Source organism: Brachybacterium phenoliresistens (genome assembly GCF_039530785.1).
Classification (GTDB): domain Bacteria; phylum Actinomycetota; class Actinomycetes; order Actinomycetales; family Dermabacteraceae; genus Brachybacterium; species Brachybacterium phenoliresistens.
This window is the reverse complement of record NZ_BAAAOW010000007.1, coordinates 1-111,271: the sequence shown is the minus strand read 5'-3', so window position 1 is coordinate 111,271 and position 111,271 is coordinate 1. Positions and strand designations below refer to the sequence as shown.

The following is a 111,271-nucleotide window of genomic DNA, read 5'->3' as shown; positions in this document are numbered from 1 at the left end:
TGCGCAGCGCGGGCGTGGACGCCTACAACCACAACGTCAACACCGCCGCGTCCCATCACGAGCAGATCGTGCGCACCCACACCTACGCCGACCGCCTCGCCACCCTGGAGAAGGTCGCGCAGGCCGGCGTCTCCCCGTGCAGCGGCCTGATCATCGGCATGGGGGAGAGCGACGCGCAGATCGTCGAGGCCCTGTTCGCCCTGCGCGACCTCGAGGTCGAGTCCCTGCCCATCAACTTCCTCATCCCCTTCGACGGCACGCCGATGCAGGGCCGATGGGACCTCACGCCCCTGCAGTGCCTGCGGGTCGTGGCGCTGGCCCGCCTGATCCACCCGCGCACGGAGATCCGCCTGGCCGGCGGTCGCGAGCTGCACCTGCGCGGTCTCCAGGGCCTCGCCCTGCACCTGGCCAACTCGATCTTCCTGGGCGACTACCTCACCTCGGAGGGCCAGGCCGCCAGCGCGGATCTCGACATGATCCGCGACGCCGGCTTCACGATCGAGCGGCCGACGGGCGAGCAGCCGGGCGCCTGCGGAGAGGCCGGCAGCGCCTCCCCGTCGGCCGCAGCCCCGAGCCCGCGCCGCCGCGGCGCCGGGACCGACGTCGAGGCCAACGCGTAGTCGCGCGGGCCATCTCGATTCCGCCGGGTGCGCGCTGTACCGCCCGGCAAGCGCGCACTCGGCGGATCTCACCTCACGGCCCGACCTCGGGCGCTCGGTCACCGCTGCGCCGTCCCCCAGATCACGGTGTTGACCGGCCAGACGGGGGAGTGGCGCAGCAGGCCGCGGCGGGCGCGGACGGTCGTGAACCCGGCCGCCTCGATCCGGGCGAGGGTGTCGCGGTGGGGGTCGCAGCCGCCGGCGAGAGCGCCCCAGGGCCGCCGCAGCGCGGACTGCACCCGGCCGCGCAGGCTGCCGGCGGGCGCGGCCACGTGCTCGACGAAGCGGAAGCGGCCGCCGGGGCGCAGCACCCGCACCACCTCGGCGAGGGCGGCCTCGGCGTCGGGGACCGTGCACAGCACCAGCGAGCAGATCACCTCGTCGACGCAGGCATCGGGCAGGGGCAGCGCCTCGGCGGAGACGGGAAGCACCACGACCTCGATCCCGGCCCGGGAGCAGCGCTCGCGCAGGGGATCGTGCATCGTCCGGTTGGGCTCGACGGCGTACAGCCGCGTGCCCTGCGCCAGCCAGTCGAGGTTGGAGCCGCCGCCGGCGCCCAGCTCCACCACGTTCCCGGCCTCGAGGCCGGTGAAGGCCTGATCCTTGTGCGGGCCGGTGCAGTGGTTCATGGCGCGGATCCCGTGGTCCAGCAGCCGGGCGCCGAGCGGCGTCATCCGCCCGTGGTCGATCACGACCTCGTCGTGGGGCAGGACGCTCAGCGGGGCGGTCATCGCCCCACCGTAGCCCCGCCCCCGGGGCCCGTCACGCCTGTGCGGCGGTCCGGGCCCCGGGGTCCGTCACGCCTGCGCGGCGTGCGCGGGCTGCGCGGCGTCCTGCTCCGCTGCGGTGCCGGGCAGGTGCAGGATCTCGCTGGGGTCGTAGCCGGGCCGCCAGGCCCGCACCCAGACGGGGCGCTCGCCCCGGTAGGCCGCCGCGAGCTGCCAGGCGCCGGCGCTGGCGATGCCCATCAGCCGGGACTGCCGCGGGGCGGGATCGGCCGCGGGCGGGGCGGTCGTCCAGCCGATGCGCGCGTGCGGGGTGTCGCAGACGAGGGTGCCGTCCGCGTCGATCCGCGGGGTGCTGACCTGCTGGATCCGGCCGCCGGGCCGCCAGGCCTCCAGCAGCTCCGCCTCCTCGCCGGCGCCGAGGTCGCCGTGCTCGGCCAGGTGCGCGTCCAGCAGGTCGCGCAGTCGCTGCAGGTCCTCGGCGTGCCGGGGATCCGCGGCGAGGTCGTGCATCTCGTGCGGATCGGCGTCGGTGTCGAAGAGCAGCTCGGCGGGCTTGCGCGGGGCGACCAGGGTGCGCTGGGCGGGGGTGAGCCGGTCGGGCGCGTCGCCGGCCCCGCGCTGGGTGGCCTCGGCGAAGGCGAGCTCGCGCAGCTCGGCCCAGGTGGGCAGCGCATCGGGGTACCGGCAGTGCTGCATCGGCGGCCGATCCGGGTGCAGGTTGCGGACGTAGCGGTAGCGGCCCGCGCGCACCGTGCGCACGGTGTCCTCCTGCTCGTCCATGCGGTCGCGGGCCCCGGGCACGCACGCCGGCGCGGGGCGGTGCGCGCCGGTGCGGTCCAGCAGGGGAGCGGCCTGCATCCACGCGGGCACGTCGAGCCCGCACATCTCCAGCATGGTGGGGGCGAGGGCGTAGGTGCCCACCGGCTCGGTGACCGGGCCGGGGGCCAGGCGGCCCGGCCATCGGATGATCATCGGCACCCGCAGGCCCGCCTCGCCGGCCCACCGCTTGTGGCCGGGGAAGCCGGCGCCGTGGTCGCTCCAGAACACCACGATGGTGCTCTCGGCCAGGCCGTCCTCCTCGAGCTGGTCGAGGATCGCGCCGACCTGGTGGTCCATCTCGGTGATGAGGTCGAGGTAGGTCGCCCAGGCGCGGCGGAACGTGGGGGTGTCGGGGTGGTACGGCGGCAGCTGCACGGCGGCGGGGTCGCAGCGGTCGGCCTCGGCCACGTGCGGCGTGGCCTCTCGCAGGGCCTCCGGGTCGAGGTGGACCTGGGACTCGTGGGTGATCATCCCGTGGAAGGCGGCGAAGAACGGCGCGCCCTCGGGGCGGCCGCGCCAGTGCGCGGCGGGGGAGTCGTCGTCGAAGGCGGTGCCCGGCGCCTCGGTCTGGAAGTCGCGGAACCAGTTGTTGGTCGTGTAGTACCCGGCCTCGCGCAGGATCTCCGGCAGCAGCCGCACCTCGTCGGGCAGCACGGCGTTGGAGCGCATGTGCATGGTGCCGATGGAGGTCGGGTGGCAGCCGGTCATGATCGCCGAGCGGGAGGGCGCGCACACCGGCGCGGCCGCGTAGGCGCGGTCGTAGCGGGCGCCCTGCGCCGCGAGGGCGTCCAGGCGCGGGGTGCGGGCCTGCTCGGCCCCCGGCCAGATGCCGGCGTAGGTGCCCAGGTGCGGGTTGATGTCGTGGGTGCTGATCCACAGGATGTTGGGTCGGGTCACGGGGGAGGACCTCACTCGGCGAGGGCGGGCTGGGCGGCGGGGGCGGTCTCGGTGCGCGCCAGCAGGGCGCGGCGGTCCCGGCGGAAGGTGACCTGCAGGCCGGTCAGGACGAGGCCGTTGACCAGCACCACGGCCACGATGGTCCACAGCACCGCGCCCTGGGTGCCGATCGCCCCGGCGACGAAGCCGGTGATCAGCGCGAGGACCGAGTAGCTGATGGACTCCACGATGGAGATCATGAACCCGAAGGCGGTGCCGCGCTGCTCGGGCGGGACGATGGCCATGACGATCGGCCGGTTCAGGATCGGGTTCCAGCCCTGGAACGCGCCCATCAGCGCGAAGAACAGGCTGTACATCCACACGCCGTCGTAGGTGACCTGGGTGGCGAGGAAGGCGAGGCCGCCGAAGGCGAACTGGGACAGCTGCAGCAGGGTGACGCGGCCGTGGTCGGCGCTGAAGCGGTTCGCGATGTCCCCCAGGTAGCCGATGACGATGTTGCCGACCAGGTAACCGATGCCGAAGGGCGCGAAGGCCGCCGTCGCCACCTGGATGGACAGCCCGTGCGCCTCGACCAGGAGCACCACGGCGAAGGCGCCGAGGACGGGGTGCGGGGACAGCAGGCGGCTGATGATGAGCACGACGTAGCTGGGCAGGCGGAACAGGGATGCCACGGTCCGCCAGCTCACACCGTCGTCGGTGGCGGTGGCGGTGGCGGTGGCGGTGGCGGTGGCGGTGGCGGTGGTGGTGCCGGCGCGGTGCTGGTCGGCGCGGCCGTCCATGTAGCCGATGCCCGGGTCGCGGAGGAACAGCAGGATCGCCAGGCCGGCGAGGATGTTGATGACGCCGATGGCGACATAGCCGTAGCGCCAGCCCTGGGGGACATCGGCCAGCTGGCCGAAGAGGGGGCCGAGCAGGGAGCTGCTGATCACCAGCGCCCCGTACACCCAGCCGATCACGCGGCCGCGCTTGGCATCGGGGAAGGAGTCGCCGACGATCGCGGGCAGGAACACGTGCGCGGCCGTGAAGCCGGCGGCGGCGATCGTGTTGAGGATCAGCAGCTGCACGAAGTCCTGGGAGAAGGCGGCGACGATCGCCCAGACGCCCCAGAGCCCGCTGGCGATCGCGAGCACGGTGCGGCGGGCCAGGTAGCGGGTCAGGAACACCCACAGCGGCCCGGAGACGACGCTGACCAGCCGCCCGGCGGCGATCAGGACGCCGAGGGCGCTGGTGGCCAGTCCCAGGGAGGCCGCGATCACCGGGAACAGGGCGCTGAGCAGCCCGCTCTCGGCGGAGTCGGTGATCATCGCGGCGGAGATCAGGGTGACGTTCCGCTTGCGGTGCGGTGCGCCCTGGGGATCGGGGCCGATGGCGGCCGGTGCCATCGGGGAATGCTGAGCGGTCATGAGGTCCTCACGTCGTCGTGGGCGGGATCGGTCGCCGCAATCTACCGAGTACTCGGTAGATAAGCAAGGGATGGCACACTGTCGGGATGGACGAGCCGACCCCCCGCCCCCGCCGCGAGCGCCTCTCCCGGGAGGTCCGGCAGGCCCGCATCCTCGACGCCGCGATCGAGGTCTTCGGCAGGTCGGGCTTCCGCGAGGGCTCCCTGCAGGAGGTGGCGACGGCCGCGGGCATGACGGTGCCGGGCCTGCTGCACTACTACCCGAGCAAGGTCGAGCTCCTCTTCGCCGTGCTCAGCCACTGGCAGGCGCTCCAGACCGCGCTGCTGGAGACCGTCGGCGTCCAGACCACCTTCGAGCGGGGCCGGATGATCCTGCAGCGCAACCTCGAGCACCGCGGCATGATGCGCCTGCGCGTCACCCTCACCGCGGAGACCGCCTCGGAGGACCACCCCGCCCACGAGCGGATGGTCCAGCGCTACCGCGAGACCGCCGCGTCGTTCGAGCACCACCTCGCCGAGGAGATCGCGCGCGGGGACCTGCCCGCGCTCGCCGACGTCCCCGGCACGGCCCGGGCGCTGATCGCCCTGCTCGACTCCCTGCAGATGCAGCACTTCCTCACCCCGGAGGTCGACATCGTGCAGGTGTACGAGACCGGGGCCCGGCGGCTGCTGGGCATGGAGGACCAGCCCACGCGCTCAGCTGGGGGGACGCGGGCCTGAGGGCGCGGCGTCCGATGCGGCGCCGTGCTCGAGGTCGCGGGCGAACGCCTCGAGCACGCTCCGCTCCTCGCGCGTCCCCTCCTCCTGCGCGGGCAGCTGCGCGAGGCGCTGCCGCACGAGCTCGTCGAGGCGGGCGAGACCGGCGGCGCCCAGCACCTCGGCGTACCGGGCCGGGGCGTCGCGGAAGGGCTCGAGGCCGCAGCGCAGCGCCGTGTCCAGCAGCGTCGCGGCGAGCTCGCGGGGATCGGGGCGGGCGGCGCGGCAGGCGCGCAGGTGGATGTCCTCGAGGCGGTGCAGGGTGCGGACGGTCCCGCCGTCGGGGTCCTCGACGGCGGCGCTGCTCTCCTCGAGCAGCCGCAGGCCCTCGCGGGCCAGGCGCGCCGCCGCATCGCCGTGGCCCTCCTCGATCAGCGCCTCGACCAGGTCGAGGGCCTCGTCGATGCGCGCGAAGTGGTCGCCGGCCTCCCGGTGCGGGACGAAGTCCGCGATGAAGAACGCATGCTGCAGGTGGGCGTGCAGCGGCGCGGTGTCGAGGTCGCAGCCGGGACGGCCGCCGGCGGCCAGCTGCAGGCGGGCCCGCAGCTGCGGGTCGCGCTCGCCGGCCAGCAGCAGCTGGTCGACCAGCCAGTCCGGGTCCTGGCGCCGCAGGAACCGGCGCAGCTGGGCGGTGTCCGGCGCCGACGCCGCGCCGTCGATGCGCGGGGCGGGCAGGTCCCCGCGGTGCGCCCGGTCGCGGCAGGTGATCGCGGTGGCGACCAGATGGGCGCAGAAGCTGCCGTCCTGCGCCGGGGGACAGGTGCAGTCCCCGAGCAGCATGCCGTGCTCGCCGATCTCGAGCTCCACCTCGATCAGGCCGGCGCCGGCCGCGACGGCCCGCGCCGAGCACCCGTCGAGGTGCTCGACCCGCATCGCCCCGTCCGCCGCGAGCTCCCGGCCCCGGTGCAGGACCAGGTCGCCGGAGACGGCGCGGAGGTCGGCGTCCGTGATGCCCGCCCACGTCATGCCCCCAGTGTCCTCCTGTTCCCCGCTACCATCCACCCCATGACGAGGATCGCCGCCGACACCCTCTACGAGGTCTCCTACCGCTCCACCTGGGGCGCGGCCGATGGCCCCCTCGGCCACCTCGTGATCCGGCGCCTGGACGACCACGCGATCGTCGCCGAGCATCCCGCCGCGACGGAGGACGAGGCCCGCGCCCTCCTCGACCGCGCCGAGGCGGAGGTGCGCGGCCCGGCCCCGGAGTTCGAGGCGGCCTGGGGCATCGGCCCCGCCTCGGCCGCGGATCCCGGCCCCGACGTGCGGCCCCGTCCCGCGCCCGATGCCGCCGAGCCCGAGCCCGCCGCGCCCGATCCCGCCGGCACCGACTCGCCGGATCGCGCGCCGGCGCCGGGTGATCGCGTGCCGGCGCCGGGGGAGCGCGTCACCGCGCCGGACCCGCGGATCACCGTCCTGCCGGATCCCGCGGACGTGTTCGCGCGGGAGCAGCCGTGGCTGGCGCGCCTCCTGCACCCGCTGGTGTCCGTCGACCTGCGCCTGGCCGACCCGGCCTGGAGCGGGAGCGCGCCGCTGCTGAGCCCGGTCGAGCCCGTCGACGGACTGCTGGGCGAGGAGACCGCCGCGCATCATGATGCCCATGCCGGGACGAACTGGATCTCCTTGCGCCAGCAGGCCGACGGCCGATGGCGGTACCTCGGCGCCCGCGAGCTCTTCGCGCTCGAGGGGCTCGAGGCCCGGGGCGAGGCGGCGATGCCGGGCCTGCGGGACCACTATGCCGAGGCGGAGGCCGAGATCGCGGGCGCCCGAGCCCGCTGGGATCGGCTGGGCGCCCTGGTCTGGGGCGACGAGGAGGATCCCTCGCAGCAGCGGGCGGGCTGGGGGACGGACTTCGCCCTCGTCGATCAGCTGGGCGGCGAGCCCGGGTACGGCAACTGGGCCGGCTTCCCGCCGCCGCCCGCGTACGTCCTGGACGAGAGCGATCCCGTGACGCCGGTGCTGCGTCTGCGTGACGGCCGTCCGTTCGTCTTCCTCGCCGCCACCGCCGGCACCCCGTGGCGCAGCGCGGGCGCCGATGCGATCCTCCTGTTCGTCGAGCCCGGGACGCGCACCGCGGTGCTCACCTTCGACTGGAGCTGAGCCCTCGACCCGGTGCTCCTCGTCGGCGCCCCGGGGCGGCGACTCGCCGTCCTCCCGCAGGGAGCGCGGCGTCATGGTTCTCGGGGACGATGCGGACGTCGGCCCGCCTCCTCACCTGCCCGCGTCCTCCTCCGCATCCAGGTGCCAGGTCCCGCGGTTGCGGCGGAAGGCGCCGGGCGCCTGGCCGTGGGCGCGGCGGAACGCGGTGATGAAGGCGCGGATCTCCGGGTAGCCGCAGGCCCGGGCGATCTGCCCGATGGGCTCCTGCGTCTCCAGCAGCAGGCGCGCGGCCCGCTCCAGGCGCAGGGCGCGCAGGCGGGCCATGATCGGGACGCCGGTGTGGCCGGCGAACATCCGCGCCGCGTGCCGCTCGGACAGGTGCACGACGGCGGCCACGTCCCGCACCCGCAGCGGCCGCTCGAGATTGTCGGCGAGGTAGCGGTCCATCGCGGCGACCGCCGGGGTGGTGCGGTCCGCCGGCACCGCGCCGATGGCGAGATCGGCGTCGCTCGCGAAGGCGCGCGCCGTCTCCAGCACGAGCATCGTCCCCAGCGCCTGCAGCCGTGCCCGATATCCGGAGCGCGGGGTCGCGGCCTCCTCGGCGAGGGCGACGACGACTTCGGGCAGGGTGCCGAGGCTGCGGGAGACCAGCGGCCCGTCGGCCCGGGTGAGGCCGCTCCACCAGCCGCGCTCGCCGATGCCGCTGCCTCCGGCGCCCGGGTCCATCGGCCGCTGCAGCGCCACGCCCCAGAAGGCGATGCCCAGCGGCGCCTCGCGGCTCGAGATGATCTCGTGGACGTCGCCGGGCCGGGCGATGAACACGTCCCCGGCCGTGACCGGATGCGCCGTCCCGTCCACGGTGAACGTGCCCTCGCCGGCGTAGGCCAGGCACACCTCGTGGAAGGAATGGGTGTGCAGCCAGTTGCGCCAGGGCTTGGGCGCGTAGAAGCCCCAGCTGAGGAAGTCCACGCCCACGCCGTCGACCTCGCCGGTCTCCAGGAGTCCGGCGAGGTCGACGATCGCGCCCGCGCGGGCGACCTGCGCGAGGCTCACCGGGTGTGGGCCCGCCCGGTCGGGTCGGTGCCGGCGAGGATCAGGCCCTGGCCCAGCGAATGCGTGTGCTGGTCGCCGATGAGCGTGTCCTCCGGGTCGCGGAACTGGACCAGCCAGGTGGTGCGCGCCTCGTCGGAGACGTTCACCCCGGAGCTGTGCACCGTGAGGTAGGTGAAGAACAGGACGTCGCCGGCCTCCGCCTCCTGCGGGACCAGCTGGTCCTGCGGGAAGTCGGGCAGGTGGTAGCTGCCCTCGGGGTCGTGCTCGCGCGGACCCTCCCGGTGGCTGCCGGGGGCGATGCGCACGCAGCCCTTCGCATCGGGCGCATCGTCGAAGTGGAAGATCGCGGCGGCGACCTTGTGGTTCTCGTGCGGGAAGAACGGGTGGTCCTGGTGGGGCGGGAACGGCGACCCGTTCTCCGGGGGCTTCACGAACATCTTGGTGTGGTGCAGCTGCACGTTCGGGGTGCGCAGGACGGCCGCCGCGACGTCCGTGAACCGCGGGTCCGTGAGCAGGCGGGTGAAGGCGGCGTCGTAGAACTGGGCGTCGTGGAGGTGCTGGAGGCTGGTCATCTGCCCCATGGCGGCCTCGGCGGCGCTGCCCCAGGTCGGGTCGTCCTCGCGCTTCAGGCCCGCCAGCAGCTCGTGGCTGCGGCGGCGGTACTCGGCGGCCTCCTCCTTCGTGAGCAGGCCCTTGACCAGGACGAAGCCCTGCTCGTCGTAGGTGTCGGCCAGAGCGTCCAGGTCGGGGGATCGGGCTTCGAGAGTGGTCATCGTCGACTCTTCCGTGATCGGTGGGCGAACGGTTCTCCGTCCGACCACGAATCTAGGGAACACCCTGCGCGCCCGATAGGCGAGGATCGGACGCCGATGTTCGCCGGACGGACACGCCTTTTCGTCCCCGTGGTCCCACGGGTTCCGGCCGTCGTCGCGGGCACCGGAGGGCCATGCACGGGCTCCGGCCGTGATGTCGGGGTGCCTGGAATACTTCTCCGAGCGCTGCGGGGACATCGAGGACAGGGGGACCGACGTGCTGTACGAGGTGGACGGCGAGCGATTCGAGGTGGAGGAACGGTCGCCCGGGAACTACGCGTACCGGTGGGTCTCGCACCGGGATCCCCAGTACGGCTTCTCCGTCGCTGTGTCCGGGGGCGGCGCGATGACGCCGAGCGGGCACCGCGAGCACATCCGGGAGTTCATCTCACTCGTCGACCCCGTCACCGGCTATATCGAGGACTGAGCGCTCGCAGTCGGCGGAGCCTCGGGTACGGCGGCGATCTCCGGCGCCCCTGGCGTCAGGAGAGGGAAGCGCGTCGCGTCCGCGTCACCGCCGCGCATCGCGCCGCCCCGCCGCGATCGCCGCAGCGAGCGTGACCAGGGACAGGGCGATGAGCACCGCCGCCGGGTGCCACCAGGCCTGGCCGGTGGCGGTGCCGAGGACTCCGGTCAGCAGCGGCACGAAGCCGCTCACCGTCGCCGCGACCGCATAGGCGAAGGACAGCGCCGAGGTGCGGAAGCTGCCGGGGAACAGGTCGCTCATGAGGCCGCCGAGCGCGGCCCAGGACATGGTCGGCAGGATCCCGCCGATCACCATCATCGCCACCAGCACGGAGAAGGTCGCCGAGCCCAGCAGCGCATACATCGGCAGGGCGATCAGCGCCGTCCCGGCCGCGCCGACCCCGACCACGAGCGCGGAGCCGGTGCGCGCGGCGAGCGCCCCGAACAGCGGCACCGTCACCAGCTGCAGCAGCGCGCCGATGGTCGCGGCCGTCAGCAGCTGCATGTACGGGAAGCCCAGCACCTCCGCGCCGTAGTTCATCGTGTACGTGTTCATCAGCGCGTAGGAGCCGATGCCCAGCTGCGCGGCGGCGATCGCCACCAGCAGGGCCATCGGCCGGGTGCGCAGCATGTCCCGCACCGGCGTGCGGTCCCGCCTCCCCTCGCGGGCCATCCGCAGGAACTCCGGGGTCTCCTCGATGCTGCGGCGCAGGTACAGCGAGACCAGCAGCAGCGGGATCGCGAGGAAGAACGGCAGGCGCCAGCCCCAGGAGGCCATGGCCGCCTCCGGCAGGGTCAGCGACAGGACGATGAACACCGCCGCGGAGAGGATGGAGCCGATCGGTGATCCCAGCTGGGGGATCGCGGCGTAGAAGGCGCGCCGCACGGGGCGGGCGTGCTCGGTCGCCAGCAGCACCGATCCGCCCCATTCGCCGCCGAGGCTCACGCCCTGCACCAGGCGCAGCAGCACCAGGCCGATCGCGCCCAGCCAGCCGGCCTGCGCATAGGTGGGCAGCAGGCCGATGAGTCCGGTCGCGACGCCCATCAGCGAGACCGTCCACAGCAGCGTCGCCCGGCGTCCCCGGCGATCGCCCATGTGCCCGAACACGAGCGCCCCCACGGGCCGGATCACGAAGGACACCGCGATGGTCGAGAAGGAGGCGAGGGCGGCGCCGGCCGGGCCCAGCGGCTCGAAGAACAGCGGCCCCACGAAGAACGCCGAGAAGTACGCGTAGAGGTAGAAGTCGAACTGCTCCAGCGAGGTCCCGATCATCGACGCCCAGGCGATCCGCCACGGGGCGCGGCGCGCGGTGGGCGCCGGGGGAGCGAGGGTGGTCATGCGTGCTGCGCCTCCTGCCGCGCGAGGCGCCCGGGAGGGTTCCGGGATGCTCGTCCGCACGGTGCTGGCCAGCCTATTCAGCGCCCGATGCCGGTGGGGTGCGAGGCGATGGGCCTCACACCCCGCGGCGGCGACGCCGGGTGCGCGGCGACGAGCTCGCGGCGCCGGGCTCGGCGCCCGCCGCCGGGCCCGGCGGCGCTCCTCAGTGCACGTACGGCCAGCCGGAGGAGTCGTAGGCCAGCAGGTTGATGCCCAGGCGCGGCGTGCCGGCGTCGTCGTAGTAGTGGTAGAAGAGCACGTCGGAGTCGGCATCGGCCAGCACGGCCTGGTGGCCCGGCCCGTGGATCGAGCCCTGCCCGGCGAGGATCTCGGTGCCGCCGCCCGCGGTCATGGAGGTCCCGGCGCGGTCGCGGTAGGGGCCGGTGACCGAGGTCGAGCGGCCCACCATGACGCGGTAGGTGCTGTCCGCCCCGCGGCAGCAGTAGTCGAAGGACACGAACAGGTAGTAGTAGCCGTTCTTGGCGCGGTGGATGGTCGGCGCCTCGATGGGCCCGCCGCCCCGGCTGGCCAGCGTGTGCATCTCGCTGCCCGAGCGCAGCCCGGTCGAGGAGCTCAGGCGGATCATCCGGATCCCGTCCCAGAAGGAGCCGAACGCCAGCCACCAGGTGCCGGAGGCGTCCACGACCAGCGCCGGGTCGATCGCGTTGAAATCATCGGTGGTGAAGGACTCCACGACCAGGCCGCGGTGCGTCCACGTGCCGCTCGCCCCGGTGGGGCTGGTCGCCACGAAGATCGCCGAGCGGTTCGACCCGAAGCTCGAGGCGGAGTACACAGGTAGAACTGCCCGTTCGCGAAGTGGATCTCGGGCGCCCACAGGTGCCGGCTGCCGCCGGTGTAGGGATCGGCCCAGGGCGTGGCGCCGGGGAACGCGGCGCCGGCCGCGGTCCAGCGCGTGCGGTCGGTGGAGGTGCGCAGCGAGATCCCGTCGCCGGTGCTGGGGAGCAGGTAGGTGCCGCCGGCCGTGCGGATGATCTCCGGATCGTGCACGTCGGTGACGTCCCCGGTGACGATCCCGGGGCCGGGGTAGGCGGCGCTGGCGGACTGCGCGGTGAGCGCGGCGTGGCCGCCCAGCACCGCGGCGGCCATCCCGGCCATGAGGGTGCGTCGCCCGGGGCGGAGGCCGCCGGCCGCCTCGACCGCGGCCGAGGCGGCCGATGCGCGAGACGAAGCGCGGGCAGGTCCGGTGCCGGGCACCGGTGCCCGACCGGGGGTGGCGTGGGGGCGTGATTCCATGGGTCCTCCTCGTCGAGGTGAGCGCGGTCACTCCGCGCGGACGCCAGCTTTGCATCGATGTAAACGGCGCGCAAGAGGTGCGGAGGGCAGAATTTCTATCGATGTATACGCGGGTGCAGGGCGGCGGAGGCTCTCCGGGTGCGCCGGTCGCGGCCCGATCTCCGCTCAGCGGCGGTCGGCGTCGATGTCGCGCCGGTGCGCGCGGACGAGGTCCTCGATCAGTGCGTCCGGCAGCGGGTTCTCCAGGGTGAACCGGATCGCGTGCTGGGTGGTCGAGTAGCCCGCCAGGCGATCGCCCAGCTCCTCGATCGCCCAGCTGGAGGGGTAGAAGCTCATGTGCTTCTTCGAGGCCGTGAAGTACACCAGGGCGCGGCCGCGGTAGCTCAGCGTGGGCATCCCGTAGCTGATCGACTCCTCCACCTCGGGCGCGAGGCGGGTCACGAGCGCGCGGATCCGCTCCAGCTCCGCGCGGACCTCCGGTGCGAGCGGTGCGAGGTAGGCGTCGATGCTCGTCGGCTTCTCGCTCATGCCCCGAGCGTAGTCCCGCGGGGCTCGATCGCGGCGTGTCGGCGGCCTCCGGCCGCTCGTCGGCCCCGAGGTGACCGGAGTTAAGGTCACCGACCCTGTGACCGCCGTCATAGCATCGCGGGCATCCCTCCACTTCTGGTCGCAGTGACCCTAAGGTCGACGCAACTCGTAAAGGTCCCGACGACTTTAAGTGGAGGTGTCCCGGACATGGCCGATGAGGTCTCGCTCGCCGTCTCGACGGTGATCTTCGCGCTGCGCCCCCACCCCCGCACGCGCCGGCCCGTCCTGTGGATCCCGCTGGTGCGGCGCATCCGCGCCCCTCACCAGGGGACATGGGCTCTGCCGGGCGGCCCGCTGGCACCGGACGAGGGCCTCGCCGCATCGGCCGCACGGAACCTGCGCGAGACCACGAAGCTCGCCCCGAGCTACCTCGAGCAGCTCTACGCCTTCGGCAGCCTGGACCGCGCGCCGACCGCCGCCGAGCGCACCGTCTCGGTCGTGTACTGGGCGCTGGTGCGGGCCGACGAGGCCGAGGCCGGCGTGGAGACCCTCAACGTGCGCTGGGTCGTCGCCGACGAGCTGCCCGAGCTGGCCTTCGACCACGCGCTGATCGTCGAGTACGCCCTGTGGCGCCTGCGCAACAAGGTCGAGTACTCCCGCATCGCCGCCGCCTTCCTCGGGGAGACCTTCACCCTCGCCGAGCTGCGCGCCGTCCACGAGGCCGTGCTCCAGAGGACCCTCGACCCCGCCAACTTCCGGCGCCAGATGGAGGCGTCGGGCCGGCTCGTCCCCACCGGCGAGTTCCGCACCGGCGGCCGCCACCGCCCCGCCCAGCTGTACCGCCACGACGAGTCCATCGAGCTCGCCGACAACGGCCCGCTCACCGGCCTCTGACCCCCGCCCCGATCCGCCCCACCCACCCCGAGGAGACACGATGACCACCACCGCATCGGTCGACCTGACCATCCGCGACATCTCCCGCGGCGCCGCCGCCGGCAGCACCTGCTCCACCCAGCTGCTGGACGCCCCCTGGGACGTCGACGCGCGCGACCCCGGCTACGGCCCCGGCGCCTCGATGGCCGATCCGATCCCGGCCGCCTCCCCGCGCCAGGGCGAGATCCCCGCCCAGTACCGCGAGGCGAGCCGCGAGGAGCTCGATGCGCGCATCCGCGCCGCGAAGGCGCAGCTGGGGGAGAAGGTCGTGGTCCTCGGCCACTTCTACCAGCGCGACGAGGTCGTCCAGTACGCCGACTACGTGGGCGACTCCTTCCAGCTCGCCAACGCCGCGAAGGCGCACACCGAGGCGGAGGCGATCATCTTCTGCGGCGTGCACTTCATGGCCGAGACCGCGGATCTGCTCTCCACCCCCGAGCAGGCCGTCATCCTCCCGAACCTCGCCGCCGGCTGCTCGATGGCCGACATGGCCGACATCGACCAGGTCGAGGAGTGCTGGGAGCAGCTCACCGAGATCTACGGGACCGAGCCCGACGCCGAGGGGCGGGTCCCGATCATCCCCGTGACCTACATGAACTCCTCGGCCGCGCTGAAGGGCTTCTGCGGCCGCCACGGCGGGATCGTGTGCACCTCCTCGAACGCCGCGACGGTGCTGGAGTGGGCCTTCGCGCGCGGCCAGCGGGTGCTGTTCTTCCCGGACCAGCACCTGGGCCGCAACACCGCCAAGGCCATGGGCATCGGCCTCGAGCAGATGCCGATGTGGAACCCGCGCAAGGCCCTCGGCGGAAACGACGAGCAGACCCTCCAGGACGCGAAGGTCGTGCTGTGGCACGGCTTCTGCTCGGTGCACAAGCGCTTCACCACCGCGCAGATCGACAAGGCCCGCGCCGAGCACCCGGGCGTGCGCGTGATCGTCCACCCCGAATGCCCGATGCCCGTGGTCGACGCGGCCGACGAGGCCGGCTCCACCGACTACATCCGCAAGGCCATCGAGGGCGCCGCCGAACCGACGACCTTCGCGATCGGCACCGAGATCAACCTCGTCCAGCGCCTGAACGCCCAGCACCCCCAGCACGAGATCTTCTGCCTGGACCCGGTGGTGTGCCCCTGCTCGACGATGTACCGCATCCACCCCGGATACCTCGCCTGGGCGCTCGAGTCGCTGCTGGAGGGCGAGGTCATCAACCGCATCACCGTCTCCGACGACGTCGCCGAGCCCGCGCGCCTGGCGCTGGAGCGGATGCTCGCCGCCAAGCCCGGCTCCGCGGCTCCCGCCCGGGAGACCACCGGGGCGGAGGCCTGACATGACCGCGCGCCGCAGCGCGCCCGGCGCGGCCGCGCCCGAGGAGGCCGTGGACGTGCTGGTCATCGGCTCGGGCATCGCGGGGCTCAGCGCCGCGCTGCGGGCCGATGCCTCCGCCCCCGTGCTCGTGGTGACCAAGGGCGAGCTCACCGACGGCGCCACCCGCCACGCCCAGGGAGGCATCGCCGGAGCCGTCGGCCCGGGGGACACCCCCGCCGCCCACGCGGCGGACACCCTCGCCGCCGGGGCGGGCCTCGCCGAGCCCGAGGCCGTCCGCGTGCTGTGCGAGGAGGGCCCGGAGCGCATCGCGGAGCTCATCGCCCTCGGGGTCGCCTTCGATCGCACCGACGGGCCCGGCAGCCCGCACGCCCTGGGGCTCGAGGGCGCCCATGGGCGCCCCCGCATCCTCCACGCGGGCGGCGACGCGACCGGCCTCGCCATCGAGACCGCGCTGGTCGCGTCCGTCCGCGCCCGCGGCATTCCGGTGCGCGAGCATGCCGCGCTGGTGGACCTGGTGGTCGAGGACGGCGCCGTGCGCGGCGCCCGCTTCCTCGCGGCCGATGGCCGGGAGCTCACCGTCCGGGCCGGGGCGGTGGTCCTGGCCACGGGCGGCGCCGGGCAGCTCTACGCCCACACCACGAACCCCGCGGTCGCCACCGGGGACGGGATGGCCGCCGCCCGGCGCGCCGGCGCCCGGCTGGCCGATCTCGAGTTCTGCCAGTTCCATCCGACGGCGCTCGCCGCCGGGAGCGGCGCGGGATCGTTCCTCGTCTCCGAGGCGGTGCGCGGCGAGGGAGCGCTGCTGCGCGACGTCCACGGCGACCGGTTCATGCCCCGGATCGACCCGCGGGCCGAGCTCGCCCCGCGCGACGTCGTCGCCCGCGCGATCGTGCAGGTCATGCAGGCGCAGGGCGGGCGGCCCGTGCTGCTGGACGCCACCGCCATCGGCCCCGCCGGCATCGACGCGGACGAGCGGGCGCGGCTGCTGGCGCGCCGCTTCCCGACCATCGACGCCGCGGTGCGCGCGGCCGGCTTCGAGTGGGCGCGCGAGGGCGTGCCCGTCACCCCGGCGGCGCACTACATGATGGGCGGGATCCTCACCGATCTCGACGGCCGCACCACCGTGCCGGGCCTGTTCGCGGCGGGGGAGTGCGCCCGCACCGGCGTGCACGGCGCGAACCGCCTCGCCTCGAACTCCCTGCTCGAGGGCACCGTCTTCGGCGCCCGCGCGGCCGATGCCGCCCTCGCCGAGGCGCGGACCGCCGCCGCCGTCACCGCGCGTTCCCTCGCCGCGGCCGAGCGTCCGCAGCTCGCCGAGGCAACCGTCCCCGACCATCGCAGCACCGCTCGGCCCGGCACCGCGGAGGCCGGCACCGCCCCCGGAGCATCGGCCGGCCGGGACTGGACCCGCGCCCAGCTGCAGGAGCTCATGTGGCGGCAGGTCGGCCTGCTGCGCACCGGCGCGGAGCTGGAGGAGGCCGCCCGCATCCTCGCGACCTGGGCCCCGCCCGCGCCGACCACGATCGACGCGCTCGAGGACCGCAACCTCCTGCACCTGGCCCGCTGCGTCGTCGAGGCGGCGCTCGCCCGACCCGGCTCCGTCGGCGCGCACCACCGCCGGGATGCGGCCGATGATCCGGCCCCGGCGCACCCGCAGGGCGCCCCCGGGCGCGACGCCGCGCCGGCCGCCGCGGGGGAGCCCGACCCGAGCTTCCCGCGCCGGGACGAGCTCGTCGATCTCCCGCCCCTCCCGTTCCCTCGACCCCTGCAGCCCACGCGCTGATCCCGCCCTGGAGGCCCCATGCTCACCCCTGCCCACATCGACCGTGTCGTCGCCGCGGCCCTCGCCGAGGACGCCCCCTGGGGCGACGCGACCGGCGAGGCGTTCCTGCCCGCGACCGCCCGGGCCCGGGCCGAGCTGCGCGCCCGCGAGGCCGGAGTGCTCGCCGGCGCCGAGGTGTTCGCCGCCGCGTTCCGCCTCACCGACCCGGCCGTGCAGGTGACCCTGCACGCCGCCGACGGCGACGCCTTCGCCGCCGGGGACGTCCTGGCCGCCGTCGAGGGGCCGGCCCGCGCCGTCGTCCAGGCCGAGCGGATCGCCCTGAACTTCACCCAGCGCATGTCCGGCATCGCCACCCTCACCCGGGCGTTCGTCGACGCCGTCGCCGGCACGGGCGCGCGGATCACCGACACCCGCAAGACCACGCCGGGCCTGCGCGCCGTCGAGCGGCACGCGGTGCGCGCCGGCGGCGGCATCAACCACCGTTTCTCCCTCTCGGACGCGGTGATGGCCAAGGACAACCACCTCGCCGTGCTGCGCGAGCAGGGCCTGGACCTCACCGGCGCGATCCGTGCGGCCCGCGAGCGCCTGGGCCACACCACGCGGATGGAGGTCGAGGTCGACCGCCTCGACCAGATCGAGCCGGTGATCGCCGGCGGCGTCGACGTGATCATGCTCGACAACTTCTCCCTCGAGGACCTGGTCCGCGGCGTCGAGATCGTCGCCGGCCGCGCCGTCGTCGAGGCCAGCGGGAACGTCACCCTGGAGACCGTCGGCGCGATCGCCCGCACGGGCGTGGACGTGATCTCCTCCGGGGCGCTCACCCATTCGGTGCGCAGCCTCGACCTGGGGCTGGACGTGCAGGTCCGCGCCGGGGACCCTGCCGACCGGGCGGCGTCCTGAGCATGCTGTACCTCGACAACGCCGCCACCACGCCGGTGCGCCGGGAAGCCCTCGAGGCGGCCTGGCCGTACCTCACCGGCACCTTCGGCAACCCGTCCAGCCACCACACGGCCGGGGAGGCTGCGGCCGCCGGGCTCGAGGACGCCCGCCGCCGGGCCGCCGCGGTGCTCGGCGTGCGGCGCAGCGACGTCGTCTTCACCAGCGGCGGCACCGAGGGCGCGAACCTCGCCATCAAGGGGCTCGCCCTCGCCGCCCCGCGCGGCCGCCACCTGGTGACCTCGCCGATCGAGCACGAGGCCGTGCTCGAGAGCGTCGATCACCTGGCGCGGATGCACGGGTTCGAGGTCTCCTTCGCCGGGGTCGGCGCCGACGGGGTCGTCACGCCCGACGCCCTGCGCGCCGTGCTGCGCCCGGACACGACCCTGGTCTCCCTCGCCTACGCCAACAACGAGATCGGCGCGGTCGCGGACATCCCCGCGCTCGCCGACGCCGCGCACGAGGTCGGCGCCCTGCTGCACACCGACGCGGTGCAGGCCGCCGGGTTCCTGGACCTGCGGGGCCTGGGGGCCGATGCGATCACGCTGTCCGGCCACAAGCTCGGCGCCCCCAAGGGCACGGGCCTGGCGATGATCCGCGGGCGCCTTCCGCTGGAGCCGGTGATCCACGGCGGCGGCCAGGAGTCCGGGCGCCGGTCCGGGACCGAGAACGTCGCCTTCGCCGTCGCGCTCGCCGTCGCTCTCGAGCTGGCCGAGGCGGAGCGGGAGGAGAAGGCCGCGCGCCTGGCCGCGCTGCGGGACCGGCTGATCGGTCGGGTCCTGGCGGCCTACGACGGCGCCCTGCTCACCGGGCCCCGCGCGCCGCGGCATCCCGCCCATGCCTCGTTCTGCTTCCCCGGCGTCAGCGGCGAATCGATCCTGCTGGACCTCGAGGAGCGCGGCGTCATCGCCTCGAGCGGATCGGCCTGCGCGGCCGGCAGCGACGAGCCCTCGCACGTGCTCACGGCGCTCGGCATCGACCGGGAGATCGCGCAGACCGCCGTGCGCCTCACGCTCGCCCCGACCACCACCCCCGAGGACGTGGACCGCGCGGCCGCCGCCGTCGAGGACGTGCTCGGCGGGCGCTGAGCGGCGCGGCTCGCTGAGCCTCGCGCCCGCCGGGATCGAGATCCCGCCGACCGGTCAGACGGTCGCGGCCTGCCAGGCGCGCACCGCCTCGGTCACCTCGTGGCCGAGCATGCTGGTGCGGTCGCGATCGCGGTACCGGGACGCCGAGCCCCGGGCGACGGGGGCGGAGGCGTCGATCGCCCGGGCCAGATCATCCAGCGCATCGGGCCCGCGGCGCAGATATGCGCGGCGCTCGGACAGGTTCAGGACGATGAGCACGCTGTAGCCGAAGGACCGGTGCTCGCAGTGGGCCTCGAGGAGCAGCTCCTCGTCCTCCTGCAGCAGGTACCAGGATCCTTCGCGATGATCGATCACCTTCATCCCGTCATGCTTCCATCGGGAGGCAGCCGCTCCCAGGCCGCCGGGGCGCCGTGACCGTTCCGTTGCCGACGCCGGTCATGCCCTCCGAGGGATCAGATCCAGCCGCGGCGGCGGAAGGCGGCGTACAGGGCGACGGCGACGGCCAGCATCATCACCAGGGCGAAGGGATAGCCGTACGCCCAGTGCAGCTCGGGCATGCGGTCGAAGTTCATCCCGTACACGGTGCCGACGATCTGCGGGGCGAAGAGGATCGCCGCCCAGGCGGAGATCTTCTTGACCTCCTCGCCCTGGGCCACGCTGAGCTCGCTGAGCTTCTGCATCTCCTCGTTCTGCGCCTGAGCGACGAGCGTGGCGTTCACGGTGAGGATGTCGCGCAGCATCTCGCGGAACCCGCTCACGTGCTCGACGACCTGCACCAGGTGGTCCTCGACATCGCGCAGGTAGCGCTGGAGCTCCTCGTCGGTGCCGTACTTCTGGAAGCCGGCGCCCAGGCTGCTCAGCACTGCCAGCAGGGGCTTGGTGGCGCGCTCGAACTCGATCACCTCGCGGGAGAGCTCGTAGATGCGTCGCGAGACCCCGGGGTCGCGCAGGAACACCTGGGTCTCGATCTCGTCGATGTCGTTGGACAGCCCCGCGACGACCGGTGCATAGCCGTCGACCACCCGGTCCAGGACCGCGTAGAGGATCGCCTCCGGCCCCAGGCGCAGCAGCTCGGGGTTGGACTCCAGGCGGCGGCGCACGGCGGAGAGGTCCGGGGACTCGCTGTGCCGGACGGTGAGCACGAAGTCGGGGCCGACGAAGAGGTGCACCTCCCCGAACTCGACCTCCTCGACGTCGTCGAGGTAGCGGGCGGCGCGCAGCACCACGAACAGGGTGTCGTCGTACCGCTCGATCTTGGGGCGCTGATGGGCGAGGATCGCGTCCTCGACGGCCAGCTCGTGCAGGTCGAACTCCGCGGCCAGGCTCGCCAGGTCGTCCTGCCTCGGGCGGTAGAGGCCGATCCAGCCCACCGCGTCCTCCTGGGAGCGCAGCGCCCGGTACGAGTCGGCGAGGCAGGCGGGGGATGCGATGCGCGCCCCGTCGACGTACACGGCGCTGTCGACGATGCTCGACTCGGCGCGGGATCCCGCGGGCGTCTCCCGGCGCGGGTCCTCCGCATCCGCGGGCGCATCGGTCGTTCCCGCGGAGGTGATGAGGTCCGGCTCGAGGCGGCGCCGGCGTCGGCGAATCCGGGAGAAGGGCAGCTCAGGCAAGGTCCACGTCCCGTCCATAGATCGCTCGGGCCCTGGTCCGGGGCGGACGGGGCCCGCGACAGGATAGGCGCGGCGACTGGGAGCGGCATGCCGCGCAGGCGGCGCAGGGCTCAGGACGCGCCGAGGGCGACGCGGCGGGGGGATTCCCCGGAGGCCTCGCGCTGCGGGGGAGTTCCCTCTCAGAGCGCCCAGGCGAGGAAGTCCTCGGCGACCAGGACGGGCTTGCCCCATTTCGCGGCGTTGCGGGACTTGGCGGACTGGCTGCCGCGCTCGGCGACGACCAGGACATCGGTCCGGGTCTTGGTCACGTTCGCGACCGGGAGCAGACCGCGCCGGGCGGCGATCTGCTCCATCTCCTCCCGCTCGAGCACGCCGTGGTCGGGGTGGACGACGGTGCCGGTGAAGCACACCCGCACCCCCGGCTGCAGCAGCGTCGCGAGGTCGGGCGGGCCCTCGAGCTGCAGGTCCGCGGGCAGCACCGTCACCCCGTAGTGGGACTCGACCTCGCGCAGACGGTCCACCGCGACCTGGTCGGCGTCGATCACCCGCTCCCATGCCGCGGCCAGGGACTGCGCGAGCAGGTGGGCGGCGTCGTCCTCGGCCGAGACGTTGCCGCCGACGACGAAGCCCGTCGGGCCGTCCGTCCCGGCGGCGCCGGTGGTGCGGGCCAGCAGGTAGCCGTGCCCGCGCGGAAGCTGCGGGAACACCTGGCCGACGGGGGACAGCAGCGGCAGGCTCGTCGCATCGGTCGCATCGGTCGCATCGGTCGCATCGGTCGCATCGGCCGCATCGGTCGCATCGGTCGCCTCGCGGCGCAGCCGCAGCGCCGCGTCGCGCACGGCCCGCGCCCGGTCCAGGGCCGTGCCGGTGCGCAGGGCGGTGCGCTCGGCGAGGGTGAGCTCGGCGGCGGGCAGCTCGACGCCCATCGGCATCGGCTCGAGGCGGCCGTTGCGCTTGAGCTCGAAATCGATGTGCCCCAGCAGCTCGTCGATCCCGACGCCCACGCCGACGCGGCCCGCCAGCAGCGGGGACAGCGCCGGCCAGGCCTCGGCGAGTACGGGCGCCAGCTGCACGTCGCGGGTGGTGATGCCGTGCTCCGTGCGCGCCCGGTACAGGTCCATGGTCGGGTTGACGACGGTGGAGGCCTCGTCGCCGTCATCGGTGACCACGGCGATCTCCACGGGCCGCGGCCGGAAGCGGTCGCCGCGCTCGCCGACCATGAGCGCGGCGAGGTACACCTCGCCCAGGGCGTCCTCCGGCGGGGCCGATGCGGTGAGGAACCGCCGCACCCGCGGGTCCGTCTTGAGGTCCCGGGGCAGCACGTCGCGGCGCAGCACCAGGCCCTCCAGGCTCGTGCACCGGCTCAGCGCCACGTACAGCTGGCCGTTGGCGAAGGTGCCGCCGGTGAGGTCGACGACCACCCGGTCCAGGGTCTGCCCCTGGGACTTGTGGATGGTGATGGCCCAGGCCAGCTTCATCGGCAGCTGGGTGAAGCTGCCGACGACGTCGTGGAGCAGCTGCCCGCCCTCGACCCGCGGCCGGGTCACGTCCCAGGTGTGCGGGCGGACCTCGACCTCCTCGCCCTCGCGCAGGCGGACATCCACCGCCGGACCGTCCGCATCGCGGCGGATCCGGGTGATGCGGCCGATGCTCCCGTTGACCCACCGGTCCGAGGGGTCGTTGCTGAGCATCATGACCTGGGCGCCCTCGGCGAGCTCCAGGAGGGCGTCGGTGGGCTGCTCGAAGCCGTCCAGGTCGCCGCGGATCTCGGCGGCGAACGGGTGGACGGGCCCGGGCAGCTGCGCGAGCATGCGCGCGTTGCGGCTCTTCACGATGGAGTTGGTGGTCGCGAGGGTCAGCCAGAACTCGTGCTCGGCCGGCTCGAAGTCCCGGTCGGTGCGGGTGTTCAGCCGGGCGCGGGCGTCCTCCAGCAGCGCCCCCTCGCGCACCTGGTTCAGCAGGTCCACCAGGTGCGCGTCGCCGATCTGCCGGAACACGGTGGTCAGCTCGACGACGGGGAAGGCGTCGCGGTCGAAGTGCCGGGCGGAGAAGAAGTACGGGCTGCCGAAGCGCTCCTGGATGAACCCGGCCTCGGAGTCCCGCACCACCGGCGGCAGCTGGTACAGGTCCCCGACCAGCACCAGCTGCACCCCGCCGAAGGGTGCGCCGGGCTTCGGCCCGAACCGTTCGAGCGCCGCGACGAGGGCGTCGAACAGGTCCGCACGAACCATCGACGCCTCGTCGACGATCAGCACCTCGAGCTCGGCGAGGGTCCGGGCGAAGCGCCCCGGGAAGTACCGGGGCCCGCGGACGGTCTCCTCGCTGACCCCCGGCGGGAACGAGAACAGCCGATGGATCGTGTACCCGTCCACGGTGAGGGCCGCGATCCCGGTGGGGGCCACGGTCACTGCCCGCCGGACCGTGCGCTCCAGGAACAGGCGGATCAGCGTCGACTTGCCCGTGCCCGCGCGGCCGGTGAGGAACATGCTCCGCCCCGAGAGCAGCAGGTCCAGCGCCGTGCGGAACTCGTCGGTCATCGTCAGCGGGGAGCCCATGGGAGCCATTGTCCCCGAGGCCCCCGCCGCGCGGAGGTCGTGCTTTCGGCCGATCCGCCGGGCCGGCCCCGGTTCCTACGATGTCCTCATGCCCGCCCCCGTGATCGCGACCTCCGCGCACCCGTCCCCGGCCGGCGCCTCCGCCGACAGCCCCACCCCGGCCGGGCCGTCCCTGGAGCCGCCGCCTCCCGCCCCGTGGTGGCTGCGCGCCCTGCGCGCCGTCGGCGTCTCCGCGATCTGCCTGATCATCGGCCTGCTCGTGCTGGTCTTCGTCTACGGGACGACGATCGACGAGCAGGGCGACCTCTCGGACCGGCTGGTCGCCCTGTTCATCGTCGACCTGCTGGTGGGGCTCGCGGCGGCGCTCGCCGTCGGGCCAATGCGCCGCGCCGGGGCCGCGAACCTGATCCTGGTGGCGGCCCTCGCCGTCAGCGGCATGTCGGTCGCGGCGGCCGCCGTGGCCCTGGCCCGCCTCGGCGAGCGGCGCGCACGGCTGCTGGACGCGGCGGCGATCATCCTCGCCGTCGGCGGTTCGGTCGTCTCCTCCCTGCTGTTCCGCTGGGCGGAGGGATCGTCCAGCGGGACACTGCCCTGGGAGATGCTGCTGACCTGCGCGTTCGCGGCGGCGGCGCTGCTGTGGGGTCGGGCCCGGGGCACCCGCGCGGCGCTCATCGCCTCGCTGCGCGCGCAGGCCTCCACCGCCCGCCGCGAGCGGGACGCCCTCGAACGGGAGCATCGCGCGCTGATCGCGCAGGCGCAGGCCGAGCAGCGGGCCGCGATCGCCCGCGACATGCACGACAGCCTGTCCCACCATCTCTCCCTCATCGCCATGCACGCCGGCGCGCTCGAATACCGCCGGGACCTGCCGGAGGCGCAGCGGCAGGAGGCCGCGAGCATCATCCGCCGCGGCGCCCAGGCCGCGAACACCGAGCTGCGGGAGGTCCTCGGGGCGCTGCGCGCCGACGGCATGCCGCTGCCCACCGCCGCGGACCTCGTCACCATGCTCGAGGACGCCCGCGCCGCCGGGCAGGAGGTGACTCTCCTGTGGAGCGATGCCCCGGCCGAGGATCCGGCCGCCGGCGAGGAGCCCTTCACCCCGCAGATGCTGGACGGCATGAGCCGGGCGGGCGTGGTCACCCTGGTGCGGATCGCCCGCGAGCTGCTGACCAATGCGCGCAAGCACGCCCCGGGCACCCGGCTGGACCTGCGCCTGCACCGTGCGGGCGAGCAGCTCGTGCTGCGCGCCTCCAACCCCGTGCCCCGGGAGGCGCCCGCCGCCGGCGCCCGGCTGGGGCTGGTCGGGGTGCGCGAGAGGATCGTGCTGCTGGGCGGGAGCCTGCACATCGAGGACGGGACCGCAGGACGCTTCGCGGTCGAGGCACGACTTCCCTGGAGGGACTGACCATGACCGACCCCGGCACGGGCACCGTGCGGCTGCTCCTCGTGGACGACGAGAACCTCATGCGCGCCGGGCTGCGCCTGATGATCGACGGCGCCGAGGGCATCGAGGTGGTGGGGGAGGAGGCCGATGGCGCCGGCGCCCTCCGCGCCGTCGACGCCCTGGATCCCGACGTCGTGCTCATGGACATCCGCATGCCCGGCATGGACGGCATCGAGGCGACGCGGCGCCTGCACGCCCAGGGGGCCCGCGCGGCGATCGTCGTGCTCACCGCCTTCGACACCGATGGCTTCCTGCTCGATGCCCTGCGGGCCGGCGCCGTGTCCTTCCTGCTCAAGGACACCCCTCCGCAGGACGTGGTGCAGGCGGTGCACGAGGCGGCGCAGGGCCGGGCGCGCTTCTCCCCGCTGGTGCTGCGGCGCCTGGTCGACCTCGCCGCCGGCGGCGCGGGCGGGGCCGACGGGTCCCGTCCTCGCGAGCCCCGCGCCGGATCGCTGCCGGACGGGGCGCCGCGCGGCGCATCGGACAGCCCTGGCGGCGCGCTCCCCACCGCGCCCGCCGGGCGGCTTCCCGCCGGCGTCACCGCCCGCGAATGGGAGGTCGCACAGCTGGTGGCGCAGGGGCTGACCAACGGCGAGATCGGCGAGGCGCTGTTCCTGTCGCTGCCCACGGTGAAGACGCACGTGGGGCGGCTGTTCGACAAGCTCCACGTCACCAACCGCGTCCAGCTCGCGATCCGGGTGCTCGAGCTGCAGGCCTGAGCCGTCGGGCCGTCCTGCAGACGATATTCCTGTGCCCGCCCCGCCTACCTCCCAGTAGGCTCCTGACATGCATGTTCTACGTCTGGCCGGGCCTCCCGGCGTCGGCAAGTCGACGCTGGCGCTCGCCATCGCCGCGCGCCTGGCGGCGGACGGGGAGCCCGTCTCCTCCGTCGACATCGACCAGCTCGGCATGCTCTACCCCGCGCCGGACGGCGACGCGGACCGCTGGGTGCTCAAGGAGCATGCCCTCGACCTCGTGGCGAGCATCCACCGTCGCGCCGGCTCCCGGACCCTCCTCGTCTCCGGGGTCGCCAGCCCGGACGCCCCGCCGCCGCGCACCGCGGGCGAGTCCGTCGCCTCCCTCTGGCTGGACCTCGCCCCGCAGCAGCGCCATGCACGGCTCGGCGCCCGCGGCTGGAGCGCGGAGCAGCGCGAGGAGGCCGTCCGCATCGGCACCGAGGAATCGGCCCGCCTGGCCGATGGCTGGCGCCGCGTGGCGCTGGACGGGCTCGGCGTCGAGGACGCGGTCGAGGCCGTCCTCGCCGCGGCGGCCGGCGAGGACAGCGGTCCGGAAGGGCCGGCGGCGCCGCTCGAGCACGCCGATGCGCAGACCGCGCCGGTCCTGTGGATCACGGGGCCGCGCTGCGCGGGCGCCTCGAGCGTGGGCTGGGAGCTGGCGCAGGCCGCCTGGGGCACCGGCACGCGCACCGGGTTCCTCGACCTCGCCGAGCTGTCCCTGGCCCGCAACCTCCCCGGCGGTGCGGCGGCCGCGCGGGTCGCCGGCGCCGACTGCGTGGCAGCGCTGCACGAGTGCTTCGTCGGCGCCGGCGGCGTGGCGAGCATCGTCGTCGCCCCCATCGGCGCCGGGCCGGACCTGGCCTTCGCGGCCTTCGGGGACGTGCCGGTGATCTCCGTGCGGCTGGATGCGACGCCCGCCGAGCTGCGCGAGCGCGCCCGCTCCCGCGCCCGTGGGGCGGGACCGCATCTGGCGGCCGATGATCTGCGCGGCGCCACCGACATGGAGGTCGCCGCCGTCGCCCGCCGCGCGGCGCGCGAGCGGGAGCTGCCCCTGCACAGCGGGGAGGTCCTCGTCCCCACCTCGGGCGCCGACCCGGTCGGCGTCGCCGCCCGCATCCGCACCGCCACCGGCTGGTCCCTCTGACGCGCCCGGTCCCGTCCTCGCCGGCTCCTCTGCCCGGCGGCGGCCCGGAAGGGGTCAGTGCACGCTGAAGCCGCCGTCCACGGCGATGGACTGGCCGGTCACGTAGGCGCTCGCGGCGCTCGCCAGCCACACGACCGGGCCCGCGAAGTCCTCGGGGCGGCCGTTGCGGCCCACCAGGGTGCGGGCCGCGAGGGCCTGCACCGTGGCCGGGTCCGAGCTGAGGCGGGCGTTCAGCGGCGTCGGCACGAAGCCGGGGATCAGCACGTTCGCGGTGACGCCGCGGGCGGACCAGGCCTCGGCCTGCGAGCGGGCCAGCGCCTCCAGCGCCGCCTTGGACACCCCGTACGCCCCGCTCGCGGCGAAGGGCCGATGCGCCTGCTGCGAGCTGATGTGGATCAGCCGGCCGCAGCCGCGCTCGGCCATGGCAGGGGCCAGCGCCTGGCCCAGCAGGAACGGGGCATCGAGGTTCACGGCCATCGTCGCGTCCCAGGTGTCCTCGTCGAGCTCGGGCATCGGCGGGCGCAGGTTGATCCCCGCGCTGCACACCAGCACGTCCACGCCGCGGCGGCCGTCGGGCGCGACGTGCGCGAGGGCGCGCTCGGCGAGATCCCGGGCTCCCTCCCGGGTGCCGAGGTCCGCCGGCAGCGCCGCGGCCGAACCGCCCGCCGCGGCGATCTCGTCGACGACCTCCCGGATCGGCCCCTCGCGCCGGGCGGCGATCAGCACGTGCGCGCCGGCGGCCGCGAGGGCGGTGCTGATCGCGCGGCCGATGCCGCTGCTGCCGCCGGTGACCAGGGCGGTGCGGCCGGACAGGGAGAAGAGCTCGGGCAGGGCGGCGGAGGTGCTCATCGCAGGACCGTACACTGCCTGCACCTGGACCTGACGGAGGGAGCCGCACCATGGCCCTGGGAGTGGTGGTGTTCCTCGCCGTGCCGACGCTGCTGGTGCTGCTCGGCGCCGCGGAGATCGTGCTGGCGGTCCTCGACCTGCGATCGCCGATGCGGGTGGTGCCCGGGCGGCGCCTCTCGGCCCGCCTGCTGCTGGTCGCCGGGATCGGCACGGTGATCTGCGCGGTGATCTCCCTGGCGCCGCTGTACTCCGAGCTGCAGTACGGGGCGGTGCTGTGGCCGGTCATCGCGCTCGCCCTGGCGCTCATCTGGAACGTGGTCGCCGTCGGCGGGGCGATCCTCGCCCGCGTGGTCCGCCCGAGGACCCCCGGCGCCTGAACGGCCCGCCGCGCCGTCCCCGGTGGACCCACCACCCGGCCGGCGCTCCTAGACTGCAGGCCATGCCCCTCACGACCCGCACCTGGACCCTGCCCGGCCTGCACCTGAGCGACCTCACGCTCCCCGTGCCCCTGGACCCCGAGCGTCCCGACGGCCCGCAGCTCGAGGTGTTCGCGCGCGTGGTCGCCGCCGAGGACGGCCGGGACCGCCCCTACCTCGTCTACCTGCAGGGCGGGCCCGGCTCCGAGGCGCCGCGGCCCACCCTCGAATCGGCCGCCCCGGCGTGGCTGCCGCGGGCTCTCGAGGACTTCCGCGTGGTGATGCTGGACCAGCGCGGCACCGGCCGCTCCACGCCGATCGGCCTGGACTGCCCGCTGCCGCAGGGCGCCGCCGGCGGCGCCGCGACCCTGCGGGAGGCATCGGCCGAGGACCAGGCCGCCTACCTCGCCTGCTTCCGGGCCGATGCGATCGTCCGCGACGCCGAGGCGCTGCGCGAGGCCCTTGAGGTCGCGTCGTGGAGCCTGCTGGGACAGTCCTTCGGCGGCTTCACGGCCCTGCGCTACCTCTCCGAGCACGCCGGCAGCGTGGACCTGGCGCTGTTCACGGGCGGCCTTCCCGCCGTCGGAGAGCAGCTGGACGCGGTGTACACGACCACCTGGGAAGGGATGGCCCGCCGCAGCGAGGCCTTCTACTCCCGCTTCGCCGGCGACCGCGACCGGATGCGGCACCTGGCCGATCTCGCCGCGGCGGGGCAGCTGCACCTGCCCGACGGCCAGGCCGTCTCCGTCGACCGCCTGCGCACGCTCGGGCATCTGCTGGGCGCCTCCGGCGGGCCGGAGCGCCTGCACTACCTGCTCGAGCTGGACCCCGCGAGCCCCGCCTTACGCCATGACCTCGCCGCCGCGCTGCCCTTCAGCGGCCGCAACCCGCTGTACGCGGTGCTGCACGAATCCTGCTGGGCCGACGGCCACGCCACCCGCTGGGCCGCGGACCGCACCATGCCGCAGTCCGTGCGGGAGGACCCGACCCTGCTGGCGGGCGAGCACGTGCACCGCTCCCTGTTCGCCGAGGATCCCGAGCTCGCGCCGTGGGCCGAGGCCGCCGACCTCCTCGCCGAGCACGCCTGGCCCGCCCTGTACGACCCGGACGCCCTGCGCGCCGCCCAGGTGCCCGCCGCCGCGGCCGTGTACTTCGAGGACGCCTACGTCCCGCGGGAGCACTCCCTGGCCACGGCCGCCCTGCTGCCGCAGATGCGCCCCTGGGTGACCAGCGAGTACGAGCACAACGGTCTGCGCGCCAGCGCCGGCGGGGTGCTGGACCACCTGCTGGACCTCGCTCGCGGCCGCCGCACCGCCTGACCGGCGCGGCGCCCCCGGCCGCGCCTGCGGCCTGCCGCGGGGGCGGGGCCGGCCGATACAGTGGCGCGCATGAGCAATGCCGCCCAGAACGTCGCCCCCGCTCCCGCCCCCTCCGCCGATGCCGCGCCCGGCTTCGCCGCCCCGGCGACGCCGATGGCCGTGCATGCGTGGTCGCTGCATCGGACGCTCGGCCGCTTCGTCGCCGAGCACGCCAACCCGCCGGGCTCCACCGCCATGACCCCGACGCCCGCGGCACCCGGCGCCGTGGACATGCTGGACCTGCCCCGAGAGCTCGCCGCGCACGGCATCGGCACCGTGCAGCTGTGCCACTTCCACCTGCCCCGCCGCGACCGCTCCTACCTCGAGGAGCTGCGCGCCGCGCTCGCCGAGGCCGAGGTGGCGCTGGACGCCCTGCTCGTGGACAACGGCGACCTCGTCCACCCCACCGACGCTGATGCCCACGAGGCGTGGATCGCCGGCTGGCTGGAGGACGCCGCCGTGCTCGGCGCGACCCGCGGCCGGGTGTGCGCCGGCGAGTCCGATCCGACCCCCGAGCTCATCGCCGCCAGCGGCGCCCGCCTGTCCCGCCTGGCCACCGGCTCCCCGGTGCGCGTGGTCACCGAGAACTGGAAGCAGCTGCTGCCCACCGCGGACGACGTCCACGCGCTGCTGGACGCGACGGGCGGCTCCGTCGGCCTGCTCATCGACCTGGACAACTGGACGATGCCGGGCCGCGACCAGCAGTTGGCGAGCATCGCTGGCCGCGCCGAGACCTCGCACGCCAAGTGCCCCACCACCGAGGACGGCGCCCTGGACCCCGCGCGGTACCGCCGCACGCTGGAGGCCGTCCTCGGGGCGGGCTACGACGGACCGCTGTGCCTGGTGTACGCGGGCGCCGACGACGACGAATGGGCCGGTCTGGCCGCCTGCCAGCAGGTCGTCGACGCCGTGCGGACCGATGGCTGAGGGGGCTCGCCGGGCCGAGGGCGGCCGCGTCGGCGGACCCGGCGGCGCCGGTCCACGCCGGGATGCCGCCGCTGCGCTGGTGATCCGCCGGACCAGGCCGGAGGAGCACGAGGCCCTCTCCGCCCTGGCGCTGCGCTCGAAGGGGCACTGGGGGTACCCGCCGGAATTCCTCGAGGCCTGCCGCGAGGAGCTGCGCTACGACGCCGAGACCTGCGGCTCGGAGCTGATGTGGGCGGCCGAGCGCGACGGGACGGTGCTCGGCATCGTCCGCCTCGCGCCGGTCGCGGGCGCGCCGGACCTGCCCGGCCCGCCCGAGGCGCTCGAGCTCGAGGCCCTCTTCGTCGACCCTCCCGCGATCGGCACCGGCTGCGGCCGGCTGCTGCTGGAGCACGCCCTCGCGCAGGCCCGCGCCCGCGGTGTGCGGCGCGTGCTGCTGGACGCGGACCCGGGGGCGGAGAGCTTCTACCGCCGCTTCGGCGCCGTGCGGATCGGCTCCGCGCCCAGCGGTTCGATCCCCGGCAGGATGCTGCCGCGGCTCGAGTACCGCTTGGGGGACGAGGCGGAGGCCGCCGGCCTCTGACGGGCGCCGTCGGCCACGGACGGGCGCCGTCGGCCTCTGACGGGCGCCGTCGGACGCGGCCCGAACCGGACCGGTCAGGTCCCTCAGCCCGCGGCGTCGCCCGTCTCGACCGGTAGGTCGCGGGTGCGGCTCCAGGCGCTCCAGCTGCCGGGGTAGAGGGCCCCTCGGCCCAGTCCGGCATGCTCCAGGGCGAGGAGGTTGTGGCAGGCGGTGACGCCGGATCCGCAGTAGCTGATGACCTGCGACGCGTCGTGGATCCCTGCCGCGGCGAACCGTCGGCGCAGCTGCGCGGGGGAGGCGATCCTCCCGGTCTCGTCCAGGTTGTCGCGACAGGGGACGGAGACGGCCCCGGGGATGTGCCCGCGTCGCGGATCGGCGTCCGGCACCGTGCCCAGGGCCGGATCGACCTCGGGCTCCTCCCCGCGGAAGCGGTTGGTCGGGCGGGCATCGATCAGGATCTCCGTGGTGCGGGAGGCGACCTCGGCGGTCGATCGGAGCGACCCCGCGGGCCAGGCGCGCGGGGCGAAGCGCGCGGGCTCAACCGCGCCCTCGCCGGTCTCCAGGGTGTCGCAATAGCTGCCGATGCCGCCCGACAGCACGGCCGCGGGGACGTCGAGCAGGCGCAGCATCCATGCCAGGCGTGCGGCGATGACCCCGGAGGCGTCGTCGTAGACCACCACGGGGCGGTGCCCGTCGATCCCGGCGGCGCTCATGGAGCGGGCGAAATCCTCCGGGGCGGGGAAGGGCTGCCGTCCCGTCTGCGGGCCGATCTCGCCGGTGAGGTCGGTGTCGAGGTCGACGAAGACGGCGCCGGGGATGTGGCCGGCGCGGTAGGCGTCGCGGCCGGGGCGGTCCCAGTACCAGCGCGCATCGACGATCACGATCTCGCGGCGGTGCGATGCGCACCAGGGCCAGGTCACGAAGGAGTCCAAGGTCTTCTCTCTTCCGGGGGAGGGGTGCTCATCACCGAGCGTCCAGTGCGTCGACCAGTCGGGCGCCGGGAGGCAGCTTCCGGGTCACGCTGCGGGGGACGGCGCCGCGGGCGACGACACCGCGCTCGAGGAGACGCTCGGCGATCGCCTGTCCCAGAGGCCCGGCGAGATGCGGGGACTGCGCGGTCCGGTCGAGGCACCAGTCCAGCTCCGCTTCGCGGACGAGCCCCGGTGCCGACAGGTCGCCCTCGCGCAGCGCGGATGCTCCCTGCTCCGTGAGCTGGTACCGCTCGACGGCCGGGGTGCGGCCGGCCGGCTCCTCGATCGGCCCGGGGTCGCGGCGGCCGCCGACCTCGAGGATCCAGCCCTGTTCGACGAGCTCGCGGAACAGGTCGACACCGACCCGGCCGGCGAGATGACCGGAGCACATGCGGCCTTCGCCCCGTGCCCGGGACGCGCGGTGCTCGCGCAGGGAGCTGACGGGCTGCGAGGGGGCGATCGCCGCCAGCGCCTCGAGGATCCTCTCGACCTCTGCGGTGGCGAGGCGGTACCAGCGGTGGCGTCCGTGGACGGTGACCGTCACCAGACCCTGCTCGCGCAGCATCGCGAGGTGGCTGCTGGCGGTCGAGGTGCTGATCCCCGCCTCGCGCGCCAGCTCCCCGGCGGACCTCTGCCCGCCCGCCGCGAGGGACAGCAGCATCCGGGCCCGGCGACGATCGGCGAAGAGCGACGCCACCGCGGCGATATCGGGCTCCCCGCCGGTTCGTGTCGTCATGACCGCAACAGTACGACCGGGTCGCTTCGACGCGCGTCGAAGCATCGCGGGCGGCCGGGCCGGGCTGGCGTACCGCCACTCCGTCGTCGTCGGGGTCGATGTATCGTGAACGCTCTTCCAGGGAGGCGAAGCATGACGGAGTCCGTTCCGGCTCGGACATGGACGCATGTGGATCTGGTGCCCTATGACCCGCGATGGCCGCTTCGCTTCGCCCGGACCGCGCGAGAGCTGCGCGAGGTGCTCTCGGGAGCTCGGATCGAGCATGTCGGCTCGACCAGCGTCCCAGGGATGGCGTCGAAGGACACGATCGATACGGCTGTCGGCGTGACCGACGTCGATGGTGTCCTCTCCCCGGCCGTGCTGTCGCGGCTGGCGGAGCGTGGCTTCGTCCATCGGCCGAGGTCCTTCGCCGAGAATCCTGATCATGCCTTCTTCGTGCGCATCGTCGGAGACCGCCGGACGGACCATGTGCACATCATGCGCGAGGGATCACCGACCTTCCGTGATCTGATCCTGTTCCGCGACCACCTGCGCGCACATCCCGCGGCGGCGGCGGAGTACATGCGGATCAAGCAGGGTCTCGCCGCCCGGTTCGCGGATCGCCGCGCTGAGTACGTCGCCCAGAAGACGCTCTTTGTGGACGCTCTGATGCGACGGGTGCGCGACGCTCATGGAGTAGTCGAATAGAAGCACCCTCGGCCCATCTCCCCTGATGCGGTCGCGAGCGTACGTCCACCCGGCGCGGGGGAACGGGGGCGAGAGCCCCCGCCCAAGCACCTCAGATCGCGCGGTCTCCCGGGATCTCCTCGTGCGCGCGGTAGCAGGTGGACCACCAGGTGCCCGTCCCTGCGCGATACGCCTGCGGCACGAGGCTCGAGACGACATCGATGGACTCACCATCCGGGGAGGCGATGCCGAGCCCGCACGCGGCGTCGCCTGCCGCATCGCCCAGGAGCGACGGGGGCAGCAGGGTCCACGATCCGCCGAACCGGCGCCGGAGCCCCTCGCCCAGGAACGCCTCGTACTGAGCGGCCTGGTCAGCAGGCACGTCCCCGGCCGATGCCCACGTGGCGAGCATCTGCTGCTCGAGCGCATCGAGGGACGGCGAGCTCCAGGGATCGTCGGCGTCCAGCGGCGCGAAGGGAGCGGAGGGCGCGACCTCCTCGAGGATCTGGGCGCAGCGGGCCTGCCAGGCCTCCATGTCGACGTCGCCTCGTGCTGCCATCGCGGAACCTTCACCCCTTGTCGGTGCGGACATGTCGGTGCACCGACCCTATCGCCCGCTCGGCCGGACCGGCCTCCGGCGAGGACGCCCCGGAGAAATGCCGCGCGCCCGGCCGCGGGCCCCGGCTAGCATCGGGGCCATGACGAGTCCGGAATCAGACAGGCCGGGGGCTGACGGTCACACCGCCAGCCCCCGGAACCGCTGAGCCCCCCCACCGCTGTGCGCGGAGCATCCGCCCTGCGCAGTCGGTCCGGCGCATCCCGGGCAGCCGGCCGTGGTGACGAGACGACCCCCTCTCGTGAACCCCCACCCCGAAGCATCCGATGCCGCTCGTCCTCTTCCTTCTCGCCCTGGCGGTCTTCGTCATGGGCACCTCCGAATTCATGCTGGCGGGGCTGATCCCCGCCATCGCTGCTGATCTCGACGTCCCTCTGGGCGCGGCCGGCCTGCTGACCTCGGCGTTCGCCGGGGGAATGGTCCTCGGCGCGCCGCTCATGGCGGTGCTCGCCCGCCGCTGGCCGCCCCGGTCCACCCTGCTGGCGTGCCTGCTCGTCTTCGCCGGATGCCACGCGGTCGCGGCGCTGACCCCGCGGTTTCCGATCCTCCTGGGCACCCGGGCGCTCAGCGCCCTCGCCTGCGCCGGCTTCCTCGCCGTCGCCCTGAGCACGGCGACCAACCTCGTGCCGGCGCATCGCACGGGGCGGGCCCTGGCGATCCTGCTGTCGGGCACGACGCTCGCCACCATCGCCGGCGTCCCCGCCGGGGCCCTGCTCGGCACCGCCATGGGGTGGCGGGCGACGTTCTGGGCCATCGCCCTGCTCTGCATCCCGGCGGCCCTCGGGGTCCTCGCGGGGATGCGGCGGACGCCCGCTCCCTCCGCCCGCACCGCCGGGCCGGACCTGCGGTCCGAGCTGGCCGCGCTCGGATCCTCGACCCTGCTCCGAGCGATGGCGCTCGCCGCCCTGGTCAACGCCGGCACCTTCGCGGCGTTCACCTATCTGGCACCGGTCGTGACCGAGGTCGCCGGGCTCGCGGACGGCTGGATCCCCGTGGCGCTGATGGCCTTCGGCATCGGATCCTTCCTCGGGGTGACGATCGCCGGTCGGCTCAGCGACCGATGGCCCGGCCCGCTGCTCGCCGTCGGAGGGCCGATGCTGCTGATCGGGTGGGTCGCCCTGGCGCTGCTGGCGTCCCGTCCCGTTCTGCTCCTGGCCCTCGTGCTGGTGCAGGGCATGGTGTCCTTCGGGGTCGGCAGCACCCTGGTCGCCCGGGTCCTCCGCGCCGCCTCGGGCGCGCCGACGATGGGCGGGGCCTGCGCGACGGCGGCGCTGAACATCGGCGCCGCAGCGGGGCCGGGGCTCGGGGCCCTCGGCCTCTCCGCCGATCGCGGCGTGCTCGCCCCGATCTGGGTCGCGGCGGGGCTCACGGCGGCGGCGCTGACGGTGATGGCGCTCAGCCGTCCCCGCCGCGATGGGTCTGCCACCACAGGGCGGCCTGCAGGCGCGAGTCCACACCGAGCTTCGCGAGCACGTGGGTGATGTGCGACTTCACCGTCGTCAGCTCCACGAACAGCTCCCGGGAGATCTCCCGGTTGGACATGCCGCGGGCCAGCAGGCGCAGCACGTCCTCCTCCCGGCCGGTCAGCGGCGGCACCGGCTCGGCCGATGCCCGCTGCGCGGGATCTCCGGGCGCTGCCGGGGCGGGCTGCTCGGCCGCTGCCGGCGCTGCGGCCGGTCCCGAACCCCGCCCGGAGGCGTCCGCCGCGGCCGCGGCGCCCTCGCGGCGGCGCAGCTGGGCCAGGACCGCCTGCATCGCCTCCTGCGAGAGCGCGGCGTCCCCGGCGGCGACGGCGCGCACCGCCTCGAGGAAGCGCGCCGGGTCCTCGGACTTCACGAGATAGCCGTCGGCGCCCGCCGCGAGCGCCCCGAGGACGTACTCGTCCAGGTCGAAGGCGGAGACGACGAGGACCCGGGCGCCGGTCGCCCGCAGGCCCGGGGTGATGTCGATGCCGGTCGCCCCGGGCATGCGCACGTCCGTGAGGACCACATCGGCGCGGTGCTCGCGGGCGGCGGCGAGGGCCCGCGGCCCGTCGCCCGCCTCGGCGACGACGTCGATGTCGGCCTCGGCACGCAGCAGGGCGACGAGGCCGGCGCGCACGGCGGCGTGGTCATCGGCGACGATCACGCGGATCGGGTCCGTCATGGCAGGTCTCCTCCGGGGACGGCGGGAAGGCGCACCTCGAGGCGCCACAGGTCGGGGCGGTCGGGATCGGGGCCGGCGTCGACGGTCCCGCCGAGGGCGCGGGAGCGGTGCGCGATCGCGGCGAGCCCCAGGCCCGTGCCGGGCTCCGCGGCCGGGTCCCGGGTGTTCGTGCTGGTGAGGCGGAGGTGCCCGGGAGGATCGACCGCCACCTGCAGGGTGCGGGGCGGCAGCCCGTGACGCAGGGCGTTGGTGACGGCCTCGGCGCCGGTGCGCAGCAGCGCCGCGCGCACGGCCGGGGCGGTGCGGGACGGGTCCTCGACCGCCGGGTCGATGGACACCTCACCGCCGTCTCCGCCCACGGCCAGGCGGTCGGCCAGGACCTCCCAGGACAGGGTCGTGCCCGGGGCGATCCGCGAGCCGTCGGCATCGGCTGCGCTCAGCAGCCCGATCATGGCGCGCAGATCCCGCAGGGCCGCCCGGGCGGAGTCCTGGGTGGTGGCCAGCGACCGGTCCCGCCCCTCCGCATCGGGCAGGGAGCGGGCCAGGCCCGCATGGATGCTCACGGCGCTGAGATGCCCGGCGACCAGGTCGTGGAGGTCCTGCGCGATCTCGCGGCGCTCCTGCTCGACGGCGCGGCCCGCCCGCTCGACGGCCAGGGCCTTCTCCGTGTCGGCGAGGATCTCCGCGGTCAGCTGCGCGGTGCGGTGCAGGCGCACGTCCCAGCCCCACATCATCGGGGTGATGACGGCGACGGTGACCACAAGCAGCCCGACCGCGATGCCCTCCCCGGCGCCGAGCTCAACCCACAGCAGGACCACCAGGCCGAGCGACAGCGCCGCCCCCAGCCCCGTCGCGATGCGGGCGACGGGCCGGGCGCCGTGGGCGATCGGCGACCACAGCGCCTCGAACAGCAGCACATAGGCCGCCAGGGTCCCGAACCACAGGATCACCAGCACGGCGAGCGGCCCGGCGAGGGCCAGCGTGATCGCCGGGCGGCGCCGCCGCCACAGGGTCGAGACAGTGCCCACCAGCAGCATGACCGTGGCCAGGGACGCCACGTCGGGGCTGCGGCCGATGAGCAGTCCGCTGCTGCCGATCGGGATCATCGGCAGCGCGATCACCGCGGAGAGGTAGGCGAGGGCGACGATCACGTCCCGCCGCTCCAGGCGGGGCGGGCGCATCCGGACCCCCGGATCCGCGGCGGGCCCGACCGCCGCCGGCGCCCCGGCCGCCTCGCGCGAGGACGCCGGGGCGGCGCCGGTCTCCGCGCCGCCGAGCGCGCGCCGGAGAAGAGCGGGAAGGGGCATGCTGCGAGGCTACCGGCGCCGGGGTCCGGATCGGCCCGAACGGTGCCCCGCCGGCACCGCAGCAGTACCAAAGGAGGAGAGGGCGGCCCGGGCCGTCCTCCCGTCCGGCACCTTGGGACGATGCCTGCGCCGATGCCGGGCGGAAGGATTCTCGGCATGGAACAGCTCGCCTCCGCCGCAGGACCCCTGGGCCTCGCCGTCCTGGCCCTCATCGACTCCACCAGCGTGGGAACCCTCGTCATCCCGCTGATGATGCTCGTGGGCTCCGCGGGGCCGGCCCGCCGCGTGGTGGGCCGCACCGTGCTGTACCTGCTGGTGATCGGCGTCTTCTATTGGGTGCTGGGCGTGGCGCTGCTGGCCGGTCTGCTGCCGCTGCTGGAGGCCGCGCAGGGCCTGCTGGACTCCCCGGCGGTGACGGTCCTCGCCGCGGCCGCCGGTGCGGGCCTGGTGGTGTGGTCCTACCGGTCCGATCCGGCGGCGATCCGCAAGCGCGGCGGGGACCCGGAGGCCTCCTCGCGGCGCTGGGCCGAGCGGGTCCAGCGGGCGGCCGGCTCGGCGCGCCTGCTCATCGGCCTGGCCCTGCTCGCGGGAGTGGTCGAGGCCGCCTCGATGATCCCGTACCTCGCGGCCATGGGCATCCTCGCGGACATGGAGGTGGGGCTCGGACCCGGAGCCGTGATCCTGGCGGGCTACTGCGCGGTCATGATCGCGCCGGCGCTCGTGCTGGCCGGCGGGCGCCTGATCGCGGGGCGCCGGGCCGATCGCCTGCTGGCGCGCGTGCACGCCTGGGCGATCCGCAACGCCGCGAGCGCGTTCTCCTGGGCGATCGGGATCATCGGCGTGCTGATCCTGCTGCGCACCCTCGGCCCGGCGGTCGCGGTGCTCACCGGCAGCGCCTGAGCGGCTCGGCGTCCCCTCACCCCAGCAGGGACCACGACCGTGGGCCGCTATCGCGCATCCCGTCGGGTCTGTCGCGCACCCCGCCGCGTTCCGGGCCGTCCTCCCGCCGCGGCGACGAGCACCACGGCGAGCAGGGCCAGGGCCGGCAGGGCGGGAACCACGAGCAGGGCGGCCTGCACCGAGGCGACGGCGATGAGGCCGCTCGCGACGATCACGCCCACGGAGCTCGCGGTGCGCAGCAGCGCGAAGACCTCGGCCCGGCGCGCGGGCGGGGAGAGGCGGTCCAGCATGAGCGAGTAGAAGGTGCCCAGCGGGGCGAGCACCAGCCCCACCATCACCGCCCCCAGCAGCGTCCACGCGACCGCCTGGCCGACCGCGACGATCCCGACCCCGAGCGCCGTCGCGCCCAGCCACGCCACGACGGTGCGCAGCCGCGGGGTGCGGCCGCGCACGCTCACCCAGACGCCGCCGGCGACCGAGGCCAGGCACAGGGCGACGGGGAAGATCGATCCCCAGGCCGGCGCCAGGCCGTAGGCGACGGCGAGGGAGACCGCTCCCGTCTCGATGGTCGCGATCGCCGCGGAGCTCGCCATCGAGCAGCCCAGCCACAGCCACACCCGGCGCGGCAGCGCCTGACGGCCGGCCTCCGCGCTCCGGGGCAGGTCCGAGGGCGGAGCGGCATCGGCCGACGACCTTGCGGCCGATGATCCTGCGGCCGATGATCCTGCGCCCGTCGGCGGTGCGGCCGATGCGTCCGCGGCCGCCGCCGGATCCGACGCCGCCGCGGGGGTGCGCGGCATGGCGACCAGCGGCACCGCCCCGAGGACCACCACGGCCCACATCGCCAGCAGCGGCGACGCGGTGCCGAGCACCGAGGCGAGGGCGGGGGAGAGGACGAAGACGACCTCGTTGAGCGTGGCGGAGACGCCGAGCGCCCGGGGCAGCCGGCCCGGCGGCACCAGCGGGTTCAGCGCCGCGCGCAGGTGCCCGAAGGCGGCGCCGCTGACCAGGCCGGCCGCGGCGGAGCCGGCGACCAGCAGGGCGAACGGGGCCTGCAGTCCGGCGAGCAGGGCGATCGCTGCGAGGGCGGCCGTGCGCACGGCGACCAGCACGCCCACCGAGGCCAGCGCCGGCACCCGCCGCCCCAGCCGCGCGACGGGCACGGCGCCGAGCACCTGGGCCACCGTCATCGCCAGCACCAGGGCGGCGCCTGAGTCCGCCGATCCGGTCACCGGCAGGGCGATCAGCGCGAAGAGGATGGGCGCGGCGGCCTGCGGCACGGCCAGAGCGGCGGAGGAGGCGAACCAGCCCAGCAGCGGTCGGCCCGGGCGCGGCAGGCGGGCCAGGCGAGGGCGTCGCGGCGCTCCCGGCCCGGTCCCGGGTGCTGCGCCCTGTGCGTCCTGTCCGCTCACCGTCCTACCTTTCCACAGCTCGGCGGCCTGGGCTCGCCCCGAGCCGTTGACCGGCCCCGGGCGCTCCCGTACGGTCGGCGCACGTCGACCACCCAGGAGAGACCCATGTCGTCCGATCCCGGTTCCCTCGCGCGCCTGCGCCGCACCGTCACCCGCTCGATCAGTCCCGAGAACCCCGATGGCGCTCCGGGCGGCGGGGGCCGCGCCACCGAGGGCACCGGGGCGCACAGCGCCCGTGACCTGGGGCGCGGCTGGAAGGTCTCGCCGAGCGTGGACGTCGCCGCGGGGGAGACGCTGACCCTGGGCGGAATCGACGGCGCCGGGGTGATCACGCACCTGTGGATCACCACGCACACCGACCACTGGCGGACCCTGGTGCTGCGAGCGTACTGGGACGGAGCCGAGGAGCCGGCGATCGAGGTTCCCTACGGGGACTTCTTCTGCCAGGGGTGGGGCGTGTTCTCCCAGGTCTCCTCGCAGATGATCGCCGTGAACCCGCACGGCGGCTTCAACTCCTACTGGCCGATGCCCTTCCGCACCGGGGCGCGGCTCACGCTGGAGAACGTCTCCGAGCAGCCGGCCCGGGTGTACTTCCAGATCACCGTCGAGCAGGGCGGCGACCACAGCCGGGACGGCTGCCTGCATGCGCAGTGGCGGCGCTCGAACCCGCTCGAGGACCGCACCCCGCACGTGATCGTCGACGGGGTGCAGGGGCACGGGCAGTACGTGGGCACCTATCTGGCCTGGGGCGCGAACTCCCCGGGCTGGTGGGGCGAGGGGGAGGTGAAGTTCTACCTCGACGACGACGAGGAGTTCCCGACCATCTGCGGCACCGGGACCGAGGACTACTTCGGCGGCGCCTGGAACTTCGACGTCCCCGGCGCGGGCTACACGCCGTACACCACGCCCTACCTGGGGATGCCGCAGGTGATCCGGCCCGATGGTCTCTACGCCTCCCAGCAGCGTTTCGGGATGTACCGCTGGCACGTGGCCGATCCGATCCGCTTCGCGAGCGCGCTGCGGGTGGACGTGCAGGCGCTGGGCTGGCGCTCGGGCGGCCGATACCTGCCGCTGCGCGATGACATCGCGAGCACGGCGCTGTTCTACCTCGACGCCCCCGTCGCGGCCCGGCCGCCGGCTCCCACGGCCGATGCCATGGAGATCCACACGGGGACCGGAGGCGCCCCGCGGGCCTGAGCCGAAGGCGGCAGCCCCGGGTCGGAGAAGGCAGAGCCGGGGCGGAGGAGGCGGGCCCGAGAAGGAGGGCCCGAGAAGGAGATGGCGCGCCGCCGATCGGAACCGTTCGCCCCATGCCCGATCAGCGGCGCGCCGTGGGTCGCGACAGCTGGCGGGTGAACCACCGCGTCAGCGACAACCGTGGCGCCAGGGAGGTGATCCGCAGACCGTCTCCCCGACGGCTCCCTCAGCGTAGGGCACCCTCACTCGATTACGCAAGCATGGGCTTGCGAAAAGTGCGCATAATTCGGTGACCTGCAGGATCGCGGTCCCGGCGCGGGGAGGTCTGTACCGCGGGCGAGGGAGGCCATAGGCTCGTCGTATGACCCAGGACACCGCTTCCCAGAACTCCGCCGCCTCGACCGCCCCCGCGCCGCGCCGCATCGGCTCCCTGTCCGTCTCCCCGCTGGGCCTGGGCGCCATGCCCTCGTCCATGGGAGGCAACGTCAAGCCCTCGCACGAGCAGGCCATCGCGACCGTCCACGCGGCTCTCGACGCCGGCATCACCCTGATCGACACCGCCGACATCTACGCCCCCAGCTGGGACACGATGGGCCACAACGAGAAGATCGTCGCCGAGGCGCTGAGCAGCTGGAGCGGCGACGCCTCGCAGATCTCGATCGCCACCAAGGGCGGCATCACCCGCTCCGAGGGCGAGGTGTGGGGCCGTGACGGGTCCGCCGCCTACCTGCGCAGCGCCCTCGAGAAGTCCCTCGAGGCGCTCGGCCGCGACAGCGTCGACCTCTACTACTGGCACCGACCCGACCGCAGCATCCGCTACGCCGAGGGCGTCGAGGCGCTCGCCGCGCTCAAGCAGGAGGGGCTGATCCGCGAGATCGGCGTCTCCAACGCCAACGTCGAGGAGCTCGACGTGGCCCGCGAGGTGCTCGGCGAGGGCGGCCTCGCCGCGGTGCAGAACGAGTTCTCGCCCCGCTTCCACCACACCAGCCACGGCGAGCTGACGTACTGCGGCGAGCACGGCATCGCCTTCGTCCCGTGGTCCCCGCTGGGCGGGACCGGCGGCGGCTCCAAGGCCGTCGGCGAGAAGTTCCCCCAGGTCGCCCGTGTCGCCGAGGCCCGCGGCGTGAGCCCGCAGCAGGTCGTGCTGGCCTGGGAGCTGTCCCTGGGCGAGCACGTCATCCCGATCCCCGGCGCCAGCCGCCCCGAGTCGATCACCGACTCGGCGCAGGCCATGACCCTCGAGCTCAGCGCCTCCGAGCTCGAGGACCTCGCCACCATCCTCGGCTGATCCTGCCCGCTCGTCCCCGGGCCGCGCCGCCGCGCGCCCCGGGGGCGAGCCGCGTGCACAGCGCGGGCACGCGCGCCGTGCACGGCCCGGGCACGGGCGCCGCGCGGGCCCGGCGGCACGGTCGTGCCGCGACGCGCCGCGATCCCGCCCGGGCGGTCGAAAGGCTGTACCGCATGCGCGAGAAGCCCTACAGTCGGACCATGACCACGGATAACGCTTCCCGTTTCTCTGCTCCCCAGGTGGCCGCGCAGCGCCGCATCGGCTCCCTGGCGGTCTCCCCGATCGGGCTCGGCGCCATGCCCTTCTCCCTGGGCAAGGACCCGCTGCCGCCGCGCGAGCAGGCGATCGCCACCGTGCACGCCGCCCTCGACGCCGGCGTCACCCTCATCGACACGGCGGACGTCTACGCCCCGCGCTGGGACATGATGGGCCACAACGAGCAGATCGTCGCGGAGGCCCTGCGCACCTGGAGCGGAGACGCCTCCCAGGTCGTCGTCGCCACGAAGGGCGGCATCACCCGCGAGAAGGACGTCTTCCCCAACCGTCGCAACGCCTCGCCCGAGTACCTGCGCAGCGCCGTCGAGGCCTCGCTCACCGCGCTCGGCGTCGACACGATCGACCTCTACTACTGGCACCGCCCCGACCGCTCCCGCCGCTACGCCGACGGGGTCGAGGCGCTCGCCGCCCTGCAGCAGGAGGGCCTGATCCGCGAGATCGGCGTCTCCAATGCCAACGTCGAGGAGCTCGACGTGGCGCGCGAGGTGCTCGGCGAGGGCGGCCTCGCGGCCGTCCAGAACGAGTTCTCGCCCCGCTTCCACCACACCAGCCACGGCGAGCTGAAGTACTGCGGCGAGCACGGCATCGCCTTCGTCCCGTGGTCCCCGCTGGGCGGCATCGGCGGCGGATCGAAGGGCGTGGGGGAGCGGTTCCTGCAGGTCCAGCGGGTCGCGGAGCTGCGCGACGTGAGCCCGCAGCAGGTCGTGCTGGCCTGGGAGCTCTCGCTGGGCGAGCATGTCATCCCGATCCCCGGCGCCAGCCGCCCGGAATCGATCACCGACTCGGCCCAGGCCATGACCCTCGCGCTCAGCGTCGACGACCTCGAGGAGCTCGCCACGATCCTCCCGTGACCGTCCGCGGTCCCGGGAGCGTCGCAAAACACCTTGCCGCGCGGCATCGGCCGCAGTAGCGTGGCACGGTCCGTGACCGGAGAGGAGATCAGCATGCCGCAGCAGCATGCAGGGAGCGAGGCGGCCCGACGGGCCTTCTCGGGCCGGAGCCTGCGCGCCTGAGCGCGCTTCCCGCCCACCCTGATCTCCGCACGCCCTTCCCGGCCGCGCCCTGCCGCGCGGTCCGGTCGGCGTGCCCTCTCCCTGAGGACCCTCATGCATGCTCTGACCGAATCCCAGATCCGTACGTCCTTCGTCAACGCCTCCAAGGGCGAGGCCAAGCGCGCCACCCTGCCCGACCTCTCGGCCGTGGCGTGGGAGGAGCTCGACTATTTCGGCTGGAAGGACGCCAAGCGTCCGCTGCAGCATTACGTCGCGCTCGAGGTGGACGATGAGCTCGTCTGCCTGCTGCTGCGCGGCAACGAGCGGCCGATGAGCCGCAAGATGCTCTGCGCCTGGTGCGAGGACGTCGTCGACGGCGTCCACGCCGCCGTCTTCAGCGCCCCGCTGACCGGCGACTCCGGGCGACGCGGCAACAGCATCGGCACCGCGATCTGCGCGGACTTCCGCTGCTCGCGCAACGTGCGCCGGGCGCCGACGTCCTTCGAGCTGCGCAGCGAGGACCCGGCCCTGCTGGAGTACCACCGCGAGCAGAAGATCGCCGGGCTGCGCGAGCGCTCGACGACCTTCGCGCGCGCCGTGATGAACCGCTGAGCTCGAGCCTCCGGCGCACACCTGCGCCGATGGTCCCGGCGGACCGCGACCTTCGTCCGATCCGCCGGGACCGGCCTCCCGCCTAGCGTGCAGGGATGACCTTCACCGCGCGCAGCGCCCTCCGCGACCTCCACGACACCCGCACCCTCACCCATGGGCTGGTCTCCACCGCAGGAACCGTCGCCCTCACCCTCATCGAGCCGCGCGGCCTGACTCCCGGACGCCGCGCCGTGTATCGCACGGCCGTCGGCGTCTTCTCGGCCTGGACGATGTGGGCGGGCCTGCGCACCGAGGTCGCCGCCGCGGCGGAGACCGCGGCCGCCGGCACGAGCGAGTCGTCGGATCCCGCCGATGAGCTGGACCTGGACGATGCGGCGGAGCCTGTCGATGAGCTGGACCCGGATGAGGCGGCGGAGCCCGAGGAGGATCCGGCCGCGGAGGCCGAGGCCGGGCCCCTCCAGCTCGTGGACCGGTGGACCTACCACCCCGTGAACCGGATGGTGCTCGCGGTCGGTGCGGGCGGAGCGGTCATCGGCTACATGGACCTGCACGAGGCGATCGACGCGCGCGTGGTCGGTCTGCTCTCCCGTGTCGGTGTCGAGCGGCCGCGCGGGACCCTCGCGATCGCCGGCGCGGCGCTCTCGCTCGGCACCTGGTACCTGGGGCGGCGCAGCCTGGCATCGTGACGTCGCCTGGCGGACGTCGACATCGATCCGCTCCGGGACACCGCGACGAGATCCGTCGGATCACCGGTGGCGAGAGGATCGAGCCAGGAGCGCTCCGAGAACGGCTGTCCCGGCACCGATTGCCAGCAGCACGGTCCCGAAGAACGCCCACGCGCCGAATCCGTCGACCAGCCAGCCGGCCCCGCCTCCGATGATGGCGACGATCGCGATCCAGGAACCGTTCATCATCAGCTTTCGAGGTCCCGGCGTGCTCGAGTCCGGGGTTGCCTGATCTACCAGGTCACGGAGTCCCCGTCGACTCATGCCGGCCCCCCGGATGTGCAGGCAGGCCGCGGTCGGCTCCGGCGGTCGTCCCAGGCCCCCCGTGAGCCCGCAACTTGATTCCTGCTCGCTCCGGACGCCGATAGATCACGGCCTGCAGAACGAGATGCGAACGGTTCTTCGTGACGATTCATGGATCCCTTTCGAGTCGTCCGAATACGGCGGTTCAGCTGAGGTGGACCTCGGCATCGGCCCGGGCGCGGGTGGCGGCGACGAGGCGGGCGTTGGCCTCATCGGGGCCGAGCGACCAGTCCCGCGCGGCCTGGGGGGACTTGCCGAAGCGCTCGTGGCGGGCGATCAGCCGCTCATGGCGCAGCTCCTCCGGCGTGCTCACGAACCAGCAGGCGTCCAGCAGGGCGTGCACGTGCGCGAACGGTCCCTCGTCCAGCAGCAGGTAGTTGCCCTCGGTGATCACCAGCGGCACCTCGGGGCCGATCTCGATGGCGCCGGCCAGCGGCTGCTCGAGGTCGCGCTCGAACATCGGCGCCCACACCGGGGCGTCCCCGGGTCGCGCCCCGCGCAGCCGCTGCAGCAGCGCGACGTACCCGGCGGCGTCGAAGGTGTCGGGGGCGCCCTTGCGGTCGCGGCGGCCCAGCCGGTCCAGGGCGATGTCGGCCAGATGGAAGCCGTCCATCGGCACGACCAGGCAGGATCCCGCCGGGAGCGCCTGCGCCAGCAGCGCGGTGAGCGTCGACTTGCCGGCCCCGGGCGCCCCGGCGATGCCCAGCATGCGCCGGGAGCCCGAGCGCAGGGCGTCATCGAGCAGGGTGCGGGCGGCGCGGACGGCGGCGTCCTCATCGGGGAGGATCTGCGGCTCAGACATCGAGGACCCCCTGAAGGCCGGGGAGGGTCGGCTGCGACGCGGCCGTGGGCCCGGATGGCGCGTCGCGCCGCGACGCTTCGGCGGGGCCCGTCGGTTCCGCAGGGCCTGTCGGGTCCGCGGGTCCGTCGCGGTGCAGTGTCACCTCGAGGACCTCGCCGCGCAGGGGCAGGTGGATGAGCACCCGCTCGACCTCCACGCCGGAGGCGCCGAGGGCCCGCGCGTAGGTGTCCATCTGCCCCAGGTAGTGCTCGCGCACGTGCCCCACGGGGTCGTCGCCGGGGTAGGTCTTGTGGTCCACGAGCACGGCGCCGCCGCCCGGCAGGCGCAGCAGCGCGTCGATCCAGCCCTCCATGACCTGGTCGTCCTCGTTCCACCAGGCGATCGGCTGCTCGGTGAGCAGCTGCGCCCCGGGCAGCTCGGCGGCCAGGAAGCCCTGCCAGGCCTCCCCGGCGCGCAGCAGCGCCTCGGGGCCGATGGCCCGCGACACCGCCCAGCGCTGCACGAGCCGCTGCGCCGCCTGCGCCCGCTGCTCGGCATCGAGGGAGGCCAGCGGCAGGGCGAGGTAGGCGTGGACGGCCTCGCCCACCCGGTCCCAGTCGCGGTCCCCGTGCGCGACGAGCGCGGGGCCGATGCGCCGGGGCGTCCCGACGGAGCCGAGAGCATCGGCCGAGGCGGACGCGGAGGCCTGGAAGCGGGCCGCGGCCCCGGCCCTCGGCGCCGGGCGGCCGAGGCCGACGAGGTCGGTGGCCGCGAGCGCCGTCTGCGTGCCCGCGTACTGCTCGCCCTCCGGCGGTTCGATGCGCAGGGTGCGGACCACGGCCGGCAGCGAGGGGCCGCCGGCGACGTGGATGTGCGCGCCGCCGGACTCCCAGCGCAGCAGCGGCACCGGCTCGGCCTCGCGCGGCTCCGGAGCAGGGGCCAGCAGGGTGTCCAGCAGCGGCGCGCAGCCGTCGCCGCTGAGGATCGTGACGTCCTGCGCGCGGGTGAAGGCGACGTACTGCAGGCGACCGGCCTCCTCCCGCGCGCCGCGGGCGCGGCGGCGGGCATGCTCCGAGGCGGCCAGGGCCTCCTGCAGCGGGGCGAAGCCGGGCAGGACCGACGGCCAGCAGCGGGGCCGCCGTCCCGCGAGCGGCGCGGTGACGTCCAGCTGTTCGGCGGGGACGATGAACACGCCGTCCGTCTGCGGGCGCTCCTTCGGGTCGGGATCCAGCAGCACCACGACCCGGGACCACTCCAGGCCCTTCGCGGTGTGGATGGTGCCGACCCAGACGGTGTCGGGGATGCCCTCGAGGTCGGGGCCCCGGTCCAGGGCGTCGAGCTCGGCCCGCAGCCCGGTCAGGGTGATCGGCGCGGAGGAGGCCCGCGCCCGGTCGGCGTACTCGTGGGCGACGGCCCGCACCGCGTCGAGGGTGCGCAGGCGCTGCTCGGGGTCGGACCAGGCACGGATCCGCTCGGGCAGGTCGAGGGCATCGACCAGGGCCGTGACCATCTCCTCCGGGGTCAGGGAGATGCACTCCTCGCGCAGCGCCCGCAGGCCCGCCAGGGCGGGGTCGCGCCACCAGTCCTCGAACACCTGTCGGCGTGCGGGAGCATCGGGCGCCTCCGCGAGGGTCGCGAACCATCGGCCGTGCGCGGCATGGTCGGTCAGCAGGTCCACGAGCTCGGTGAGGGCGAGCGTGTCGCTGAGGTCCAACGTCACGGCGAGCCCCGCCCGCAGGATCCGGCCCTCGCGGGTGGCGAGGATCGGGGTGCCCTCGCCGGAGGCGGGGATGCCCCGTGCGGCGAGCGCCGCGACCACGGCGTCCCGGGTCCGGTTGGTGCGCACCAGCACCGCCACGTCGCCGGGGCCGGTGCCGGGCTCCTCGAGCAGCGCGGCGACGCCGTCGGCGATGGCGGTGGTGTGCTCGGCGGCCGTCGGAGGCCACCGCTTGCCGTTCTTGCGGAACCGGGGCGGGGTGATCCACGCCTCCAGGCGCCCGGGGGCCCGACCGGAGGTCGCCCGGCGGCGGGCGGCCTCGGGAGCGGGGCCGATGGCGACGCGCTCGGGCGGCAGGTCGGGGAAGATCCGCGGGAAGATGCTGCTCACCAGCTCCAGCACCGGCTCCTGGGAGCGCCAGGAATGCTCGAGGTTCTCGATGCTGCCGGTGCCGAGATCGCTGGTGCCCGCCTCGAGCTGGGCGATGACGCCGAGCATGAGGGTGGGATCGGCCGCGCGGAAGCCGTAGATGGCCTGCTTGGGGTCGCCCACCCAGATCTTGTCCTCGATCAGCCGGCTCAGCTCGAGGAACAGGGCCAGCTGCACGGGGGAGGTGTCCTGGAACTCGTCGACGGCCAGCAGGCGGAACCGCGAGCGGATCACCGCGCGGACCCGCTCGCTGGAGCGGATCAGCGCCAGCGCCCCGACCTCCTGGTCGATGAAGTCGATCAGGCCCAGCTCCCGCTTGTGCGCCGCGTAGGCGTCCAGGGAATCGGCGGCGGTGTCCATGATCAGCGTGATCATGGCGCGGATGTCGGCCTGCAGCGCCGGGAGGGAGAGCAGGTCGTCGCGGACCTCCTCGGCGAGGCCCTGCAGGGCGAGGTCGACGTCCTTGGAGTAGGCGTAGTCGCCGGCCTCGGGGTTCACGGCCTTGCGCTCGGCGACCCTCGCGATCCGCACCCACGCCGACCAGGGGCAGCGGTCGGCGTCGGCGAGGGTCCGGCGCAGCTGCTCGAGGGTGCGCACATGCTTGGCCACGCCCGCCACGCTGCCCTTGGCGATCGGGGGCTTCCCGGCGGCCGGGTCCGGATCCTCGGAGGCGGCGAGGTCCGCGCGCAGGCCCGCGATCGCGAGGTCCAGCCGGGACAGCCACGCCGGTCGCAGATCGGTGCCCGCGGCGGGGAGCGCCGCCTCGGCGTACTCGCGCCAGGAGTCATCGGCCGCGCGCCGCAGGTCCTCGGCGCCGAGCATGTTGATGCGGGCCTCCTCGGCCAGGCGCCGCACCGAGATGCGCCAGGAGCCCTTCTCGCCCCGGGTCGGGTCCGGGTCCTCCACGCCGTCCAGCTCCATCCGGGCCACCAGGTCCTGGGCGTCGGCGCCGATCTGCGCGACCTTCGCGTCGATCGCGGCGGAGAACGCGGTGCGCTGCGAGGCGTCGTCCAGCACCCGGGTCTCGGGGGAGATCCCGGCATCGAGCGCGAACTCCTGCAGCAGCAGCCCGAAGACGGAGTTCACGGTGCCGATGAGGGCGCTGTCGATCCCGCGGGCCTGCTCGAGCATCCCCTCCTCGAGCAGGGTGCGTCGCACCCGGTCGGAGAGCTCCGCCGCGGCCTTGCGGGTGAAGGTCGTCGCGATGAGCTGGGAGGGGCTCAGGCCCGCGCGGATCTCTGCGGCGATCCGGTGGGTCAGGGTGTGCGTCTTGCCCGATCCGGCGGAGGCGTTGATCAGGGTGAAGGTCATCGCCAGTCTCCTTGCAGCCCGCACAGCTGGGCATAGTCGCTGGTGGCGCAGTAGGACTTCACGACGAGCCCGCCGCGGGACCGGGCCTCGGCCCGGGCCGCGTCCCAGGCCTTGCGCTGCGCGTCGTACGGGGAGGAGGCATCCAGCCCTGCGTCCTCGAGCAGGTGGCGGCAGCCCACCTGCACCGTGCCGGCGGCCACCTCCGACAGCGCCCGGGAGATCGCGGAGACGGCCCGGTCCCAGGCGCCGCGGGTGTCCATCGGCGCGCGGCCGTGCGGGTCCAGCGTCGGATCCGCGGCGATGAACTCCCCGGTGGTGAGGATGTAGTAGCCGACGGCGGGGGCCGTCTCCTGCGGCTCCTCCTGCTCCATGGACCAGGCGTAGGAGGCCAGCTGGATGGCCTCGTCGGTGTCGAAGAGGTCCGCGTAGGTCTTCGCGCTGCGGGCCCACTTGAGGTCGATGACGACGGGGCGGCCGCGGGCGTCGCGCGCATCGACGTCCCGGCTGCCGCCGAAGTCGACCGTGCGCCCGCCGGCCTCCCCGGCCAGGACCAGCGGATGGGAGAAGCGGGTCTCCGTACCGGTGATGCGCAGCCCGGCATCGGCCATGCGGGCGAACAGCGCGTGGACGGAGCGCACGGCGCGGGCGCGGATGTCCTCGCGCTCGGCGCTGCGGCCGGGCAGGTCCAGCTCGGAGGCGAGCTGGGGGACGAGGGCGTCGAACACGGCGCCGATCCTCTCCGGCGTCGGGGCCTCGAGCCGGACCCCGCCGAGCTGCGGGTCGTGCAGCTCCTGGACGAGATGCTCGACCACCGCGTGCACGAGCGTGCCGATCATCGGCGGGCCGGTGGGCAGGGCCGCGACCTGCGCGGGTCGGATCCCGAAGCCGTACTCGAGGACCCAACGGTGGGGGCAGCCGATGAGGGTCGCGGCCTGCGAGTAGGAGAGCCGCTGCGGCATCAGGTGGGCGGCGGGGCCGATGCGCACGGGCCCCGGGGCCGGCGCGGCGAATCGTGCGCGGGCGGGGCGGTGCAGCTCCCGGGTGCGCCCGGCGAGCGACCAGGTCGTGCCCTCCAGCAGGGAGGCGGGAGAGCGGCGATCGCCCTCGCCGCGCCCGAGGGCGGCCTCGAGATGCGCGAGCAGGCCGCTCGGGGCGGGGGCCGCCTCGAGGCGCCGGCCGGGCAGCACGGCGATCACCCGGTCGGCGCGGCGCAGCCCCGCCAGGGCCGCATCGACGTGCAGGGCCGCCAGGGCCTCGGGGGCGGGTGCCCGGGCGCCGTCCCGGTCGAGGGCACGGATCTCCTCCGCGTCCCAGGTCACGGCCGCCGGGACGGCATCGTCGGCCGGTCCCCACCACAGGACGGTGCCGCCGGACGCCGTGATCTGGGCGGGGCGCGTGGTGGTGGCCCAGTCCGCGACCTCGGCGCGGGCCCGGGGAGAGGGGCCGGATCCGCCGCAGGCGTCGATGATCTGCTGCAGAGTGCGGCGGGACAGCGGCGCGGAGGCGTCGAGCATCTCCAGCACCTGCTGGAGGGTCTGCACCTGGGTGAGGCTGGCGCGCAGATCCCCGTCGCCGCGGGAGACGCGCCGCAGGCGGTCCGCGAGCCATCCCAGGCGCCGGGAGATCGCGGCGGGTCGCAGGTCCTCGGCCGGGAGGGGGTCGGTGACGAGGCGGTCGATCTCCCGGGCGGCCTCGAGCGCCGCGGCGGCGCCGGGTCCCTCCTGCTGCGCGAGGTGCTCGAGGGCGGACTGCCAGGCCGGGCCGCCGACGCCCGGCTCCTGGGTGAGGGCGCGCAGCAGGGTGCGGCGCGCCGCCGCGGGCACGAGGCCGATGGGCTCGGCATCGGCATCCGGCCCGGGCAGCACCCGCAGGTCCAGCAGCGCGGCCAGCTGGTGCACGTCCACCGGGGCGGTCGCGACGTCCAGGAACAGCCCCAGCACCTGGTGGTGGGCGCGGTCGGGGGACGGTGCGACGCGGCCGATGCCGGGCAGGCCGCGGCGGTGCAGCGCCCGGTCCAGCACGTCGGTGTCGGACGAGGCCAGGACGGTGAGCGGGCCATCGCCGGGCGGGGCCGGGGCGGCGAGGAAGCGCGCAGCGACATCGGCGGCGGACCATTCGTCCAGGCAGGAGACCACCTCGAGCTGCGGGGCGCGCTCCGCGGGCGCCGGCACGGCGGTGATCTCGACACCGCATCCCGCGATCAGGTCCAGCAGCATCGGCCACAGCCCCGGCAGCTCCGCGGGGTCCTCGTGCAGGCTGATGCGGTCCACGCCCAGGGGCCAGCTCGCGCCGCCGGCACGCAGCTGCGCGAGGAGGTCCACGATCTCGCGCAGGTCGTCGGCCGGGCCGGGGGAGAGCGTGGCGGGGCGACCGTCGGGGGCGCAGGTGCCGGGCATGCCCACGACCACGCGCCGCTCCACCGCGGCGATGGCGGCCAGCCGCGGAGGCAGCAGGGCCGGGTCCGCGGTCGCGGGCCGCCAGCCCGCCTCGACGGCGGCGTCGCGCCAGCGCAGCAGCTGCCGTGCGGTGCTCCACGGGTCCACCGCGCAGGAGGCCGCCGGCCAGAAGGCTGCGGGATCCGAGAGGCCGGCCAGGTGCTCGTCGATCAGGCGCATCCACTGCGCCGTCCGCACCGCGCGGTCGACCTCGGGCCGGGTCAGGCCCAGCCGCGTCTGCAGCAGCGTCACCAGGCCGCGCGGGCCCATGCGGACGGTCCCCGCCGCCCCGCCGGAGGCGGCATCGGCCCAGGACGCGCCGTCCAGGGACCACCCGAACTCGATGCGCATCCGCCGACCTCCTCCGTCCAGGGCTGCGTCCCCCGCAGCGCATCTCCACCCTAGGGGAGCGGGCCGACACTCCTGGCGCGCCGCGACGGCGGTGGACGGATCCGGCAGGGCCGGAGGAGTTGAGGCGGTGCCGGCGCGGATCAGGAGCCGCCGTCGCTCGCCGCAGGCTCGGACTGCGTCGTGAGCACCGCCGTGATCTGCGCCGCCTCGGAGTCGATGTCCTCCCCGGGGACGAGATCGGCCGCCTGCTCCCGGAGCACGGCGGTGCGAGCCGCGAGGATCTCCTCCGCACGGCCACTGTCGACCAGATCGGTGCGCAGCGCGGCGCTCTGCTCCTGGATCAGCGCGGCGAAGGACTCGACGGCGGTGAAGCGGGAGGCCAGGATGTTGCCTCCGCCCATGCCGCCGCCCTGGCGGAGGGGGACCGCAGCATCCCCGCCGCCGTCGGAGGGCATCGCCCCGCCGCGACCGCCCATCCCGCCGGCGGGCATCTCGCCCTCCTCGGGCATCTCGACGCCCTCCGGCGGCATCGCGCCCTCCGCGCCGGCACCGCCCGCTCCGGCGCCGTCCGGTCCGCCGATCGCGCCGCCCCCTCCCGCGCGGCCTGCGCCCATCCCGCCGAAGGCGAGGTTGTGATCCCACGCGACCACGGTGAAGACGTCCGTCGCCGGGTCGTAGAAGAGGTAGGAGTTGTTGCCGGGCCCGTCGATGTCGTCGGTGTTCTGCACGAGGTCCTCGAACGCGAGGTAGCGGGCGAACCCCTCGACGTCGAGGTGGTCCGGCAGCTGGGCGGCGAAGTCCTCGTCGCTGGACTCGTCGAGGAACGCCAGCAGCGTGGTGAGCGGGGCGTAGTCCTCGTCGCCGCCTTCGACGTCGAAGACGCCGTCGTATGCGGCGGCATCGTCCCCGCGGTAGGAGTAGTCGCCCCCGGCCTCGGCCTTGTAGAGGATGCCGTCCGCACCGAGCACCGCCTCCATCCAGGCGTCCTCGAGCATCTCCAGGGTCAGGCGCAGCACCGGGTCGGAGCCGTTGACGGTGAGAGCGGTCGCCACGGACAGCTCGGAGGCGAGCCCGGCCTCGGCGAGGAGGTCCAGGGCGACCGCCTCGTTGAGGGAGGTGGCGGTGCTGCTGGAGCGCACCACGAGGTCCGCGGCACCGTCGAAGGACCGGCCCTCGACGACCTTGTCCAGGCGGATCCGCCAGGGCAGGGTCGCCGGATCGCTGTCGGCGCTCACCGAGCGCAGCGACGAGTTCCCCTTCAGCTTCAGACCGACCTGGTCGAACCGCGTCCCGTCGATGGTCACCGATCCGGTGATCCATTCCTTCTCGCCGGAATCGAGATACGTCCCGATCATCGTGGCGAGATCCTCCGCGGGGACCTCGACGTCGAGGGTGTGCAGCCGGGTCGCGTCCCAGAACGAGGAGACGTCGGTGCGGACGATGGGCTGTGCCGCTGCGGCGGAGGAGCCGGCGGAGCCCTCGTCCTCGGCCGAGGTGCAGGCGCTCGCGGCGCCGGTGACGAGAGCGCCGATCAGGACGGCGCGACGGGTGAGGCGGGGCGATCGGGGCACGGCGGGATCCTCCGGGTGGGTGTCGACGGAACCCCAGGGGATCGCGCGAAGCTGTCGATCGGCTATGTCTGCGGCCAGCGCAGGCTGTTCGTCCGATGCACGTCAGTCCGGGGCGGGCAGCTCGCGCTCGAGGGAGAGCTGGAGAGCGGACATCAACCGGTCGAACTCCCCCTCGAGATCGATCCCGTGCTCCGCCGAGAGCACGAGGAGAGACCAGAGGCAGTCGGCGAGCTCGTGGCCGAGCGCCTCGTCCAGCCCCGGTCGTGGCCGCACGCCTGCTCTCCCGAGCACCAGCTTCGCCAGGTCGCCGACATCCCCGACGAACCCCAGCATCACCTCGTCGGTCGTCCACGCACGTCGGGACCGGGACGCGTCGACCTCCGCGAAAAGGGTCCTGACCTGCAGAGCTTTCTCCGTCATGTCCTGAAGGGTCATGGCGGGAGGCTACCGTCCTGCATCAAGCGGACCCCGGAGGGCGGGCCGGGAAGGGCGCGCAGCAGGTGCAGGGGATCAGGCCGTGCGGGGGCGCTCCCCGATGCAGGTGCGGATGATCCCCACGATCAGCTGCACGAGGCGGCAGCCGGGGACCACCAGGTAGATGACGGCCAGCAGCAGGATGAAGCTGGCGAGGATCAGGTCCTGGTTCTCGCCCTGCACGGCGAGGACCACGAGCAGGATGGCCAGCACCGGGGCGAGCCATGCGGTCGTGATCACCGCGATCACGCACCACGGGACGATCGCATCGCCGATCCGCCCCACCAGACGGCGCACGGACTGCACCACGGCCACGAGGTCGAGCACGATCGAGGCGAGCACCCCGAGAGCGGTGAGCACGAGCACCACGACCGACGCGGTGAGCGGAGCCCACGGGTCGATGTCGTCGGGGCCGCCGGTGGTCGCGGACTCGATCGCCGCGATCACGGCGAGGCTCGAGGCGTAGAACAGGACCATCCCGACGAGGAGCCCGAGGCCCCACACCACGGCGCCGACGAGGACGACGATGCCGTAGCCGCGCCGGGCCGGCGGGAGCGAGGGGACAGGGGCGTACGGCGCGGCGTACGGGTGGGGAGGCGGTGACGAGGAGTGCATCTGCGCACGGTAGCGCGGTCCGCCCTCGGCCCGCTCGCGGTCTGTGGACAACCCGGCCGGTGGCGGCTCCGTCGCAGATCAGCGGTTGAACGGATCGTCGGGCCGCAGCCCCCAGCTGAAGCCGCGGTCGTAGAGGACCCGGCCGTCCTCGTCGGGGGAGAGGACCAGGTCGATGCCCTCGCCGTGCAGGCGCAGGGATCCGTCGGCCTGCTCCTGGACGGTGAGGGTCCAGGTCAGCTGCTCCGAGGCGGCGTGCTCGGCGAAGGTCTGCCCGGGGTCGCGCTGCTCGCGCAGGGCCAGCTCCACGGTGGAGCCGCCGGTGCGCTCGTAGGTGCCGTCCAGCAGCGTCCCGTCCGCCCGGCGCACCTGGGCGCGGGCCGTGCCGTCGTAGGCGACCTCGCCGAACGCCGCCTTCTGCCAGCGGGTGTCCTCGGACAGCTGGGCGGCGGGCTCGGCGGTGTCCTGCGCGACGACCCAGACGCCCGCCGGCGGCGTCGCGTCCGTGCTCCGCGCCGGGTACAGGGCGCTCACGCCCCAGGCCACCAGGGCCAGCACCGCGATCCCGGCGAGGGGACCGGCCACGTCCGTGACCTTCCGGAAGGGGCGCCCGGGGATCAGCGCGGGCTCGGGACCGGCGGGGATCGCCCCGTGCCCCAGCAGCGACCGGGCCACCCGGGGCATCCACGGGCCGAGCACCACGAGGGACATCACCAGCAGCACCAGGGCGATCGTCTTCACGGGCACGTCGTAGCCCAGGTTCAGCACGAGCACGAGGGCCATGTCCGCCGCGGCCAGCAGCGCGCCGAAGGCCACCGACCGCCGCCACATCAGGGCGAGCGCGGCCCCGGCCTCGGCGAGGCCGGCGAGGACCTGGAACAGCGGGGAGAAGGCCACCAGGCGCCACAGCATCCCCATCGGGCTCATCTCGCCCTGCGCCACGAGCGCGTCGCCCATGTCCGCGACCCCGAACTGCCCCAGGACCAGCTTCGCGACGCCGTAGTAGGCCAGCGCCAGCGCCAGCAGCACGCGGACGAGACCGTGCAGCCACCACCCCAGCGTCACCACGATCGTCCGTGCTGGTGCTGGTGCTGGTGCTGGTGCTGGTGCTGGGGAGCGGGCAGGTGCGGGAGCGGAGGAGGCATCGGGCGCGGTCATGGCGTCCACCCCACCATCGGGCGCGCCGCGGCGGGAGCGCCCTCCGGCGGAGGCGCCCCCGACCTTCGCGCGATCCCGCGCTCGACCTTCGGCCCGGTCAGAGCGCGGCGTGCTCCCGCACCCAGCTCGCCTCGGACTGCAGGGGCCGGCCCGGCACGAGCGCGCCGTCCCGCACGAAGCCCTCCTCGCGGCCGTCCAGCTCCGCCACCAGGAGCGCGCGGTGCCGGGCGAGCTCCTCGGCGTGGGCGTCGTCCCCGGCGAGGTCGTGCAGCTCCTGCGGATCGGCCTCGAGGTCGAAGAGCTGCTCGTGCCCGTCGCCGGAGAACCACAGGTACTTGTGCCGCGCAGAACGGATCCAGTGCATCCCGTGCCGGCCCAGCGAGCCGATGAGGTGCTCGCCGTGGAGGTGCTCGCGCACCGCGGCGCGGTCGCGCGTGGCCGGGCGCAGGCTGAGCCCGTCCACGCCCTCCGGCACGGTCACGCCCGCGAGGTCCAGCACGGTGGGCATGATGTCGCGCAGCTCGGCGATCGCGTCGACGTCCCCGGGCGCGCCCCAGCTCTCCTGCAGGCGCGGCGGCACGTGCAGGACCATCGGCACCCGCGCGGATCCCTCGTAGCCCACCGACTTCCGGTACATGTCGTGGTCGCCCATCATGTCGCCGTGGTCGGAGACGAACACGATCACCGTGTCCTGCAGCAGGCCCAGGTCCGAGAGCTTCTCGCGCAGGCGGTTCAGCTGCAGGTCGATGAACTCGATGCTCCCGTAGTACCCGGCGCGGACCTGCTGATGGGTGCTCTCCTTCTGCGCGCCGAACTCCGCCTCCGAGCCGTGGTCGCGGCGGTGCTCGTCGAAGCGGGAGACCCACCGGCCCATCGGCCGCGGCGGAAAGGTCCGGGCACGGTACTTCTCCCACAGCCAGGCCGGCGGGTCGAAGGGCGCATGCGGCCGATGGAAGGACATGTACAGGAAGAAGGGGCGGGAGGGGTCGCGGCGCTCGAGGAAGCGCAGGGACTCGTCGGCGACCCACCGGGTCGGGTGCAGGCGCTCCTCCCGCTCCCACGGCCGCGCGGTCATGGCGTTGCAGCCGATGCCGGTGTCCTGGTAGTCGGCCCGCGGGTCCCCGGTCTCCCGGCGCAGGAAGTCGACGTAGTCGTCGATCCCGGCCGACGCTCCCCGGCTCAGCCGGCGGGAGGCGTGCAGGAAGCCGTCGTGCAGCAGCACGTCGTCGAAGCCGCAGCGGGCCCGGTCGGGGAAGACGTGCATCTTGCCGACGCCGAAGGTCTGGTAGCCGGCCTCCCGCAGCGTGGACTGCAGGGTCACGGGGTAGGCGTCGGGGAAGGAGATGCCTTCCCGGTAGCCGTAGCGGCCGTGCCGGTCCGGCGAGGTCCCGGTGAACAGGGCGACCCGCGCCGGCACGCAGGTGGGCGTGGCCGAGTAGGCACGCGTGAAGCGGTACCCGCCGCGGGCCAGGTCGTCGAGGTTCGGGGTGTCGATGTGCTCGTTGCCGGCGGCGCCCATCGCATCGGCGCGCATCTGGTCGACGCACACCAGGACCACGTGGGGCCGGCGGGGAGGGGCCTCGGCGGAGGCCGGGACGGCGGATGGGCTCTCAGGGGTCACGGTGGCGGGGTCCTTCCCGGTGCCGGGGACGAGAACTCCCCCCGCCCGACGGATCGGACGAGGGGAGCATGAGGTCGGGGGCGGCTCAGCCGAGCATGTCCCCGGGCTTCGCCCACGGCGGGGTGCCGCCGGCGCGATGCCCGCCCTGCTGTCCCTGCTGGGACTGCTGGGCCTGCTGGGCGGCGCGCTGGGCGGCCTCGGCCTGGGAGCGGGCCTGGTCGCGGCGGGCCGACTCCTGGGCGTGGCGCGCCTGCTCGGCGGCGCGCTGCGCGCTGACGACGGCGTCCTTGTCGGCCTCGCCGTCGGCGTCGTGCGCCGCCTGCGCCTGCAGCATGGCGGTGCGGATCTCGTCGCCCATCGAGCCGACGGTGCCGGGGTTCGAGGGCAGGAACAGGACGTTGGAGCGGCCGTTGCGGGCCACGTCCTGCATGGTGTCGAAGTACTGGGTCATCAGCAGCAGCTGCTCGGCGGAGTGCTCGATGCCGACCTTGCGGAGCATCTCGTACTGCTCGGCGATGCCCATGGCGATCGCCTTGCGCTGGGCGGCGACGCCCTCACCCTGGAGGCGCTTGGACTCGGCCTCGGCCTCCGCCTGGGTGACGCGCTTGATCTTGTCGGCCTCGGCGAGGGACTGCGCGGCCACGCGGTCGCGCTGGGCGGCGTTGATCGAGTTCATCGAGTCACGCACGCGCTGGTCCGGCGAGATGTCCTGGACCAGGGTGTTGACGATGTTGAAGCCGAACTCCTGCATGCGCGCGGAGAGGGTCTCCTCGACGTTGCGGGCGATGTCGTCCTTGGACTCGAAGGCCGCGTCGAGGTTCAGGCCCGACAGCGCCGAGCGGACCGTGTCGAACACGTAGGAGCGGATCTGCGCCTCGGGGTTGGACAGCCGGTAGTAGGCGTCCACGACCTGGTTCTCGCGGATCACGTACTGGACCGCGACCGGCACGTTGACGAACACGTTGTCCTTGGTCTTGGACTCGATGTTCACCTCGAGCTGCTGGATGCGCAGCGAGATGGGGCGCGTGGTGGTCTCGATGAAGGGGGTCTTCATGTTCAGGCCGGGCCCGGCGACCTTCTTGAACTTGCCGAAGCGCTCGACGATCACCATCTCCTGCGTGTGGACGGTGAAGAAGATGCTGGTGCGGAGCCCGCCGAACAGCAGGCCTCCCACGATGATGAGCGCGATCACGAGGATCACGGCGATGACGAGGAATGCGATGATGCCGCCGTCCACGGGTACTCCCTTGGGTCGTCGGGTCGATGGTTGTGATCCAGGCTACCAACGGTGCATCGCCGCAGGCCCCGCCGAACGTCGATGATCTGCTGCGGGCTCGCGGGCTCGCGGGGGCGCGGGCTCGCGGGGGCGCGTCGGCCGGGCCGGGTCAGCGCTGCAGCCGCGGCCCGCCGGTCAGCCCCAGCTCCGCCTCGATGCGCCGGGCGATCCGGTGCGGCGGGACGACCGGGGCGTAGCGGCGCAGCACCTTCCCCTCGGGGGAGACGAGGAACTTGGTGAAGTTCCAGGTGATGCGGCCGCCGATGACGCCGGAGCGCTGCGAGGTCAGCCACCGCCACAGCGGATGGGCCCGGGGGCCGTTGACGTCGACCTTGGAGAACAGCGGGAAGGTGACGTCGTAGGAGGTCGTGCAGAACTCGGCGATCTCGTCGTCGTCGCCGGGCTCCTGCAGGAACTGGGCGCTGGGGAACCCCAGGACGGTGAAGCCGTGGTCGCGGTAGGCCAGCTGCAGACGCTGGAGATCCTCGTACTGCGGGGTGAACAGGCAGCGCGAGGCGGTGTTGACCACCAGGAGCACCTTCCCGCGGTACGCGGAGAGGTCCTGCTCCTCGCCGTCGATGGTGGTCGCGGTGAAGCTGTGGAGGGTCGGCCCGGCATCATGCGCCGTCCGTGATCGGTCCATGTGCCCTCTCTCCTCGTCCGGCCCTGCCCGGGTCCGTGCCGCTGACGTCGAGGCACCGGGGGCGGTGCCGTCCATCACATCGTAGGCGGCGGCCCTGCACATCCCCCGGACGTGTGGTGTGCGCGAGCCTGGAACGCCCGGGGCCCGGGCGCAGGCGCGGGCGGGCATGCCGGTGCGCCCGGGCGGAGGCCCGGGGGCGGCAGAGGGGACGGAGAGCTCAGGAGAGGAGGGTCAGTACGGCGGGGGCTGGCTGTCCCGGATGGCGTCCTGCACCGCGCGGACGGGCGCGTGGAACTCCTCGAGCGCCTGGTGGTGCAGATGGTCGCGGAATTCGGGGACCGTCTCGGGGGTGGCGAGATCGGTGTTGTCGGGGATGTCCACGGTGAGATCGACGCCGATCCTCCATCGCGTCGCCCCCGCGACCTGACGAATCGGGTCGACGGATTCCTCGGTCTAGAGGCGATGGTGGGTGGTGCAGAGATCGTGGAGATTCTCGGGGGTGGTCATCCCGCCTTTCGCGGGACGCCTGTGATCGTATTCCTCGATATGGTCCACCTCGTACCACCCGCTCGAGGGCCTGCCGCATCCCGGCATCGCGCACAGCGGGGTCTTCAGGTGCGTCAGCTCGATCATGGCCGCCGTGGGCGTGTACCGCGCGGGCGGGGTGTTCAGGAACGTGCCGGTGACGGGATCGGTCAGCACGCGATGCCAGTCGTCGCTGCGCCCGGCGATCGCCCGGGCCGTCGCCGCGTCCACGGGCACGTCGCCCTCGAGCAGGCCCGGTGCGTTGGAGCGACCCATCAGCGTCAGCGCGGGGACGGTGAGGTTGACCCGCCGCCGCGGGGAGGGCACGTGCACGCCGCCGGTCTCGATCCGGGAATGGACGAGGATCGCGTAGCGCAGCTGTGCCAGGGACATCGGCATGCCCGTGCCCTCGACCTGGGCGTCGAGGTCGAAGGGGATCTTGTCGGCGCCGCCGGCCAGGGCGTGGCGCTGGGCGTCCTGCACGGCGCGGGCCCCGCGGTTCAGCCGGTCGATGACGTCGATGATCTCCGGGGTCGGGCCGGTGATCTCGAGGGTCGTGGTGCCCTCCACGAGATCCGGGTCCCGCCAGGTCACGGTGCGCTGCCGGGCGGGGTCCGGCGCGGGGCGGCGGTCCTGGGCCAGGGCCGTGACCAGCAGCCTCAGGCGGCGGCGGAAGCCGGCGACGGGGAGGGTCGGCAGCGACCAGCTGCTGACGGCCCGGTCGACCTCCTCGAGGATCGCTGCGGGGAGGTCCCGGGTGTGGCTGAGGATGCGGGGTGAACCAGGCCGCGGGGAGGTCTGCGGCCTCCAGCCGGGCCAGGGTCCGCGGGAAGGACGTCACGGCGGTGTGGGCCTGGGCGATCAGGCGGCGGGCCCGGGGGATGTCGCAGCGCAGCGCGACGGCGCAGGCGGCCTCGGCGGTGGCCTGCTCCGACGCCGCGGCCCGGGGGTGCAGGGTCGAGGGGTCCACGTGGAACCGGTCCAGGTCCCGCAGGCGCTGCGCGTGGGCGCGGGCCTCGGCGGCGGTCGAGGCCAGCAGCGCTGCGGCCCGCGGGGAGATCGGGGCGGAGGGGACGATCCCGCCTCGGGCCGGGGCGGGGTCCGGCGCGGTGCGCTCGAGGGACGGCAGGGCCGGCTGGGTCGAGCGGGCGCCGGAGGGGCCGGCGGCGGGCAGAGCCGCGGCGGACAGGGGCGCGGCGGGAGGCGCGGGCGGGCCGGCGGCGCGAGAGCCCGGGTCCGGGGGATCGTGGGGAGCGGAGGAGTTCTCCTGGAGCATGGAGCGTGGCACCTCCCTCACAAGGGTGAGGGTGAACGGGAGGAACGGAGAATATTCGACGGGGCGCGGGAGAAATGGCGACAGGGGTGTCGAGGGACGTCATCGTCACCATTCAGGGTTCCGCATCCTGCGCTTCTTCTGCGGCCCCCTGGAGTGCTCTCCATAATACTCCCCGCACCGCCGCGTTTCCACCCATATCGGACATCGGCGGCGATTTTGTGGACAACTCTGCAGGGGGAGGAGGAGCGGAATCCTCACACCAGATCGGCGGCCCCCCGCAGCACGTCCAGGCCGATGGGCCCCGCGGTCACCGAGCCGTAGCTGCCCTTCTCCACGAAGACGGCCAGGGCCAGGTCGCCCTGCGCGACGATCACCCAGGAGTGCAGGCTCAGCGCGCCCTCGCCGTCGATCCACTCGGCGGTCCCCGTCTTGCCGATCACGGGATCGCCGGGCAGGTCTCGGAAGTCGTCGAGGCTGCCGTGCTCGACGACGCCGCCCAGCAGGCCGCGCAGCTGCTCGGCCTCCGCCGCCGTCAGCGGCACGGCCGGGGCGGGGGCGGCGGGCTCGGCGTCGGTGAGGATCCGCGGGGCGACCGTCTCGCCGCGGACCACGCTCGCCAGCACCACGGCCATCGTCAGCGGGGAGGCGAGCACCTGGCCCTGGCCCATCATCGCCGCGGCATGCTCGGTGGTGCTGTTCGGGGTCCCGACGGCGCCCATGTAGGCGTCCAGCCCCTCGGGCTCCTCCTGCCCGACGCCGAGCGCGGCGGCGGCCTCGGCCAGCGCCTCCTGGGAGACGCGGTCGTGCTGGAGCAGCAGCGCCGTGTTGCAGGAGTGGGCGATGACGTCCGACAGCGGCAGCGGCCCGAACAGCCCGGGGTCCAGGGAGTCGGCGTTCTTGAAGGAGCGGCCGTCGACGACGGCCCGTTCGGGGCACTGCAGGACCGTGTCGGGAGTGTCGCCGGCGCGCAGCAGCGACAGCGCGGTGACGGTCTTGAACGTCGAGCCGGGCGCGTACCGGCCCACGAGGCCGATGGGGTACTCCTGGGTCCGCGGGCCCAGGGCGGCGGCCAGCAGCTCCCCGGTCGAGGGGCGCAGCGCGACCACGGCGCTGGGCGCCTCGGTCCCGGCGAGGCGCTCGGTGGCGAGGTCCTGCAGCTTAAGGTCGAGGCTGATGGCCACCTCGGTGCCGTCGACGGGGTCGCGGCGGTGCAGCTCGCGGGAGCGGTCGGCGTCGGGGTCCGTGGCCAGCACCTTCGCTCCCGGCGTGCCGAGGATCTGGTCGCGCCGCGCGGCGACGACCCCGCCGGTGCCCACCAGGTCCCCGGCCTGCAGGGACGGGTCCTCGGCGAGGTCCTCGGCGCTCGCCTCGCGCAGGGAGCCCAGCACGCCGGGGGCGATGCCGCGGCGCACGGACAGCGGCCGGGTCTGCTCGACCTCGTGGTAGCCGGGCAGCTGGGCGGCCTCGTCGAGCCGCCGCTCCTGCGCCTCCTCGACGCGGACGGTGAGCGCGGGGACGAAGGCCTGCGGGCCCGAGTCGGCGACGGTCCCGGCGTAGCGGTCGGCGTCGATGCCCAGCAGCGCGGCGAGGTCGCGGGCGGCGCCGTCCTGCTCGGCGGGATCGAGGGCGGTCTTGTCGATCCCGACGACGAGCACCTGCCGCGGGCCCAGCAGCTCGGTACCGCGGCGGTCCCGCACCCGGCCGAGCTCCGGGGCGATGCTGCGCAGCTCGAGGTGCTCGCGCTCGCCGAGCCCGGAGGCGTACGTCGCGGGGGACAGGCGCGCCTGCCACCCCTCGTCGCCGCGCACGAGGGCGGCGCCCGCCTCGACCTCCCAGGGCTCGGGGAACCCGGGAAGGGTCCAGGACCAGCGCAGGGACAGCTCGCGGCGGCCGTCGGACTCGGGGGCGAGGTCGTGCGCGGAGAGCTCGACCTCCGCGCCGTCGAGGGCGAGCAGGGGGCCGATGATGCGCTCGCGCTCCTGCGCGGCGGCGTCCGGGTCCGCGAGAGGTGCGGCGGAGAAGTCCCCCGAGCGGAGGGCGGCCAGGAGCGCATCGGCCTCGGCGGTGCCGTCGCCGCCGCGGGTGAGCAGGAGGGCGCCGCCGGCGCCGGCGGCCGCGACGAGGCCGGCGCCGAGGACGAGACGGCGGGCGAGGCGGGGACGATCACGGGTCATGGGCGAAGCCTTCCGGAGCCGGCGCGATCCGTCCAATAGGTACGGACGTGCCGGGAATGCACCCTGCAGATATGACGCCAGGTCAGGACAGGAATGCGTCGACCTCGGCGCGGGTGGGGGCCGTCGCGGGGCCGCGGCGGGTCACCTTGATCGCGGCGGCGGCGTTGGCCCGGGTGGCCGCGCTCTCCCAATCGGCGCCCAGGGCGCGCTCGGCCAGCAGCACCCCGGTGTGGGTGTCGCCGGCCCCGTTGGTGTCGATCGGGGTCTGCGGGAAGCCGGGGATGCGGGTGCCGCGCCCGTGGTGGAAGACGATGCAGCCCTCGGCGCCGTCGCGCACGATCACCGCTCCGCGGCGGCCGATGCGGCGGCGCAGCGCGGCGGGAGTGTCCTGCAGCGAGTCCAGCCCGGTGGTCGCCCGGGCCTCGTCGGCGTTGGAGGTCCACACGCTCGTGCACGCGAGCACCCGGTCCTGCAGCGCTCGGGGGAACTGCGCGAAGGGCGCGCCCGGGTCCAGGACGACGTCCACGTCCTCGGGCAGGGATTCGAGGAAGTCGAGCAGGGGGTCCCGGGTCGGCTCGAACAGGCTGTAGCCGGAGACGCAGACGAGGTCGCCGGCCTGCGGCTCCAGGCGGGCGAAGGACTCCGCGCTGACCCGGCGCTCGGCGCCGAAGGTGGTCACGAAGGTCCGCTCCGCCGAGGACTCGACGAGGACCAGGCAGGTGCCGGTGTCGGCATCGGGGACGGGCAGATCGGCCACGGCCACGCCCTCGGCGGCCAGCGTCTCGAGGATCAGATCGGCGCGGGGGCCGGTGCCGTAGGCCCCGCCGTGGACGGCCGTGGCCCCCGAGCGGGCCGCCGCGACCAGGACGTTCACCGCCCCTCCGGCGTAGCGGGACTCCCGTGTGGCGTTCACGTTGCTGCCGCGCTCGGGCAGAGCCGGAACCTCGACGACGACGTCCACCAGGGCCTGAGCGGTGTGCAGCACACGGGGCATGGGGCCAGTGTAGGGGCCTCACCGGGAGGAGCGGAGCTCTCCGACCAGCGCCGCGGCGATCTCGCCGATGCCGTCGTCGACCGCGGGCAGCAGCCGTCCGATCTCGAGGCTCTCGGTGAGCACGCAGACGGCGATCGGCACCTCGCCCTCATGCATCACCAGGGCGCTCTCGTGACGGAACGGACCCCAGGTCCCGGTGCGTCCCGCGACCCGGGCGCCGGGGTGGTCGAAGGCGCTGGTGATGCGGCTGCGCTGGACCAGCCGGCCCATCGTGCCGATCACCAGCTCGGTGTCCGCCGGGCCGGCGAGACGACCCTGCCACAGGGCCGTCAGCAGGCGCAGCTGGTCGGAGGCGGTGGTGGTCGAGCCGAGCACCGCGTCGGAGGCGGCCTCGGCGAGCAGCGAGTCGTCCCGGTCCGTGCCGGTGCCGCTCCCGCCGGTGCGGCGCGCGGAGACGGCCGCGGCGACCGTCTGCGCGGTGGTGCCCACGGCGGTCGAGGTCATCCCGGCCTCGCGGGCGACCGCGTCGAGGGCCGGGATGCCCGTACGGCGCAGGATCACCTGCGCCGCGGTGTTGTCCGAGCCCACCAGCATGGAGCGCAGCAGATCGCGCCAGCTCAGGGTCACGGGGTCGCCCAGCAGGGACAGGCCCGCCCCGCCGGGCACGCGGTCCGCCGCGGTGACGGTCACGCGCTCGGACGGATCGAGGCCGGGGACGCGCAGCAGGGCCAGGGCCGCGAGGGTCTTGTAGAGGGAGGCGCCCGGCCAGGGCTCCTGAGACCGATGGGCGAGCACGGGGCCCGTGCCGTCGGCGCGCGCGGCGGCGACCGCGACGTCCACGCCCAGCCGGTCGGCGATCCGCAGCACGTCGCCCAGAGCCAGTGAACCGCCGGTCCCCGGGTCGCAGGGGCCCGGATCCGGCGCGCCCGGGACGGACGGCCCGCCTGCGGGGGTCGAGGGGTCAGGCATCGTGCACCCGTGCCAGGGTCGCGGCGGCCGCCGCGTGCACGGCGACCGTCGCGCGGTCCCGGGCCGTGCGGCGCAGCACGGCATGGAAGACGGCGGACGCCCGGTCGATCGGGAGGGAGCGCACGCGGACGCTCCCGGCGAGGGCCTCGGGCAGGACCGGCGCCTCCGTGCTGATGACCGCGTGGACGCGGCCGGCGGCCAGTCGTCCCAGGGCGGTGGCTTGCGGCATCGGCACGAGGTCCCCGCCCACGGCGAGACCGCGCAGCTCCCGGGCCAGCCGCGCGAGGAACGCCGCGGAGGCCTTCTCGTGCACGAGCGCGGTGGTTCTCGAGCGCGGGGCCTCGTGGCGCGCCTCCCACAGCAGGGCCGGGGCGGCGCCGCTGGCCCGCAGCCCCTCGGCGCGGAAGGGCGCGAGCACCACGGCGGGCAGGTCCGCCGCGCGGGCGCGCTGCAGGGCACCCTCGGTGGGGACGGGCTCGAGGTCGACGGCGAGCCCGGAGGCCTCTGCGTCCCGGACGATCGCGGCCGCCCACGCGCCCGGCAGGGCGGGATCCACGAGCAGGCGCACCGGGGCGAGCGCATGGTCGGCCGCGGCGGCCCGGACCTCCGCCACGGCCTGACGGGCCCGGCCGGCGGCCTCGCGCACCCGCGCCCCGGCCGGGGTGAGGACCGCGCCGGAGCTGGTGCGCTCCAGGAGCACGCAGCCCAGCTCCGCCTCGAGGCGCTTGATCGCCTGGGACATCGGCGGCTGGGCCATGCCCATGCGCTCCGCGGCGCGGCCGAAGTGCCCCTCCGAGGCCACCGCCTCGAACAGCTCCAGGTGCCGGATCAGGTCCATGCGGTCAGCCTAGGGCGCTCCTGCGGCCGCGGTCCGTGCCGTCACCGGGGAAGGGCGGGCAGGAGGTGAGAACGCCCTCGCCCGCGAAGAACCGCAATCGCCGGTGCCGGCGATCCCCGCGGGCCATACTCGTGCGATGGATTCTGTCGCCGCATGGCTCGCCGACCGAGGGGATCAGCTCTGGACGTGGGTCGTCCTGCCGATCGTGGTCGTCCTCGGCCTGTACCTGACCCTCCGATCCGGGCTGGTCCAGCTCCGGCTGCTGCCGGAGATGCTCCGCACCCTGGGCGACCGCACGCCGCGGGACGAGTCGGGGGCCCCGCAGTCGGTGTCCTCCTTCCAGGCGTTCACGATCTCGGCCGCATCCCGGGTCGGCACCGGGAACATCGCCGGGGTCGCCACGGCGATCGCCGTGGGCGGCGCGGGCGCCGTGTTCTGGATGTGGCTGATGGCCTTCATCGGCGCGGCCTCGGCGTTCGCGGAATCCACCCTCGCGCAGCTGTTCAAGGTCCCCGACCGCGACGGCTTCCGCGGCGGGCCGGCCTACTACATGCAGCACGGCCTGAGGGCGCGGTGGCTGGGCGTGGTGTTCGCCGTGATCCTCATCGTCTGCTTCCCCTTCGCGTTCAGCTCGCTGCAGGCCAACACCATCTCCGCCTCGATGGGCGGCGCCGTGTCATCGCTGACCGGCGGCGAGGAGCTGCGGTGGCTGCCGTGGGTCTCCGGCCTCGTCGTCGCGGTGCTCACAGGCCTGGTCGTCTTCGGCGGGGTGCGTCGCATCGCCTCGGTGACGCAGGCGGTCGTGCCGGTGATGGCGCTGGCCTATCTGCTGCTGGGCCTCGCGGTGGTGGCCGTGTCCTGGCGCGAGATCCCCGACGCGCTCTCGGCGATCATCACCGGAGCCTTCGGGTACAACCAGGTCGTCGGCGCGACCTTCGGGTACGTCGTGCTGACCGGGATCAAGCGCGGCATGTTCTCCAACGAGGCCGGCCTGGGATCGGCCCCGAACGCGGGGGCGAGCGCCGCGGTCACCCACCCGGTCAAGCAGGGGCTGGTGCAGTCGCTGGGGGTGTACTTCGACACCTTCCTGGTCTGCTCGATCACCGCGTTCATCATCCTCACCGGCGTCCCCGACCTGGCCTCCGCGCCCCTCGGCGTCGATCTCACCCAGGCGGCGCTCGCGAGCACGCTGGGCCAGTGGTCGCTCACCGCGCTCGCCGCGATCGTCTTCCTGCTCGCGTTCAGCTCGATCATCGGCAACTACTACTACGGCGAGGCGTCGATCGAGTTCATCTCCACCCGGCGCCGGGTGCTGCATGCCTACCGCGCGCTCGTGGTCGTCTCCGTGTTCACCGGGTCGGTGCTCTCGGCCGATGTGGTGTGGAGCTTCGCCGACGCCGCGATGGGGTTCATGGCGATCACCAACCTCGTGGCGCTCGCGCTGCTGTCCGGCCTGGTGCTCGCCCTGCTGCGCGACTACGTCCAGCAGCGCCGGGAGGGCGTGGACCCGGTGTTCACGCGCGACCGCCTGCCGGGCGTCCCGGGCATCGCCTGCTGGAAGGACGCCCGCAGCGTCACGGGACCGATCCCGGTGCCGCGCATCCGCTGACCTCCCGCGGCGTCGCCCGCCGAGGCGTGCGGGCGGGGCGCGGGGATCAGAGCGCGGCGGCGACCTCGACGGCCTGGCGGATGGCGCGCTGGGCATCGAGCTGCGCGGCCCGCTCCGCGCCGCCGATGACGTGGACGGCGGGGCCGTCGGCGAGGGCGGCGAGCTCATCGGCGAGGTCCCGCACGGACTCCTGCCCGGCGCACAGCACAACGGTGTCGACCTCGAGCAGCGTCTCGGCGCCGTCCTCGCGGATCCGCAGGCCCTCCGGGGCCAGACCCAGGTACTCGACGCCCACGTGCTGGCGCACCCCGGCGTGGCGCAGCTCGGCCCGATGCACCCAGCCGGTGGTGCGGCCCAGGCCCGCCCCGATGCGCGTGGTGCTGCGCTGCAGCAGGTGGACCTCCCGGCCGGAGGGGGCCGTGGTCGGCGCGGGCCCGCCCTTCTCGCGCGGCTGCAGCCCGCCGCGATGCTGCGCGGGATCGCCGATGCCCCAGCGCTCGCGCCACGCCTCGACGTCCAGGGTGAAGGAGGGGGTGGGGGCCGTGAGGAACTCGGCGACGTCGACGCCGATCCCGCCGGCGCCGATGATCGCGACCCGGTTGCCGGCCGTGGCCTCCCCGGACAGCAGCTGCGCGTAGGACACGACCACGGGCCCTCCCTCGGCCGCGGGGGCGAGCTCGACCTCCCGCGGCCGCACGCCGGTCGCCACGATCACCGTGTCGAAGCCGGCGAGGTCCTCGGCCCGGGCCCGCACGCCCAGCCGCACGCCGACGCCCGCGGCCAGCAGGCGGGCCCGCCACGACTCGAGCGCCTGGGCGTAGTCCTCCTTGCCGGGGATCCGGGCGGCCAGCAGGAACTGCCCGCCGAGCTCCTCGCTCGCCTCGAACAGCGTCACGTGATGCCCGCGGGAGGCGGCGGCGACGGCGGCCTCGAGACCCGCGGGGCCGCCGCCGACCACCGCCACGCGGCGCGCGCGGTGCGCGGGGACCGGCACCAGGCGCAGCGCGGTCTCGTGGGCGGCGCGCGGGTTGACCAGGCAGCTGGCGCCCTCGCCCACGAACACGCGGTCCAGGCAGGACTGGTTGCAGGCGATGCAGGCCACGACCTCGCGGGCCCGATGCGCGGCGAGCTTGTTCGGCAGCTCCGGATCGGCGAGGAAGGGGCGGGCCATGGAGATGAGGTCCGCCTCGCCGCGGGCGAGGACCTGCTCGGCCAGCGCCGGGTCGTGGACGCGGTTCGAGGCGACCACCGGCACGTCCACCGCGGCGCGCAGGCGAGCGGTGACCGGCACGAAGGCGCCGCGGGGCACGGAGGTGGCGATGGTGGGCACGCGCGCCTCGTGCCAGCCGATGCCGGTGGAGAGCACATCGGCCCCCGCGGCGACCAGGCCCTGGGCGAGGTCGAGGGTCTCCTCCCAGGTCTGCCCGTCCTCCACGAGGTCCAGCAGGGAGATGCGGTAGCTCAGCAGGCGATCGGCGCCGAGCGCCTCGCGCACGGCCGCGGCGACCGCGAGCGGCAGGGCGCGGCGCCCGGCGGCGTCCCCGCCCCAGGCGTCGCGGCGGCGGTTGGTGCGCGGCGCGGCGAACTGGTTGAGCAGGTAGCCCTCCGAGCCCATGATCTCCACGCCGTCGTAGCCGGCCTCCCGGGCGCGCCGCGCCGTGGCCGCGTAGGCGCGGATCAGCCGGCCGATGCCCCAGCGGCTCATCCGCCGCGCACGGATCGGGGAGATCGGCGCGCGGGTGGAGGAGGCGGAGACCGCCAGGGGATGCGCGGCGTAGCGCCCCGCGTGGAGGATCTGGAGGAGGATCCGGCCGTCGTGCTCGTGGACCGCCCGGGTGACCAGGCGGTGGCGCTCCGCGAGGCGGCCGTCGAACACCCGCGAGTGCGCGGTGAGGCGGCCGGAGAGGTCCGGGGAGAACCCTCCGGTGACGATCAGCCCCGCCCCGCCGCGCGCCCGCTCGGCCAGGAACTCCGCCAGGCGCGGCACGTCCTCGGCGCGATCCTCGAGACCGGTGTGCATGGAGCCCATGACCAGCCGGTTGCGGACGGTGAACGGCCCCAGGTCCAGCGGCGAGAGCAGGCGGCGGGGCGATGCCGGGAACGCCGAGGGCGCGGTGGGCGCCGAGGCGGGGAAGGGCGCGGGGGTCGGCGACGGTGCAGACATGCCGTGATTGTGCCAGCCCGAGCTGACCGGTGGGTAACTTACGGTCGGTCCCACCCCCGCCGCCCCCGCTGCGCAGCAGTCCCGCGAGCACGGCGGGCGTGTGCACGAACGGCGGCCTCAGGTCCTTGAGCCAGGCAATTGCCTGGCTCGCGGCTCTCAGACCGCCGATCGTGCACACCGCCGACCCCTAAACAGGTGCCCCGCCGCCCCGCCCTCTCGGCGACCAGCAGGTTCGAGGGGCAAGCGCACCCCGGAAAATCCGTCGACGTCGCCGGTGGGAGCGTGGTGTGCTTCGGGCATGAACCTCACCGTGCGCCCCCTGGACCTCGCCTCCGACGCCGACATCGCGCAGGTCAACGCCCTGGACGAGGCGTGCGACCGGGCGCTGTTCGGCGGCGAGGAGCGCTTCACCGTCGCGCAGTCGCGGGCGCGGCTGCAGCCCAGCCCGTACTGGGAGCGGGGGCACTGGGCGGCGGTGCTCGAGTCGCTGGAGGGCGGGGAGAGCATCGTCGGCTACGCCGCGATCACCGTGCCCCTGGCCGAGAACCTCGACCAGGTGTTCGTGGACCTGTCCGTGCACCCGGCGCATCGCGGCGGCGGCATCGGCACCGCGCTCGTGCGCGAGGCGCTCGTCCCGGCGATCCGCGAGACGGGCCGGCCCGTGGTCGCCGCCTGGGGCTCGATCCCCGCGGACGGGGACCCGGACGATCCGCAGCTGCCCGCGAACCGCCTGGCCTCGACCTTCGGGCTCGCCCGCAAGAACGTCGCTGTGTGTCGCGTGCTCGACCTGCCGCTGCGACCCGAGCTGCTGGACGAGCTGGCCGCGCAGGCCGCGGAGAAGATCGGCGAGTACCGCGTGCTCGCCTTCGAGGACGAGATCCCCGAGGAGCACCTCGCCGCCTACGGCGTGCTGCTGCACCAGCTGGACCTCGACGACCCCGACGAGGACCTCGAGTACGAGGCCGCGGACTACACCCCGGAGCGGATCCGCATCGCCGAGCAGCGCCGCCGGGACGCCGGCACGCGCGAGATCATCGCCGTGGCCGTCGCCCCGGACGGCAGCTTCGCCGGGAACAGCGTCGTCGACTTCCACGCGGGCGAGGGGACGACCCTCGGCTGGCAGGAGAACACGCTGGTCATGCCGGAGCATCGGGGGCATCGGCTGGGGCTGGCGCTGAAGGTGGCCACGCATCGGCGCCTCGCGGCGGAGGCCCCGCACCTGGACCGGATCGCGACGTGGAACTCGCACGTCAACCCGTGGATGATCGCCATCAACGAGCAGCTCGGCTACCGGATCTCCCACCGGGAGGTGGCCTTCCAGGGGCGCCCCGCGCTCTGACCCTGCGACCGGCGCCGGCACCGCCCCGGCGGGGCCGGCGGCCCGATCCCCGGCGACGGCCGGGGAGCCGACACGCCCCCGGAGGTCCTTGCTCCGGGGGCGTCCCCGGCCTACATTGCGGCACATCGTGCAGATCGGACATCCCGGCCGCGGACCACGGCCCTCCGATGCGCACGGCGCGAGCGATGGGGGTCGCCATGGCGATGTGGGGCAAGCACATGCGCAGGCCGGTGCCGCCCTCCGGCAGCGGGCGGGGGGACCGGAGCCGCCCGGGGCACGGAAGCAGCCCGGGGCACGGGAGCGGCCCGGGGGAGGGGGACGGGCCGGGCGGTCGGCGGCGGGCTGCGGGCGGGGCCGGTCCCGTGATCGCCGCGCTGATCGCGGCGGCGGCGCTCGTGACCACCTGCGTCGTCCTCATCTCGGAGGAGGCCCTGGAGGTCCCGCTCCCTCCGCAGCAGCCGCCGGGCGCCGCCCCGACCTCCGGCCCGACGTCCGATCCGCCACGGCATCCTCCGTCGCACACCACGCGGATGGGCGAACGGACCCGCATCACCGGGGACATCAGCCCCAAGTCCGTGGTCGCGAGCCCCGACGGCCTGGTGATCGCGAACAACATGATGTACCGGCACAGCTCGACCGTGTACGACGCGAGCACGCTGGACCTCGTGGCGACCGTCCCGGACACGGTGGACCTGTCCCAGCACGGCTTCGAGGACCGCGCCGGGCGGACCCGGGGCGCCCCGGTCGAGGCGGCCTGGAGCCCCGACGGCCGCTACGCCTACGTCTCCCAGTACCGGCTGTACGGCCCGGGAGGCGGCGAGCCCGCGACCGACGACTGCCGCCACGGCGAGGGCATCGGCCGCAGCGCGGTGTACCGGATGGACGCGCAGACCCTCGCCTGGGACCAGGTGATCGAGGTGGGCCGCGTCCCGAAGTTCATCTCCGTGTCCCCGGACGGGAGCCGGGCGCTGGTCTCGAACTGGTGCGACAGCACGGTGTCGGTGCTGGATCTGGGGGCCGGCGTCGAGCTGCGGCAGATCCCGGTCGACGCCGCCCCGCGCGGCAGCGTGATCCTGCCGGACAACCGCACCGCCTACGTCGCCGCGATGTATGCCGACGAGCTGTACCGGGTGGATCTCGTCGACGGCACCCATGAGCTCGTGCTCGAGACCGACCGCAAGCCGCGCCACCTGGTGCTCTCGCCCGATGCCGCGCGGATGTACCTCACCGAGTCCGGCTCCGACCGGCTGCTCGAGCTGGACACCGCCACCGGCGAGGTGCTGCGCGAGATGCCCACGGGCCGCGAGCCGCGGTCGATGGCGATCTCCCCGGACGGCACGGCGCTGTACATCGTGAACTACTACGAGGACACCGTCTCCAAGATCGACGTCGCCGCCTTCGCGGAGATCCAGCGCGAGGAGGTCGGCCACCACCCCATCGGCGTGACCTACGAGCCCCGCGAGGGCCGCGTCTGGGTGGCGAGCTACGGCGGCTCGATCGACGTCTTCGAGGACACCCTGCCGTCGTCCTCTGCATGAGACAGCAGATCACGAAAAGGTCACGGCCCTCATCTGCGGGGTGGCCCAGATATCGCCGTTCCTAGGGTTGCCAGCGTCCACAGCGCTCGCCCAGGGAGGCACCAGATGACCGTCGAGACCAGGCCGTCCGCGGGGACACCCGCCGGCAGCGAGGACGCCCGCGCCGCCGCCGCGGAGAGCCTCGAGGACTACACCCTCCGCTTCGCCCCGCGCTCCTACCGGACCTGGGGGCCCGGCGTCGTGGCCACCAGCGCGCTGGGCGGCATCGCCTACCTCGCCGACTTCTCCATCGGCGCGAACATCGGCCTCGCGCACGGCACCGTCAACGGGATCCTCGGCATCCTCGTGGCCGCCGGGATCATCTTCCTCACCGGCTTCCCGCTGGCGTACTACGCGGCCCGCTACAACCTGGACCTGGACCTCATCACCCGCGGGGCGGGCTTCGGGTACTACGGCTCGGTCATCACCAACGTCATCTTCGCGACGTTCACCTTCATCTTCTTCGCCCTCGAGGGCTCGATCATGGCGCAGGGCCTGTACCTGGGCCTGGGCATCCCGCGCTGGCTGGGCTACCTCATCTCCACGGTGCTCATCTTCCCGCTGGTCATCTACGGCATGAAGGCCCTCGCGAAGCTGCAGGTCGCCACCACCCCCGTGTGGCTGGTGCTCATGGTCATCCCCGTGGCCTACCTCGTGATCTCCCACCCCGACTCGGTGGGCACCTTCCTCGCCTTCGAGGGCGAGGGCGGCGGGGGCGTCAGCTTCGCCTCCGCGATGCTCGCCGCGGGCGTGTGCCTCTCGCTCATCGCCCAGATCGCCGAGCAGATCGACTACCTGCGCTTCATGCCGCCCCGCACCCCGCAGAACCGCCGAGCCTGGTGGACCGCGACCATCCTCGGCGGGCCCGGCTGGGTCGTCTTCGGCGCGATCAAGCAGATCCTCGGCATGTTCCTGGCGATCTACCTCGTCGCCAACGTCCCCGGCGCCCGCGAGTTCGCCAACGAGCCCGTCCAGCAGTTCCTGGCCACCTACGAGCAGCTCATGCCGGCCTGGCTGGCGCTGACCCTGGCGGTGATCCTGGTGGTCATCTCGCAGGTGAAGATCAACGTCACCAACGCCTACTCCGGCTCGCTGGCCTGGACGAACTCCTTCACCCGCGTGACCCGCCGCTACCCGGGACGCCTCGTGTTCCTGGGCGTGAACCTGGGCATCGCCCTGGTGCTCATGGAGGCGAACATGTTCGACTTCCTCAACAGCATCCTGTCGTTCTACGCGAACCTCGCCATGTCGTGGATCTGCGTGGTCGCCACCGACATCGTCATCAACAAGCACCTCCTGAAGCTCTCCCCGAAGAAGCCCGAGTTCCGCCGCGGGATGCTCTACGACTGGAACCCGGTGGGCGTGGTCTCGCTGGTTCTCTCCGGCGGGTTCTCGATCGCGATCTTCTTCGGCGCCTTCGGTGCGGCCGTCCAGCCGTTCTCGCCGCTGTTCGCGGTGGGCATCGCCCTGGTCGCCACCCCGCTGATGGCGATCATCACCCAGGGCCGCTACTACCTGCGCCGCACCGACGACGGCATCGACGTGCCGATGTACGACGAGCACGGCAACCCCTCGGGCGAGACCCTCACCTGCCACGTCACCGGCATGGACTTCGAGCGCCCCGACATGATCGCCTCCGCGCAGACCGGGCCCGACGGGGAGCCGCTGTACCTCAGCTCCCTGGCCCTGTCCACGGACCGCACGGGCGAGCACGTCCTGCCGGCCCAGCGGTGAACGCCCGATGCACCTGAGCCCGGCCGATGTCGAGAAGCTCCTGCTGGCGGTCGCGGGGAACGTGGCCCGCGACCGCCTGGAGCGGGGAGTGCTGCTGAACCATCCCGAGGCCGTCGCCCTGCTCAGCTGCTGGGTGATCGAGCGGGCCCGCGAGGGCCGCGCCGTCGAGGACCTCATGGTCGCCGGCCGCGAGGTCCTCGCCCGCGAGCAGGTCATGGAGGGCGTCCCCGAGATGCTCGCCGACGTGCAGGTCGAGGCCACCTTCCCCGACGGGCGCAAGCTCGTCACCATCCACCACCCGATCTCCTAGGAGGCCCCCGTGGCAGGAATCCGCACAGAGGGCCCCGGCGCGATCCGGGTCCGCCCCGGCACCCGTGTGCTCAACGAGCGCGAGGACCCCGCCGACCGCGGCAGCCTGGTCCTCGAGAACACCGGCGACCGTCCCGTGCAGATCGGCTCCCACCTGCATCTGGCCGATGCCAACCCGGCGCTGGCCATGGACCGCGAGGCCGCCACCGGCTTCCGCCTCGACGTCCCCTCCGGCACCTCGGTGCGCTTCGAGCCGGGCGCCTCCCGCCGCGTCGACGTGGTCGCGCTCGCCGGCGCCCGCCGCGTCCCCGGCATCCAGCGCGGGAAGGACCAGGCCTGATGGCGCGCCTGGACGCCGAGCGCTACGCCGCGCTGTACGGGCCCACCACCGGGGACCAGGTGCGCCTGGGCGACACCGACCTGTGGATCGAGATCGAGCAGGACCTGACCTTCGGCGGGGAGGAGGCCGTCTTCGGCGGCGGCAAGTCGATCCGCGAGTCGATGGCCCAGGGCGTGACCACCCGCGAGGGCGGCGCCCCCGACACCGTCATCACCAACGCCATCGTGCTCGACTGGTGGGGCATCGTCCGGGCCGACGTCGGCCTGCGCGAGGGCCGCATCGTGGCGCTGGGCCGGGCGGGCAATCCCGACGTGGCCGACGGGGTGCACCCGGACCTGCGCATCGGCCCCTCGACCGACGTGATCTCGGGGGAGGGGCGGATCCTCACCGCCGGCGGCTTCGACTCCCACGTCCACCTGCTCTCGCCGTCCCCGCTGCACGAGGCCCTGGCCACCGGCATCACCACCATCGCCGGCGGCGGCACCGGGCCCTCCGAGGGCTCCAAGGCCACTACCGTCACCCCCGGCGCCTGGCACCTGGGCCGGATCCTGCAGGCCCTGGACAACGTGCCGATGAACGTGCTGCTGCTGGGCAAGGGCAACACGGTCAGCGCGCAGGGCCTGGCCGAGCAGGCGCTCGGCGGCGCGGCCGGGTACAAGGTCCACGAGGACTGGGGGTCCACGCCCGCGGCCATCGACGCCGCCCTGCGCGCGGCCGAGGAGCACGGGCTGCAGGTCGCCCTGCACTCGGACTCCCTGAACGAGGCCGGATTCGTGGAGTCGACCATCGACGCGATCGGCGGGCGCAGCATCCACGCCTTCCACGTGGAGGGCGCCGGCGGTGGCCACGCCCCGGACATCCTGTCCATCGCCGCGCTCGCGCACATCATCCCCGGCTCGACCAACCCGACGCTCCCGCACACCGTGAACACCGTCGCCGAGCACCTCGACATGCTCATGGTCTGCCACCACCTCAACCCCGCCGTGCCGGAGGACCTCGCCTTCGCCGAGTCCCGGATCCGCGCCAGCACCATCGCCGCGGAGGATCTCCTGCACGACATGGGGGCGCTGTCCATCACCAGCTCGGACGCGCAGGCCATGGGCCGGATCGGCGAGGTGATCACCCGCACCTGGCAGGTCGCCCACGTCATGAAGCACCGCATCGGCGATCTCGGCGAGAGCCTCCCGGCGGACAACGAGCGGGCCCGCCGCTACGTCGCGAAGTACACCATCAACCCGGCGGTCGCCCACGGCGTCGACGCGCACCTGGGCTCGGTCGAGGCCGGGAAGATGGCCGACCTGGTGCTCTGGGACCCCCGCTTCTTCGGGGTGCGGCCGGACCTCGTGATCAAGGGCGGCACCATCGCCTGGGCGGCGCTCGGGGACCCGAACGCCTCCATCCCGACTCCGCAGCCCGTGCTCATGCGGCCCGCCTTCGGCGACGCGATCGGCGCGCGGACCTCCGTCTCCTTCGTGGCCCCCGCCGCCGTGGACGCCGGGCTGCGCGAGCAGCTGGGGCTGCAGCGGGAGCTGCTCCCGGTCGCCCCCACCCGGGCGGTGACCAAGGCCGACATGCGCAACAACGACACCCTGCCGCGCATCGACATCCGCCCCGACACCTTCGAGATCTCCATCGACGGCGAGAACGTCGAGCCCGCCCCCGCCGCCCGCCTGCCGCTGGCCCAGCTGTACCAGATGTTCTGAGCCGATGCCCCCGACCGCCGTCCCCTCCGTCTCGCTGGCCATGCTGCTGGCGGACTCCCGCCTGCCCGTGGGCGCGCACGTGGTCTCCGGCGCCCTCGAGGCGGCGCTGCTCGACGGCCTGCCCCGGGAGCAGGTCGGCGCCTACATGCGCGCCCGCATGGCCACGATCGTGCAGGTCGAGGCCGGGACCTCGGTCGTCGCCCGGCAGGCGGCGGCCCTCGCACGCGCGGCCCGCGGCACCGGCGCGCCCGGTGAGGACGGCCCCGGTGGGGACGGCCCTGGTGGGGACGGCCTCGGGGCGGCGGCGCTCGCGGAGGTCGCCCGGGCCTGGGAGGCCCGCACCCCGGCGCGTCCGCAGCGGGAGATCGGGATCGCGCTCGGCGACGGGCTGGCCCGCCTGGCCCGCACCGTGTGGCCCGAGGCCTTCCCCGCCCGCGCCGGAAGGGGGCCGCACCTGCCGCGGCCCGTGGTCCTCGGGGCCATCGCCGCGCACGCGGGCCTCACCGCCGTCGACCTGGTGCGCCTGGTCGCCTACGACGACGCGCAGACCGTCGCCTCGGCCCTGCTCAAGCTCGAACCGGGCGATCCGCTGGCCGCGGCGGGCCTGGTGCTCGAGGCCTGCGCCGCGCTCGAGCCGAGCGTCCCCGAGCTGTCCCGCCTGACCTCGCCGGCGGCGATCCCCGCCGCCGGCGCCCCGCAGATCGAGGAGTGGGCCACCGCCCAGTCCGTGCTCCCCAGGAGGCTGTTCCGTGCCTGATACCCCGCACACCCACCCCCACCGCTCGCTGCGCCTCGGCGTCGCCGGCCCCGTCGGCACCGGGAAGAGCTCGCTCATCGCGACCCTCTGCCGGGCCCTCGCCGCGGAGATCGAGATCGGCGTGATCACCAACGACATCTACACCGACGAGGACGCGCGCTTCCTGCGCTCCGCCGGGGTGCTCGACCCGGCGCGGATCCGCGCCGTCGAGACCGGGGCCTGCCCCCACACCGCGATCCGCGACGACGTCACCGCCAACCTCGCCGCCGTCGAGGAGATGGAGGAGGAGTTCTCGCCGCTGGACCTGGTGCTCGTCGAGTCCGGCGGGGACAACCTCACCGCGACCTTCTCCCCGGCCCTCGTGGACGCGCAGATCTTCGTCCTCGACGTCGCCGGCGGCGGCGACGTGGCCCGCAAGGGCGGCCCCGGCATCGCCCGCGCCGACCTGCTCGTGGTCAACAAGACCGACCTCGCCCCCTATGTCGGCGTGGACGTCGCGCAGATGGTGGCCGATGCCGAGTCCGCGCGCGAGGGCGCCCCCGTCCTCGCCCTGTCCCGCAGCGACGCCGCGTCCGTCGCCGCGCTGCGCAGCTGGCTGCTGGGGCTCCTCGCCGCCCACCGCGACGGCGCCCACGAGCCTCAGGACCCGGGCCCGATGGCTCCGCACTTCCACGCCGAGGACGAGGAGCACGACCACTCCCACGGCGCGTCCCACGACCACGCCCACGGTCACGACCATCCGCACGACCACGACCATCCGCACGAGCCCGTGCCCGCCGGGAGCGGGGCGTGATCAGCGTCCTCGCGCACCCTCGGGGCGTGCGCACCCGGCCGGGGCTGCTGCAGCCCCGACTGGTCTCCCGCCGCGGGCACCGCGCGCACGTGGCGCTCGTCGCCGGCGGGGCGCTGCTCATCGGCGGGGACGAGATCTCGGTGGAGATCGCCGTCGAGGCGGGCTGCACGCTGCGCCTGGAGGACATCGGCGGGACCGTCGCCTACCCGTCCCGCGGGGAGGCCAGCCGCTTCGACGTGCGGATCGCGCTGGGGGAGGGGGCCCGCCTGGTGTGGGAGTCGCATCCCTTCGTCGTCGCCGAGGGCGCCGATGTGCGGCGCCGCACCGAGGTGGTGCTCGGCGCCGGCGCGGCGCTGTGCCTGCGCGAGACCCTCGTGCTGGGCCGCACCGGCGAGCAGGGCGGGAGGCTGCGCACCCTGCTGCAGGTCCACCAGGAGGACGGCGTGCCCGTGCTCGTCGAGGACCTGGCCCTCGACGGCCTCGCGCCGCGGCCCGGGATCCTCGGGGACGCGAGCGTGCTGGACACCGTGCTGGTGGCAGGACTGCGCCCCGGCCCCGCGGCCGGGGCCGGGACGGATGCCGGCGGCGGCGCGGGTCCCGGCGGCGGCGTGGGTCCCGGCGGGCGGGCAGGGGCCGATGCCCCCGCGGGCGTCACCGTCCTCGAGCTCGCCCGCCCCGGAGCGCTCGCGCGCAGCCGCGGCCGCGCCACCCACGACAGCGCCGTCGCCCCCGTCTGGGCGGCGTGGTCGCAGGAGGTCGCCGCATGAGCGACATCGCCGCCGCCCGCGCCCTGCTGGAGGAGCTGCCCGACGCCGAGTCGCTCGCCGCCCGCCTGTCGATCCTCTCCGACCCGCGCCGCCTGCGGATCCTCTTCTGCATCGACGCGCACCCGGGCATCCGCAGCACGGACATCGCCGCCGCGATCCGCGCCAACGGATCCACCACCTCCCACGCCCTGGCGGTGCTGCGCGAGTCCGGCTGGGTCCGGGCCGAGCGCCGCGGACGCGAGGTCCGCTACCACCTGCAGGACCCCCTCGCCCACGAGATCCTCCACCGGGTCGGGGCGCGGCCCGGCGGCCCCGCGGCCTCCCGCGACCCTGCCCCGTGACCGCGCTGCTGACGCCCCGGGCCGATCCGCTCGGGGTGCGCGCCCGCTCGCGCGCCGCCGGCGGCCGGATCCTCGCCCTCGCCCTCCTGCTGGTCCTCAGCGCGATCGTCTGCGTGGGCATCGGCCCGCTGGTGATCGCCCCCGGCACCGTCCTCGCCGTCGTCCTGCACCACCTGGGCCTCCCCGTCCCGGTGACCTGGTCGCCAGCGCAGGACTCGATCGTCTGGGACGTGCGCGTGCCGCGGGTGCTGCTGGGCGCCGCGGTCGGCGCCGGGCTCGCCGTGAGCGGCGCGGCCCTGCAGGCGATGGTGCGCAACCTGCTGGCCGATCCGTACGTGCTCGGCGTGTCCGGGGGCGCGTCCACCGGCGCGGCCGCCGCGATCCTGCTCGGCGCCGGCTCCGCGGTGCTGGGCCAGTACGCCCAGTCCGTGCTCGCCTTCGCCGGGGCCCTCGGATCGGCGCTGCTGGTGCTGGCGATCTCCCGGGCCGGCGGGGTGGTCACCTCGCTGCGGCTGCTCATCGCCGGGGTCGCCGTCGGGTACGCGCTGAGCGCCGTGACCAACCTGATGATCTTCTCCTCGGACTCCGCCGAGGGATCCCGCTCGGTGATGTTCTGGATGCTCGGCTCCCTCGCGCTCGCCCGATGGGACGCGTTCCTGCTGGTCGTCGCCGTGGCCGTGGCCGGGGCGAGCCTCGCCCTCACCGCCTGCTCCGGCGTCCTGGACGCCCTCGGCGCCGGGGACGAGACCGCCACGGCGCTGGGCATCGACGCCGCCCGGGCCCGGATCGCGCTGCTGATCGGCGTATCGCTGTGCACGGCCGCGTCCGTCGCCGCGAGCGGCAGCATCGGCTTCGTGGGCCTGGTCGTCCCGCACCTGGCCCGCCGCCTCGTCGGCGCCGCGCACGCCCGGCTCGTGCCCGCCGCCGCACTGCTCGGCGCCCTATTCCTGCTCTGGGCCGATGTCCTCTCCCGCGTCGTCCTGCAGCCGCGGGAGCTGCCCATCGGCGTGATCACCGCGATCATCGGCGCCCCGTTCCTGCTCGCCCTCGTCCGCCGCCACCTCGCCCGGTGACGTGCGACCCCGCCCCGGAAGGACCGTCCATGCGACGCCGCACCCTCGCCCTGTTCGCCCCCGCCCTCCTCGCCGCCCCGGCGCTGAGCGCCTGCGGACGCGCCGCCGGCACCGCGGGGACGCCGGGCGCAGCGCCCGCGGGGGAGGGCGCGACCGTCTACCCGCGGCAGATCGCCAACTGCGAGGCCGAGCTGCTCGTGCCCGCGATCCCGCAGCGGGTGCTGCTGCTCGAGAGCGCCTCGGTGACGATCCTCGACGCGCTCGGCGTGCTGCCCGCCGTGATCGGCCGCGCCGGGTCCTTCCCCGCCGGCTACTACGCCCCGGACCTCGCGGCGCGGATCGCGGAGATCCCCGCGCTCTCGGAGGACATCGACGCCTCCGGCCATCTCATGATCTCCGCGGAGATGGTCATCGCCCAGAGCCCCGACCTCGTGCTCGGGCTGCCCGACGGCCTCACCCGCGAGGGCCTCGCCGACGCGGGCGCGCAGGTGCTCATCCCCGAGGCGTACTGCACCGCCGGCGAGCCCGCCTCGCTCGACGACCTCGGGGCCCAGATCTCCGTGTACGGGGAGATCTTCGACCGGCCGGGCCGGGCTGCGGAGGTCTGGGAGCAGCTCTCCGCCCGCATCGCCGACGCCCGCGAGCGCGCCGCGGCGCTGCCCCGGCGCACCGCGGCGGTGCTGTACCCGTCCGTGGGAGGCGGCCCGCTGTACGCCTACGGCGCCGCCTCCATGGCGACGCCGCAGCTCGCGGCGGCCGGGCTGGACAACGTGTTCGCGGCATCGGCCGAGAGGGTCTTCGAGGTCGGGGCGGAGGCCCTGCTCGCGGCGGACCCGGACGTGCTGATCCTGCTGCACCAGGGGCAGGAGGACGCCGCCGTGATCGACGAGGTCCGCGCCGTCGCGGGCCTGGACGCGCTGGCCGCCCTCGCCGCCGGCGCCGTGCTGCCGATGCTGTTCAACTTCACCGAGCCCGCCTCCCCGCTGATCGTCGACGGGCTCACGAGGATCCTCGACCTGCGCGAAGGGCTGCCCGCATGATCCGCGCCCGCGGCCTGAGCCACGCCTACGGCGCCCGGCGCGTGCTCCACGACGTCGACCTCGACGTCGCCCCCGGGAGGGTGCTCGGCCTCATCGGGCCCAACGGCAGCGGCAAGACGACCCTGCTGCGCTGCCTGTACGGCGCGATCGCCCCGCAGGCGGGCACCGTGCAGCTCGACGGGCAGGACCTCTCCCGCCTCGCCCCGCGGGAGCGGGCCCGGCGGGTGGCCGTCGTCGCGCAGGACGACAGCGGGGAGCTGCCGATGACGGTCGCCGAGGTCGCCCTGCTGGGCCGCATCCCGCACCGCGGGCCCCTGCAGCGCCTGCACGAGGAGGACCTGGACCTCGCGGCCCGGGCGCTCGAGCAGGTCGGCGCCCTGCACCTGGCGCAGCGCCCCGTCGCCGAGCTCTCCGGAGGGGAGCGCCAGCGGGTGCTCATCGCCCGCGCCGTCGTCCAGCAGGGCCAGGTGCTGCTGATGGACGAGCCGACCAACCACCTGGACATCGGATCCCAGCACGCGGTCCTGCGGATCGTGCGGGACCTGGGGCTGACGACGGTCCTCGTGCTGCACGACCTGAACCTCGCCGCCCGCTACTGCGACGAGGTGGCGCTGCTGGTGGACGGGCGGGTGCGCGCCCACGGCGCCCCGGACGAGGTGCTCCGGCCCGGGCTGGTGGGCGGCATCTACGGGACCGACGCCGAGCTGCGCCGCGCCGAGGACGGCGTGCCCCAGCTGCTGTTCCGCGGCCCGGCCGACGGAGCCCGGCCCGGTCCCGCTCCCGGCCCTGCCCGCGGGGTCGCCCGCAGTGGCACGATGGGGCCATGAGCGAATCCGCCCCCACCGAGAACCGCGTCGTCACCGCCTCCGGCGAGGTCGCCGCCCCCGCCGCCGAGATCTTCGAGCTCATCGCCGACCCCGCCCAGCAGCCCCGCTGGGACGGCAACGACAACCTCGGCTCCGCCGAGGAGGGCCAGCGCGTGCGCGCGGTGGGCGATTCCTTCTTCGTCACCCTCACCAAGGGCACCCTGCGCGAGAACCACGTCGTCGAGTTCGAGGAGGGCCGCCTGATCGCCTGGAAGCCCGCGCCCGACGGCTGGGAGCCCGGCCACCTGTGGCGCTGGCGCCTGACCGACCTGGGGAACGGCCGCACCCGGGTCGAGCACACCTACGACTGGACGCAGCTCGAGGACCCGGCCCGCCTGGAGCGCGCCCGCGGCACCACCGAGGCGAACCTGCTCGCCTCGATCGAGAGGCTGACGGCGCTCGCGGAGAGCTCATGAGCACCGGGTCGCCCGGCGGGAGCGGGCCGGGCGGGCAGGGCGCGCGCCCCGAGCGCATCGGCCCGCCCATGACCGAGGAGCAGAAGCGGATCGAAGGCGCCCTCGAGGCGGCCATCGCCCGCGGGGACTTCGACGACCTGCCCGGGGCGGGGGAGCCCCTGGCCCTGCCCTCCACCCACGACCCGGACTGGTGGATCAAGCAGCGCCTGGCGGAGGACGACGTCGACCGCGACGCCCTGCTGCCCGTGGTCGTGCTGCTGCGCCGCGAGCACGAGGGCATGGACGACACCCTCGCCGCGCTGCAGACCGAGGCGCAGGTGCGCGAGTACCTCGAGGACTTCAACGCGCGGGTCCGCGCCGACCGCGCCGCGAACCCGCTGGCCCGCATGCTCGCCCCCGAGGTGGAGGTCGAGGAGCGGGTCGCCGCCTGGCGGGAGGCCCACCGGGAGCCCGAGCCTCCCGCCCCGGAGCCGGCGGATCCCGCCCCCCGGCGCCGCCGCTGGTGGCCCTTCGGATCGTAGACTTCTCCCATGTCCCGTCCCCGTCTCGTCGCCTCCGACCTGGACGGCACCCTGCTGGGCCGCGACGGGATGATCACCGAGCGCACCGCCCGCGCCTGGCGCGACCTGTGGCAGGCGCGGATCCGCACCGTGATCGTCACCGCCCGCCCGCCGCGCTGGGTCGACCATCTCGCGGCGATCACCGGGGACCACGGCATCGTCATCTGCGGCAACGGGGCGTTCCTCTACGACGTCGCGCACCGGCGGATCCTCGAGACCCACGGCATGGCGCCGGCCCTCGTCCACGAGCTGGTCGCGGACCTGCGCGCCATCGACGGCGTCAGCTTCTCCGCCGAGCTCGCCGACGGGTTCCACCGCGAGGACGCCTATCCCGCCGGCACCCCGGACGGCATCCCGGAGATCGGCCTGGAGCGCATCGGACCGCTGCAGGACATCGGCGCCCCCGTCGGCAAGCTGCTGGCCCGGGCCCCGCACCGCCCGGCGGAGGAGTTCCTGGAGGAGGTCGCCGCGATCATCGGCGACCGCGCCCTGCTCTCGCGATCGTGCACCGGCGGGCTCGCCGAGATCGGCCCGGCGGACATGACCAAGGCGCGGGCGCTGGAGACCTGGTGCGGCCAGCTCGGGATCGACGCCTCCGAGGTGTGGGCCTTCGGGGACATGCCCAACGACATCCCCATGCTGAGCTGGGCCGGGACCGGCTGGGCGGTCGCCAACGCCCACGAGGACGTGCTCGCGGTCGCCGACCGCGTCTGCGGCCGGCACGACGAGGACGGCGTCGCCGGGGCGCTGGAGAATCTCCTGGCGGAGGTCCCCGCCGCCTCCTAGGCTGGCCGGCATGCACCTCGAGAACATCGTCATCGACGCCGTGGACCCGGGCCGGCTGGGCCGCTTCTGGCAGGCGGCCCTGGGCACCGAGCAGCTCACCGACATGCCCGAGGGGTTCGAGACCCGCCTGCACCTGGACGGGGACGCGTACCTCGATCTCTGCTTCCCGCGCGTCCCCGAGCGCCCGACCGAGCCGCAGCGCCTGCACCTGGACCTGTGGGATGCGGGAGACCAGGCCGGGACGGCGCAGCGGCTGCGGGACCTGGGCGCCGGCGACCTGGACATCGGCCAGGGGGATGCGCCGTGGATCGTGCTCGGCGACGCCGAGGGCAACCCCTTCTGCGTGCTCGAGCACCGCGACGCCTTCGTGCGCACCGGCCCCATCGCGAGCCTGCCGCTGGACACCGCCGACCCGGACGCCGCCGCCGAGTTCTGGGGCTGGCTGACCGGCTGGGCCGATGCGGACGGGTACGCCCCGCGCAGCCTGCGCCACCCCAGCGGCAGCGGCCCGCTGCTGGAGATGTGCCCCGAGCCCCGCCCCAAGCCCGCCGGCTCCAAGAACCGCATGCACCTGGACATCCGCCTCGAGACCGGGGACGACGTCGACGCGATCGCCGAGGAGATCCTCGCCCGCGGCGGCGCCGAGCCGGACCGCGGCTGGGGCGAGCTGCCCTGGCGCACCTTCACCGATCCCTCCGGCAACGAGCTCTGCCTGCTGCGGGCCTACGATGCGTGACTTCGAGGAGCTCGTCGCCGAGGCCGAGGCCGCCGACGTCACCGGCTGGGGCTTCGCCTTCCTCGACGGCCGGGCCACCGAGGAGCGGCCCCCGTGGGGCTACGCCCACCTCCTCGCCGAGCACCTCGCGCAGGTCTCCTCCGCCCTGGACCTGGACACCGGCGGCGGGGAGGTCCTGGACGAGGCGCCCGTGCTGCCCGCGCACATGGTCGCCACCGAGGCCTGGGAGCCCAACGCCGCCCGGGCCCGGGAGCGGCTCGAGCCGCGGGGAGTGCGCATCGTCGAGAGCACGCGGTCGCTCCACGATCGCAGCTTCGAGCTGATCTCCTCGCGCCATCCGATCGCCCCGGACTTCCCCGAGATCCATCGCCTGCTGCACCCCGGCGGGAGGTACGTCGCCCAGCACGTCGGCCCCGGATCCTGCTTCGGGCTCACCGAGCACTTCCTGGGGCCGCAGCCGGATGCGCGCCGCGGCCGCGACCCGCGCGACGAGGCCGCCGCGGCGGAGGCCGCCGGCCTCGTCATCGACGAGCTGCGCACCGCGACCTGCCGGATCACCTACACCGACGTCGGCGCGATCGTCTGGATCCTGCGCAAGTGCCCCTGGTGGGTGCCCGGCTTCACCGCCTCCGCCTACGAGCCGCAGCTGCGGGAGCTGGACGCCCGGATGCGGGCCGGGGAGCCCTTCCGGGACGTCTCCACCCGCCACCTCATCCGGGCGCACCGCCCGCGGCACTGAGCGCCTCCCGGGTCCGCGAGACCAGGGCGAGCACCTGCTCGGCGGCGGGTGCCAGGCGGTCCGGGCCGATGGCCGCCAGGGCCGCAACGGCCTGCGCCGAGAACTCCACGGGGCCGATGCCGCCCCGCGCACGGCCCGCGTCGCGGAGCCCTCGGCCGATGCCCCCGGGCCCCGTATCCAGGGCGGCGACGGAGGGCACCAGGCCCTTCTCGTTCGTCGCCCAGCTGCCGGCCGCCGCATGCCAGGCGTGCGCTGCCAGCATGAGCGCGGCCGCGCAGCCCATCTGCACGTAGGCGACATCGTCCTTGGCGGCGCCCTTGGCCGCCCCCGCCGCGAGGAACTCGGCCGACCACAGGTTCTCGATCATCGCCGACCGTAGCGCCGGCGGGTACGGGTCCAGGCCCCGTCGCAGCTCCGGCACCAGCAGGTCGGGATCCACCAGCGGCACGCAGGTCGCCGCCTCCCCGGCGTAGGCGACGTCGAGGAAGCCCAGCGGATGCCCCATCTGCTGATGGAAGGCGAAGCGGCCCGCGACGGCCCGGTCCCGCTGCGCCGCGACCCGGCGCACATCGCGGAGGATCAGGTCCACGGCCATGCCGTCCACCCGCAGCCAGGCCCCGCCGTCCACCCAGGGGCCCCAGCCCCCGGGCCCGGCGACCTCGACCTCGGAACCGGTGATCCGGCCCGCGATCGCGGCCAGCGCGGCGACGTCCAGGTGCGCGGCGTCGTAGTACAGCCCCAGGTCGAGGTCCGAGCCGGGGTGGTGGGTGCCGCGCGCGCGGCTCCCGCCGAGGACGACGGCGCGCACCCCGGGGGCGGCCGCGACCTCCTGGGCGATCTCCTGGATGCGGTCGTCGGCGAGCATGGGGCCTCCTGGGGTCGGGCGGTCTCGGGTCAGGACGGTCGCGGCGGCGCGGTCACCGGGCTGCGCGGCCGGCGGGCACGGCGGCGCCGAGGATCATCGGGGCTCCTGGGCGGTGCGGGCGGCGGCGATCCACTCCTCGGCATCGGCCGCGGCGGGGTCGGCGCCGTGCGCGCGCAGCCAGGTGCACACGTTCTCGCAGTCCCGGCGCAGGAAGGTCTGCCCCGAGGTGTTGACGACGAGGTCCACGACCTGCGGCACGTCGATCACCACCGGGTCGTGCCGGTCCCCGCGCGGGTCCACGAGGATGTTGTACGGGGACAGGTCGCCGTGGGCGAGGCCCAGCGCCGCGAGGTCCACCACGAAGGAGCGCAGGTCCTCGGCCCAGTGCGTGGCGGTCTGCGGATCCGGTCGGGTCTCCTGCAGCCGCGGGGCGGCGGTGCCGTCCTCGGTGCCGATGAACTCCATGAGCAGCTCCGTGCCGAGGATCTGCACCGGATAGGGCACGGCCAGGCCCGCGCTCCACAGGCGGGTGAGGACGTCGAACTCGGCGCGCGCCCAGCGGCCGGCGGCGGCCTGCCGGCCGAACGCGGTGCCCTTGGCCATGGCGCGGGCCTCGCGGGAGTCCTTCACCCGGCGGCCCTGGGTGTACTCGTGGGAGCGGTGGAAGCTGGTGTGCTCGGGGGAGCGGTATCGCTTGGCGACCAGCAGCGCGGCCTCGCCGGGGGCGCCGGTGCGCTCGTGCTCGGGCAGGGCCCGCTCCAGCAGGAAGGCATCGGCCTCCTTGCCGGTCTTGAGCACGCCGAGCTCGGTGTCGATCGCGCCCTCGTGCTGCACGATCCAGTCGGGGAAGGGCTGCGGGCCGCGGTCCACGGTGTGGGCCGTCTCCGGCCAGGTGGACCAGCGCTGGTCGTCGTCGAGGTCGTCGACGTCGCCGGTGGCCAGGGAGAGGGCGTAGAAGGTGTCCCAGTCGAAGGACGAGGTCATGGGGTCTCCAGAGGGGGAGGGGCCCTGTCAGCGGGCCCGAGCGGAAGGGAGGACGGCAGGGGAGAGCGCGGTGACGGCCATCGGGTCCTCCTTCCCTCGGTGCGAGCTGATGACGGGAGGCTACGCACCCTCCCGCTGTTCGCGCGAGCGAATTACGCCAGGAGCTCGTGCAGGCGGCGGCGGGCCCGCTCCCGCGCGGAGTCCGCCGGCACCCGGGCGGGTTCGATGAGCACGCTGACGGCGAGGCCGTCGGCGAGAGCCAGGATCTCGCTCGCGCAGTCCTGCGCCGCGGCCCAGGAGCGCTCGGGCCGCGCCTGCGCGAACAGCTCCGCGAGCCCGCGGTGCACGCGGCCCCAGACCCGGCGGTACTGCGCGGCGACGTCGGCGTCCACGGCGGCCTGGGCGGCGAAGGCGAGCCACACCCGGGCGGGGATGGAATCCGGCGAGGAGGGCACGAGCAGGGAGACGAGGCTCTCCAGCCGGTCGGCGGGGGCCTCGGGCAGGTCCGCCTCCAGGGCGCCGGCCGTCTCCTCGACCACGGACATCGCGGCGGTGATCATCGCGGAGCGCGAGGGGAAGTGGTGCTGCACCGTGCCGATGGCGACTCCGGACCGCGCGGCCACGGCCCGCACGCTCAGGCCGCCGATCCCCGACGAGGCGACGATCTCGACGATGCTGCGCTGGATCGATTCCCGGGACATGCCGCGAGCCTATCGGCGGCGTGCGCCGAGCTGCTGATACAGGCGCCAGGCGTGCTGGGCGGACCTGCCGGCGAGGACGAGCGGCTCCTCCGCAGGGCCCGTCGCCGCGGGCCGGGAGGTGACCACGCCCAGGCACAGCAGGAGGGTCCCCGCCCCGATCAGCGCGAAGCGCACCGCCTCCACGAGCATCGCGGCGAGCAGGGTCAGCCCCTCGTGCTCGGCCCCGAGATCGATGGCCAGGAGCTGGGTGGCGGCGCCGGCGAGGCAGAGGACCAGCCCTGCCACGGCGGCCGCGACCCACGTCGAGGAGACGTGGCGGCCCATCGCCGCCGCGCCGAGCAGGACCAGCACCGCCGCGCCCATGAGCAGCAGGCGGATCAGCCCCGCCGCCTCGATGCGATGGGTCATGCCCTCGAGGTCCCCTCCGAGGAAGGCCGTGCGCTCGGCCACCAGCCCCACCCCCGAGGCGAGCAGGGCGAGCACGCAGGCGATCAGGCCCAGGGCGGCGGGGCCGGGGGCGCGCCGGCGGAACACCATCAGGACGACGGCGCCCAGCACCGGCGCCAGCAGGCCCAGCAGCGAGAGCACGCGGAGCATCGGAACCTCCAATTCGTACGAGTGTATGAGTGTGACCATACAGCCGTATGGCGTGGGAGGGAAGCGGGATGCGCCGACGGCTCCGATGCAGGACCCTGCCCGCTCCTGTCCGGTCCCGGCCCGACGGCGCGGGGCGGCGGTGCGACGCCGCGAGGTCATCGTCCGCTGACCAGCGCGAAATCCGGTGGCGACAGTCGTCGGGCGTCCCGTAGGTTCCAGGGATGATCCGGCTCCTCGCCCCCGACCCGACCCGCTTCGACGCCTTCGCGGACTGCCTCGCCGAGTACGGAGGCACGGGACTGGACGGCTCGAGCGTCCGGCCGGAGGACACGCTCAGCCTCGACCGGCCGTACTTCGACGGCTACCTGCGCGCCCGTGCCGCGGAGGAGGACGGAACCGACGTCCTGCCGGGCCGCGTGCCCTGCACCTCCCGGTGGATCGTCGAGGACGACTGGGAGGACGGCGGGCCGCTGCTGGGATTCATCGCCCTGCGCCATGCGCTGAACCCCTTCCTGTTCGACCAGGGCGGGCACATCGGCTACAGCGTCCGGCCCTCGGCCCGGCGTCGGGGAGCGGCGACGGCGGCCCTCGCCCTCACGCTCGCCGCCGCGCAGAGGCGCGGCCTCGACCCCGTGCTCGTGACGTGCCTCGAGGGCAACGAGGCCTCCCGGCGGATCATCGAGGCCGCAGGCGGGCAGTACGAGGACTCGCGCGAGGGGCACCGTCGGTACTGGATCGGCCGAGGGCCGGTGCCCACGGCGCCGGACGTGCCGTGAGGCTGCGGCCGCTGCGTGCGGATGCGGCGGACGTCCGAGCCGTCATGGACGCCTTCACCGCCGATCCCGCGGAGATGTTCCGCCAGGGCGAGGTCACGGACGAGGACTCCGCCCGCGCCTACGTCGAGCGCCTGCTGCGGCCGATGATGCGCACCGCCGTGATCGCCGATCCGCGGGACCGCCTGCTCGGCCTGGTCGGCGTGAGCATCGATGCGGGCAACCGCCTGGGCTGGTTCTTCTACTGGCTCCATCCCGCCCATCGCGGGGCCGGGCTGATGTCCCGCGCGGCCCGCGAGGTCGCCGACCGTGCCCTCGCCCCGGAGCCCGAGGGCTGGGGCCTCGAGCGGCTCGAGCTGGGGCACCGTGCGAACAATCCTGCCTCCGGGGCGGTGGCGCGCGCGGCCGGGTTCGTGCAGGAGGGGAGGGAGCGGGAGAAGTTCCTGGTGGAGGGGGAGCGCATCGACGTCCTCACCTACGGCCGGCTCCGCTCCGACCCGGCTCCGGACGCGGAGCTCCTCGACCCGGCCCTGGCCGTGGAGCGCCTCGACGTCTGAGCGGCGCGGATCTGCGCCTTCAGGTCCGATGCGCCGTACCCCGGCCCGGGTGCCGCGCGCGGGGCGCGCTCTCACTCCTCGAGCGACGCCGAGCGTCTCCGGGTGGCCTCGGCCGCGCGGTCCAGGAATCGGGCGATCACCTGCAGCTCCTCGTCCTCGAGCCCGTCCAGGGCGGCGTCGAGATCCTCACCGAGCGGAGCGAGATGCGCGAAGAGCTCGGGCAGGCGATCCGGCAGCGCGCGGACCAGCACCGTGCGGCGATCTCCCGGGTCCCGGTCGCGGGCGACCCAGCCGCCCTCGGCCAGGCGGTCGACGATCCCCGTCGTCGTCGCGGGGCGCAGCGCCAGCAGCTGCGCCAGTGCGCCGATGCTGATCGATCCGTGGCGCTGGACCAGGTTGAAGCACTGCAGGTCCACCGGTCGGATTCCCAGCCGGGCGCTGAGGCGGTGGCTGAAGATCGCCAGCTGCAGCTCGACCTCGCGGTAGCGGTCCTTGACCTCCCAGGACGGAGAACCGCCCCGGTTGATGTCGGGCAGGGGATCGGTCATGGAGCCCATCCTCCCAGGAGCGGCTGCGGACCCGGCGCAAGGTATTTCGGTTTCCGAAGGAACAGACTAGGCTGTGTCCACAGGGTCCGCGAGAGGCCCTCGACCGGAACGGAGACGATCATGGCCCGGCACGGCACGACCTCCACCACAGGATTCGACACGGCGGCAGCCGTCACCCGCTCCATGCTCGGCTGGGGCGCGGTCGCGGGACCCTTCTACCTCGTCCTCGGCCTGATCCTGGCGCTCACGCGCGACGGCTTCGACCTTGCGCGGCATCCCCTGAGCCTCCTCGCCGTCGGCCCCGGCGGGTGGATGCAGACGGTGAACTTCCTGCTCACCGGGGCGATGATCATCGTCGCGGGCTGGGGCATGCTGCGGGCCCTGGAGCGGCGAGGCCCGGGGGCGGCCGTGGTCGTCGCGGGGGCCGGCGTCCTCCTGGCGGCAGTGTTCGAGGCGGATCCCGTCGCCGGCTTCCCGCCCGGCCAGGAGCCGGCGGTCTCGGTCCACGGCATGTTCCATCTGGTGGCGGGAGGCGTGGAGTTCGTGGCCTTCGCCGTCGCGGCGATCCTGCTGTCCCGCGTGCTCTCCCGGCGCGGGGAAACGCGGGCTGGTCTCGTCTCGCTGCTGCTGGGGATCGTGGTGCTGCTGGGCTTCCTCCTGGGAGGGGCGCTCGCCGCCTCGCCCGTCGGCGTCGCGCTGCTGTGGCTCGCCGTGGTCGCGAGCCTCGCCTGGCTGCTGCTCGCCTCGATCCGCATCTACCGGATCGTGCCGCACCCGGACGGCTGCTGACCTGCGCATCCATCGATCTCAGGATCCGGCCCCGGCCCCTCCTCCGTCGGCGGGCGGGGCCGCCCGGCGCGCCAGGGCAGCACGAGTCCCGAGGCGATCAGCCCCAGCACACCGACCAGCAGGGCGCCGCGCACCCCGAGGAGGGTCGCGCAGAGCCCGCCGGCGAGGGCGAACGCCGGAGCGGCACCGCGGGCGGCGAGGCTGAAGGCCGTGCTCACGCGGGTCATGACGGCGTCCTCGGTCGCCTCCATCCGCAGGGCGGAGTACACCGGGCGGAAGACGCCGGCGACCAGGAGCATGAGCGTCGTCGCGACGATGTAGAGGACCAGGCCCGGCGTGCCGCCCGGGAGGAACGGCAGGGCCAGCACGGGAAGCCCGCGCAGGGCCCCGGACCAGACCAGCGTGGGGAGCTGTCCCAGGCGTGCGCTCACCCGCGGGGCCCACCAGGATCCGAGGACTCCGCCCAGGCACGGGAGCGCGAGGGCGAGCCCGTACTGCCAGGGCGGGAGGTCGAGCCCGCGGAGCAGGAGCACCAGCTCCAGCGGGCCGGTCCAGGCGACGAAGCCCGCGAACAGAGTCGCGTTCAGCAGCAGGGGTCGCAGGACGGGGTGCGCTGCGGCGACGGTGAATCCGGCGGAGGCCTCGCGCAGGAACCGCCGCGGCGGACCGGGGGCCGGAGGGGCGGGCTCCGGCGCACGGATCGCGCGGATCCCCAGCGCGGAGGCGACGAGCCCGGCCGCCTGCACGAGCAGCGTCGCCGTCGCCCCCAGCAGCTGCACGATCGCGCCGCCGAGAGCCGGACCCAGGGTGCTGAGCGTCCAGAACGTCGCCTCGAGCCTGCCCAGCGCCGCGGTGCGCTGCTCGCGGGGCACGAGATTCTTCAGATGCGCGGTCGACGCCCCGCCGAAGACCATCCCGCCGAGGGCCGTCCCCGCGGCGACGACCAGCAGCTGGGCGAAGGTGAGCGCGCCGGCCGAATGCGCCAGAGGGACCGACGCGAGGAGCAGCGCCCGGGACAGGTCCGCCGCGATCATCACGGGGCGCTTGCGGCGCACCTCGAGGGCGGGACCGAGGGGCAGGGCCAGCAGCGCCCCCGCGACCCCGGCGACCGCCGTGAGCAGGGATACCTGGAACGTCGAGGCGTCCAGCACGCGCACCGCGATCAGCGGCAGCGCGCCCATGGCGATGGCGGTGCCCGCATCGGAGGCGGCGCGCGCGAACCACAGCCGGGAGAAGTCCGCGCCCAGCGTGCTCGCCGGGCGGGGTGCGCGCGCCGGGCGGGGAGCGCTCGCCGCGTCGGCCGGGCCTGCCGGGCTCATCGCGAGAAGGCGAGGCGGCCGGCGACGAACGTGGCCAGCGGGCGCACGGCGCGCAGGCGGTCGGCGGATTCGCGCGCGGCCTCGGCGGAGCCCGGGGAGGCGACGAAGGGGTCCTCCTCCAGGAGCACCAGGTCCCCGCGTCCGCCGACGGCCAGCTCGTGCACCCCGTCGGTCGAGGCGGCGAGGGCCTCGGCGGGGCTCAGCTGCTGCTCGGCGTGCCAGCCGGGGCGCTCGTCGGCGCTGCGATGGACGGCGGCGGCCATGGCCAGCCACGGGTCGATCGGCGCGACCGGGGCGTCGGAGCCGAAGGCGAGGGGGACGCCCGCGGCCAGCAGATCGCGGAAGCGGAAGGCGGCGCCGCCCTGGCCCGGCCACAGCTCCTCGGTCGCATCGCGGTCCTCGAGCAGGTGGGCCGGCTGGACGGAGGCGATCGCCCCGCGCCGCGCCAGGGCCGCGATGTCGGCGTCGGCGAGCATCTGGGCGTGCTCGAGGCGCACCGGGTGCGGGAACCCGGTGCGGTCCAGGACCGCGAGGGCGAGGCCCGCGGCGGCGTCGCCGATCGCGTGCACGGCCGCGGCGAGCCCCAGCGCGGCGGCGCGGCGCAGCAGCTGCTCGAGGGCGTCCGCGTCGACGTTGAGGACCCCGCGGCCGTGGGCGTGCCCGCCGGCCGCGCCGTAGGGATGGCGGCAGTACGCCGAGCGCGAGCCCAGCGACCCGTCCAGGATCACCTTCAGCGGGCCGACGCTCACCAGACCGGAGTCGCCGATCGGCGTGCCCGTGGGCCCGGGCACGCCGTCCAGCCCCGAGGCGTAGGTGGCCGTCCGCACCCGCAGCATCGGGTCGCGGCGCGCCCACAGGGCATGGTTGTCCGCCCACTCCATGTCGACCAGGCCGACGACGCCGCGGGCCAGCGCCTCCTCCTGCAGGCGCCGCACCCCGGCCTCGAGCCCCGCGGCGACGCCGGGCAGGTCGGCGAGGTGGGCGACGGCGTCGAACCACTCCTCCTCGGCGACGATCCCGCGCCGCGGCGGCAGGCCCAGGCCGGCCAGCGCCGGGGTGTTCATCCAGGCGTGGTGGGCGTCCCCGCCGATCAGCACGATCGGCACCGTGGAGGAGACCGCGTCGAGGGCGGCGACCGTCGGCGGCTGCGGGAAGCCGACCAGCCGGTGCCCGAAGCCGACGAGCGTGCCCGCATGCCCGGCCCGCAGGGTCGCCGCCACGAGCTGGGCGCACTCCTCGGCGCTGCGGACGCCGGAGGTGTCCAGCCGGGTGGCGCCGTGGGCGGCCTGGCCGACGTGCACGTGCTGGTCCCACAGCCCCGGGATCGCCGCGGCCCCGCCCGCGTCATGGACCTCCTCGCCGGGGCACGCGGAGAGGCGCGGGGCGATCTCGGTGATCGTGCCCTCCTCGATGCGCAGGTCGCGGGGGAGGGAGTCGAGGCGCAGGGACCGGATCAGCACCGTCGCAGGCTACCGGAGGCCTCGTAGACCAGGCGGGCATGGCGGCGGTCCGGCGAGCCCTGGAAGAACTCGACGGCGTCCGGCACCACCCGCCACAGCCGCCAGTCGCCGTCGGCGACCTCGGCGCGGGCGGAGGCGCTGCGGGCGGCGAGATCGGCGCGGGACTCGGCCGCATCGGCCTCCACCACGCGGCCGCGCACCCGCACCGAGCGCACCACCTGCGGCCACCAGAAGGTGAGGGCGGCCGCGGGCGCGGCGGCGAGCTGGAGGCCCTTCGTGCTCGAGGCGGTCGAGGCGAACGCCCACCCGCGCGCGTCGACGTCCTTGAGGATCAGCACGCGGGCATCGGGCACCCCGTCCGTGCCGAGGGTGGACAGGGTCATCGCGTGGGGCTCGGGGACCCCGGCGGCGATCGCCTCCTCGAGCCAGACCAGGAACAGGTCCTCGGCGCGCGCGGGAGGATCCGCCGGCAGCGGGCCGGGGGCGGTGCCGGTCAGAGCCTTCAGGGAACGCAGCAGATCGCGGGTGCTCATGGGCTCAGCCTGCCACCTGCGGACCATGACAGCTGTCATGGGCGGGGCGTGACGCCCGGGCGTTCCGCCGCCCGCCGCGCCCCGGAAGGGTGGAGCCATGACCGCAGACCAGATCCCGGCCGTGCAGGTGCACGGCGTGACCAAGCGCTTCGGCGAGATCACCGCCGTCGACGACGTCCACCTCGAGGTGCCCGCCGGGCAGGTGCTGGCCCTGCTGGGCCGCAACGGCGCCGGCAAGTCCACCCTGATGGAGATGCTGCTGGGCATCACGCGTCCGGGCGCGGGGGAGATCCGCGTCGGCGGCCTCGCCCCGCAGGAGGCCAGCAGCCGCGGGCTGATCGGCGCGATGCTGCAGAACGGGGCGCTGCTGCCCGAGGAGACGGTGCGCTCGATGCTGCGCCTGCTGCACTCCCTCCACGCCCGGCCGCTGCCGCTGGAGGAGGTCGCCGAGCGCGCCGACGTCGCCGACCTCATGTCCCGGCGCATCGGCAAGCTCTCCGGGGGCCAGATGCAGCGGGTCCGCTTCGCGGTCGCCCTGCTGGGGGACCCTGACGTGATCCTCCTGGACGAGCCGACCGTCGGCATGGACGTCGAGACCCGGCGCGACTTCTGGGTGCGGATCCGCCACGTCGCCCGGGCGGGGCGGACGATCGTGCTGGCCACCCACTACCTGCAGGAGGCCGAGACCGAGGCGGAGCGCGTCGTGGTCCTGGACCGCGGCCGCATCATCGCCGACGGCCCCGGCGCGGAGATCACCCGCAGCATCTCCGGGCGCACCCTGCGGGTGGTCGGCCCGAGCCCCGCCGAGGTCGCCGCCCTGCCCGGCGTCTCGGAGGCCGTGGCCGACGCCGAGGGCGTCCTCGCCCGCTGCACCGACTCCGACGCCGCCCTGCGCGCCCTGCTGCGCGAGCACCCGCAGGCCCGCGGCATCGAGATCAGCCCGCCCAGCCTGGAGGACGCGTTCCTCCGCCTCACCGAAGGAGCCGTCCGATGACCTCCCGCGCCGCCGCCTACGCGTACCACTCGATCCGCATCACCCTGCACCAGGTGCCCTTCGTCGTCTTCACGATCGCCCTGCCGGTGGGCATGTACCTGCTGTTCTCCATGATGTTCGGGGACATGGGGGAGGGGGCCGCCCGCGCCGGGATCATGGTCAACATGGCCGCCTACGGAGGCCTGGGCGCCGCCGTCACCGCGGGGGCGCAGATCCAGGAGGACCTGCGCACCGGCTTCCTGCGCCAGCTGATGGTCGCCGGGCTCACCCCGCGCGGCTTCCTCATCGGCTCCCTGGCCGCGGCCAGCGCCATCGTGCTGCCGGCCCTGGTCGCCGTGTTCCTCACCGGCGCCGTCACCGGCGTCGACGCGACGCCGGGCCGCATGATCGCCGCCATCGGCGTGCTGTGGGCGGGGCTGCTGCCGGCCATCCTCATCGGCCTGGTGCTGGGCATGTTCCTGCGCGGCAGCGCCGCCAGCGCCGGCAGCGTCGTGGTGATGATGCTGATGGCGATCGCGGGCGGTCTGTGGATGCCGCTGGAGATGTTCCCCGGCTGGATGCAGTCCCTCGGGCAGGGCCTGCCGACGTTCTGGATGAGCCGGTGGGGCGCCTGGGCGCTGGGCGGCCCGCAGGCGCCGGCGATCGGCCTGCTGGTGGTCGGCATCTGGGTGGCGGCCCTCGCGCTCACGGTGCTGCTCGGCATGCGTCGGTCCCGGGGCGGCTCCCGCCGATGAGCGAGACTGTCCCCATGGACGGGACCTGCCAGACGCGCCCGGAGGACCGCCCCCTGACCATGCGGGGCGTCCACCGGGCCGCCGTCGAGTCCGGCGGCCTGGTCTTCTCCGCGCCCTCGCTGGTGTACCTGCTGATCATCATCGGCTTCGGGTTCGCCTCCGGCTCCGTCGCGCCGATGATCGTCGCGACCGCGGTGCTCCTGGTCTACGGCGTCGTGTTCCTGTACTCCTGCGGCATCTCGCTGTACCCGGCCCGGGTCCGGGCCCTCTGGTACCTGGCCAGCTGGCTGCTCATCGCCCTGCTGGTGCCGCTGATCGGGGTCTCCGTCGCGTACCTGGTCGTCTACCAGGCGATGACCCACGTGCTGCTGCTGCCGTGGCGCCGGGCCGTGCCGACGCTGATCCCCCTGGTCCTGGCCGGAGCCGTCGTCGGGATCCTCGGCGAGCAGTACGCGGCGGCGATCCTGGCGGTGGTCGCGCTGATCATGGCGTTCGGTGTGGGCGCCGGCATCCAGCGCGAGCGCCTCGAGCGGCAGCTGGAGGCGGCCGAGCAGCGCAACGCCGTGCTCGCCGTCGTCGCCGAGCGCGAGCGCATCGGCCGGGACCTCCACGACATCCTCGGCCACTCCCTGACCACGGTGACGGTCTCCGCGCAGCTGGCCCGGCGCCTGGTGGACGCCGATCCGGACGGCGCCCGGGAGCAGCTGGAGCAGATCGAGCGGACCGCCCGGCAGGCCCTGGCCGACGTCCGCTCCACCGCCAGCGGCATGCGGACCGTGCGCGCCGCCACCGAGGTCGCCTCGGCGCGCAGCGTCCTCGAGGCCGCCGGCATCCAGGCGCAGGTGCCCTCCGCGCTGCCGGAGCTCGACGATGCGCGGGCCGAGCTGTTCGGCTACGTGATCCGCGAGGGCGTCACCAACGTGGTGCGCCATTCCCGGGCCGGCCGGGCCAGCATCGAGGTCCGGTCCGACGAGGTCGCGATCGGGGACGACGGCACGGGGATCCGGCCCGGCACCGTCCGCAGCGGCCTGGACGGGCTGCGCCGCCGCGTCGAGGAGGCGGGCGGCCGCCTGCACGTGGAGTCCACGCCCTCGGGGACCCGCCTGGTGGCGAGGGTCCCGTGATCCGCCTCGCCGTCGCCGACGACCAGTCGATCCTCCGCTCCGGGCTGGTCGCGCTGCTGCGGCTGGAGACCGATCTCGAGGTGGTGGGGGAGGCGGCCGATGCCGCGGCCGCGCTCGACGTCGTCGCGGACACCGACCCCGACGTGCTGCTGCTGGACGTGCAGATGCCCCCGGGCACCGGTGCCGACGGACGCCCGGGGCCGCAGGACGGCATCGAGGTCGCGCGGCGCCTGCGCGCCGACGGCGCCGCCCGGCCCCGCATCATCGTGCTCACCACCTTCGGACGCGCCGGCTACCTGCGCCGGACGATGGAGACCGGCGCCGAGGGATTCATGGTCAAGGACGCCCCCGTGGAGCGCCTCGTCGACGCGATCCGCCGGGTCCAGCAGGGCCTGCGGGTGGTGGACCCGGACCTGGCCGCCCAGTCGCTGTCCGTCGGCCCCAGCCCGCTGACCGCCAAGGAGACCGAGGTGCTGCGCGCCGCGGCGGACGGCGCCGGCACCTCGCAGATCGCCGCGACCCTGTTCCTGTCCGAGGGGACGGTGCGCAACCACATCTCCTCCGCGATCGGGAAGCTCGGGGTCGCCGGCCGTGCCGAGGCCGTGCGCCGGGCGACCGACAACGGCTGGCTGTGACCTGTCCCGGCGGTGCCCGGCGGGCCAGCGGGGACCGGCACCGGCCCTGCGGCGAGAGATAGTCTGCGACGGTGCATGCGATCGAAGCCGTCCTCCGACTCCTGGTGACGATCTCCGTACCCGTCTTCGCGATCGCCTCCATGCTCTCGATGGGCTTGCGCACCCCCGTGGACACCTTCTCGGCGCAGCTGAAGGACCGCCGCTCCGTGCTCGCGGTCGCGCTCGCGAACTTCGTCGTCGTGCCGGCCGTGGGCGTCGTCCTGATCGGCATGCTGAGCCCCGTCGCCCCGCTCGGCGTGCGCGAGGGGCTGGTGATCGCCCTGTGCGCGGCGGGCGCGCCGTTCGTGCTGCAGCTGGGGACGATGGCCCGGATCCCCTACGACGAGGTCGCCGGGCCGATGGCCGTGCTGCTGGTCGGGACGGTGCTGTTCATGCCGGTCACCGTGCCGTTCCTGGTCCAGGGCGTGGACGTGCGGGCCTTCGACGTGGCCGCCCTGCTGGTGGGCACGATGCTCGCGCCGATGGTCGCGGGGATCGGTCTGGGGCACCTGCTGCCGCGGCACGCCGACCTCCTCGCCCGCACCGCCGGGGGCGTCGCCGCCGTCAGCGCGGTGCTCATGTTCCTCTCGGGCTTCGGCGCCAACTCGGGGCTGGTCGCCGAGCTCGTGCTCTCCCCGGTGATCCTGCTGCCCATCGGCGTGATCGCCCTGGCCTTCCTCGGCGGCCGGATCGCGGGGGACCTGTCCGGGCCCACCCTCACCGTCGCCGACGGCCCGGCGATCCTCACCAGCCAGCGCAACATCGCCGCCGCGCTGCTGGTGGCACGCTCCGCCCCCGATCACGACGAGATGGTCGTGGCGATCCTCCTGGTCAGCGCGGTCGGGTTCTGCATGCTGGTGCCCTATGCGCTGGGCAAGGGCGCGGTGCGACGGCGCCGGGCGGGGGAGCGGACCAGCCTCGGCGCCCTCATCGGCGTCGCGGAGGCGAAGCAGCGCTGAACGGCCCGCCGCGACAGTACACGAGATCGTGTACTGTCGTCGGCGTGATCGAGACCGTCGCCCTGACCCACTCCGCGGCCCTGGCCCGCCTGGGCTCCGCCCTGTCGGACGGCACCCGCGTGCGGATCCTGCTGGCGCTGCGCGAGGCGCCCGCCATCCCCTCCGACCTCGCCGAAGCCCTCGGCGTCTCCCGCCAGGTGATGTCCAACCAGCTCGCGTGCCTGCGCGGCTGCGGGCTCGTCGAGGGGGTGCGGGAGGGCCGCAGCACCTGGTACCGGCTCAGCGACCCGCAGATCGCCGCCGCCCTCGAGGAGATGCTGCGCCTGGTGCTCTTCGTGGACCCCGCATGCTGCGCGGGGGAGTCGTGCACGTGCTGACCGCTCAGCGCCGTCACCTCCTGCAGCGGCGGATCCGCCTGATCGTCACGGCGACCATCGCCTACAACGTCCTCGAGGCCGTGATCGCGCTGAGCGCCGGCGCCGCGGCCGGCTCCGCGGCGCTGATCGGCTTCGGCCTCGACTCCATCGTCGAGGTCCTCTCCGCGGCGGCCGTCGCCTGGCAGTTCGCCGCCCCCGATCCGAGCCGCCGCGAGAAGGCGGCCCTGCGGCTGATCGCGGTGGCGTTCCTCGGGCTCGCCGTGATCGTCTCGGCCGATGCGCTGCGGGCCCTGCTCGGGCTGTCCACCCCCGAGCACTCCGGGGCAGGCATCGCCCTGGCGGCCGTGAGCCTCGCGGTCATGCCGATGCTGTCCTGGATCGAGCGCCGCACGGGACGCGAGCTGGGCTCCGCCTCGGCGATCGCCGATGCGAAGCAGACGCTGATCTGCTCGCTGCTGTCCGCCGCGGTGCTGATCGGGCTGCTGCTGAACTCGCTGCTGGGCTGGACCTGGGCCGACCCCGTGGCCGCCCTGGTCATCGCCGCCTTCGCCGTGCGCGAGGGCCTCGAGGCATGGCGCGGCGAGGCCTGCGCCCAGCCCGTCTCGGCACTGGTGGACGACCAGGCCCGCCCCCACGACTGCTGCTGATCGGCGCCCCCGACCCGGACGCCCGGCCCATCGGCCGATGATCCCGGCGAGGCGCCCCCACCCTGGTACCTTCTCGCGCATGAGCGCCGAGAGCCCCTTCGTGATCGCCGTGGACGCCGGCGGCACGCACACCCGCGTCGGCTGCTACGCCCTGGACGGACGGCAGCTCTCCCGCGTCTCCGGGGCGGGCGGCAGCCCCATGCACAACGACGATGCCGCCGAGAACGTGGCCCGCGCGATCCGCGCCGCGCTCGCCGCGGCGGGCCTCGCGATCGAGGACGCGGCCGCGCTCGGGGTCGGCACCGCCGGCTACGAGCGCGAGGGCTCGAACCAGTCCCGCGGGAAGGGCAACGCCTGGGTCGAGGAGGTCTACGGCCTGCCCGGTCTGCAGTGCCCTCGCGTGATCGTCAACGACGCGGTGATCGCGCATCGCGGAGCCCTCGGCGGGGCGGCCGGGATCGTCGTCGTCGCGGGGACCGGATCGATGATCCTGGCGATCGACGAGCAGGGCCGCGAGGTCGAGAGCGGCCAGTTCGAGCACTACGCCGGAGCGGCGCGGCACCTCGCCTTCTCCGCGATGCACCGGGTCCTGGCCGGGGACGCCGAGGCCGGGGACCCCTTCGTCGCCCGGGCACTCGAGCGCTTCGGGGCGGCCGACGTGCCGGCGCTGCGCGCGGCGGTCCTGGCCCTCGGCGGGACCGACCGCCAGGAGGTCAAGCGCATCTACGGCGGCCTGGCCCCGGTCATCACCGCGCTCGCCGGCGCCTCGGCCACGGCCGATGCGGCGCTCGCCGACCTGGTGGGGCGCACCGTCGACGGGATCGCGCTGCTGGTGCCCCTGATCGCCGCGCGCCCGGTGCCGGTGGCGCTGACCGGATCCCTCGCCCTGAGCGACGCGTTCACCGCCTGCCTGACGGAGCAGCTGCGCGATCGCGGCGTGGCCGCGGAGGTCGTCCCCGCCGCCGCGGACCCGCTGGGCGGCGCGGCCCTCCTCGCCCTCGACGCCGCCCGCACCGCCGCCCCCTGACCCGGGGGCCCTGTCCGCTCTGGGCGGACACCACCTGTCCTCGCCAGCACGTAGCCTCATGGCGTGTCGTCCCTCCTCCACATCCTGCGTTTCACCCGCTCCCTGACCCCGCTGTACGTCGCCGTCGTCGTCTGTTCGATCCTCACCTCGGCCACCACCCTCGTCGTCCCCTTCCTCATCGGCCGCGCGACGGACTCCGTCTCCGGCGCCGTCTCCGGCCAGACCCCCACCGACACCGCCGTGCGCACGGTGATCGTGCTGGCCCTGGCGGTTCTCGTGGCGGAGCTCGCCACCACGCTGATCTCGAACGTCGGCGGCTGGTTCGGCGACGTGATGAGCAACCGGATGCGCACGATCCTCTCGGTGCGCTACTACGACAAGCTGCTCCACCTGCCGCAGCGCTGGTTCGACACGGAGATCACCGGGACCATCGTCGCCCGCCTGAACCGGTCGATCGCCGAGGTCACCGGCTTCGCCAAGACGATGTCCAACGCCTTCGCCTCGATGCTCATCACCACCGCCGCCGTGCTCGTGATCAGCGCCTGGTACGCCTGGCCGCTCGCGGTGCTGCTGCTGGTGATCTTCCCGGTGTACGTGTGGCTGACCGCCCTGACCTCCAAGAAGTGGCAGCGGCTGGAGGGGGAGAAGAACGAGCAGGTCGACATCGCCTCCGGCCGCTTCGCGGAGGTCATCGGCCAGATCCGGGTGGTGAAGTCGTTCGTGCGCGAGCGCAGCGAGCTGGAGGACTTCTCCCGCCGCTTCGGCTCGACCGACGCGACCACCCGCGAGCAGTCCTCCCACTGGCACCGCATGGACGTGCTGCGCCGCTCGGTGCTGAACGTCGTCTTCTTCGCGATCTACGCGATCATCTTCGTGCGCACGGTGCAGGGCCACTTCACCCTCGGCGAGATGGTGCTGCTGGTGCAGCTGATGAACATGGCCAAGTCCCCGGTGGAGTCGATGAGCTGGGTGATCGACGCGTCCCAGCGCGCGATCGCCGGGTCGCGCGACTACTTCCGGGTGATGGCCACGGCCGACGACCCGCGCACCGAGGTCCTGCCCGATGCCGCCGCACGGCTCGAGCCCGTGCCCGGCGCCCCCGCCCTGGAGTTCCATCACGTCGACTTCGCTTACGAGAGCGACGAGGACGTGCTGCACGACATCGACTTCCGGCTCGAGCACGGGGAGCGGATCGCGCTGGTGGGCGAGTCCGGCGGCGGCAAGTCCACGATCGTCAACCTCCTGCTGGGGCTGTACGAGCCCGGGCGCGGAAGCATCGACGTGGCTGGGCACGACGGGCGCACCATCCCGCTCGAGCAGCTGCGCTCGGGCATCGGCGTCGTCTTCCAGGACGCCAGCCTGTTCTCCGGCACGATCCGCGAGAACATCGCCTACGGACGGCCCGACGCGAGCGAGGAGGAGGTCCGCGCCGCGGCGGTGCGGGCCAACGCCGACGGCTTCATCCGCCGTTTCCCCGGGGGCTACGACCAGCTCATCGGCGAGCGGGGCCTGAAGCTCTCCGGCGGGCAGCGCCAGCGCATCGCCGTGGCCCGCGCGATCCTCAAGGACGCCCCCATCCTCGTGCTGGACGAGGCGACCTCCGCCCTGGACACCCGCGCGGAGCGGCAGGTGCAGAAGGGGCTGGACGAGCTGATGAGCGGGCGGACCTCGCTGATCATCGCGCATCGGCTCTCGACCATCGCCGGGGTGGACCGCATCATCACCCTGCGTGAGGGGCACATCGACGAGATCGGCACCCCCGCCGAGCTCGCCGCCTCCGGCGGGATCTACGCCCAGCTGCTGGAGCTGCAGAACTCCGGGCGCACCCGCGCGCTCGCGAAGTTCGACATCACCGGCTGAGCCGACCACGGCTCCGGCCGGCGCCGCGCGGGGGCACGCGCGGCGCCGGCGGGACCTGCTGACGGACAGGCCGAGGTCAGACCGCCCCGATACGATGTGCCCGAGCACACACCGATCGAAGGGGTAGGACATGGGCTTCATCCAGGCGTTCAAGGGCGCGATCTCCGGCATGTTCGCGGACCAGTGGAAGGACTTCCACACGGTCCCGCGGGGCCTGCCGGCGACCGCGGCGCTGTTCCCGTCCGTGCCCCAGGGGCAGAACGCGGGCCGCGGCTCGAACACCCGCGGCAGCGAGAACATCATCTCCAACGGCTCGAAGATCCTCGTGCCCGAGGGCTACGGCCTGATCACCATCGTCGACGGCCGGGCCACGGGCTTCATCACCGAGGCCGGCGGCTACGAGTTCCGGGCCGACTCCCCGGACTCCCGCTCCGTCTTCGCCGGGGACGACCTGGTCGGCTCGACGGTGGGCACCTCGTGGGAGCGCTTCAAGTTCGGCGGCCGTCCCTCCTCGCAGCAGCTCGCGTTCTTCGTGAACCTCAAGGAGATCCCCGACAACCGCTTCGGCACCCAGTCGGAGATCTACTGGGACGACGCCTACCTCAACACCCAGGTCGGTGCGCTGACCCGCGGCTCGTACACGCTGCGGATCCTGGACCCGCTGCTGTTCGTGCACAACTACGTGCCCGCCGCCTTCATCACCGCCGGCGCCGGGGTCTTCGACTTCTCCGACGTGAACAATCCCGCCGGCGGGCAGCTGTTCCGGGAGGTCGTCTCCTCGCTCTCGGCCGCGTTCTCCCGCTACGTGAACGACCCCGACAAGGGCAACCGGATCACCCGCATCCAGTCCGATGCGGTGGGCTTCGCCCAGTCCCTCTCCGCCGTGGTGGAGGAGGAGTACCGCTGGGCCAGCGACCGCGGTCTCGCGATCGTCAAGGTCGCCATCGCCGCGATCGAGTACGACCAGCGCACCCGGGAGCTGCTGGCCGATGTGCAGAAGGCCGATGCGCTCTCCGGCGCCCGCTCGCAGTCCTTCGTCAACCAGGCCGCCGCGCGCGGCGTGCAGGCCGCCGGGGAGACCGGCGGCGGGGCGGGGCTGGCGATGTTCGGCGCGGGCATGGGCGCCGCCGGCGGCATGGTGCGCCCGGTCGACCAGCAGCCGGCCCCGGCCGCCCCCGCCGCTCCCGCAGCCCCGGCGGCGCAGCCCGCCGCGGCGGGCGCGGGTGCCGCCCCCGCGGATCCCGTCGCGCAGCTGGCGCAGTACAAGCAGATGCTCGACCAGGGCCTCATCACGCAGGAGGACTACGACGCGGCGAAGAAGAAGGCGCTCGGTCTCTGAGCATGGCGGAGCAGTCGTGGGCGCGGCCGCAGCCCTGGCCGGCGCCCGGTCAGCGTCCCGGCGCCCCGAGGCCGGGGCAGCAGACGGCCGGGCCGATGCCGGGGCGGCCGTCCATCGGCCTCCCGGGCCAGAGCGTGAGCCCGGGGCCGGGCGCTGCCCCGGGTGCGGGCGCCGCCCCGGGGCCGGGCGCTGCCCCGGGTGCGGGCGCGTCGGCGTGGGCCGGCGCTGCCCCGGGGGCCGGCGCGGCGCCGGTCTCGGATGCGGCGATGGGCCAGGGCGCGCCCGGTCTGCCGGCGCTCGGCGAGGCCACGCGGCGGGCGATGGCCCGCACCGCGGTGCTCGACACTCGCCGTCCGGTCGCGGACGGCCTCGACAAGTGCCCGCGCTGCGGCTCCACGGAGATCGGCTACAGCATCACGCTGCGGGCGCTGTACTGCAGCCACTGCCGCAGCCGATGGAACGAGCCCAACGCGGAACGCAGCTTCGGCCTCGACGCGCCGATCGCCCTGCTGCGCGGCCATCAGCTGGGCTCGGCGACGATGGACGTGCGCGAGGACGCCAGCCTCATGACCCTGCGCTGCCAGGGCTGCGGGGCCGATGTCATGCTGCGCGTGAGCGACCAGCTGCAGGCCCGATGCCACTGGTGCCGCCAGAAGCTCTCGGTCTCCTCGCAGGTCGCCACCGGTGCGGTGCCCGATGCGGTGCTGCCCTTCGCCCTGTCGCGGGAGGAGGCGGTGCGGCGCATCGGCGACTTCATCGGCAGCCGGCGTCGCTTCGCGAAGACGTACGTGACCGAGGGCTTCCGTCCCGAGAACGTCTTCGGGGTGTACATCCCGTACCTGGTGGTGGACGGCAACGTGCACGCCGAGCTGCACGGCAAGGGCGAGGTCACCACCCGCACCTACCAGGTCAAGCGCGGCGACCACTACGTGACCTACCACGACGCCGACGTCCACCAGGTCGACCGGTCCTTCGACCTGCTGATCGACGACCTCGCGGTGGTCTCGGCGCGCAGCTTCGCCGGGAACGTCGCCCGGGCCACGAACCACGTCGTCCAGTCCCTGGCCCCGTACGACACCGACCAGGCGGTGGCGTTCTCGAGCAACTACCTCTCCGGGTTCTCCTCGCAGCGGCGCGACCTCGACGTCACCGACGTCGACCAGGAGGTCGAGGACCGGTTCCTGGCGATCGCCCGCGCCCGCCTCGAGCCGACCGTCGTCGGCTACGACCGCGGGGTGCGCTGGGAGCACGAGGGCGTGGCCGTGCGCGGCACCCGCTGGCTGACGGTGCTGGTGCCGGTGTGGCTGTACAGCTACAGCCCGCCGGAGGGCGACGAGGTCCACTACATCGCCGTGAACGGACGCTCGGGGCTGACCCAGGGGTCGGTGCCGGTCTCCCAGGGGAAGCTGTGGCTGGCCTCGTGCGTGCCCGGCGCCCTGGTCGGCGCGGCGCTCGGCATGCTGGGGCTGCTCCTGATGATCGGGGAGGCGCTGGTATGAGCGCCCTGGGCCTCCTGATGATCCTCGCGGGCATGGTGATCGGGCCGATCACGACGCTGGTGATCTACCTGGTGCTCTCCCGGCGCCACCGCAACGTGCCCCTGCGCTTCGTCTTCGAGTCCGGGACCCGGACCGAGGTGGCGAACCTGCGCAGCCGCGACGTCCGCCTCGGGGCGAACAACCGCCAGCGCGAGGACCGCATGGTGGGCGCGAACTCGAGCCAGCATCTGGCGCGCGTGCAGAAGATCCTGGTCCGATGACCGATCCTGGTCCGATGGCGCCGACGCGGGAGACCGTCGGCGCGGGACCGTCCAGCCGGTACGAAGGGGAGCAGTGAGGCGACGATGAGCCATGACGTGAACGGGCCGGGTCCGCAGGGGGAGCGGCCGGCGACCCCCGGCGCTCCGGGCGCTGGGCCGATGGGTGCGGGCTCCGGCGGTCCGATGGGCCCGGGGCCCGGGGAGCCGGCGGGCGACGGAGGGCCCGCGGCGGGACAGGAGCCGGCGGCATCGGCCGAGGACCTGCTCGCGCAGGTCGAGGAGGCGGCCCATCCCTCCGGTCCGACGCTCGAGGAGCGCACCCGCATCCGCAAGGAGCACGGGCTGGACAAGTGCCCCCGCTGCGGGTCGAGCGACATCGCCTACGACATCCCGCAGCGCGCCCTGGTGTGCTCCTACTGCCGCTACGCGTTCAACGAGCCCAACGCCCACGAGGCCTTCGGCTTCACCTCGCCCATCCAGGACCTGCGCGGCGTCACCATCGGCGCCGGCAGCGAGGACATCGTCGAGGACCAGGACGTCGTCACCCTGAAGTGCCAGGGCTGCGGGGCCGATGTCGTGATCAAGCTCGAGGAGCAGCTGCAGTCCCGCTGCCACTGGTGCCGCCAGACCCTGTCGATCAACACGCAGGTGCCCAACGGCGCGGTGCCCGACGCGGTGCTGCCCTTCCTCCTCAGCCGCGAGCAGGCCGTCGAGAAGGTGAAGGAGTTCGTGGGGGCCCGGCGCACCTTCGCCGACCGGCGCTTCCTGCGGGACTTCACGCCGGAGAACGTGCTGGGCGTGTACATGCCCTACCTCATGGTCGACGCGAACATCCATGCCGAGCTCGCCGGCACCGGCGAGGACACGGTGCGCACCTACACCGAACGCGTGAAGGTGGGCGACCGCGAGGAGACCCGCACCTACTACGACGTGGACGTCTACCAGGTGGCGCGCAAGTTCGACCTGCTGGTCGACGACCTCGCCACCCAGTCCTCGACGCGCTACCACCGCGACCGCAACGAGTCGGCGACCAACTACGTGCTGCGGGCCATCCAGCCCTTCGACGTCGAGGACGCCCTCGTCTACAACAGCAACTACCTCACCGGGCACACCTCCGAGCGCCGCGATCTCGACATCGGCGACATCGACGAGGAGGTCGTGGAGAAGTTCCTCGCGATCGCCCGCGCCCGGGCCCAGCCGACCCTGGGGAAGTACGACCGCGGCGTGAAGTGGGAGGCCGAGGGCGTCTCCGTGCGCGGGGCGCGCTGGGTCGCCGTGCTCCTGCCGGTGTGGCTGTACAGCCAGTACGACGGCAGGCTGTCCCACTACGTCGCCGTGAACGGGCGCACCGGGCAGACCATGGGCTCGATCCCCATCAGCCAGCCGCGCGCGATCGGGGCCTCGTGCCTGGTCGCCACCATCGTCACCGTGCTCGCGGTCGGCGGCGGCATCCTGTCGATGTTCGCGTGAGGAGGAGACCTCGATGATCACGGACCTGATGATCCTGGCCGATCCGATGCTGCTGGCCGGCGGCTCGGACGGCGACTATCCCTTCGGGGTCCTGGCGGCGGGCCCCATCGCCGGGATCCTCGTGTACCTGGGGATCTACTCCCGCTACCGCAACAAGGACAAGCGCTATCGCTTCGAGAGCGAGTCCAAGGTCGAGGTCGGCAACATGATGACCCGGGACGCGAAGATCAAGCATCGCCGTCGCGTCAGCGGCAGCCGCATGGGAGGCGCCAACGAGTCCCGGCACCTCGAGCGGGTGCGGCGCATGCAGATCTCGGGCTGAGGCCCCCTCCCGGAGAGCGGGACCGCCGGCCCCTGGGGGCGGAGGAACCGCCGGACCCCTGGGGGCGGGGAACCGCCGGACCCCCTGGGGCGGAGGTCCGGGGCTCAGGCTCCGGGGGAGGGGCGGTCGGTGAGGATCGCGGAGAAGTCATGCTCCCCGCGCCCGGCGTCCTGCTGCTGCTCGAGGCTGGTCAGGGCGGCGCGCACCGCAGGCAGCTCCCCGGCGGTGTCCAGCAGCAGCCGGGCGTCCTTCGCGATCGCGTTGACGCTGAAGTCCCCGCCCTCGGTGCCGCGCTCGCCGCGCACGAACGGCCCCTTCATGCCGGCGATGAAGGCCAGGCCCGTGCCGCCGAGCATGTCCAGCACCTCCTCGGGGTCCAGGCCGGTCGCATCGCCGAGGGAGAGCGCCTCGCGCAGGCCCTCGGCGCTCACCGCCAGGGCGAGGTTCGCCAGCAGCTTGCCGACCGCCGCCCGCGCGGCGCTGTCCACGCCGCGCAGACGCTCCGGATCCGCCCACGGGGAGACCAGATCCAGGATCCGCTCCCGCAGAGCCGCATCGGCGGTGCCGACGTACACGCCGAGCTTCCCGGCGCGGGCCGGCCCCAGGGACCCGACCACGGGCACGGCCACATAGGTCGGCACGGCGGCGGCGAACTCCTCGGCATCGGCCGGGGAGACGGTGGTGGTGTCGACCCAGGGCACCCCCGCGGGGATCAGCGCGGGCTCCAGCACGGTCTCGCGGACCGCGTCGGGCCCGAACAGGGAGGTGACCACGACCTCCGCCCCGGAGACGGCCTCGGCCGGACTCGCGGCGACCTCGGCGCCCGCCTCGGCCAGGCGCGCGGTGCGCTCCGGGGTCCGGTTCCAGACGCGCAGATCATGGTTCTCGAGCAGGTGGAGGGCGAGCTCGGTCCCCATGCGACCGGTGCCCAGGACGGCGATTCTCATGCCCGCAGTCTGCCATCGGGCGGACCGGTCGCGGGCCCGCCGCGGACCATCGGGCGGACCGGTCGCGGGCCCGCCGCGGACCATCGGGCGGACCGACGCTTTCCCGCAGCGCGGCGGCGAGTGCACAATGGAGGCATGTCGCCTCGGATCAGCCGCCGTCACGCCCTCGCGGCCGCCGCCACCGGCGCCACCGGCCTGGCGCTCACCTCCGTCGAAGCTCTCGCGCAGCCTGCCCTGGGCGGCTGGGGCCGGCAGATGGACGTGCGCGTGGCGACCTATAACGTGTCCCTGTTCCGCGAGAAGGCCGGGGACCTGGTGAGGGACCTGTCGCGCCGCACGGACGCGCAGGCCAAGGCGATCGCCCAGGTCATCCAGGTCAACAACCCCGACATCCTGCTGCTGAACGAGATCGACCACGACGAGGCCGGCGAGGCGGTGGATCTGCTGCGCCGCAACTACCTGGAGGTCTCCCAGGGCGGCGCGACGCCGGTGCACTACCCCTACGCGTACACGGCCCCGGTGAACACGGGCGAGCCCAGCGGGCTGGACCTCGACGGCGACGGCGCCCTCGCAGGCCCGGGCGACGCCTACGGCTACGGCGCCTTCCCGGGCCAGTACGGCATGGCGGTCCTCTCGCGCTATCCGATCCGCACCGACGACGTGCGCACCTTCCAGAAGCTCCCGTGGGCGTCGATGCCCAGCAACCTCATCCCCGAGAGCTTCTACTCGCCGGAGAAGATCTCCGCCCTGCGCCTGTCCTCGAAGTCCCACTGGGACGTGCCCGTCTCCGTGGGCTCCAGCGTGCTGCACGTGCTGGCCTCGCATCCGACCCCGCCCTCCTTCGACGGGCCCGAGCGCCGCAACGCCCGGCGCAACCACGACGAGATCCGGCTGTGGGCCGACTACCTCGCCGGCGGTTCCGCCGCCTCCTGGATCGTGGACGACGCCGGCGTGGCCGGCGGGCTGCCCGTGGGCACGTCCGCCGTGGTCCTCGGCGACCTCAACGCCGATCCCACGGACGGCGACTCCTGGCCCGGCGCGATCGACCAGCTGCTCAGCCACCCCCGACTGCGCGACACGCGGCCGACGGGCTCCGCCCACGAGGAGCGCACCGCCTCGTTCACCCCGGCCCCGGACGGCCCCGGCCCGCTGCGGGTGGACTACGTGCTGCCGACCTCGCAGCTGACCGTGGTGGGCTCCGGCGTGTTCTGGCCGCGGCCCTCCGAGCCGGGCGGGGCCCTCATCGGGCCCGATGCGGCGAAGTCCCCGCGCACCTCCGACCACCGCCTGGTGCGCCTGGACCTGCGTCTGGACGCGTAGTCTCGATCCATGGCTCCTGCGATCTCCCCGATCATCGACCTGCCCGAGCTGCGTGCCCTGCTCGCGGACCGCGCCGACGCGGCCCCGGTGCGGCTGCTGGACGTGCGCTGGGCCCTGGACGGCTCCAAGGGACGGGACACGTATCTCGCCGGGCACATCCCCGGCGCCGTCTACATCGACCTGGGCATCCAGCTGGCCGGCCCGGCATCGGCCGCCGAGGGCCGCCACCCGCTGCCTGCGGCCGAGGATCTCACCGCCGTGCTGCGCGGCGCGGGCGTGGACGACGGCACGATCGTGATCGGCTACGACGACTCCGACGGCTCCCAGGCCTCCCGCCTGGTGTGGATGCTGCGCGCGCTGGGCATCGAGGCCGCTCTGCTCAACGGCGGTCTCGCCGCGTGGGACGGCGAGCTCTCCACGGCCGATGTCACCCCGCCTCCCGGCGACCTCAGCGACCGCCCCTGGCCCGCCGCGGCCATCGCGAGCATCGACGAGGTCGCCTCCGGCGAGGTCGCGGTCGTCGACGCCCGTGCCCCCGAGCGCTACCGCGGGGAGGTCGAGCCGATCGACCCCCGCGCCGGGCACATCCCCGGGGCGGTCAACGTGCCCTTCCCCGGCAACGTCGACGCGGACGGCCGCTTCCTCGCGGCGGACCAGCTGGCCCAGCGCTTCGCCGAGGCCGGGCTGGATCCCGAGGACGAGGTCATCGTCTACTGCGGCTCCGGCGTCACCGCCACCCACGACCTGCTCGCCCTCGAGCGGGCCGGCTACCGGCGCACCCGCTTGTTCCCCGGATCCTGGTCCCGCTGGAGCGCCGATCCTGCGCGCCCCGTGGCCACCGGCCCGCAGCCCTGACCCGACTCCCGCACCGAGTCGTCCCGGCCCGCTGATCCCGACCAGGGCTCGAGTCGAGACCGCCGGATCCCGCCCGGCCCGGAGCCTGCCCTGCCCTCAGGATGAGATCAGGCCTGCAGCGCCGGGGGACCGTGGCCGCGGCGCTCCAGGAATTGCAGACGGGCGTTCCACTTCTCGACGGCGGGTTCTAACGGTCAGCGCAACAGGTGCTCGGAGAATACCTCTCTTGGCGTAGCAAATTCAAGCCGCTTTCGC

General features: G+C 74.4%; 106 protein-coding genes and 1 pseudogene (1 of these 107 cut by a window edge). 62 read left to right on the top strand and 45 right to left on the bottom strand.

The window, feature by feature from the left end; translation table 11 throughout:
- On the top strand, positions 1 to 620 hold the 3' portion of the coding sequence (bioB, locus tag ABD234_RS14540) for a biotin synthase BioB (RefSeq protein ID WP_344357608.1). The gene continues 463 nt to the left of window position 1, outside the view; only the last 620 of its 1,083 coding nucleotides appear in the window; the start codon falls outside the window, past its left edge; it ends in the stop codon at positions 618 to 620.
- Between the two features lie 98 nt (positions 621 to 718).
- On the opposite strand, the gene ABD234_RS14535 is transcribed toward bioB, so the two are convergent.
- The 3 genes from ABD234_RS14535 to ABD234_RS14525 form a co-directional block, all read right to left on the bottom strand.
- Positions 719 to 1,390 carry a class I SAM-dependent methyltransferase gene (locus ABD234_RS14535; RefSeq protein ID WP_344357605.1) on the bottom strand — a complete coding sequence of 224 codons (672 nt, stop codon included), beginning with the start codon at positions 1,388 to 1,390 and terminating at the stop codon, positions 719 to 721.
- 66 nt (positions 1,391 to 1,456) lie between these two features.
- Positions 1,457 to 3,103: a sulfatase family protein gene (locus ABD234_RS14530; protein WP_344357603.1), complete on the bottom strand. Its 1,647-nt coding sequence runs from the start codon at positions 3,101 to 3,103 to the stop codon at positions 1,457 to 1,459.
- Positions 3,104 to 3,114: 11 nt separating this feature from the next.
- Complete coding sequence (locus ABD234_RS14525) at positions 3,115 to 4,506, bottom strand: MFS transporter (RefSeq protein WP_344357600.1); 1,392 nt, start codon at positions 4,504 to 4,506, stop codon at positions 3,115 to 3,117.
- Between the two features lie 86 nt (positions 4,507 to 4,592).
- On the opposite strand from ABD234_RS14525, the gene ABD234_RS14520 reads away from it, so the two are divergent.
- Positions 4,593 to 5,225: a TetR/AcrR family transcriptional regulator gene (locus ABD234_RS14520; protein WP_344357597.1), complete on the top strand. Its 633-nt coding sequence runs from the start codon at positions 4,593 to 4,595 to the stop codon at positions 5,223 to 5,225.
- Here ABD234_RS14520 and ABD234_RS14515 read toward each other — a convergent pair.
- Positions 5,202 to 6,227 (bottom strand): SWIM zinc finger family protein, encoded by a 1,026-nt coding sequence (locus ABD234_RS14515; RefSeq protein WP_344357594.1) that lies wholly within the window; start codon positions 6,225 to 6,227, stop codon positions 5,202 to 5,204. The genes ABD234_RS14520 and ABD234_RS14515 overlap by 24 nt on opposite strands.
- Before the next feature lie 39 nt (positions 6,228 to 6,266).
- Here ABD234_RS14515 and ABD234_RS14510 point away from each other — a divergent pair, with 39 nt between their 5' ends.
- On the top strand, positions 6,267 to 7,358 hold the full coding sequence (locus tag ABD234_RS14510) for a hypothetical protein (protein WP_344357591.1): 1,092 nt from the start codon (positions 6,267 to 6,269) through the stop codon (positions 7,356 to 7,358).
- 111 nt (positions 7,359 to 7,469) lie between these two features.
- Here the strand turns inward: ABD234_RS14510 and ABD234_RS14505 are convergent, their stop codons facing one another.
- Complete coding sequence (locus tag ABD234_RS14505; RefSeq protein WP_344357589.1) at positions 7,470 to 8,411, bottom strand: AraC family transcriptional regulator; 942 nt, start codon at positions 8,409 to 8,411, stop codon at positions 7,470 to 7,472.
- Positions 8,408 to 9,184, bottom strand: a complete 777-nt coding sequence (locus ABD234_RS14500; protein WP_038372171.1) for a phytanoyl-CoA dioxygenase family protein — start codon at positions 9,182 to 9,184, stop codon at positions 8,408 to 8,410. The genes ABD234_RS14505 and ABD234_RS14500 overlap by 4 nt, the downstream gene beginning before the upstream one ends.
- 256 nt (positions 9,185 to 9,440) lie before the next feature.
- Between ABD234_RS14500 and ABD234_RS14495 the strand changes: the two genes are divergently transcribed.
- Positions 9,441 to 9,650, top strand: coding sequence for a hypothetical protein (locus ABD234_RS14495; protein ID WP_156954107.1), 210 nt, complete (start codon positions 9,441 to 9,443; stop codon positions 9,648 to 9,650).
- Positions 9,651 to 9,734: 84 nt separating this feature from the next.
- Here the strand turns inward: ABD234_RS14495 and ABD234_RS14490 are convergent, their stop codons facing one another.
- From ABD234_RS14490 to ABD234_RS14480, 3 genes and pseudogenes are all read right to left on the bottom strand, one after another.
- Positions 9,735 to 11,027: an MFS transporter gene (locus tag ABD234_RS14490; RefSeq protein WP_344357585.1), complete on the bottom strand. Its 1,293-nt coding sequence runs from the start codon at positions 11,025 to 11,027 to the stop codon at positions 9,735 to 9,737.
- 202 nt (positions 11,028 to 11,229) lie between these two features.
- Positions 11,230 to 12,173, bottom strand: a pseudogene (locus ABD234_RS14485) (arabinan endo-1,5-alpha-L-arabinosidase).
- A 312-nt stretch (positions 12,174 to 12,485) separates the two neighbouring features.
- Positions 12,486 to 12,848 (bottom strand): iron chaperone, encoded by a 363-nt coding sequence (locus ABD234_RS14480; RefSeq protein WP_344357582.1) that lies wholly within the window; start codon positions 12,846 to 12,848, stop codon positions 12,486 to 12,488.
- 207 nt (positions 12,849 to 13,055) lie between these two features.
- Between ABD234_RS14480 and ABD234_RS14475 the strand changes: the two genes are divergently transcribed.
- Genes ABD234_RS14475 through ABD234_RS14455 form a run of 5 tightly spaced genes read left to right on the top strand, consistent with a single transcriptional unit; the run spans position 13,056 to position 18,912 of the window.
- On the top strand, positions 13,056 to 13,742 hold the full coding sequence (locus tag ABD234_RS14475) for an NUDIX hydrolase (RefSeq protein ID WP_038372162.1): 687 nt from the start codon (positions 13,056 to 13,058) through the stop codon (positions 13,740 to 13,742).
- 40 nt (positions 13,743 to 13,782) lie between these two features.
- Positions 13,783 to 15,105: a quinolinate synthase NadA gene (nadA, locus tag ABD234_RS14470; protein WP_344357579.1), complete on the top strand. Its 1,323-nt coding sequence runs from the start codon at positions 13,783 to 13,785 to the stop codon at positions 15,103 to 15,105.
- Position 15,106: 1 nt separating this feature from the next.
- Complete coding sequence (nadB, locus tag ABD234_RS14465; RefSeq protein WP_344357576.1) at positions 15,107 to 16,888, top strand: L-aspartate oxidase; 1,782 nt, start codon at positions 15,107 to 15,109, stop codon at positions 16,886 to 16,888.
- Between the two features lie 18 nt (positions 16,889 to 16,906).
- On the top strand, positions 16,907 to 17,788 hold the full coding sequence (gene nadC, locus ABD234_RS14460) for a carboxylating nicotinate-nucleotide diphosphorylase (RefSeq protein ID WP_038372159.1): 882 nt from the start codon (positions 16,907 to 16,909) through the stop codon (positions 17,786 to 17,788).
- A 2-nt stretch (positions 17,789 to 17,790) separates the two neighbouring features.
- The gene (locus tag ABD234_RS14455) at positions 17,791 to 18,912 is read left to right on the top strand and encodes a cysteine desulfurase family protein (RefSeq protein ID WP_344357573.1); all 1,122 of its coding nucleotides are present in this window, start codon (positions 17,791 to 17,793) and stop codon (positions 18,910 to 18,912) included.
- Between the two features lie 54 nt (positions 18,913 to 18,966).
- Here the strand turns inward: ABD234_RS14455 and ABD234_RS14450 are convergent, their stop codons facing one another.
- The 3 genes from ABD234_RS14450 to ABD234_RS14440 all read right to left on the bottom strand — a co-directional run bounded on the left by ABD234_RS14450 (position 18,967) and on the right by ABD234_RS14440 (position 23,080).
- Positions 18,967 to 19,272 carry a hypothetical protein gene (locus ABD234_RS14450; protein ID WP_051486767.1) on the bottom strand — a complete coding sequence of 102 codons (306 nt, stop codon included), beginning with the start codon at positions 19,270 to 19,272 and terminating at the stop codon, positions 18,967 to 18,969.
- 92 nt (positions 19,273 to 19,364) lie between these two features.
- Positions 19,365 to 20,525, bottom strand: a complete 1,161-nt coding sequence (locus tag ABD234_RS14445) for a magnesium and cobalt transport protein CorA (RefSeq protein ID WP_425546794.1) — start codon at positions 20,523 to 20,525, stop codon at positions 19,365 to 19,367.
- 179 nt (positions 20,526 to 20,704) lie between these two features.
- Positions 20,705 to 23,080: an AAA family ATPase gene (locus ABD234_RS14440; protein ID WP_344357570.1), complete on the bottom strand. Its 2,376-nt coding sequence runs from the start codon at positions 23,078 to 23,080 to the stop codon at positions 20,705 to 20,707.
- An 88-nt stretch (positions 23,081 to 23,168) separates the two neighbouring features.
- On the opposite strand from ABD234_RS14440, the gene ABD234_RS14435 reads away from it, so the two are divergent.
- The 3 genes from ABD234_RS14435 (at position 23,169) to ABD234_RS14425 (ending at position 26,402) form a co-directional block, all read left to right on the top strand.
- Positions 23,169 to 24,482, top strand: coding sequence for a sensor histidine kinase (locus ABD234_RS14435; protein WP_344357567.1), 1,314 nt, complete (start codon positions 23,169 to 23,171; stop codon positions 24,480 to 24,482).
- Positions 24,483 to 24,484: 2 nt separating this feature from the next.
- Positions 24,485 to 25,240, top strand: coding sequence for a response regulator (locus ABD234_RS14430; RefSeq protein ID WP_344357564.1), 756 nt, complete (start codon positions 24,485 to 24,487; stop codon positions 25,238 to 25,240).
- Positions 25,241 to 25,307: 67 nt separating this feature from the next.
- Positions 25,308 to 26,402 carry an AAA family ATPase gene (locus ABD234_RS14425; protein WP_344357562.1) on the top strand — a complete coding sequence of 365 codons (1,095 nt, stop codon included), beginning with the start codon at positions 25,308 to 25,310 and terminating at the stop codon, positions 26,400 to 26,402.
- Positions 26,403 to 26,456: 54 nt separating this feature from the next.
- Here ABD234_RS14425 and ABD234_RS14420 read toward each other — a convergent pair whose 3' ends face one another.
- Positions 26,457 to 27,251 carry an SDR family NAD(P)-dependent oxidoreductase gene (locus ABD234_RS14420; protein ID WP_344357559.1) on the bottom strand — a complete coding sequence of 265 codons (795 nt, stop codon included), beginning with the start codon at positions 27,249 to 27,251 and terminating at the stop codon, positions 26,457 to 26,459.
- A 50-nt stretch (positions 27,252 to 27,301) separates the two neighbouring features.
- On the opposite strand from ABD234_RS14420, the gene ABD234_RS14415 reads away from it, so the two are divergent.
- From ABD234_RS14415 to ABD234_RS14400, 4 genes are all read left to right on the top strand, one after another.
- Positions 27,302 to 27,628 (top strand): hypothetical protein, encoded by a 327-nt coding sequence (locus ABD234_RS14415; RefSeq protein WP_344357556.1) that lies wholly within the window; start codon positions 27,302 to 27,304, stop codon positions 27,626 to 27,628.
- Positions 27,629 to 27,690: 62 nt separating this feature from the next.
- Entirely contained in the window at positions 27,691 to 28,986 is a 1,296-nt protein-coding gene (locus ABD234_RS14410) for an alpha/beta fold hydrolase (protein ID WP_344357553.1), read from the top strand.
- Between the two features lie 69 nt (positions 28,987 to 29,055).
- A complete protein-coding gene (locus ABD234_RS14405) occupies positions 29,056 to 29,952 on the top strand; it encodes a sugar phosphate isomerase/epimerase family protein (RefSeq protein WP_344357550.1) in 897 nt (298 codons plus the stop codon).
- On the top strand, positions 29,945 to 30,532 hold the full coding sequence (locus ABD234_RS14400) for a GNAT family N-acetyltransferase (protein ID WP_344357548.1): 588 nt from the start codon (positions 29,945 to 29,947) through the stop codon (positions 30,530 to 30,532). Before ABD234_RS14405 ends, ABD234_RS14400 begins: the two co-directional genes overlap by 8 nt.
- Positions 30,533 to 30,615: 83 nt before the next feature.
- Here the strand turns inward: ABD234_RS14400 and ABD234_RS14395 are convergent, their stop codons facing one another.
- Entirely contained in the window at positions 30,616 to 31,464 is an 849-nt protein-coding gene (locus tag ABD234_RS14395) for a sulfurtransferase (protein ID WP_344357545.1), read from the bottom strand.
- A 31-nt stretch (positions 31,465 to 31,495) separates the two neighbouring features.
- A complete protein-coding gene (locus tag ABD234_RS14390; protein WP_344357543.1) occupies positions 31,496 to 32,239 on the bottom strand; it encodes an ArsR/SmtB family transcription factor in 744 nt (247 codons plus the stop codon).
- 132 nt (positions 32,240 to 32,371) lie between these two features.
- On the opposite strand from ABD234_RS14390, the gene ABD234_RS14385 reads away from it, so the two are divergent.
- Complete coding sequence (locus ABD234_RS14385; RefSeq protein ID WP_344357541.1) at positions 32,372 to 32,926, top strand: GrpB family protein; 555 nt, start codon at positions 32,372 to 32,374, stop codon at positions 32,924 to 32,926.
- Positions 32,927 to 33,017: 91 nt separating this feature from the next.
- Here the strand turns inward: ABD234_RS14385 and ABD234_RS14380 are convergent, their stop codons facing one another.
- Positions 33,018 to 33,464 (bottom strand): hypothetical protein, encoded by a 447-nt coding sequence (locus tag ABD234_RS14380; protein ID WP_344357538.1) that lies wholly within the window; start codon positions 33,462 to 33,464, stop codon positions 33,018 to 33,020.
- A 323-nt stretch (positions 33,465 to 33,787) separates the two neighbouring features.
- Between ABD234_RS14380 and ABD234_RS14375 the strand changes: the two genes are divergently transcribed.
- Positions 33,788 to 35,002, top strand: a complete 1,215-nt coding sequence (locus ABD234_RS14375; protein ID WP_344357536.1) for a Cmx/CmrA family chloramphenicol efflux MFS transporter — start codon at positions 33,788 to 33,790, stop codon at positions 35,000 to 35,002.
- On the opposite strand, the gene ABD234_RS14370 is transcribed toward ABD234_RS14375, so the two are convergent.
- Positions 34,917 to 35,666, bottom strand: a complete 750-nt coding sequence (locus ABD234_RS14370) for a response regulator (protein ID WP_344357533.1) — start codon at positions 35,664 to 35,666, stop codon at positions 34,917 to 34,919. The two genes, ABD234_RS14375 and ABD234_RS14370, sit on opposite strands and share 86 nt — an antisense overlap.
- Entirely contained in the window at positions 35,663 to 36,973 is a 1,311-nt protein-coding gene (locus ABD234_RS14365) for a sensor histidine kinase (RefSeq protein WP_344357530.1), read from the bottom strand. Before ABD234_RS14365 ends, ABD234_RS14370 begins: the two co-directional genes overlap by 4 nt.
- A gap of 156 nt (positions 36,974 to 37,129) precedes the next feature.
- Between ABD234_RS14365 and ABD234_RS14360 the strand changes: the two genes are divergently transcribed.
- Positions 37,130 to 37,873, top strand: coding sequence for a GAP family protein (locus tag ABD234_RS14360; RefSeq protein WP_344357527.1), 744 nt, complete (start codon positions 37,130 to 37,132; stop codon positions 37,871 to 37,873).
- Between the two features lie 47 nt (positions 37,874 to 37,920).
- On the opposite strand, the gene ABD234_RS14355 is transcribed toward ABD234_RS14360, so the two are convergent.
- Positions 37,921 to 39,285, bottom strand: coding sequence for an MFS transporter (locus ABD234_RS14355; protein WP_344357525.1), 1,365 nt, complete (start codon positions 39,283 to 39,285; stop codon positions 37,921 to 37,923).
- Between the two features lie 105 nt (positions 39,286 to 39,390).
- Between ABD234_RS14355 and ABD234_RS14350 the strand changes: the two genes are divergently transcribed.
- From ABD234_RS14350 to ABD234_RS14330, 5 genes are all read left to right on the top strand, one after another.
- Positions 39,391 to 40,482 (top strand): glycoside hydrolase family 172 protein, encoded by a 1,092-nt coding sequence (locus ABD234_RS14350; protein ID WP_344357523.1) that lies wholly within the window; start codon positions 39,391 to 39,393, stop codon positions 40,480 to 40,482.
- A gap of 361 nt (positions 40,483 to 40,843) precedes the next feature.
- Positions 40,844 to 41,770, top strand: a complete 927-nt coding sequence (locus ABD234_RS14345; RefSeq protein WP_344357520.1) for an aldo/keto reductase — start codon at positions 40,844 to 40,846, stop codon at positions 41,768 to 41,770.
- A gap of 200 nt (positions 41,771 to 41,970) precedes the next feature.
- On the top strand, positions 41,971 to 42,897 hold the full coding sequence (locus tag ABD234_RS14340; RefSeq protein ID WP_344357517.1) for an aldo/keto reductase: 927 nt from the start codon (positions 41,971 to 41,973) through the stop codon (positions 42,895 to 42,897).
- A 255-nt stretch (positions 42,898 to 43,152) separates the two neighbouring features.
- Positions 43,153 to 43,650: an FBP domain-containing protein gene (locus ABD234_RS14335; protein WP_038372144.1), complete on the top strand. Its 498-nt coding sequence runs from the start codon at positions 43,153 to 43,155 to the stop codon at positions 43,648 to 43,650.
- A gap of 95 nt (positions 43,651 to 43,745) precedes the next feature.
- Complete coding sequence (locus tag ABD234_RS14330) at positions 43,746 to 44,336, top strand: hypothetical protein (RefSeq protein ID WP_344357513.1); 591 nt, start codon at positions 43,746 to 43,748, stop codon at positions 44,334 to 44,336.
- Between the two features lie 487 nt (positions 44,337 to 44,823).
- Here the strand turns inward: ABD234_RS14330 and ABD234_RS14325 are convergent, their stop codons facing one another.
- The 16 genes from ABD234_RS14325 to ABD234_RS14250 all read right to left on the bottom strand — a co-directional run bounded on the left by ABD234_RS14325 (position 44,824) and on the right by ABD234_RS14250 (position 65,833).
- Positions 44,824 to 45,480 (bottom strand): nucleoside/nucleotide kinase family protein, encoded by a 657-nt coding sequence (locus tag ABD234_RS14325; protein WP_344357510.1) that lies wholly within the window; start codon positions 45,478 to 45,480, stop codon positions 44,824 to 44,826.
- On the bottom strand, positions 45,473 to 48,916 hold the full coding sequence (locus ABD234_RS14320; RefSeq protein ID WP_344357507.1) for a UvrD-helicase domain-containing protein: 3,444 nt from the start codon (positions 48,914 to 48,916) through the stop codon (positions 45,473 to 45,475). The genes ABD234_RS14325 and ABD234_RS14320 overlap by 8 nt, the downstream gene beginning before the upstream one ends.
- Positions 48,913 to 51,702, bottom strand: coding sequence for a PD-(D/E)XK nuclease family protein (locus tag ABD234_RS14315; RefSeq protein ID WP_344357504.1), 2,790 nt, complete (start codon positions 51,700 to 51,702; stop codon positions 48,913 to 48,915). The genes ABD234_RS14320 and ABD234_RS14315 overlap by 4 nt, the downstream gene beginning before the upstream one ends.
- 140 nt (positions 51,703 to 51,842) lie before the next feature.
- Complete coding sequence (locus ABD234_RS14310; protein WP_344357501.1) at positions 51,843 to 53,273, bottom strand: CotH kinase family protein; 1,431 nt, start codon at positions 53,271 to 53,273, stop codon at positions 51,843 to 51,845.
- Positions 53,274 to 53,375: 102 nt separating this feature from the next.
- A complete protein-coding gene (locus tag ABD234_RS14305; protein WP_344357498.1) occupies positions 53,376 to 53,708 on the bottom strand; it encodes a nucleoside triphosphate pyrophosphohydrolase family protein in 333 nt (110 codons plus the stop codon).
- 75 nt (positions 53,709 to 53,783) lie between these two features.
- Entirely contained in the window at positions 53,784 to 54,362 is a 579-nt protein-coding gene (locus ABD234_RS14300) for a hypothetical protein (RefSeq protein ID WP_344357495.1), read from the bottom strand.
- 78 nt (positions 54,363 to 54,440) lie between these two features.
- Positions 54,441 to 55,427: a hypothetical protein gene (locus ABD234_RS14295; RefSeq protein ID WP_344357492.1), complete on the bottom strand. Its 987-nt coding sequence runs from the start codon at positions 55,425 to 55,427 to the stop codon at positions 54,441 to 54,443.
- 187 nt (positions 55,428 to 55,614) lie between these two features.
- A complete protein-coding gene (locus ABD234_RS14290) occupies positions 55,615 to 57,138 on the bottom strand; it encodes an arylsulfatase (RefSeq protein ID WP_344357489.1) in 1,524 nt (507 codons plus the stop codon).
- Between the two features lie 85 nt (positions 57,139 to 57,223).
- Complete coding sequence (locus ABD234_RS14285) at positions 57,224 to 58,375, bottom strand: SPFH domain-containing protein (RefSeq protein ID WP_038372136.1); 1,152 nt, start codon at positions 58,373 to 58,375, stop codon at positions 57,224 to 57,226.
- A 148-nt stretch (positions 58,376 to 58,523) separates the two neighbouring features.
- A complete protein-coding gene (locus ABD234_RS14280; RefSeq protein WP_051486757.1) occupies positions 58,524 to 59,057 on the bottom strand; it encodes a glutathione peroxidase in 534 nt (177 codons plus the stop codon).
- A gap of 231 nt (positions 59,058 to 59,288) precedes the next feature.
- On the bottom strand, positions 59,289 to 59,438 hold the full coding sequence (locus tag ABD234_RS14275) for a hypothetical protein (RefSeq protein WP_344357483.1): 150 nt from the start codon (positions 59,436 to 59,438) through the stop codon (positions 59,289 to 59,291).
- A 72-nt stretch (positions 59,439 to 59,510) separates the two neighbouring features.
- Positions 59,511 to 60,176 (bottom strand): HNH endonuclease signature motif containing protein, encoded by a 666-nt coding sequence (locus tag ABD234_RS14270; protein ID WP_344357479.1) that lies wholly within the window; start codon positions 60,174 to 60,176, stop codon positions 59,511 to 59,513.
- A 936-nt stretch (positions 60,177 to 61,112) separates the two neighbouring features.
- Positions 61,113 to 63,032: a penicillin-binding transpeptidase domain-containing protein gene (locus ABD234_RS14265; protein ID WP_344357476.1), complete on the bottom strand. Its 1,920-nt coding sequence runs from the start codon at positions 63,030 to 63,032 to the stop codon at positions 61,113 to 61,115.
- Between the two features lie 82 nt (positions 63,033 to 63,114).
- The gene (locus tag ABD234_RS14260; protein ID WP_344357473.1) at positions 63,115 to 64,026 is read right to left on the bottom strand and encodes a PfkB family carbohydrate kinase; all 912 of its coding nucleotides are present in this window, start codon (positions 64,024 to 64,026) and stop codon (positions 63,115 to 63,117) included.
- An 18-nt stretch (positions 64,027 to 64,044) separates the two neighbouring features.
- Entirely contained in the window at positions 64,045 to 64,893 is an 849-nt protein-coding gene (locus tag ABD234_RS14255; protein WP_344357470.1) for a serine hydrolase, read from the bottom strand.
- A gap of 94 nt (positions 64,894 to 64,987) precedes the next feature.
- Positions 64,988 to 65,833, bottom strand: coding sequence for a LysR family transcriptional regulator (locus tag ABD234_RS14250; RefSeq protein WP_344357467.1), 846 nt, complete (start codon positions 65,831 to 65,833; stop codon positions 64,988 to 64,990).
- A 136-nt stretch (positions 65,834 to 65,969) separates the two neighbouring features.
- Between ABD234_RS14250 and ABD234_RS14245 the strand changes: the two genes are divergently transcribed.
- The gene (locus ABD234_RS14245; protein WP_344357464.1) at positions 65,970 to 67,442 is read left to right on the top strand and encodes an alanine/glycine:cation symporter family protein; all 1,473 of its coding nucleotides are present in this window, start codon (positions 65,970 to 65,972) and stop codon (positions 67,440 to 67,442) included.
- A gap of 46 nt (positions 67,443 to 67,488) precedes the next feature.
- On the opposite strand, the gene ABD234_RS14240 is transcribed toward ABD234_RS14245, so the two are convergent.
- Positions 67,489 to 69,606: an oxidoreductase gene (locus tag ABD234_RS14240; protein WP_344357461.1), complete on the bottom strand. Its 2,118-nt coding sequence runs from the start codon at positions 69,604 to 69,606 to the stop codon at positions 67,489 to 67,491.
- A 298-nt stretch (positions 69,607 to 69,904) separates the two neighbouring features.
- Between ABD234_RS14240 and ABD234_RS14235 the strand changes: the two genes are divergently transcribed.
- The 18 genes from ABD234_RS14235 to ABD234_RS14150 all read left to right on the top strand — a co-directional run bounded on the left by ABD234_RS14235 (position 69,905) and on the right by ABD234_RS14150 (position 85,482).
- The gene (locus tag ABD234_RS14235) at positions 69,905 to 70,945 is read left to right on the top strand and encodes a GNAT family N-acetyltransferase (RefSeq protein WP_344357458.1); all 1,041 of its coding nucleotides are present in this window, start codon (positions 69,905 to 69,907) and stop codon (positions 70,943 to 70,945) included.
- A 362-nt stretch (positions 70,946 to 71,307) separates the two neighbouring features.
- On the top strand, positions 71,308 to 72,483 hold the full coding sequence (locus ABD234_RS14230) for a YncE family protein (RefSeq protein ID WP_344357455.1): 1,176 nt from the start codon (positions 71,308 to 71,310) through the stop codon (positions 72,481 to 72,483).
- Between the two features lie 105 nt (positions 72,484 to 72,588).
- A complete protein-coding gene (locus ABD234_RS14225) occupies positions 72,589 to 74,256 on the top strand; it encodes a purine-cytosine permease family protein (protein WP_344357452.1) in 1,668 nt (555 codons plus the stop codon).
- 7 nt (positions 74,257 to 74,263) lie between these two features.
- Complete coding sequence (locus ABD234_RS14220) at positions 74,264 to 74,566, top strand: urease subunit gamma (protein WP_038372127.1); 303 nt, start codon at positions 74,264 to 74,266, stop codon at positions 74,564 to 74,566.
- Between the two features lie 9 nt (positions 74,567 to 74,575).
- Positions 74,576 to 74,905, top strand: a complete 330-nt coding sequence (gene ureB, locus ABD234_RS14215) for an urease subunit beta (RefSeq protein ID WP_344357448.1) — start codon at positions 74,576 to 74,578, stop codon at positions 74,903 to 74,905.
- Positions 74,905 to 76,608, top strand: coding sequence for an urease subunit alpha (locus ABD234_RS14210; protein ID WP_344357445.1), 1,704 nt, complete (start codon positions 74,905 to 74,907; stop codon positions 76,606 to 76,608). Before ureB ends, ABD234_RS14210 begins: the two co-directional genes overlap by 1 nt.
- Positions 76,609 to 76,612: 4 nt before the next feature.
- A complete protein-coding gene (locus ABD234_RS14205; RefSeq protein WP_344357442.1) occupies positions 76,613 to 77,365 on the top strand; it encodes an urease accessory UreF family protein in 753 nt (250 codons plus the stop codon).
- Positions 77,358 to 78,158 carry an urease accessory protein UreG gene (gene ureG, locus ABD234_RS14200; RefSeq protein WP_344357439.1) on the top strand — a complete coding sequence of 267 codons (801 nt, stop codon included), beginning with the start codon at positions 77,358 to 77,360 and terminating at the stop codon, positions 78,156 to 78,158. The genes ABD234_RS14205 and ureG overlap by 8 nt, the downstream gene beginning before the upstream one ends.
- Before the next feature lie 26 nt (positions 78,159 to 78,184).
- Complete coding sequence (locus tag ABD234_RS14195) at positions 78,185 to 78,925, top strand: urease accessory protein UreD (protein WP_344357436.1); 741 nt, start codon at positions 78,185 to 78,187, stop codon at positions 78,923 to 78,925.
- On the top strand, positions 78,922 to 79,266 hold the full coding sequence (locus ABD234_RS14190) for an ArsR/SmtB family transcription factor (protein WP_344357434.1): 345 nt from the start codon (positions 78,922 to 78,924) through the stop codon (positions 79,264 to 79,266). The genes ABD234_RS14195 and ABD234_RS14190 overlap by 4 nt, the downstream gene beginning before the upstream one ends.
- A complete protein-coding gene (locus ABD234_RS14185) occupies positions 79,263 to 80,339 on the top strand; it encodes a FecCD family ABC transporter permease (protein WP_344357431.1) in 1,077 nt (358 codons plus the stop codon). Before ABD234_RS14190 ends, ABD234_RS14185 begins: the two co-directional genes overlap by 4 nt.
- A 29-nt stretch (positions 80,340 to 80,368) precedes the next feature.
- A complete protein-coding gene (locus tag ABD234_RS14180) occupies positions 80,369 to 81,379 on the top strand; it encodes an ABC transporter substrate-binding protein (RefSeq protein ID WP_344357428.1) in 1,011 nt (336 codons plus the stop codon).
- The gene (locus ABD234_RS14175) at positions 81,376 to 82,206 is read left to right on the top strand and encodes an ABC transporter ATP-binding protein (protein WP_344357425.1); all 831 of its coding nucleotides are present in this window, start codon (positions 81,376 to 81,378) and stop codon (positions 82,204 to 82,206) included. The genes ABD234_RS14180 and ABD234_RS14175 overlap by 4 nt, the downstream gene beginning before the upstream one ends.
- Positions 82,203 to 82,661 carry an SRPBCC family protein gene (locus ABD234_RS14170; protein ID WP_038374568.1) on the top strand — a complete coding sequence of 153 codons (459 nt, stop codon included), beginning with the start codon at positions 82,203 to 82,205 and terminating at the stop codon, positions 82,659 to 82,661. The genes ABD234_RS14175 and ABD234_RS14170 overlap by 4 nt, the downstream gene beginning before the upstream one ends.
- Positions 82,658 to 83,182 carry a DnaJ family domain-containing protein gene (locus ABD234_RS14165; protein ID WP_344357421.1) on the top strand — a complete coding sequence of 175 codons (525 nt, stop codon included), beginning with the start codon at positions 82,658 to 82,660 and terminating at the stop codon, positions 83,180 to 83,182. The genes ABD234_RS14170 and ABD234_RS14165 overlap by 4 nt, the downstream gene beginning before the upstream one ends.
- Positions 83,183 to 83,191: 9 nt before the next feature.
- Positions 83,192 to 84,007, top strand: a complete 816-nt coding sequence (locus ABD234_RS14160; RefSeq protein ID WP_344357418.1) for an HAD family hydrolase — start codon at positions 83,192 to 83,194, stop codon at positions 84,005 to 84,007.
- Positions 84,008 to 84,017: 10 nt separating this feature from the next.
- The gene (locus tag ABD234_RS14155) at positions 84,018 to 84,743 is read left to right on the top strand and encodes a VOC family protein (RefSeq protein ID WP_344357416.1); all 726 of its coding nucleotides are present in this window, start codon (positions 84,018 to 84,020) and stop codon (positions 84,741 to 84,743) included.
- Positions 84,736 to 85,482, top strand: coding sequence for a class I SAM-dependent methyltransferase (locus ABD234_RS14150; protein ID WP_344357413.1), 747 nt, complete (start codon positions 84,736 to 84,738; stop codon positions 85,480 to 85,482). The genes ABD234_RS14155 and ABD234_RS14150 overlap by 8 nt, the downstream gene beginning before the upstream one ends.
- Here the strand turns inward: ABD234_RS14150 and ABD234_RS14145 are convergent.
- The 4 genes from ABD234_RS14145 to ABD234_RS14130 all read right to left on the bottom strand — a co-directional run bounded on the left by ABD234_RS14145 (position 85,454) and on the right by ABD234_RS14130 (position 88,629).
- The gene (locus ABD234_RS14145; RefSeq protein WP_344357410.1) at positions 85,454 to 86,347 is read right to left on the bottom strand and encodes a nucleotidyltransferase domain-containing protein; all 894 of its coding nucleotides are present in this window, start codon (positions 86,345 to 86,347) and stop codon (positions 85,454 to 85,456) included. The two genes, ABD234_RS14150 and ABD234_RS14145, sit on opposite strands and share 29 nt — an antisense overlap.
- A gap of 93 nt (positions 86,348 to 86,440) precedes the next feature.
- On the bottom strand, positions 86,441 to 87,331 hold the full coding sequence (locus ABD234_RS14140) for a serine protein kinase RIO (protein WP_344357407.1): 891 nt from the start codon (positions 87,329 to 87,331) through the stop codon (positions 86,441 to 86,443).
- Between the two features lie 152 nt (positions 87,332 to 87,483).
- A complete protein-coding gene (locus tag ABD234_RS14135) occupies positions 87,484 to 88,032 on the bottom strand; it encodes a TetR/AcrR family transcriptional regulator (protein ID WP_038374576.1) in 549 nt (182 codons plus the stop codon).
- 9 nt (positions 88,033 to 88,041) lie between these two features.
- Positions 88,042 to 88,629 carry a hypothetical protein gene (locus ABD234_RS14130; protein ID WP_038374578.1) on the bottom strand — a complete coding sequence of 196 codons (588 nt, stop codon included), beginning with the start codon at positions 88,627 to 88,629 and terminating at the stop codon, positions 88,042 to 88,044.
- 221 nt (positions 88,630 to 88,850) lie between these two features.
- Here ABD234_RS14130 and ABD234_RS14125 point away from each other — a divergent pair, with 221 nt between their 5' ends.
- The gene (locus tag ABD234_RS14125; RefSeq protein WP_038374579.1) at positions 88,851 to 89,405 is read left to right on the top strand and encodes a GNAT family N-acetyltransferase; all 555 of its coding nucleotides are present in this window, start codon (positions 88,851 to 88,853) and stop codon (positions 89,403 to 89,405) included.
- A gap of 44 nt (positions 89,406 to 89,449) precedes the next feature.
- Entirely contained in the window at positions 89,450 to 89,959 is a 510-nt protein-coding gene (locus tag ABD234_RS14120; protein ID WP_084148686.1) for a GNAT family N-acetyltransferase, read from the top strand.
- A 71-nt stretch (positions 89,960 to 90,030) separates the two neighbouring features.
- Here ABD234_RS14120 and ABD234_RS14115 read toward each other — a convergent pair whose 3' ends face one another.
- Positions 90,031 to 90,507 (bottom strand): MarR family winged helix-turn-helix transcriptional regulator, encoded by a 477-nt coding sequence (locus ABD234_RS14115; protein WP_051487185.1) that lies wholly within the window; start codon positions 90,505 to 90,507, stop codon positions 90,031 to 90,033.
- A gap of 120 nt (positions 90,508 to 90,627) precedes the next feature.
- Between ABD234_RS14115 and ABD234_RS14110 the strand changes: the two genes are divergently transcribed.
- The gene (locus ABD234_RS14110) at positions 90,628 to 91,296 is read left to right on the top strand and encodes a DUF998 domain-containing protein (protein WP_038374581.1); all 669 of its coding nucleotides are present in this window, start codon (positions 90,628 to 90,630) and stop codon (positions 91,294 to 91,296) included.
- Here the strand turns inward: ABD234_RS14110 and ABD234_RS14105 are convergent.
- From ABD234_RS14105 to ABD234_RS14095, 3 genes are read right to left on the bottom strand one after another with little or no spacing between them, the layout of a single operon-like run.
- On the bottom strand, positions 91,263 to 92,615 hold the full coding sequence (locus ABD234_RS14105; RefSeq protein WP_084148684.1) for an MFS transporter: 1,353 nt from the start codon (positions 92,613 to 92,615) through the stop codon (positions 91,263 to 91,265). The genes ABD234_RS14110 and ABD234_RS14105 overlap by 34 nt on opposite strands.
- Positions 92,612 to 94,075 carry an amidohydrolase family protein gene (locus tag ABD234_RS14100; protein WP_038374582.1) on the bottom strand — a complete coding sequence of 488 codons (1,464 nt, stop codon included), beginning with the start codon at positions 94,073 to 94,075 and terminating at the stop codon, positions 92,612 to 92,614. Before ABD234_RS14100 ends, ABD234_RS14105 begins: the two co-directional genes overlap by 4 nt.
- Positions 94,069 to 94,608 (bottom strand): pyridoxamine 5'-phosphate oxidase family protein, encoded by a 540-nt coding sequence (locus ABD234_RS14095; protein ID WP_038374583.1) that lies wholly within the window; start codon positions 94,606 to 94,608, stop codon positions 94,069 to 94,071. The genes ABD234_RS14100 and ABD234_RS14095 overlap by 7 nt, the downstream gene beginning before the upstream one ends.
- Positions 94,609 to 94,705: 97 nt before the next feature.
- Here ABD234_RS14095 and ABD234_RS14090 point away from each other — a divergent pair, with 97 nt between their 5' ends.
- The 14 genes from ABD234_RS14090 to ABD234_RS14025 all read left to right on the top strand — a co-directional run bounded on the left by ABD234_RS14090 (position 94,706) and on the right by ABD234_RS14025 (position 107,894).
- Positions 94,706 to 95,602 (top strand): ABC transporter ATP-binding protein, encoded by an 897-nt coding sequence (locus tag ABD234_RS14090; RefSeq protein WP_038374585.1) that lies wholly within the window; start codon positions 94,706 to 94,708, stop codon positions 95,600 to 95,602.
- Positions 95,599 to 96,336: an ABC transporter permease gene (locus ABD234_RS14085; RefSeq protein ID WP_051487186.1), complete on the top strand. Its 738-nt coding sequence runs from the start codon at positions 95,599 to 95,601 to the stop codon at positions 96,334 to 96,336. Before ABD234_RS14090 ends, ABD234_RS14085 begins: the two co-directional genes overlap by 4 nt.
- 14 nt (positions 96,337 to 96,350) lie before the next feature.
- The gene (locus ABD234_RS14080; RefSeq protein WP_198025498.1) at positions 96,351 to 97,460 is read left to right on the top strand and encodes a sensor histidine kinase; all 1,110 of its coding nucleotides are present in this window, start codon (positions 96,351 to 96,353) and stop codon (positions 97,458 to 97,460) included.
- Positions 97,457 to 98,095 carry a response regulator transcription factor gene (locus tag ABD234_RS14075; RefSeq protein WP_038374586.1) on the top strand — a complete coding sequence of 213 codons (639 nt, stop codon included), beginning with the start codon at positions 97,457 to 97,459 and terminating at the stop codon, positions 98,093 to 98,095. Before ABD234_RS14080 ends, ABD234_RS14075 begins: the two co-directional genes overlap by 4 nt.
- Before the next feature lie 71 nt (positions 98,096 to 98,166).
- Positions 98,167 to 99,093, top strand: a complete 927-nt coding sequence (locus tag ABD234_RS14070) for a Na+-dependent transporter (RefSeq protein ID WP_038374588.1) — start codon at positions 98,167 to 98,169, stop codon at positions 99,091 to 99,093.
- Positions 99,094 to 99,140: 47 nt separating this feature from the next.
- Positions 99,141 to 99,470, top strand: coding sequence for an ArsR/SmtB family transcription factor (locus ABD234_RS14065; RefSeq protein WP_038374603.1), 330 nt, complete (start codon positions 99,141 to 99,143; stop codon positions 99,468 to 99,470).
- Entirely contained in the window at positions 99,440 to 100,117 is a 678-nt protein-coding gene (locus ABD234_RS14060; RefSeq protein ID WP_038374589.1) for a cation efflux transmembrane domain-containing protein, read from the top strand. The genes ABD234_RS14065 and ABD234_RS14060 overlap by 31 nt, the downstream gene beginning before the upstream one ends.
- 79 nt (positions 100,118 to 100,196) lie before the next feature.
- On the top strand, positions 100,197 to 101,144 hold the full coding sequence (locus tag ABD234_RS14055; protein ID WP_038374590.1) for a BadF/BadG/BcrA/BcrD ATPase family protein: 948 nt from the start codon (positions 100,197 to 100,199) through the stop codon (positions 101,142 to 101,144).
- A gap of 63 nt (positions 101,145 to 101,207) precedes the next feature.
- Positions 101,208 to 103,004: an ABC transporter ATP-binding protein gene (locus ABD234_RS14050; protein ID WP_038374592.1), complete on the top strand. Its 1,797-nt coding sequence runs from the start codon at positions 101,208 to 101,210 to the stop codon at positions 103,002 to 103,004.
- 130 nt (positions 103,005 to 103,134) lie between these two features.
- Entirely contained in the window at positions 103,135 to 104,343 is a 1,209-nt protein-coding gene (locus tag ABD234_RS14045; RefSeq protein WP_344357383.1) for an SHOCT domain-containing protein, read from the top strand.
- 266 nt (positions 104,344 to 104,609) lie between these two features.
- A complete protein-coding gene (locus ABD234_RS14040) occupies positions 104,610 to 105,842 on the top strand; it encodes a hypothetical protein (protein ID WP_051487226.1) in 1,233 nt (410 codons plus the stop codon).
- Positions 105,839 to 106,102: a hypothetical protein gene (locus tag ABD234_RS14035; RefSeq protein WP_051487227.1), complete on the top strand. Its 264-nt coding sequence runs from the start codon at positions 105,839 to 105,841 to the stop codon at positions 106,100 to 106,102. Before ABD234_RS14040 ends, ABD234_RS14035 begins: the two co-directional genes overlap by 4 nt.
- A gap of 84 nt (positions 106,103 to 106,186) precedes the next feature.
- Positions 106,187 to 107,572 carry a TFIIB-type zinc ribbon-containing protein gene (locus ABD234_RS14030; RefSeq protein WP_156954214.1) on the top strand — a complete coding sequence of 462 codons (1,386 nt, stop codon included), beginning with the start codon at positions 106,187 to 106,189 and terminating at the stop codon, positions 107,570 to 107,572.
- Between the two features lie 13 nt (positions 107,573 to 107,585).
- The gene (locus tag ABD234_RS14025) at positions 107,586 to 107,894 is read left to right on the top strand and encodes a hypothetical protein (RefSeq protein ID WP_038374771.1); all 309 of its coding nucleotides are present in this window, start codon (positions 107,586 to 107,588) and stop codon (positions 107,892 to 107,894) included.
- A 104-nt stretch (positions 107,895 to 107,998) separates the two neighbouring features.
- On the opposite strand, the gene ABD234_RS14020 is transcribed toward ABD234_RS14025, so the two are convergent.
- Positions 107,999 to 108,841, bottom strand: a complete 843-nt coding sequence (locus ABD234_RS14020; RefSeq protein ID WP_038374773.1) for an NAD(P)-dependent oxidoreductase — start codon at positions 108,839 to 108,841, stop codon at positions 107,999 to 108,001.
- Positions 108,842 to 108,976: 135 nt separating this feature from the next.
- On the opposite strand from ABD234_RS14020, the gene ABD234_RS14015 reads away from it, so the two are divergent.
- Both ABD234_RS14015 and ABD234_RS14010 read left to right on the top strand, forming a co-directional pair.
- Complete coding sequence (locus ABD234_RS14015; RefSeq protein WP_038374774.1) at positions 108,977 to 110,161, top strand: endonuclease/exonuclease/phosphatase family protein; 1,185 nt, start codon at positions 108,977 to 108,979, stop codon at positions 110,159 to 110,161.
- Between the two features lie 9 nt (positions 110,162 to 110,170).
- Positions 110,171 to 111,016: a sulfurtransferase gene (locus ABD234_RS14010; RefSeq protein ID WP_038374775.1), complete on the top strand. Its 846-nt coding sequence runs from the start codon at positions 110,171 to 110,173 to the stop codon at positions 111,014 to 111,016.
- The last annotated feature ends 255 nt before the right edge of the window (positions 111,017 to 111,271 follow it).

Coding starts and splice junctions, on each gene's coding strand:
- ABD234_RS14535 (WP_344357605.1), bottom strand. CDS start 1,390: ATGACCGCCCCGCTGAGCGTCCTGCCCCACGACGAGGTCGTGATCGAC.
- ABD234_RS14525 (WP_344357600.1), bottom strand. CDS start 4,506: ATGACCGCTCAGCATTCCCCGATGGCACCGGCCGCCATCGGCCCCGAT.
- ABD234_RS14520 (WP_344357597.1), top strand. CDS start 4,593: ATGGACGAGCCGACCCCCCGCCCCCGCCGCGAGCGCCTCTCCCGGGAG.
- ABD234_RS14515 (WP_344357594.1), bottom strand. CDS start 6,227: ATGACGTGGGCGGGCATCACGGACGCCGACCTCCGCGCCGTCTCCGGC.
- ABD234_RS14510 (WP_344357591.1), top strand. CDS start 6,267: ATGACGAGGATCGCCGCCGACACCCTCTACGAGGTCTCCTACCGCTCC.
- ABD234_RS14500 (WP_038372171.1), bottom strand. CDS start 9,184: ATGACCACTCTCGAAGCCCGATCCCCCGACCTGGACGCTCTGGCCGAC.
- ABD234_RS14490 (WP_344357585.1), bottom strand. CDS start 11,027: ATGACCACCCTCGCTCCCCCGGCGCCCACCGCGCGCCGCGCCCCGTGG.
- ABD234_RS14480 (WP_344357582.1), bottom strand. CDS start 12,848: ATGAGCGAGAAGCCGACGAGCATCGACGCCTACCTCGCACCGCTCGCA.
- ABD234_RS14475 (WP_038372162.1), top strand. CDS start 13,056: ATGGCCGATGAGGTCTCGCTCGCCGTCTCGACGGTGATCTTCGCGCTG.
- nadA (WP_344357579.1), top strand. CDS start 13,783: ATGACCACCACCGCATCGGTCGACCTGACCATCCGCGACATCTCCCGC.
- nadB (WP_344357576.1), top strand. CDS start 15,107: ATGACCGCGCGCCGCAGCGCGCCCGGCGCGGCCGCGCCCGAGGAGGCC.
- nadC (WP_038372159.1), top strand. CDS start 16,907: ATGCTCACCCCTGCCCACATCGACCGTGTCGTCGCCGCGGCCCTCGCC.
- ABD234_RS14455 (WP_344357573.1), top strand. CDS start 17,791: ATGCTGTACCTCGACAACGCCGCCACCACGCCGGTGCGCCGGGAAGCC.
- ABD234_RS14450 (WP_051486767.1), bottom strand. CDS start 19,272: ATGAAGGTGATCGATCATCGCGAAGGATCCTGGTACCTGCTGCAGGAG.
- ABD234_RS14440 (WP_344357570.1), bottom strand. CDS start 23,080: ATGGGCTCCCCGCTGACGATGACCGACGAGTTCCGCACGGCGCTGGAC.
- ABD234_RS14435 (WP_344357567.1), top strand. CDS start 23,169: ATGCCCGCCCCCGTGATCGCGACCTCCGCGCACCCGTCCCCGGCCGGC.
- ABD234_RS14430 (WP_344357564.1), top strand. CDS start 24,485: ATGACCGACCCCGGCACGGGCACCGTGCGGCTGCTCCTCGTGGACGAC.
- ABD234_RS14425 (WP_344357562.1), top strand. CDS start 25,308: ATGCATGTTCTACGTCTGGCCGGGCCTCCCGGCGTCGGCAAGTCGACG.
- ABD234_RS14420 (WP_344357559.1), bottom strand. CDS start 27,251: ATGAGCACCTCCGCCGCCCTGCCCGAGCTCTTCTCCCTGTCCGGCCGC.
- ABD234_RS14415 (WP_344357556.1), top strand. CDS start 27,302: ATGGCCCTGGGAGTGGTGGTGTTCCTCGCCGTGCCGACGCTGCTGGTG.
- ABD234_RS14410 (WP_344357553.1), top strand. CDS start 27,691: ATGCCCCTCACGACCCGCACCTGGACCCTGCCCGGCCTGCACCTGAGC.
- ABD234_RS14405 (WP_344357550.1), top strand. CDS start 29,056: ATGAGCAATGCCGCCCAGAACGTCGCCCCCGCTCCCGCCCCCTCCGCC.
- ABD234_RS14400 (WP_344357548.1), top strand. CDS start 29,945: ATGGCTGAGGGGGCTCGCCGGGCCGAGGGCGGCCGCGTCGGCGGACCC.
- ABD234_RS14390 (WP_344357543.1), bottom strand. CDS start 32,239: ATGACGACACGAACCGGCGGGGAGCCCGATATCGCCGCGGTGGCGTCG.
- ABD234_RS14385 (WP_344357541.1), top strand. CDS start 32,372: ATGACGGAGTCCGTTCCGGCTCGGACATGGACGCATGTGGATCTGGTG.
- ABD234_RS14380 (WP_344357538.1), bottom strand. CDS start 33,464: ATGGCAGCACGAGGCGACGTCGACATGGAGGCCTGGCAGGCCCGCTGC.
- ABD234_RS14375 (WP_344357536.1), top strand. CDS start 33,788: ATGCCGCTCGTCCTCTTCCTTCTCGCCCTGGCGGTCTTCGTCATGGGC.
- ABD234_RS14370 (WP_344357533.1), bottom strand. CDS start 35,666: ATGACGGACCCGATCCGCGTGATCGTCGCCGATGACCACGCCGCCGTG.
- ABD234_RS14365 (WP_344357530.1), bottom strand. CDS start 36,973: ATGCCCCTTCCCGCTCTTCTCCGGCGCGCGCTCGGCGGCGCGGAGACC.
- ABD234_RS14360 (WP_344357527.1), top strand. CDS start 37,130: ATGGAACAGCTCGCCTCCGCCGCAGGACCCCTGGGCCTCGCCGTCCTG.
- ABD234_RS14350 (WP_344357523.1), top strand. CDS start 39,391: ATGTCGTCCGATCCCGGTTCCCTCGCGCGCCTGCGCCGCACCGTCACC.
- ABD234_RS14345 (WP_344357520.1), top strand. CDS start 40,844: ATGACCCAGGACACCGCTTCCCAGAACTCCGCCGCCTCGACCGCCCCC.
- ABD234_RS14340 (WP_344357517.1), top strand. CDS start 41,971: ATGACCACGGATAACGCTTCCCGTTTCTCTGCTCCCCAGGTGGCCGCG.
- ABD234_RS14335 (WP_038372144.1), top strand. CDS start 43,153: ATGCATGCTCTGACCGAATCCCAGATCCGTACGTCCTTCGTCAACGCC.
- ABD234_RS14330 (WP_344357513.1), top strand. CDS start 43,746: ATGACCTTCACCGCGCGCAGCGCCCTCCGCGACCTCCACGACACCCGC.
- ABD234_RS14325 (WP_344357510.1), bottom strand. CDS start 45,480: ATGTCTGAGCCGCAGATCCTCCCCGATGAGGACGCCGCCGTCCGCGCC.
- ABD234_RS14320 (WP_344357507.1), bottom strand. CDS start 48,916: ATGACCTTCACCCTGATCAACGCCTCCGCCGGATCGGGCAAGACGCAC.
- ABD234_RS14315 (WP_344357504.1), bottom strand. CDS start 51,702: ATGCGCATCGAGTTCGGGTGGTCCCTGGACGGCGCGTCCTGGGCCGAT.
- ABD234_RS14305 (WP_344357498.1), bottom strand. CDS start 53,708: ATGACCCTTCAGGACATGACGGAGAAAGCTCTGCAGGTCAGGACCCTT.
- ABD234_RS14300 (WP_344357495.1), bottom strand. CDS start 54,362: ATGCACTCCTCGTCACCGCCTCCCCACCCGTACGCCGCGCCGTACGCC.
- ABD234_RS14280 (WP_051486757.1), bottom strand. CDS start 59,057: ATGGACCGATCACGGACGGCGCATGATGCCGGGCCGACCCTCCACAGC.
- ABD234_RS14265 (WP_344357476.1), bottom strand. CDS start 63,032: ATGACCCGTGATCGTCCCCGCCTCGCCCGCCGTCTCGTCCTCGGCGCC.
- ABD234_RS14260 (WP_344357473.1), bottom strand. CDS start 64,026: ATGCCCCGTGTGCTGCACACCGCTCAGGCCCTGGTGGACGTCGTCGTC.
- ABD234_RS14250 (WP_344357467.1), bottom strand. CDS start 65,833: ATGGACCTGATCCGGCACCTGGAGCTGTTCGAGGCGGTGGCCTCGGAG.
- ABD234_RS14245 (WP_344357464.1), top strand. CDS start 65,970: ATGGATTCTGTCGCCGCATGGCTCGCCGACCGAGGGGATCAGCTCTGG.
- ABD234_RS14240 (WP_344357461.1), bottom strand. CDS start 69,606: ATGTCTGCACCGTCGCCGACCCCCGCGCCCTTCCCCGCCTCGGCGCCC.
- ABD234_RS14235 (WP_344357458.1), top strand. CDS start 69,905: ATGAACCTCACCGTGCGCCCCCTGGACCTCGCCTCCGACGCCGACATC.
- ABD234_RS14225 (WP_344357452.1), top strand. CDS start 72,589: ATGACCGTCGAGACCAGGCCGTCCGCGGGGACACCCGCCGGCAGCGAG.
- ABD234_RS14220 (WP_038372127.1), top strand. CDS start 74,264: ATGCACCTGAGCCCGGCCGATGTCGAGAAGCTCCTGCTGGCGGTCGCG.
- ABD234_RS14210 (WP_344357445.1), top strand. CDS start 74,905: ATGGCGCGCCTGGACGCCGAGCGCTACGCCGCGCTGTACGGGCCCACC.
- ABD234_RS14205 (WP_344357442.1), top strand. CDS start 76,613: ATGCCCCCGACCGCCGTCCCCTCCGTCTCGCTGGCCATGCTGCTGGCG.
- ABD234_RS14190 (WP_344357434.1), top strand. CDS start 78,922: ATGAGCGACATCGCCGCCGCCCGCGCCCTGCTGGAGGAGCTGCCCGAC.
- ABD234_RS14180 (WP_344357428.1), top strand. CDS start 80,369: ATGCGACGCCGCACCCTCGCCCTGTTCGCCCCCGCCCTCCTCGCCGCC.
- ABD234_RS14175 (WP_344357425.1), top strand. CDS start 81,376: ATGATCCGCGCCCGCGGCCTGAGCCACGCCTACGGCGCCCGGCGCGTG.
- ABD234_RS14170 (WP_038374568.1), top strand. CDS start 82,203: ATGAGCGAATCCGCCCCCACCGAGAACCGCGTCGTCACCGCCTCCGGC.
- ABD234_RS14165 (WP_344357421.1), top strand. CDS start 82,658: ATGAGCACCGGGTCGCCCGGCGGGAGCGGGCCGGGCGGGCAGGGCGCG.
- ABD234_RS14160 (WP_344357418.1), top strand. CDS start 83,192: ATGTCCCGTCCCCGTCTCGTCGCCTCCGACCTGGACGGCACCCTGCTG.
- ABD234_RS14155 (WP_344357416.1), top strand. CDS start 84,018: ATGCACCTCGAGAACATCGTCATCGACGCCGTGGACCCGGGCCGGCTG.
- ABD234_RS14150 (WP_344357413.1), top strand. CDS start 84,736: ATGCGTGACTTCGAGGAGCTCGTCGCCGAGGCCGAGGCCGCCGACGTC.
- ABD234_RS14145 (WP_344357410.1), bottom strand. CDS start 86,347: ATGCTCGCCGACGACCGCATCCAGGAGATCGCCCAGGAGGTCGCGGCC.
- ABD234_RS14140 (WP_344357407.1), bottom strand. CDS start 87,331: ATGACCTCGTCCTTCGACTGGGACACCTTCTACGCCCTCTCCCTGGCC.
- ABD234_RS14135 (WP_038374576.1), bottom strand. CDS start 88,032: ATGTCCCGGGAATCGATCCAGCGCAGCATCGTCGAGATCGTCGCCTCG.
- ABD234_RS14130 (WP_038374578.1), bottom strand. CDS start 88,629: ATGCTCCGCGTGCTCTCGCTGCTGGGCCTGCTGGCGCCGGTGCTGGGC.
- ABD234_RS14125 (WP_038374579.1), top strand. CDS start 88,851: ATGATCCGGCTCCTCGCCCCCGACCCGACCCGCTTCGACGCCTTCGCG.
- ABD234_RS14120 (WP_084148686.1), top strand. CDS start 89,450: ATGGACGCCTTCACCGCCGATCCCGCGGAGATGTTCCGCCAGGGCGAG.
- ABD234_RS14115 (WP_051487185.1), bottom strand. CDS start 90,507: ATGACCGATCCCCTGCCCGACATCAACCGGGGCGGTTCTCCGTCCTGG.
- ABD234_RS14110 (WP_038374581.1), top strand. CDS start 90,628: ATGGCCCGGCACGGCACGACCTCCACCACAGGATTCGACACGGCGGCA.
- ABD234_RS14105 (WP_084148684.1), bottom strand. CDS start 92,615: ATGAGCCCGGCAGGCCCGGCCGACGCGGCGAGCGCTCCCCGCCCGGCG.
- ABD234_RS14095 (WP_038374583.1), bottom strand. CDS start 94,608: ATGAGCACCCGCGATCTGCTGCGTTCCCTGAAGGCTCTGACCGGCACC.
- ABD234_RS14090 (WP_038374585.1), top strand. CDS start 94,706: ATGACCGCAGACCAGATCCCGGCCGTGCAGGTGCACGGCGTGACCAAG.
- ABD234_RS14085 (WP_051487186.1), top strand. CDS start 95,599: ATGACCTCCCGCGCCGCCGCCTACGCGTACCACTCGATCCGCATCACC.
- ABD234_RS14080 (WP_198025498.1), top strand. CDS start 96,351: ATGGACGGGACCTGCCAGACGCGCCCGGAGGACCGCCCCCTGACCATG.
- ABD234_RS14060 (WP_038374589.1), top strand. CDS start 99,440: ATGCTGCGCGGGGGAGTCGTGCACGTGCTGACCGCTCAGCGCCGTCAC.
- ABD234_RS14055 (WP_038374590.1), top strand. CDS start 100,197: ATGAGCGCCGAGAGCCCCTTCGTGATCGCCGTGGACGCCGGCGGCACG.
- ABD234_RS14045 (WP_344357383.1), top strand. CDS start 103,135: ATGGGCTTCATCCAGGCGTTCAAGGGCGCGATCTCCGGCATGTTCGCG.
- ABD234_RS14040 (WP_051487226.1), top strand. CDS start 104,610: ATGGGCCAGGGCGCGCCCGGTCTGCCGGCGCTCGGCGAGGCCACGCGG.
- ABD234_RS14035 (WP_051487227.1), top strand. CDS start 105,839: ATGAGCGCCCTGGGCCTCCTGATGATCCTCGCGGGCATGGTGATCGGG.
- ABD234_RS14030 (WP_156954214.1), top strand. CDS start 106,187: ATGAGCCATGACGTGAACGGGCCGGGTCCGCAGGGGGAGCGGCCGGCG.
- ABD234_RS14025 (WP_038374771.1), top strand. CDS start 107,586: ATGATCACGGACCTGATGATCCTGGCCGATCCGATGCTGCTGGCCGGC.
- ABD234_RS14020 (WP_038374773.1), bottom strand. CDS start 108,841: ATGAGAATCGCCGTCCTGGGCACCGGTCGCATGGGGACCGAGCTCGCC.
- ABD234_RS14015 (WP_038374774.1), top strand. CDS start 108,977: ATGTCGCCTCGGATCAGCCGCCGTCACGCCCTCGCGGCCGCCGCCACC.
- ABD234_RS14010 (WP_038374775.1), top strand. CDS start 110,171: ATGGCTCCTGCGATCTCCCCGATCATCGACCTGCCCGAGCTGCGTGCC.